At 63.4% G+C, this 114,324-nt stretch carries 92 protein-coding genes, 2 tRNA genes and 3 pseudogenes (2 of these 97 running past the window's edge); 51 read left to right on the top strand and 46 right to left on the bottom strand.

Annotated features, from left to right (window positions below; all coding sequences use genetic code 11):
• A protein-coding gene (locus ACK3BK_RS18960; protein WP_186718996.1) for an MFS transporter crosses the window boundary here: on the bottom strand, positions 1-887 show its 5' portion. Its footprint begins 298 nt before the window's first position; the window shows 887 of its 1,185 coding nt (coding positions 1-887); its start codon is at positions 885-887; its stop codon lies beyond the left edge, outside the window.
• 163 nt (positions 888-1,050) lie between these two features.
• Between ACK3BK_RS18960 and ACK3BK_RS18955 the strand changes: the two genes are divergently transcribed.
• The 4 genes from ACK3BK_RS18955 to ACK3BK_RS18940 all read left to right on the top strand — a co-directional run bounded on the left by ACK3BK_RS18955 (position 1,051) and on the right by ACK3BK_RS18940 (position 5,314).
• The gene (locus ACK3BK_RS18955; RefSeq protein WP_411383079.1) at positions 1,051-2,190 is read left to right on the top strand and encodes a TDT family transporter; all 1,140 of its coding nucleotides are present in this window, start codon (positions 1,051-1,053) and stop codon (positions 2,188-2,190) included.
• A 129-nt stretch (positions 2,191-2,319) separates the two neighbouring features.
• The gene (locus ACK3BK_RS18950; protein ID WP_186667122.1) at positions 2,320-3,051 is read left to right on the top strand and encodes a GntR family transcriptional regulator; all 732 of its coding nucleotides are present in this window, start codon (positions 2,320-2,322) and stop codon (positions 3,049-3,051) included.
• 129 nt (positions 3,052-3,180) lie between these two features.
• Positions 3,181-4,455, top strand: a complete 1,275-nt coding sequence (locus ACK3BK_RS18945; RefSeq protein ID WP_288377398.1) for an MFS transporter — start codon at positions 3,181-3,183, stop codon at positions 4,453-4,455.
• A 16-nt stretch (positions 4,456-4,471) separates the two neighbouring features.
• On the top strand, positions 4,472-5,314 hold the full coding sequence (locus tag ACK3BK_RS18940) for an amidohydrolase family protein (protein ID WP_411383078.1): 843 nt from the start codon (positions 4,472-4,474) through the stop codon (positions 5,312-5,314).
• A 143-nt stretch (positions 5,315-5,457) separates the two neighbouring features.
• Here ACK3BK_RS18940 and ACK3BK_RS18935 read toward each other — a convergent pair.
• Positions 5,458-5,982 (bottom strand): annotated as a pseudogene (locus ACK3BK_RS18935) (methyl-accepting chemotaxis protein); the annotation flags it as partial.
• Positions 5,983-6,360: 378 nt separating this feature from the next.
• Positions 6,361-7,377 (bottom strand): annotated as a pseudogene (locus ACK3BK_RS18930) (methyl-accepting chemotaxis protein); the annotation flags it as partial.
• A gap of 269 nt (positions 7,378-7,646) precedes the next feature.
• Here ACK3BK_RS18930 and ACK3BK_RS18925 point away from each other — a divergent pair.
• Positions 7,647-9,521, top strand: coding sequence for an MFS transporter (locus tag ACK3BK_RS18925; protein WP_288377394.1), 1,875 nt, complete (start codon positions 7,647-7,649; stop codon positions 9,519-9,521).
• A 15-nt stretch (positions 9,522-9,536) separates the two neighbouring features.
• Here ACK3BK_RS18925 and sugE read toward each other — a convergent pair whose 3' ends face one another.
• The 3 genes from sugE to rdgC form a co-directional block, all read right to left on the bottom strand.
• Positions 9,537-9,854 (bottom strand): quaternary ammonium compound efflux SMR transporter SugE, encoded by a 318-nt coding sequence (sugE, locus tag ACK3BK_RS18920; RefSeq protein WP_186667108.1) that lies wholly within the window; start codon positions 9,852-9,854, stop codon positions 9,537-9,539.
• Positions 9,855-10,065: 211 nt separating this feature from the next.
• Positions 10,066-11,031 (bottom strand): bile acid:sodium symporter family protein, encoded by a 966-nt coding sequence (locus ACK3BK_RS18915; protein WP_411383077.1) that lies wholly within the window; start codon positions 11,029-11,031, stop codon positions 10,066-10,068.
• Between the two features lie 120 nt (positions 11,032-11,151).
• Positions 11,152-12,072 carry a recombination-associated protein RdgC gene (gene rdgC, locus ACK3BK_RS18910; RefSeq protein ID WP_054890921.1) on the bottom strand — a complete coding sequence of 307 codons (921 nt, stop codon included), beginning with the start codon at positions 12,070-12,072 and terminating at the stop codon, positions 11,152-11,154.
• A gap of 185 nt (positions 12,073-12,257) precedes the next feature.
• On the opposite strand from rdgC, the gene ACK3BK_RS18905 reads away from it, so the two are divergent.
• Both ACK3BK_RS18905 and ACK3BK_RS18900 read left to right on the top strand, forming a co-directional pair.
• A tRNA-Val gene (locus ACK3BK_RS18905) sits at positions 12,258-12,333 on the top strand.
• A gap of 13 nt (positions 12,334-12,346) precedes the next feature.
• Positions 12,347-12,423, top strand: a tRNA-Asp gene (locus ACK3BK_RS18900).
• A 131-nt stretch (positions 12,424-12,554) separates the two neighbouring features.
• Here the strand turns inward: ACK3BK_RS18900 and ACK3BK_RS18895 are convergent.
• The gene (locus ACK3BK_RS18895; RefSeq protein ID WP_411383076.1) at positions 12,555-12,935 is read right to left on the bottom strand and encodes a hypothetical protein; all 381 of its coding nucleotides are present in this window, start codon (positions 12,933-12,935) and stop codon (positions 12,555-12,557) included.
• 257 nt (positions 12,936-13,192) lie between these two features.
• On the opposite strand from ACK3BK_RS18895, the gene ACK3BK_RS18890 reads away from it, so the two are divergent.
• The gene (locus ACK3BK_RS18890) at positions 13,193-14,899 is read left to right on the top strand and encodes an Hsp70 family protein (RefSeq protein ID WP_411383075.1); all 1,707 of its coding nucleotides are present in this window, start codon (positions 13,193-13,195) and stop codon (positions 14,897-14,899) included.
• Here the strand turns inward: ACK3BK_RS18890 and ACK3BK_RS18885 are convergent, their stop codons facing one another.
• The 4 genes from ACK3BK_RS18885 to ACK3BK_RS18870 form a co-directional block, all read right to left on the bottom strand.
• Complete coding sequence (locus ACK3BK_RS18885; RefSeq protein ID WP_411383074.1) at positions 14,900-17,578, bottom strand: DUF805 domain-containing protein; 2,679 nt, start codon at positions 17,576-17,578, stop codon at positions 14,900-14,902. It abuts the gene before it with no gap.
• Positions 17,575-18,267, bottom strand: a complete 693-nt coding sequence (locus ACK3BK_RS18880) for a DUF1266 domain-containing protein (protein WP_411383073.1) — start codon at positions 18,265-18,267, stop codon at positions 17,575-17,577. Before ACK3BK_RS18880 ends, ACK3BK_RS18885 begins: the two co-directional genes overlap by 4 nt.
• Before the next feature lie 69 nt (positions 18,268-18,336).
• Positions 18,337-19,113: a type I methionyl aminopeptidase gene (gene map, locus ACK3BK_RS18875; protein WP_411383072.1), complete on the bottom strand. Its 777-nt coding sequence runs from the start codon at positions 19,111-19,113 to the stop codon at positions 18,337-18,339.
• Complete coding sequence (locus ACK3BK_RS18870; RefSeq protein WP_054890915.1) at positions 19,110-19,313, bottom strand: ParD-like family protein; 204 nt, start codon at positions 19,311-19,313, stop codon at positions 19,110-19,112. Before ACK3BK_RS18870 ends, map begins: the two co-directional genes overlap by 4 nt.
• 337 nt (positions 19,314-19,650) lie before the next feature.
• On the opposite strand from ACK3BK_RS18870, the gene ACK3BK_RS18865 reads away from it, so the two are divergent.
• The 3 genes from ACK3BK_RS18865 to nirD all read left to right on the top strand — a co-directional run bounded on the left by ACK3BK_RS18865 (position 19,651) and on the right by nirD (position 26,915).
• The gene (locus ACK3BK_RS18865) at positions 19,651-23,679 is read left to right on the top strand and encodes a molybdopterin-dependent oxidoreductase (protein WP_411383071.1); all 4,029 of its coding nucleotides are present in this window, start codon (positions 19,651-19,653) and stop codon (positions 23,677-23,679) included.
• A gap of 321 nt (positions 23,680-24,000) precedes the next feature.
• Positions 24,001-26,553: a nitrite reductase large subunit NirB gene (gene nirB / locus ACK3BK_RS18860; protein WP_411383070.1), complete on the top strand. Its 2,553-nt coding sequence runs from the start codon at positions 24,001-24,003 to the stop codon at positions 26,551-26,553.
• Positions 26,553-26,915, top strand: coding sequence for a nitrite reductase small subunit NirD (gene nirD / locus ACK3BK_RS18855; protein ID WP_151926318.1), 363 nt, complete (start codon positions 26,553-26,555; stop codon positions 26,913-26,915). The genes nirB and nirD overlap by 1 nt, the downstream gene beginning before the upstream one ends.
• A gap of 185 nt (positions 26,916-27,100) precedes the next feature.
• Here nirD and ACK3BK_RS18850 read toward each other — a convergent pair whose 3' ends face one another.
• The 5 genes from ACK3BK_RS18850 to ACK3BK_RS18830 all read right to left on the bottom strand — a co-directional run bounded on the left by ACK3BK_RS18850 (position 27,101) and on the right by ACK3BK_RS18830 (position 34,325).
• Positions 27,101-27,475: a hypothetical protein gene (locus ACK3BK_RS18850; protein WP_411383069.1), complete on the bottom strand. Its 375-nt coding sequence runs from the start codon at positions 27,473-27,475 to the stop codon at positions 27,101-27,103.
• Positions 27,476-28,011: 536 nt separating this feature from the next.
• The gene (locus tag ACK3BK_RS18845) at positions 28,012-28,449 is read right to left on the bottom strand and encodes a hypothetical protein (protein WP_411383068.1); all 438 of its coding nucleotides are present in this window, start codon (positions 28,447-28,449) and stop codon (positions 28,012-28,014) included.
• Between the two features lie 384 nt (positions 28,450-28,833).
• The gene (locus tag ACK3BK_RS18840) at positions 28,834-29,331 is read right to left on the bottom strand and encodes an Imm42 family immunity protein (protein ID WP_411383067.1); all 498 of its coding nucleotides are present in this window, start codon (positions 29,329-29,331) and stop codon (positions 28,834-28,836) included.
• Positions 29,318-33,871, bottom strand: a complete 4,554-nt coding sequence (locus ACK3BK_RS18835) for an RHS repeat-associated core domain-containing protein (protein WP_411383066.1) — start codon at positions 33,869-33,871, stop codon at positions 29,318-29,320. Before ACK3BK_RS18835 ends, ACK3BK_RS18840 begins: the two co-directional genes overlap by 14 nt.
• Before the next feature lie 28 nt (positions 33,872-33,899).
• Positions 33,900-34,325 (bottom strand): DcrB-related protein, encoded by a 426-nt coding sequence (locus ACK3BK_RS18830; protein ID WP_186667081.1) that lies wholly within the window; start codon positions 34,323-34,325, stop codon positions 33,900-33,902.
• Positions 34,326-34,474: 149 nt separating this feature from the next.
• Here ACK3BK_RS18830 and pcaQ point away from each other — a divergent pair, with 149 nt between their 5' ends.
• From pcaQ to ACK3BK_RS18805, 5 genes are all read left to right on the top strand, one after another.
• Positions 34,475-35,407, top strand: a complete 933-nt coding sequence (pcaQ, locus tag ACK3BK_RS18825) for a pca operon transcription factor PcaQ (protein WP_186667079.1) — start codon at positions 34,475-34,477, stop codon at positions 35,405-35,407.
• 144 nt (positions 35,408-35,551) lie between these two features.
• Positions 35,552-36,295, top strand: a complete 744-nt coding sequence (locus ACK3BK_RS18820; protein ID WP_186667077.1) for an FKBP-type peptidyl-prolyl cis-trans isomerase — start codon at positions 35,552-35,554, stop codon at positions 36,293-36,295.
• A gap of 291 nt (positions 36,296-36,586) precedes the next feature.
• Positions 36,587-37,027 (top strand): YkvA family protein, encoded by a 441-nt coding sequence (locus ACK3BK_RS18815; RefSeq protein ID WP_063545813.1) that lies wholly within the window; start codon positions 36,587-36,589, stop codon positions 37,025-37,027.
• Between the two features lie 89 nt (positions 37,028-37,116).
• A complete protein-coding gene (locus ACK3BK_RS18810) occupies positions 37,117-37,476 on the top strand; it encodes a helix-turn-helix domain-containing protein (RefSeq protein WP_411383065.1) in 360 nt (119 codons plus the stop codon).
• Entirely contained in the window at positions 37,473-37,850 is a 378-nt protein-coding gene (locus ACK3BK_RS18805) for a hypothetical protein (protein WP_186667074.1), read from the top strand. The genes ACK3BK_RS18810 and ACK3BK_RS18805 overlap by 4 nt, the downstream gene beginning before the upstream one ends.
• Before the next feature lie 3 nt (positions 37,851-37,853).
• Here ACK3BK_RS18805 and ACK3BK_RS18800 read toward each other — a convergent pair whose 3' ends face one another.
• Both ACK3BK_RS18800 and ACK3BK_RS18795 read right to left on the bottom strand, forming a co-directional pair.
• Positions 37,854-39,608 (bottom strand): GGDEF domain-containing protein, encoded by a 1,755-nt coding sequence (locus ACK3BK_RS18800; protein WP_186711497.1) that lies wholly within the window; start codon positions 39,606-39,608, stop codon positions 37,854-37,856.
• A gap of 120 nt (positions 39,609-39,728) precedes the next feature.
• Positions 39,729-41,810 carry a carboxy terminal-processing peptidase gene (locus ACK3BK_RS18795; RefSeq protein WP_186667070.1) on the bottom strand — a complete coding sequence of 694 codons (2,082 nt, stop codon included), beginning with the start codon at positions 41,808-41,810 and terminating at the stop codon, positions 39,729-39,731.
• Positions 41,811-41,951: 141 nt separating this feature from the next.
• Here ACK3BK_RS18795 and ACK3BK_RS18790 point away from each other — a divergent pair, with 141 nt between their 5' ends.
• Positions 41,952-42,914 carry an NAD(P)H-quinone oxidoreductase gene (locus ACK3BK_RS18790; RefSeq protein ID WP_411383064.1) on the top strand — a complete coding sequence of 321 codons (963 nt, stop codon included), beginning with the start codon at positions 41,952-41,954 and terminating at the stop codon, positions 42,912-42,914.
• A 63-nt stretch (positions 42,915-42,977) separates the two neighbouring features.
• Here ACK3BK_RS18790 and ACK3BK_RS18785 read toward each other — a convergent pair whose 3' ends face one another.
• From ACK3BK_RS18785 to ACK3BK_RS18760, 6 genes are all read right to left on the bottom strand, one after another.
• Positions 42,978-43,631: an HAD family hydrolase gene (locus tag ACK3BK_RS18785; RefSeq protein WP_411383063.1), complete on the bottom strand. Its 654-nt coding sequence runs from the start codon at positions 43,629-43,631 to the stop codon at positions 42,978-42,980.
• A 13-nt stretch (positions 43,632-43,644) separates the two neighbouring features.
• On the bottom strand, positions 43,645-44,634 hold the full coding sequence (locus ACK3BK_RS18780; protein WP_288377372.1) for an ABC transporter ATP-binding protein: 990 nt from the start codon (positions 44,632-44,634) through the stop codon (positions 43,645-43,647).
• Positions 44,634-45,428, bottom strand: coding sequence for an ABC transporter permease (locus ACK3BK_RS18775; protein WP_054895577.1), 795 nt, complete (start codon positions 45,426-45,428; stop codon positions 44,634-44,636). Before ACK3BK_RS18775 ends, ACK3BK_RS18780 begins: the two co-directional genes overlap by 1 nt.
• Positions 45,418-46,257, bottom strand: a complete 840-nt coding sequence (locus ACK3BK_RS18770) for an ABC transporter permease (protein WP_411383062.1) — start codon at positions 46,255-46,257, stop codon at positions 45,418-45,420. The genes ACK3BK_RS18775 and ACK3BK_RS18770 overlap by 11 nt, the downstream gene beginning before the upstream one ends.
• Positions 46,254-47,060, bottom strand: coding sequence for an alkaline phosphatase family protein (locus ACK3BK_RS18765; protein WP_125931639.1), 807 nt, complete (start codon positions 47,058-47,060; stop codon positions 46,254-46,256). The genes ACK3BK_RS18770 and ACK3BK_RS18765 overlap by 4 nt, the downstream gene beginning before the upstream one ends.
• Positions 47,061-47,215: 155 nt before the next feature.
• Positions 47,216-48,280, bottom strand: a complete 1,065-nt coding sequence (locus tag ACK3BK_RS18760; protein ID WP_411383061.1) for an ABC transporter substrate-binding protein — start codon at positions 48,278-48,280, stop codon at positions 47,216-47,218.
• Positions 48,281-48,626: 346 nt separating this feature from the next.
• Here ACK3BK_RS18760 and ACK3BK_RS18755 point away from each other — a divergent pair, with 346 nt between their 5' ends.
• Positions 48,627-49,340 (top strand): UTRA domain-containing protein, encoded by a 714-nt coding sequence (locus ACK3BK_RS18755; protein WP_186667051.1) that lies wholly within the window; start codon positions 48,627-48,629, stop codon positions 49,338-49,340.
• A 35-nt stretch (positions 49,341-49,375) separates the two neighbouring features.
• Here the strand turns inward: ACK3BK_RS18755 and ACK3BK_RS18750 are convergent, their stop codons facing one another.
• The 7 genes from ACK3BK_RS18750 to minC all read right to left on the bottom strand — a co-directional run bounded on the left by ACK3BK_RS18750 (position 49,376) and on the right by minC (position 55,981).
• Entirely contained in the window at positions 49,376-51,529 is a 2,154-nt protein-coding gene (locus tag ACK3BK_RS18750; protein ID WP_186667050.1) for a mechanosensitive ion channel family protein, read from the bottom strand.
• A gap of 48 nt (positions 51,530-51,577) precedes the next feature.
• Positions 51,578-51,742 (bottom strand): hypothetical protein, encoded by a 165-nt coding sequence (locus ACK3BK_RS18745; protein ID WP_411383060.1) that lies wholly within the window; start codon positions 51,740-51,742, stop codon positions 51,578-51,580.
• A gap of 140 nt (positions 51,743-51,882) precedes the next feature.
• A complete protein-coding gene (locus ACK3BK_RS18740) occupies positions 51,883-53,172 on the bottom strand; it encodes a M18 family aminopeptidase (protein WP_054895571.1) in 1,290 nt (429 codons plus the stop codon).
• Between the two features lie 103 nt (positions 53,173-53,275).
• Positions 53,276-53,911: an RluA family pseudouridine synthase gene (locus tag ACK3BK_RS18735; RefSeq protein ID WP_186710175.1), complete on the bottom strand. Its 636-nt coding sequence runs from the start codon at positions 53,909-53,911 to the stop codon at positions 53,276-53,278.
• Between the two features lie 145 nt (positions 53,912-54,056).
• Positions 54,057-54,311, bottom strand: coding sequence for a cell division topological specificity factor MinE (minE, locus tag ACK3BK_RS18730; protein WP_003252572.1), 255 nt, complete (start codon positions 54,309-54,311; stop codon positions 54,057-54,059).
• A 3-nt stretch (positions 54,312-54,314) separates the two neighbouring features.
• A complete protein-coding gene (gene minD / locus ACK3BK_RS18725; RefSeq protein WP_054893840.1) occupies positions 54,315-55,127 on the bottom strand; it encodes a septum site-determining protein MinD in 813 nt (270 codons plus the stop codon).
• 95 nt (positions 55,128-55,222) lie between these two features.
• Positions 55,223-55,981, bottom strand: coding sequence for a septum site-determining protein MinC (gene minC, locus ACK3BK_RS18720; protein ID WP_186667044.1), 759 nt, complete (start codon positions 55,979-55,981; stop codon positions 55,223-55,225).
• A gap of 111 nt (positions 55,982-56,092) precedes the next feature.
• Here minC and ACK3BK_RS18715 point away from each other — a divergent pair, with 111 nt between their 5' ends.
• The gene (locus ACK3BK_RS18715; protein ID WP_186667042.1) at positions 56,093-57,028 is read left to right on the top strand and encodes a lipid A biosynthesis lauroyl acyltransferase; all 936 of its coding nucleotides are present in this window, start codon (positions 56,093-56,095) and stop codon (positions 57,026-57,028) included.
• An 89-nt stretch (positions 57,029-57,117) separates the two neighbouring features.
• Positions 57,118-58,272, top strand: coding sequence for a patatin-like phospholipase family protein (locus ACK3BK_RS18710; RefSeq protein ID WP_186710173.1), 1,155 nt, complete (start codon positions 57,118-57,120; stop codon positions 58,270-58,272).
• Between the two features lie 24 nt (positions 58,273-58,296).
• Here ACK3BK_RS18710 and ACK3BK_RS18705 read toward each other — a convergent pair whose 3' ends face one another.
• Positions 58,297-59,139 (bottom strand): VacJ family lipoprotein, encoded by an 843-nt coding sequence (locus tag ACK3BK_RS18705; protein WP_186667038.1) that lies wholly within the window; start codon positions 59,137-59,139, stop codon positions 58,297-58,299.
• Positions 59,105-60,403, bottom strand: coding sequence for a serine/threonine protein kinase (locus tag ACK3BK_RS18700; protein ID WP_411383059.1), 1,299 nt, complete (start codon positions 60,401-60,403; stop codon positions 59,105-59,107). The genes ACK3BK_RS18705 and ACK3BK_RS18700 overlap by 35 nt, the downstream gene beginning before the upstream one ends.
• A gap of 223 nt (positions 60,404-60,626) precedes the next feature.
• Here ACK3BK_RS18700 and ACK3BK_RS18695 point away from each other — a divergent pair, with 223 nt between their 5' ends.
• On the top strand, positions 60,627-60,989 hold the full coding sequence (locus ACK3BK_RS18695; RefSeq protein WP_186710168.1) for a hypothetical protein: 363 nt from the start codon (positions 60,627-60,629) through the stop codon (positions 60,987-60,989).
• A gap of 56 nt (positions 60,990-61,045) precedes the next feature.
• Here ACK3BK_RS18695 and ACK3BK_RS18690 read toward each other — a convergent pair whose 3' ends face one another.
• Entirely contained in the window at positions 61,046-62,602 is a 1,557-nt protein-coding gene (locus ACK3BK_RS18690) for a beta (1-6) glucans synthase (RefSeq protein WP_411383058.1), read from the bottom strand.
• A gap of 209 nt (positions 62,603-62,811) precedes the next feature.
• Here ACK3BK_RS18690 and ACK3BK_RS18685 point away from each other — a divergent pair, with 209 nt between their 5' ends.
• From ACK3BK_RS18685 to ACK3BK_RS18645, 9 genes and pseudogenes are all read left to right on the top strand, one after another.
• Entirely contained in the window at positions 62,812-63,672 is an 861-nt protein-coding gene (locus ACK3BK_RS18685) for a glycine betaine ABC transporter substrate-binding protein (RefSeq protein ID WP_186667030.1), read from the top strand.
• 361 nt (positions 63,673-64,033) lie between these two features.
• On the top strand, positions 64,034-64,345 hold the full coding sequence (locus tag ACK3BK_RS18680) for a DUF485 domain-containing protein (protein WP_186667029.1): 312 nt from the start codon (positions 64,034-64,036) through the stop codon (positions 64,343-64,345).
• Complete coding sequence (locus tag ACK3BK_RS18675) at positions 64,342-66,006, top strand: cation acetate symporter (RefSeq protein WP_054893849.1); 1,665 nt, start codon at positions 64,342-64,344, stop codon at positions 66,004-66,006. Before ACK3BK_RS18680 ends, ACK3BK_RS18675 begins: the two co-directional genes overlap by 4 nt.
• Before the next feature lie 193 nt (positions 66,007-66,199).
• Positions 66,200-66,679, top strand: coding sequence for a CS1 type fimbrial major subunit (locus tag ACK3BK_RS18670; protein WP_411383057.1), 480 nt, complete (start codon positions 66,200-66,202; stop codon positions 66,677-66,679).
• Between the two features lie 87 nt (positions 66,680-66,766).
• On the top strand, positions 66,767-69,265 hold the full coding sequence (locus tag ACK3BK_RS18665) for a TcfC E-set like domain-containing protein (RefSeq protein WP_411383056.1): 2,499 nt from the start codon (positions 66,767-66,769) through the stop codon (positions 69,263-69,265).
• 132 nt (positions 69,266-69,397) lie between these two features.
• Positions 69,398-70,129, top strand: a complete 732-nt coding sequence (locus ACK3BK_RS18660; RefSeq protein WP_186710164.1) for a molecular chaperone — start codon at positions 69,398-69,400, stop codon at positions 70,127-70,129.
• 197 nt (positions 70,130-70,326) lie between these two features.
• Complete coding sequence (locus tag ACK3BK_RS18655) at positions 70,327-71,331, top strand: hypothetical protein (RefSeq protein WP_238348361.1); 1,005 nt, start codon at positions 70,327-70,329, stop codon at positions 71,329-71,331.
• A 29-nt stretch (positions 71,332-71,360) separates the two neighbouring features.
• Positions 71,361-71,987, top strand: a complete 627-nt coding sequence (locus ACK3BK_RS18650) for a response regulator transcription factor (protein WP_186667018.1) — start codon at positions 71,361-71,363, stop codon at positions 71,985-71,987.
• Between the two features lie 9 nt (positions 71,988-71,996).
• Positions 71,997-75,101 (top strand): annotated as a pseudogene (locus ACK3BK_RS18645) (transporter substrate-binding domain-containing protein); the annotation flags it as partial.
• A 102-nt stretch (positions 75,102-75,203) separates the two neighbouring features.
• On the opposite strand, the gene ACK3BK_RS18640 reads toward ACK3BK_RS18645, so the two are convergent.
• Positions 75,204-75,356, bottom strand: coding sequence for a DUF3309 family protein (locus tag ACK3BK_RS18640; protein ID WP_065862157.1), 153 nt, complete (start codon positions 75,354-75,356; stop codon positions 75,204-75,206).
• Between the two features lie 226 nt (positions 75,357-75,582).
• Between ACK3BK_RS18640 and ACK3BK_RS18635 the strand changes: the two genes are divergently transcribed.
• Both ACK3BK_RS18635 and csrA read left to right on the top strand, forming a co-directional pair.
• Entirely contained in the window at positions 75,583-76,395 is an 813-nt protein-coding gene (locus tag ACK3BK_RS18635) for an SDR family oxidoreductase (RefSeq protein WP_186710159.1), read from the top strand.
• Positions 76,396-76,526: 131 nt separating this feature from the next.
• On the top strand, positions 76,527-76,715 hold the full coding sequence (gene csrA / locus ACK3BK_RS18630; RefSeq protein WP_186710158.1) for a carbon storage regulator CsrA: 189 nt from the start codon (positions 76,527-76,529) through the stop codon (positions 76,713-76,715).
• A 152-nt stretch (positions 76,716-76,867) separates the two neighbouring features.
• Here csrA and ACK3BK_RS18625 read toward each other — a convergent pair whose 3' ends face one another.
• The 5 genes from ACK3BK_RS18625 to mnmC all read right to left on the bottom strand — a co-directional run bounded on the left by ACK3BK_RS18625 (position 76,868) and on the right by mnmC (position 84,118).
• Complete coding sequence (locus tag ACK3BK_RS18625; protein WP_054893888.1) at positions 76,868-77,095, bottom strand: YheU family protein; 228 nt, start codon at positions 77,093-77,095, stop codon at positions 76,868-76,870.
• Between the two features lie 112 nt (positions 77,096-77,207).
• The gene (locus ACK3BK_RS18620) at positions 77,208-78,392 is read right to left on the bottom strand and encodes an osmoprotectant NAGGN system M42 family peptidase (protein ID WP_186667013.1); all 1,185 of its coding nucleotides are present in this window, start codon (positions 78,390-78,392) and stop codon (positions 77,208-77,210) included.
• Positions 78,393-78,475: 83 nt separating this feature from the next.
• Positions 78,476-80,218, bottom strand: coding sequence for an N-acetylglutaminylglutamine synthetase (gene ngg, locus ACK3BK_RS18615; protein ID WP_186711773.1), 1,743 nt, complete (start codon positions 80,216-80,218; stop codon positions 78,476-78,478).
• A 3-nt stretch (positions 80,219-80,221) separates the two neighbouring features.
• Positions 80,222-82,009 (bottom strand): N-acetylglutaminylglutamine amidotransferase, encoded by a 1,788-nt coding sequence (locus ACK3BK_RS18610; RefSeq protein WP_411383055.1) that lies wholly within the window; start codon positions 82,007-82,009, stop codon positions 80,222-80,224.
• Between the two features lie 123 nt (positions 82,010-82,132).
• Positions 82,133-84,118 (bottom strand): bifunctional tRNA (5-methylaminomethyl-2-thiouridine)(34)-methyltransferase MnmD/FAD-dependent 5-carboxymethylaminomethyl-2-thiouridine(34) oxidoreductase MnmC, encoded by a 1,986-nt coding sequence (gene mnmC / locus ACK3BK_RS18605; RefSeq protein WP_288376236.1) that lies wholly within the window; start codon positions 84,116-84,118, stop codon positions 82,133-82,135.
• A gap of 132 nt (positions 84,119-84,250) precedes the next feature.
• Here mnmC and pap point away from each other — a divergent pair, with 132 nt between their 5' ends.
• Both pap and ACK3BK_RS18595 read left to right on the top strand, forming a co-directional pair.
• Positions 84,251-85,744 (top strand): polyphosphate:AMP phosphotransferase, encoded by a 1,494-nt coding sequence (gene pap / locus ACK3BK_RS18600; protein ID WP_186666661.1) that lies wholly within the window; start codon positions 84,251-84,253, stop codon positions 85,742-85,744.
• 135 nt (positions 85,745-85,879) lie between these two features.
• Complete coding sequence (locus tag ACK3BK_RS18595) at positions 85,880-86,842, top strand: DMT family transporter (protein ID WP_411383054.1); 963 nt, start codon at positions 85,880-85,882, stop codon at positions 86,840-86,842.
• Positions 86,843-86,900: 58 nt separating this feature from the next.
• On the opposite strand, the gene ACK3BK_RS18590 is transcribed toward ACK3BK_RS18595, so the two are convergent.
• Positions 86,901-88,295, bottom strand: coding sequence for a class II fumarate hydratase (locus ACK3BK_RS18590; RefSeq protein ID WP_186666659.1), 1,395 nt, complete (start codon positions 88,293-88,295; stop codon positions 86,901-86,903).
• A gap of 157 nt (positions 88,296-88,452) precedes the next feature.
• On the opposite strand from ACK3BK_RS18590, the gene ACK3BK_RS18585 reads away from it, so the two are divergent.
• From ACK3BK_RS18585 to ACK3BK_RS18555, 7 genes are all read left to right on the top strand, one after another.
• Positions 88,453-88,977 carry a DUF2059 domain-containing protein gene (locus ACK3BK_RS18585; protein ID WP_151926280.1) on the top strand — a complete coding sequence of 175 codons (525 nt, stop codon included), beginning with the start codon at positions 88,453-88,455 and terminating at the stop codon, positions 88,975-88,977.
• A gap of 10 nt (positions 88,978-88,987) precedes the next feature.
• A complete protein-coding gene (locus ACK3BK_RS18580) occupies positions 88,988-89,284 on the top strand; it encodes a BolA family protein (protein ID WP_153772849.1) in 297 nt (98 codons plus the stop codon).
• Between the two features lie 118 nt (positions 89,285-89,402).
• The gene (locus ACK3BK_RS18575) at positions 89,403-90,335 is read left to right on the top strand and encodes a rhodanese-related sulfurtransferase (protein ID WP_186666658.1); all 933 of its coding nucleotides are present in this window, start codon (positions 89,403-89,405) and stop codon (positions 90,333-90,335) included.
• A gap of 3 nt (positions 90,336-90,338) precedes the next feature.
• Positions 90,339-90,971: a DsbA family protein gene (locus ACK3BK_RS18570; RefSeq protein ID WP_411383053.1), complete on the top strand. Its 633-nt coding sequence runs from the start codon at positions 90,339-90,341 to the stop codon at positions 90,969-90,971.
• Positions 90,964-92,796 (top strand): ABC transporter ATP-binding protein, encoded by a 1,833-nt coding sequence (locus ACK3BK_RS18565; RefSeq protein WP_411383052.1) that lies wholly within the window; start codon positions 90,964-90,966, stop codon positions 92,794-92,796. Before ACK3BK_RS18570 ends, ACK3BK_RS18565 begins: the two co-directional genes overlap by 8 nt.
• A 122-nt stretch (positions 92,797-92,918) precedes the next feature.
• Complete coding sequence (locus ACK3BK_RS18560) at positions 92,919-95,375, top strand: EAL domain-containing protein (protein WP_411383051.1); 2,457 nt, start codon at positions 92,919-92,921, stop codon at positions 95,373-95,375.
• Between the two features lie 45 nt (positions 95,376-95,420).
• Entirely contained in the window at positions 95,421-96,287 is an 867-nt protein-coding gene (locus ACK3BK_RS18555) for a TenA family transcriptional regulator (RefSeq protein ID WP_411383050.1), read from the top strand.
• A 65-nt stretch (positions 96,288-96,352) separates the two neighbouring features.
• Here the strand turns inward: ACK3BK_RS18555 and ACK3BK_RS18550 are convergent, their stop codons facing one another.
• The 4 genes from ACK3BK_RS18550 to ACK3BK_RS18535 all read right to left on the bottom strand — a co-directional run bounded on the left by ACK3BK_RS18550 (position 96,353) and on the right by ACK3BK_RS18535 (position 99,905).
• Positions 96,353-97,093 (bottom strand): YciK family oxidoreductase, encoded by a 741-nt coding sequence (locus tag ACK3BK_RS18550; protein WP_411383049.1) that lies wholly within the window; start codon positions 97,091-97,093, stop codon positions 96,353-96,355.
• Positions 97,094-97,142: 49 nt separating this feature from the next.
• Positions 97,143-97,814, bottom strand: a complete 672-nt coding sequence (mupP, locus tag ACK3BK_RS18545; protein ID WP_186711140.1) for an N-acetylmuramic acid 6-phosphate phosphatase MupP — start codon at positions 97,812-97,814, stop codon at positions 97,143-97,145.
• A 2-nt stretch (positions 97,815-97,816) separates the two neighbouring features.
• A complete protein-coding gene (gene ubiG / locus ACK3BK_RS18540) occupies positions 97,817-98,515 on the bottom strand; it encodes a bifunctional 2-polyprenyl-6-hydroxyphenol methylase/3-demethylubiquinol 3-O-methyltransferase UbiG (RefSeq protein WP_112898930.1) in 699 nt (232 codons plus the stop codon).
• A 64-nt stretch (positions 98,516-98,579) separates the two neighbouring features.
• Positions 98,580-99,905: a TRZ/ATZ family hydrolase gene (locus ACK3BK_RS18535; protein ID WP_186666648.1), complete on the bottom strand. Its 1,326-nt coding sequence runs from the start codon at positions 99,903-99,905 to the stop codon at positions 98,580-98,582.
• Positions 99,906-100,014: 109 nt separating this feature from the next.
• On the opposite strand from ACK3BK_RS18535, the gene mtnA reads away from it, so the two are divergent.
• From mtnA to rpsA, 7 genes are all read left to right on the top strand, one after another.
• Entirely contained in the window at positions 100,015-101,091 is a 1,077-nt protein-coding gene (gene mtnA, locus ACK3BK_RS18530) for an S-methyl-5-thioribose-1-phosphate isomerase (protein WP_186711138.1), read from the top strand.
• Positions 101,092-101,349: 258 nt separating this feature from the next.
• On the top strand, positions 101,350-104,112 hold the full coding sequence (gyrA, locus tag ACK3BK_RS18525) for a DNA gyrase subunit A (RefSeq protein ID WP_186711137.1): 2,763 nt from the start codon (positions 101,350-101,352) through the stop codon (positions 104,110-104,112).
• A 202-nt stretch (positions 104,113-104,314) separates the two neighbouring features.
• Complete coding sequence (gene serC / locus ACK3BK_RS18520; protein ID WP_186666643.1) at positions 104,315-105,400, top strand: 3-phosphoserine/phosphohydroxythreonine transaminase; 1,086 nt, start codon at positions 104,315-104,317, stop codon at positions 105,398-105,400.
• A complete protein-coding gene (pheA, locus tag ACK3BK_RS18515; RefSeq protein ID WP_054893877.1) occupies positions 105,400-106,494 on the top strand; it encodes a prephenate dehydratase in 1,095 nt (364 codons plus the stop codon). Before serC ends, pheA begins: the two co-directional genes overlap by 1 nt.
• Before the next feature lie 173 nt (positions 106,495-106,667).
• Positions 106,668-108,905, top strand: a complete 2,238-nt coding sequence (locus ACK3BK_RS18510; RefSeq protein WP_186719037.1) for a bifunctional prephenate dehydrogenase/3-phosphoshikimate 1-carboxyvinyltransferase — start codon at positions 106,668-106,670, stop codon at positions 108,903-108,905.
• Positions 108,902-109,588, top strand: coding sequence for a (d)CMP kinase (gene cmk, locus ACK3BK_RS18505; RefSeq protein WP_054893879.1), 687 nt, complete (start codon positions 108,902-108,904; stop codon positions 109,586-109,588). The genes ACK3BK_RS18510 and cmk overlap by 4 nt, the downstream gene beginning before the upstream one ends.
• Positions 109,589-109,712: 124 nt before the next feature.
• Positions 109,713-111,392 (top strand): 30S ribosomal protein S1, encoded by a 1,680-nt coding sequence (gene rpsA / locus ACK3BK_RS18500; RefSeq protein WP_054893880.1) that lies wholly within the window; start codon positions 109,713-109,715, stop codon positions 111,390-111,392.
• Between the two features lie 94 nt (positions 111,393-111,486).
• Here rpsA and ACK3BK_RS18495 read toward each other — a convergent pair whose 3' ends face one another.
• Complete coding sequence (locus tag ACK3BK_RS18495; protein ID WP_411383048.1) at positions 111,487-112,113, bottom strand: hypothetical protein; 627 nt, start codon at positions 112,111-112,113, stop codon at positions 111,487-111,489.
• A gap of 324 nt (positions 112,114-112,437) precedes the next feature.
• On the opposite strand from ACK3BK_RS18495, the gene ihfB reads away from it, so the two are divergent.
• From ihfB to ACK3BK_RS18480, 3 genes are all read left to right on the top strand, one after another.
• A complete protein-coding gene (gene ihfB / locus ACK3BK_RS18490) occupies positions 112,438-112,734 on the top strand; it encodes an integration host factor subunit beta (protein ID WP_063545775.1) in 297 nt (98 codons plus the stop codon).
• 19 nt (positions 112,735-112,753) lie between these two features.
• Positions 112,754-113,017, top strand: a complete 264-nt coding sequence (locus ACK3BK_RS18485; RefSeq protein ID WP_411383047.1) for a lipopolysaccharide assembly protein LapA domain-containing protein — start codon at positions 112,754-112,756, stop codon at positions 113,015-113,017.
• A 611-nt stretch (positions 113,018-113,628) separates the two neighbouring features.
• Positions 113,629-114,324 carry the 5' portion of an LPS O-antigen chain length determinant protein WzzB gene (locus ACK3BK_RS18480; protein WP_411383046.1) on the top strand. The gene runs 354 nt beyond the window's last position, so 696 of the gene's 1,050 nt are visible here — the first part of the coding sequence; the start codon lies at positions 113,629-113,631; its stop codon lies off the right edge, out of view.

The following is a 114,324-nucleotide window of genomic DNA, read 5'->3' as shown; positions in this document are numbered from 1 at the left end:
CCCACCAGCCCGGCGATGAACAGCGCCATGCCAGCCATCAACCAAGGCATCAGGTGCTGGCGGCTGATGCGTCGGCCGATCAGGTATTGCAGGGCGATCACCGTCACCGCGTTGGTCGTCACCAGCACCCCGACCAGCCGCGCCGCTTCGGCAGGGCTGGCGGTCACCACCAGGAATTGCGACAGGTAGGCCGTGAACTGGCCGAACACCACCGCGCTGAGCACCCCGCCCAGGGTGAAGCACACCAGGCGCCGGTCCCGCGCCAGCCCCATGGCGACCTGAACGAAGCCGGCACCGGGCCGTTGCGGCTCGCTGGGGCGCAGTTGGCGATCGCCCAGACGCTGGTAGACCAAGCACATGAGCAGGCCGATCAGCGCCGAGACCAGGAACGGCAGATGGCCATCGAGCTCGATCAGCGCCACTCCCAGCAACGGGCCGACGGCATAGCCGATGTTGCTGAGGGTGTACTTGATGGCGAACACCTCGGCGCGCTCCTCCACCGGCAGCAGGGCGCAGAATCCGGCCTTGCTGGCGATGTCGACCACCGCCAGGGCGAGGTTGATCAGCACCAGGCACAGGAAGAACAGCGCCACCGAGGGGCTGAACATGGCGACGGCGAACGACAGCGTGAACACCAGGGTTGCGACGATGATCACCGTATGGTTGCGCAGCGTGTCGACCAGATGACCGCCATACAGGCTCAGCAACGAGGCGACGATCAGTGCCCCGCCGATCAGCAGGCCGATATGGCTGACCGACAACTGGAAGCTGTCCGACAGATAGACGACCAGATAGGGCAGGGTGATCGCGCGCGCCAGGGTCAGCACGAAGGTGGTGAGCAGCAGCAGGCGGACAGCGGAGGGATAGCGTTTCAGTGCGGCGAGCATTGCCACGTCCTTGTTGTTGGAATTGTCGCAGGCAGCAAGCATAAGCCACCGGCTCTGGCTTGCGCTATATCTGCAAAATAGATAACAGATAGAGAAATTAACCGTTATATGGATATTCTTTGCAGGCATAAGATGATTCCACCTTACACGAGGAATCTTTGCCATGACCTGCCCACAGACTCGCGCTGCGTCCTTGCGGCCCTTCCACCAGTTGGCCCGCCCGCTGGAAGTGATCCGTCAGTTCACCCCGAACTGGTTTGCCGCGACCATGGGCACCGGTGTCCTCGCGCTGGCCTTGCGGCAGTTGCAGATACCGGCGCTGCATGGCGTGGCAGAAGGGCTCTGGTGGCTGACCATTGGCCTGTTCATCCTGTTCTGCGTGCTGTACGGCGCGCGCTGGTTGCTGTTCTTCGACGAGGCGCGGCGGATCTTCGCCCACTCCACGGTCTCGATGTTCTTCGGCACCATCCCCATGGGTCTGGCGACCATCCTCAATGGCGCGCTGGTGTTTGGCCTCGAGCGCTGGGGCGACGGCGTGCTGCCTTGGGTCGAGGCGCTCTGGTGGCTGGACGTGGCGCTGGCACTGCTGTGTGGCGTGGCAATCCCTTATCTGATGTTCACCCGCCAGGAGCACAGCATCGACCAGATGACGGCGGTGTGGTTGCTGCCGGTGGTGGCGGCCGAGGTGGCGGCGGCCAGTGGTGGCCTGCTGGCGCCGCACCTGGCGGATGTCCATGCGCAGTTCCTGGTGGTGGTGACCAGCTACGTGCTGTGGGCGGTGTCGCTGCCGGTGGCGTTCAGCATCCTGACCATCCTCATGCTGCGCATGGCGCTGCACAAGCTGCCGCCGGCCAACATGGCCGCATCCAGCTGGCTGGCGCTGGGCCCGATCGGCACCGGGGCGCTGGGCATGCTGCTGCTGGGCGGCGATGCGCCCGCAGTGTTCGCGGCCAATGGCCTGGGCAACCTGGGTGAAGTGGCACGCGGGTTGGGACTGGTGGCCGGGATGGTGTTGTGGGGCGCTGGCCTGTGGTGGCTGCTGACCGCAGTACTGATCACTCTGCGCTACATGCGCCAGGGCATGCCGTTCAACCTGGGGTGGTGGGGTTTCACCTTCCCGCTGGGGGTCTACAGCCTCGCCACCCTGAAGCTGTCGGCCTGGCTGGGTCTGGGTTTCTTCACCGTGTTCGGGCAAGTGCTGGTAGCGATGCTGGCGGTGCTCTGGCTGGTGGTGGCGAGCCGCACGCTCAAGGGCGCCTGGCGTGGCGAGCTGTTCGTCTCGCCCTGTATCGCAAATAGTTGAGTGCGTTGATCTTTTAGCGGGTGATCGTTCAAGCCGATAGGCGGAGGATTGACAGCGTTTAGGGCAGCAGGAATACTCTCGGAAAAATTCATATATATGTTTATATAACAAGACCAGAGACAGGCCTCCATGAACACATTGCCCGGTGATGCGCGTCTGCCCCGCTATCAACAACTGCGCGACCATATGGTCGCGCAGATCGCCAATAACCGCTGGCGCCCTGGTGAGGCCATTCCCACCGAAGCGGCCCTTGCCAGTGAGTTCGACATGTCGGTCGGCACCGTGCGCAAGGCCGTCGATGTGCTGGTGACCGAGGGCGTGCTGGAGCGCCAGCAAGGCCGCGGCACCTTCATTCGTCGGCCGCAGTTCCATTCCTCGCTGTTCCGCTTCTTCCGTTTCGAGTCGGCCAACGGCGAGCGTGCCGTGCCCGAGAGTCGCATCCTGTCCATCGAGCCAGTCCCGGCGCCCTCGGCGGTTGCCAGTGCCCTGGGCTTGGCGCCGGAAGCCGAAGTCATTCACATCGTGCGCCTGCGTCTACTCGGTGCCAAGCCGGTACTGGCCGAGGAAATCTGGCTGCCGCGCCAGACGTTCCAGCCACTGCTTGAGGTCGAGCTGGACCGCAAGGGCCCGCTGCTCTACCCGATCTACGAAGAGCTGTGCGGCCAGGTGGTGGCCTATGCCGAGGAGACCCTCACGGCCGAGTCGGTCGATGCCGTTCACGCGCGCCTGCTGCAGATGCCGGAGGGCAGTCCGGTGGTGGTGATCGAGCGTCTGGCCCGTGACTACGCCGGCAAACCGTTGGAATGGCGCCGTTCGCGCGGCCATGCCGAGCACTTCCGCTACCGCATCGATATTCGCTGACCGGGCGCTTCACGCCCCGTTGTGACGTCCGGCGCCGTGCCAGCACGGTGCCGTGGTTCTGCCTGCCCGGCCGGCGTGCGTCCGGCCGCTCTCTGACCTCGCACACACGACATAGAAGGATAAGAAATCATGTTCAGTTGGTACCGCGAAATCACCTCGCGCGAACGCAAGACGTTCTGGGCCTGCTTTGGTGGCTGGTCGCTCGATGCCCTTGAAGTGCAGATGTTCGGCCTGGCCATCCCGGCGCTGATCGCCGCGTTTTCCCTGACCAAGGGCGATGCTGGGCTGATCAGTGGTCTGACGCTGGTCACCTCGGCGATCGGTGGCTGGCTTGGCGGTACGTTGTCCGACCGTTACGGCCGGGTGCGCACCCTGCAGTGGATGATCCTCTGGTTCTCCTTCTTCACCTTCCTGTCGGCCTTCGTCACCGGCTTCTACCCGCTGCTGTTCGTCAAGGCCATGCAAGGCTTCGGCATTGGTGGCGAGTGGGCCGCAGGCGCGGTGCTGATGGCCGAGACCATCAACCCGAAATACCGCGGCAAGGTCATGGGTACGGTGCAGAGCGCCTGGGCCGTGGGCTGGGGCCTGGCGGTGGGGCTGTTTGCGCTGATCTATTCGCTGGTGCCGCAGGAGTTCGCCTGGCGGGTGATGTTCTTCGTCGGCCTGCTGCCGTCGCTGCTGATCATCTGGGTGCGGCGCAACGTACCCGAGCCGGACAGCTTCCAGCGCCTGCAGAAGGAAAAGGCCATTCCCGTCAGCTTCACCAAGTCCATGGCCGGCATCTTCCGTCCTGAACTGCTGCGCGTGACCCTGCTGGGCGGGCTGCTGGGTTTGGGTGCCCATGGTGGTTACCACGCGGTGATGACCTGGCTGCCGACCTTCCTCAAGACCGAGCGCAACCTCTCGGTGCTCAACTCCGGCGGCTACCTGGCGGTGATCATCTTCGCCTTCTGGTGTGGTTGCGTGGTCAGTGGCCTGCTCATCGATCGTATTGGCCGGCGCAAGAACATCCTGCTGTTCGCCCTGTGCTGCGTGCTGACGGTGCAGGCCTACGTGTTCTTCCCGCTGAGCAATACGCAGATGCTGTTCCTCGGCTTCCCGCTGGGCTTCTTCGCCGCCGGTATCCCCGCGAGTCTGGGGGCGTTCTTCAACGAACTGTACCCGGCCGACGTGCGCGGTGCCGGGGTGGGCTTCTGCTACAACTTCGGCCGGGTGCTGTCGGCCGTGTTCCCGTTCCTGGTCGGTCACATGAGCGAATCCATGTCGCTGGGGGCAGCCATCGGCATCGATGCCGGCATCGCCTACGGCGTGGCAGTGATCGCCGCACTGTGCCTGCCGGAAACCCGCGGTCGCAACCTCGAGGCCCCTGCCTCGCCGCAGGTTGCGGGTGCGGTCGCCAAGTAACCTTCAATAGTCCCGAATGAGCATCATGCCGCAAACCCCTATATCCCCATTCACCGCGATCGACAGCCACGCCCACGTGTTCAGCCGTGGGCTGAACCTGGCAGCAGAGCGCCGTTACGCACCCACCTACGATGCGCCGCTGGGCGACTACCTGGCCCAGCTGGCCGGGCACGGTTTCAGTCATGGCGTATTGGTGCAGCCGAGCTTTCTCGGCACCGACAACAGCTACCTGCTGGCGGCGTTGCAAACTGCGCCCAGGCAATTGCGTGGGGTGGTGATGCTCGATCCTGGCGTTGCGCGCGACACCCTTGAGCAGATGGCGCGCCTCGGTGTACGCGGCGTGCGCCTGAACCTGATGGGGCAGGCCTTGCCTGATCTGCGCGACGCCGGTTGGCGGTCACTGCTGGAGCTCATCGGCGATCTGGGCTGGCATGTCGAGCTGCATCGGCAGGTGGCCGATATACCGGCACTGGTGCGTGCCTTGCAGCCATATGGTGTGGATATCGTGATCGATCACTTCGGCAGGCCGGATGCACGCCTGGGGTTGGGGCAGCCGGGGTTTGCCGAGCTTCTGACCCTGGGCGGGCAGGGCAAGGTGTGGGTGAAGGTGTCGGGGATCTATCGACTGGGTGGCTCGCCCGAGCAGAACCTGGACTTCGCCCGCCAGGCACTGTGCGCCCTGGAGGCGCACTATGGCGCGGACCGGTTGATGTGGGGCAGCGACTGGCCGCATACGCAGCATGAATCGGTGATGAGCTTTACGGCGGTGGTCGAGCAGTTCGATGCACTGGGCTGCTCGGCTGCGCTGCGTCGGTCGCTGTTGGTGGACACGGCGCGGGGGCTGTTCGGGTTCGCGTAGGGGCAACTGTCTTTTTCAAAATCTAAAGGCCAGCCCAATCCTTGTAGGAGCGGGCTTGCCCGCGAACACGGGCGTAGCCCGTGCCAGGCACCGCGGTGTGCTTTTCGCGGGCAAGCCCGCTCCTACAAGAGGTTCTCGGTCTGTCAGAGGCGGAACCGGCTGATCATCTGCTGCAATTGCCCACCCAGTCGCGCCAGTTCGACGCTGGACACCGAGGTCTGCTCACTGGCCTCGGCGGTCTGTTCGGAAATATCCCTCACCGTCACCACGCTGCGGCTGATCTCCTCGGCCACAGCGCTCTGCTGCTCGGAGGCTGCCGCAATCTGCTGGTTCATCAACTGGATGCCCGATACCCGCTGAGTGATGCCCTCCAGCGCAACGCCGGCCTCACGTACCAGCGCCACGCTGCTTTCGGTCAGGCTCTGACTTTCTTCCATCAGGTCGCTGACCGAGCGCGTGCCTTGCTCCAGGCTGCTGATCGCCGATTCGATTTCTTCGGTCGAGGCCTGGGTACGCTGGGCCAGGCTGCGTACCTCGTCGGCGACCACGGCAAAACCACGGCCGGCCTCGCCAGCGCGGGCGGCCTCGATGGCGGCGTTGAGCGCCAGCAGGTTGGTCTGCTCGGCCACCGCCTTGATCACGTCCATCACCTTGCCGATACGCTGGCTTTCGTTGCGCAGGGCGTCCATCGCCTCATTGGTGGCGTCGACCTGGCTGGCCAGGCGGCCGATCTGGGTCACGGCGCGGGTGACCACACTGTCACCTTCGCGGGCTTCGAGGTCGGTGGCACTGGCAGCCACCGAGGCTTCGCCGGCATTGCGTGCCACTTCCTGCACGGTGGCGGCCATTTCCTGCATCGCGGTGGCGACCTGGTCGGTCTCCTGGCGTTGGCTGCTGGCGCCGGCGCTGGTTTGCGCGGTGATCGCCGAGAGCTCTTCGGTGGCACTGGCAATCTGCGAGATGCCATCGCGCACGCCGGCGATCAGCTGGCGTAGCTTGGTAGTCATGCCATGCAGGCTGTTCTGCAACTGGCCGAGTTCATCACGGCGACTGCTGCTGGGTTGCTCGCCCAAGTTGCCGTCGGCCACCTCCTCCAGGGCGTGCAGGACCCGTTGCAGCGGCTGGCTGATCTGCCGGGCGATCAGTATCGCCAGCAGGGCGCCGAGCAGCAGGGCGAGGGCGGTGGTGGCGAACTGCAGCGTCTTGGCGAACTGGCTGTCATTGACCACGGCCACCGCTTGGCTGTCGAGCAATTGGCCGATCAGGGTGGTGAGGGTCGCGACGTCATTGCCCATGTTGGCGCGGTAGTCCATCAGTTTGCGGGTTTCGCCGCGGAAGGCCTCGACGGCGGCGGCGTAGGCGCGCACCTGTTCGTTCAGTTGGCGGAATTCGTCGGCGAACTGGCCATTGAATGCCGCGGTCAGGGCTGGCAGGTCGTTCACCGTGGTGGCGATCTGTGCATTCATCACCTGCTCGGTGTCTGCGTTGGTGTTGCCGGTGTAGCCACGTACCTGGTAGCGCAGCAGGATCAGGTTCTCGCGAATCTGGTTGATCGCTTCGCTGCGCACGTAGCGCTGTTCGGCATCGGGCAACGCGCGGACCTGCTTGCGGATGCTGTCGATCGTGGCGAACGACTGGGTTGCAAGCGCGCCCATCTCTTTTTGCGCCGCGCGCATGGTGCGGTACGACTGCAGGCTCAGTTCCTGGTTGCGGGCGTAGGCCTGCAGGGTCTGCTCGGCCTTGTCGAGGGTCTGCAGGTTGGTCGCGTTGCGCAGGATGCCGTGGAGTTTCGTCAAACGGGCCTGGAAGGCCGCCAGTGTCTGTTGCAACGCCTTGTCTTGTGCTTCGTCGCCACTGGACATGGCGTGTTGCAGGCGCGCCTCGCGCAGATCGCCCAGGGCATCGTTGAGGGCGGAAACATCGCTGACCGCTTCGCTGCGCCGTACCAGGCTGCCCAGGGCGTCCCAGCCGATCAGCGACTGGGCCAGGGTCAGCACGAGGACCAGGCCAAAACCGAGGCCAAGTTTGTGTGCGATCTTCAGATCGCCGAACCAGGTGAACATCTGCTGCTGTACTCCTTTTCTTGTGCGTTGGAGGAGAGCCGAAGGCTGATCCTGTTACCGGATTTAGTCATCTATATGAATTATCGGCAGCCTTGCAATAATCTGAAAAGAGTTTGCAGAAAAAATAATGGCATATAGCCATTAATCGATTCGTTGTGTGTCATGTGGTTCGCAGGCCAGTTGCCAGGGATGGGCAATCCCGTGCAGATTTGTGGCTTCTCGCGATGAGCAGACCTCCAATTGACAACGCCCTCTCAGGAACAAGGACGATGAGTCATCCCTCGCAATTCACCTTGCTCGGCAAGCGGCGCTTCCTGCCGTTCTTCATCACCCAGTCGCTGGGTGCCTTCAACGACAATCTGTTCAAGCAGTCGCTAATCCTGGCGATCCTCTACAAGCTCAGCCTGGAGGGCGACCGTTCGATCTGGGTCAACCTCTGCGCGCTGCTGTTCATCCTGCCGTTCTTCCTGTTCTCGGCGCTGGCCGGGCAGTTTGGCGAGAAGTTCGCCAAGGATGCGCTGATCCGCGCGATCAAGCTGGCTGAAGTGGTGATCATGGTGATTGGCGCGGTGGGCTTTCTCAGTGATCACCTGGAATTGATGCTGCTGACATTGTTTGCCATGGGCACTCATTCGGCGCTGTTCGGGCCGGTGAAGTACTCGATCCTGCCCCAGGCCTTGCGCGAAGACGAACTGGTCGGCGGCAACGGGCTGGTGGAAATGGGCACCTTCCTGGCGATCCTGGCCGGCACCATCGGTGCCGGGGTGATGATGTCCTCGGGCAACTACGCCACGGTGGTGGCCGGAGGCATCGTCGGCACTGCGGTGCTCGGCTACCTGGCCAGCCGCTGGATCCCGCGGGCGGCGGCGGTGGCGCCGCAGATGAAGCTGGATTGGAATATCTTCAAGCAGTCCTGGGCCACCTTGCGCCTGGGCTTGGGGCAGACCCCGGCGGTGTCGCGCTCGATCGTCGGCAACTCGTGGTTCTGGTTCGTCGGGGCGATCTACCTGACGCAGATCCCGGCTTACGCCAAGGACTGGCTGCATGGCGACGAGACCGTGGTCACGCTGGTGCTGACGCTGTTCTCGGTGGGCATTGCCGTGGGGTCGCTGCTGTGCGAACGCCTGAGCGGGCGCAAGGTGGAGATCGGCCTGGTGCCGTTCGGCTCGTTCGGCCTGACCCTGTTCGGCCTGCTCTGGTGGTGGCATTCGGGTGATGTGCCAGCCGCTGCTGCGCCACACGATTGGCTGAGCCTGTTGGGCATGAGCCAGGCCTGGTGGATCATGGTCTCGATCGTCGGGCTTGGTGTGTTCGGTGGTTTCTACATCGTGCCGCTGTACGCCCTGATCCAGGCGCGTACGCCTGAAGACCAGCGCGCCCGGGTGATCGCCGCGAACAACATCCTCAATGCCCTGTTCATGGTGGTCTCGGCGATCGTCACCATCGTCCTCTTGAGCCTGGCCGACCTGAGCATCCCGCAGCTGTTCCTGGTGGTGTCGCTGCTCAACATTGCGGTCAACGCCTACATCTTCCGCATTGTTCCTGAATTCACCATGCGCTTCCTGATCTGGCTGCTCAGCCATTCGATGTACCGCGTCGAGCACCGCGACCTCGATCGTATCCCTGACGAGGGGGCGGCGCTGTTGGTGTGCAACCATGTGTCGTTCGTCGATGCGCTGCTGATCGGCGGTGCGATCCGCCGACCGATCCGTTTCGTCATGTACTACAAGATCTACAACCTGCCGGTGCTCAACTTCGTGTTCCGCACTGCCGGGGCCATCCCGATTGCCGGGCGCAGTGAGGACGAGGCGACGTACGAGCGGGCCTTTGCGCGCATTGCCGAGTACCTGCGGGCCGGTGAGGTGGTGTGCATCTTCCCGGAAGGCAAGCTGACCGCCGATGGTGAGATCGATGTGTTCAAGGGCGGGGTCAACAAAATTCTCCAGGAAACCCCGGTGCCGGTGATTCCGCTGGCTTTGCAGGGGCTGTGGGGGAGCTTCTTCAGTCGCGATCCGGCCAAGGGCTTTCTGCGCCGGTTATGGTCGCGGGTGACCCTGGTGGCCGGTGCCGCCATCCCGGTGGAGGCGGCCCAGCCTGAAGCGCTGCGCGAGAAGGTCAGTGCCCTGCGCGGCGACTTGCGTTGAGGGAAAGGGCGAAGGTCAGCTGGCGCTGACCTTCAGGCCGATCAGGCCGGCGACGATCAGCGCAACGCTGAGCAGTCGTACCAGTGCCATGGATTCGCCGAACAGGATGATCCCGGCGATTACCGTGCCGATCGCGCCGACGCCGGTCCAGATGGCGTAGGCAGTGCCCAGCGGCAATTCCTTCATGGCCAGGCCAAGCAGGCCCAGGCTCACGGCCATGGCGGCGACGGTCAGTGCGGTGGGGAGTGGGCGAGTGAAGCCATCGGTGTATTTGAGGCCGACAGCCCAGCCGACTTCGAACAGGCCGGCGAAGAACAGGATGATCCAGGACATGATGATTCTCCATCGTTGAAAGATGGGGCCGTCCCCGGATTGGTCACGCGTTGCGTCGTGAGGTCGTCCTCACAGTGCGCACTATATTGCACATCTGTAGGGTTGCAGGCAAGTGGTGGCTGTCCGGGCCTCTTCGCGGGCAAGCCCGCTCCTACACGGTATCCAGCTGTCTTGAGTGTGGGAGCGGGCTTGCCCGCGAAGAGACCCCCGCTCAGTGCCCGACTTGCGCCTGTTCCTCCCCTGCACCGCGGGGCTCTTCCATGCGCCTGAACCAGGTCGAGAGCAAGGCCCCGGAAATGTTGTGCCAGACACTGAACAGCGCGCTGGGCACCGCCGCCAGCGGTGAGAAATGCGCCGCTGCCAGGGCCGCGCCCAGGCCCGAGTTCTGCATCCCCACCTCCAGCGCCAGCGACTTGCGCTGCGCCAGGGGCAGCTTGCACAGCTTGCCGGTCAGATAGCCCAGCAGGAAGCCGAAGCTGTTGTGCAGGATCACCACCGCCATGATCAGCAGGCCGGACTCGGCGATCTTCGCCTGGCTGGCCGCGACCACCGCGCAGACGATCATCACGATGCTCACCACCGACACCAGTGGCAGCACCTGCACCGCCACCTGTACGCGCGCGCCGAGCAGCTTCTGCGCCAGCACGCCGAGCACGATCGGCAGCATCACCAACTGCAGGATCGACCAGAACATGTCCATGAACGAGACGGGCAGCCAGGCCGAGGCCAGGAACCAGATCAGCGCCGGGGTCAGCAAGGGGGCGAGCAGGGTGGTGACTGCGGCGATGGCCACAGCCAGTGCCAGGTCGCCCTTGGACAGCCAGACCATCACGTTCGAGGCCGTGCCGCTCGGGCAGCAGCCGACCAGGATCACGCCCACGGCGATTTCCGGTGGCAGGTGAAACAGTTGGCACAGCAGCCAGGCAACGCCCGGCATGATCACGAAATGCGCCACCACTCCCAGCGCCACGCGCCAGGGTTGACGGGCGAGGGCGGCGAAGTCGTCGAGCTTGAGCGTAAGCCCCATGCCGAACATCACCAGCCCCAGCAGCGGCACGATGGCCACCTTCAGGGCGATGAACCATTGCGGTTGCAGGTAGGCCAGGCAGGCGAACACCAGGACCCAGAGGGCGAAGGTGTTACCGACGAAACGGCTGAAGGCGGCGAGGGCACGCATGGGGGATTCCTTTTCTATTTATAGCTTTGTGGCATTCACTGACCTCTTCGCGGGCTTGCCCGCGAAGAGGTCGGTACTGGCGACAACACAACCACCCCAGCACCGGCCCTTCAACTTGAATCAGACCCCCTGCGGAATCTCTTCCCCACCCAGGGCCTCGAACAGCACCGGCAGGAATTCGTTGAGGGTCATCATCATCAACAGGAAGCTTGCGTCGAACTGTTGCGCGGCTTCGTCGCCACCATCCTGCTCGGCCTGCTCCTGCAGCAGTTCCTCGAATTTCAGGCGCTTGATCACCATCTTGTCGTCGAGCACGAACGACAGTTTGTCCTGCCAGGCCAGGGCCAATTGCGTGACCAGCTTGCCGGTGCTCAGGTGCAACTGGATTTCCTCGCTGGCCAGGTCCTGGCGCTTGCAGCGCACGATGCCACCGTCTTCGGCGGTGTCGCGCAGCTCGCATTCATCCAGTGGATAGAAGCCTTCGGCAGGCTGCTGCGACTTGACCCAGTCGGTCATGGTCGCGGTCGGGGCGATCTTCACGGTGGCCGGGCGCACCGGCAGCGAACCCATGACTTCACGTAGCGTGGAGAGCAGGTCTTCGGCGCGCTTGGCGCTGGCCGAGTTAACCAGGATCAGGCCCTGGCGCGGGGCGATGGCAGCGAAGATCATCGAGCGGCGGATGAAAGCACGCGGCAGGAAGGCCTGGATGATCTCGTCCTTGATCTGGTCGCGTTCCTTCTTGTAGACCTTGCGCATCTGCTCGGTCTCGATCTCTTCGACCTTCTCCTTGACCGCATCGTTGACCACGCTGCTGGGCAGGATACGTTCTTCCTTGCGTGCGGCAATCAACAGGAATTCACCGCTGACGTGCACCAGGGGAGCGTCTTCGCCCTTGCCGAACGGAGCGACGAAGCCGTAAGTGGTCAGCTCCTGGCTGGCGCAGGGGCGGGCCGGCTTGCTGGCCAGGGCGGTCTCCAGCGCTTCAGGCTCGAACGGGACATCCTGGGTCAGGCGGTAGGTCAGCAGGTTCTTGAACCACATGAGGGGGAATCTCTCCTTAATGCATAAGGCGGGCATTATTCTCCGAGCAGTGGTTGCAGGCCAACCCTGTCAGAGGGCCAGCAGTGACTTATTCATAGGTCTTTGAAAGATCAGATAAAAAATTTGAAAAAAGTGCTTGCCAGGGTACAGGGTCCTCCGTAGAATGCGCGCCACACCGAGACGAAGGGTGATTAGCTCAGCCGGGAGAGCATCTGCCTTACAAGCAGAGGGTCGGCGGTTCGATCCCGTCATCACCCACCACTCGATGTATAGCGCAGCGGTAGTTCAGTCGGTTAGAATACCGGCCTGTCACGCCGGGGGTCGCGGGTTCGAGTCCCGTCCGCTGCGCCATATTCCAGCTTCCAGGGCCCACTGAACACCCGGAAGCCACAAAGAAAGCGACCTTAGGGTCGCTTTTTTTGTTTGTGCCTCGCAAAACGCCCCGGGGGCTGTCGGTCGACAGTCCCCGGGGCGTTTCAGCTTCAGGGTTTGGCCACGTGCCAGACCTGGCCGACACCTTCGCCGGTGGTATCGCCCGGCTTCTGATCCTTGACCCAACTGTACAGCGGCTGGTCTTTGTAAGCCCACTGCTTGCTGCCGTCGTCACGGGTAATCACGCTGTAGCCATCGGCGGCCTTGGCGTAGGCGCCGGCGGCCAGCGGCGGCCAATTCTGCGCACATTGACCGTTGCACGCCGACTTGCCAGCGCTGTCCTTGGTGAAGGTGTAGAGGGTCAGGCCTTTGCTGTCGACCAGGACCTTGCCCAGGGCGCTGTCGCCGACTTTCGCGGGGGCGTCCGCCAAGGCCAGGCCAGACACGCAGGTCAGAGCCAATGAAAGAACGAGTGCGCTTTTCTTCAACATGAGAGATACCTCTGGCGGTTATCCGAATCCGTTCGGTGGGTACGATGGCTGTTATGCATCGGTCATGCAGGAACAACGACCTGTGCTCGGCTTTTATTCCCGACCTCGAAAAAAATCTTTCCGTCCCATACCGCTCCTTCGCCACTTGCGCGCATCTACGCCTTCAACTCGCTGGCCCATTGCGTCAGAATCCCCCTACACGCCGGATGCAGCCAGCAGGCCGCGCGCCGGCTCTACCTTGCAAGCAGAGACCGACCATGCAGGATGCCAGCACCTCTCCAACGCCCACGCCGTCGACCCCACTGCTGGGTATCGACCTGGGGACCACCAACAGCCTTATCGCAGTCTGGCAGGACGGCAAGGCGCAGCTGATCGCTAACGCCGTGGGCGAGGTGCTGACGCCGTCGGTGGTCAGCGTCGACGACGATGGCAGCATCCTGGTGGGCAGCGCTGCCCGCGCCCGGCTGACCACCCATCCCCATCGCACCGCTGCGGCCTTCAAGCGCTACATGGGCAGTGACAAGCGCTTCGAGCTCGGCGAGCACCGTTTCACCCCCGAAGAGCTCTCGGCCCTGGTGCTGGGCGCGTTGAAGCAGGATGCCGAAGCGTATCTGGGGTGCCAGGTCAGCGAAGCGGTGATCTCGGTGCCGGCCTATTTCAGCGACGAACAGCGCAAGCGCACGGTCTTCGCTGCGGAGCTGGCGGGGCTGAAGGTGCAGCGCCTGATCAACGAGCCGACCGCGGCCGCCATGGCCTACGGGCTGCACGAGCAGAAGTTCGAGCGCACCCTGGTGTTCGACTTGGGCGGCGGGACCTTCGACGTCACTGTGCTGGAATACGCCTTGCCGCTGATCGAAGTGCATGCTTCAACCGGTGACAACTATCTGGGGGGCGAGGATTTCACCGAGGCCTTGCTCAATGCCTGCCTGCGCGACTGGAACCTCAGTGCCGAAGCCCTGGAGCCCCAGGCGCTGTCGAGCCTGCATGATGCGATCGAGCAACTGAAACGCGAGGTGGGCGAGGGCAGCCGCACCCTGAATTGGAGCGGCGATGGCCAGGCCCGCGAATGGGTGCTCGACCAGGCCCGGTTGCAGTCGATCTGGGCGCCGTTGCTGGCACGGGTGCGGACCCCCATCGAGCAGGCCCTGCGTGATGCGCGCCTGAGCCCGCGCGAACTGGACAGCCTGGTGCTGGTCGGTGGGGCCACGCGCATGCCGCAGATCCAGCAACTGGTGGCCAAGCTGTTCGGCCGCCTGCCGTACCGCCACCTCGATCCGGACACCATCGTCGCTCTTGGCGCCGCCAGCCAGGCAGCCTGCAAGGCGCGGGATTCGGCGATCGACGAGTTGATCCTGACCGACGTCTGTCCTTACACCCTGGGGGTCGCCTCGTCCCGTGGCGAGGAAGTGTCCGGGGCCTTTACCCCGATCATCGAGCGCAACACGGTGATCCCCACCTCGCGTGTGCAGCGCTTCTACAGCAGCCATCCGGAGCAGAAAGTGGTGCGCATCGCCGTGTACCAGGGCGAGCGGCCATGGGTGCGCGACAACATTCTGGTCGACAGCTTCGAGATTCCGTTGCAGCCGACCGGCCAGGTGCAGTCGCTGGATGTGCGCTTCAGCTACGACATCAATGGCCTGCTCGAAGTGGACGTGACGTTCCTCGAAACCGGGCACAAGCACAGCCACAGCATCGACCGCAGCCCGACCGGGCTGGACAGCGACGCCCGCCAGGCCAGCCACGAGCGCCTGGCTAGATTGAAGATTCACCCGCGCGACGCCTTGCCCAACCGCACCCTGCTGGCCCGCCTGGAGCGCGCCTGGATGCAGAGCCTGGGGGATGAGCGCGACCTTATCGGCAGTTGGCTGGATGCCTTCAATGCCGTGCTCGCTGGCCAGCAGGCCAGCGAGATCAGCCGCCAGCGCCAGCAGTTGAGCCAGGCGCTGGACGAGCTGCGCTACTGATCAGGGATGATTCAGGCGCCGCAGGGCCACTTGCAGGCCCAGTTGCAACTGGTCGGGGTCGTCCGGTGAAGGGCCATAGCGGTTGGCCAGCTTGTCGCCGGGTAGCCCCACCAGAAGCAGCGGTGCGAACGGCAGCAGGCGGCTGACGGCCAGCAACCCCACCAGTGCCCAGACGCCCTGGCCCAAGTCGCGCAAGCGCCGCAGGAAGGATGTCAACAGCAGCAACACGACAAGGGTCCAGAGCATCGGGCTCTTGGTCGCGGTGGTCAGCACCGTGCCCGCCAGCAGCAGCACGATCACGTGGGCGATCAGGTCGCTGCGATTGAGACGGCTGTCCAGGCGCCAGAACGCCCAGGAGGGCACCGGCGTCTGGCTGACACGAGCCATCAGCAGACGCTCGGCGCGGGCCAGTATCGCCATGCTGGCGCAGCGCAGGCCGGTGTCCTGGTCCGGATCGTCCTTGGCTTTCTGCAGGCGCATCAAGGCGCGGGTGCCTGGCGGAAATGCGGATTTGACCAGGTGATTGAAGGCGTCGAGGATCTCGTTGAGCAGCTTGCCGTCGACCTTCTCTTCCTGCTCCACCGCTTGGCGCGGCGGGCGTTTGACCTTGCCGGCGATCAGGCCGTCGCGCAGCGGAGCGAACCAGGGGCTGTCGTTGTTCAGTGCCTCGAGGCGATCGCGCAAGCGGGCGCGCTGTTGAGCATCGAGCTCGGGGTCGTGGTACAGCACGGCGCACAGCAGCATGTAGCCCAGTGGGTGGTCGTCGAGGGTGCCAACGTCTTCTTCCAGGCATTCGAGCAGGCGGACCGCGCCGGGCAGGCGAGTGCTGCCGAACACGTAGCCCAGGGTTTGCAGGCGGCTGGCAACCAGGGCCTGCATCGGATCGCGATCGTCCATCCAGCCGAGCAGGGCATTGTGTTCGTTGAACTGAGCCTGACGGGCGATCAGCACCTTGTGCAGGGGGGCGAACGGATGGTCGCTCGGATAGGTGAGCTGGGCGGCCAGTTGCGGTGGCGCCAGGTCCAGCCAGCGTTGCGGCTGTTGCGCCGTGGCCAGCATGAACAACTGCTGGCGATGCCAGTTCCACAGCGCTTCGCCCTCGACCATCGGCGGCAGCTCGATGCCGTTCAGTGCCAGTTCTTCCATCAGCACCAGGCCGAACGGCACGGTGAACATGCGGCGCATGTCGAAATGCTCGTTCAGCTCGCCCAGCGCTCGCGGCGAATAGACCCGCATGCGCCGCAGCCACTCGCGGCAGGCCGGGTGCAGTGCGTCGGACTTGAGCGCCTCTGGCAGTTCCACAGGCCCCTCGTCACGTGCGCAGTACTCCGCCAATGCACGCGCCACCGGTGAGTGTTCGAGCCAATGCAGTTGCTGCGCAGCCTGGCGCTGGAAGCCCTCGAGGATCAAGGCATCGAGCGGGTCGTTGCCCAGGCGCTCATCGACAATGGTGCGCAGCAAGCCGGCTTCACCGCGTTGCAGGGCCCAGGCCTGCCAGTAGCGGCGGTGCAGTTCGCGATCTTCCTGATTGGGCAACAGCCAGGCGAGCAGCGGCAGTTCGTCGTCGCCGTCCAGGCGCCAGTCGATGTAGGTGGCGGCGATGCCCTCAAGGCCCAGGCGCGAGGCTTCGGACCAGCGCGCCAGTGTCTGCGGCGACTGTGCCGGGCTGCCCAAGACCTGTGCCGGATCGGCCAGGTCGGCGGGCCAGGTCTCGGGTGTGCTCTGCTGGTCGAGGGCCTGGATCAGCAGGGGCAGGCGTTGCGGCTGGTAGCGCGCGCAGAGGTCGAGCAGCCAGCGTTCGGCCTGCGGGTGGCGATGTTCGCGCCACAGCCGTAGCCAGCAGTCCAGGGCTTGCTGCTCGGCGCCCAGGGCGTCGGCCTGGCGGGCCAGCAGGAACAGCAGGTCGACATCGTCCGGCGCCTGCTGGTGCTGCAACTGCAGGCGTGCATGCAGGGTGAGGCTGCCGATGCCGACTTGGCTGAACTGTTCGGTCAGACGCTGGACCAGGTGTTCGTCGTCAGGGAACGCCACGCAGGTGTGGTACCCGGCGAACTGTGCGTACTCGAACAGCGGGCGCTCCTGATGGTAGTAGCCAAGGCTGCGGAAGTACCAAAGGGTTTCCAGTTGCGCGGCGGGCGACCAGCTGTGCATCAGGCGGGTGTCGAACGGATCGGGCTCCTCGATGCGTTGCAGGAAGGCTTCTATCTCCTGGGCATCCTCCGGCGCCAGGCGCAGCAACTGCTCGGCCCAGCCCATGCGCCGGGCCAGCAGGCGCGCGCACTGGTACGAGATCGGTCCGCAGTTGCGCAGGTTGTGCAGCAGTCGCCAGCTGAGGTCTTCCAGTTGCTCCAGGGGCAGTTCGTCGAGCTGGGCGATGTAGTCCTGCCAGGCTTGGGGTTCGTAACGGCGAGTGGAGTCTTCGAGCAGTGCATGGAACGCCTCGAAGGCTTCGCTGGTGGACGCTTCGCTCTGCCCGTCGGCTGCTTGCTGCTCGGGCGTCGCGCCGGTTTCGGCGTGTTCGCGGGCCAGACGCTGTGCTTCTTCGTAGGCGGCGCGCAGGGCCTGGAAGCCTTCGGGGTCGGTTTCCGGATGGTGCGTCGGCAGGCGGCCGCGGTAGGCCTGGCGGATGGTGTCGAGGTCCTGGGTCGGCTCGATGCCCAGGCGAATCCAGCAACTCATGACCAGCAGTCCTCTTCCAGTGATGCCGGGCGTTCCGGCTCGGGCAACGGCAGCTCCCAGGGCAGGTCGGCGAGCAGCGCGTTGGCGCCGATCCTCAGGTTCAGGGCAATGCAGCGATTCCAGTGTTCGTTGCCTTGGCGCTCCAGGTTGGCGGCAAAGGTCTCGTCGCTGCTGTCGGAGACATTCCACAGCGCCTTGCCGAACAGGTACCCGGCGATGTAGCTGTCCCAGCGGTTGTAGTAATGGCGGGCGCGCAAGGCCAGGCGATAGTGCAGGTAGAGGCTTTCGTCGCGGCTGATATGGCCCTTTTTCACCCCGGCGCGCAGCAGAAAGCTCATGCGTCCGATGTCCCAGGCGCGGGTTCCGCCCGGGCCGCAGTCGGGAAAGGTGCGTGCGGCGTAGCTGTACTTGACCCGGTCACGTGGCGTCAGGGTTGCGAGCAGCGCCTGCCACTGGCTTGGCAGGCAGCGCTGGAACTGCCAGTAGGCGTTGCTCATCTCGCTGGCGTGGCCGTTGTCGGCCATGCCGAGCACGTCGAGCAACTGGGCACGGGTGCTGATGCCCCAGCCGCTTTCCAGGTCAGTCTGGTCTTCGCCTTCGAAGTACTCGGCGGCGGTGTAGCTGGCACCGTTGAGTGCGGCCATCGGGGCGGAGAGGGCGTGCAGCCAATGCTGTGGGGATTCGTCCATGAAGAGTGTCCGGGGCGAGGGGGGTGGCGCGATTGTAGAGAGGCAACAAGGGGGCCGTCTACGCAGGCCTCAACGCCGGCCTTCTTCCGCTCGCAGCGTCAGCACTTCATAGCCCTGCTCGGTCACCGCGACCGTGTGCTCCCACTGCGCCGACAGCCCGCCATCGCGGGTGATCACCGTCCAGCCATCCTTCAGCGTGCGTGTGCCGCGGGCGCCCTGGTTGATCATCGGCTCGATGGTGAACACCATCCCCGGCTTGAGTTTCAGGCCCATGCCGCGTTGGCCATAGTGCAGCACCTGCGGCGCTTCGTGCATCTGCCGGCCGATGCCGTGGCCGCAGTACTCGCGCACCACGCTGTAGCCCGCCGCCTCGGCGAACTGCTGGATGGCGTGGCCGATATCGCCCAGGGTGGCGCCGGGGCGCACCTGTTCGATGCCTTTCCACAGCGCCTCGTAGGTGGTGTCGACCAGGCGCCGGGCCTCCTCGCTGATTGCGCCGATTTGGTACATCTTCGACGAGTCGGCAATGTAGCCGCCCTGTTCCAGGGTGATGTCGACGTTGATGATCGAGCCTTCCTGCAGCACCTCGTCAACCTTGGGCATGCCATGGCAGACGACCTGGTCCACCGAGGTGTTCAGCGAATAGGGGAAGCCGTACTGGCCCTTGCTCGCCGGGCGCGCCTTGAGCGTCTCGACGATGAAGGCTTCGGCGCGGTCGTTGATCTGCATCGTGGTCACCCCGGCACGGATGAAACCGTCGAGGTCGGCGAACACCTGTGCCAGCAACTGCCCGGCCCTGCGCATCAGTGCCAGCTGCTCCGGGTTCTTGAGTATCACCTCGCTCATTGCAGCAGCTCCTTGAGATTCGCTTGTTCCTGACGCAACAGTTGGCGCAGCAGTTCCTGGTAAGTGGCCTGGGGATGCAGTTCGGCGAGCATGCCGATGCGGATCCAGTGTTCGGCCTGGGCGTTGATCGAGCGCGACATCGCGGCGCTGGCGATGCGCAGGTCTTCGTGGAGGTCGTCGCAGATCTTGACGATGCCCATGGGGAGTCTTCCTGGTATATGAAACGTATACGGATCATATAATCGGTTGGGGCGTCGTGTCATCTTCTGGTGCGCGGGGGCATCAAGACGGGGCGGATATCGCGTCGATGTTTTCGCGGGTCTACCCGCCCTCTGGGGCTGCGCAGGCCTGTGGGCGCGGGTTTGTCCGCGACATGGCCACCGCCATCGCGCAACTGGCCCGCAAATTGCTGATTCAGCTGCATCCGGACCCCTCAACGCCGAGGGGCCCTACATCTTCACGACAAAGGCGCCGTGTTACCCGCTTGCCCTGCAGGCCGGGTAGCCGGCGCCTTTTGCGTTTTCAGGGAGACCGCCCATGAGCAGCAGCGAGGTGCGCAGCGTTTGCCCGTATTGCGGGGTCGGGTGCGGCATCGTCATGACCGTGGCCGAGGGCAAGGTCACCAAGGTCAGCGGCGACAAACAGCACCCGAGCAACTTCGGACGCCTGTGCACCAAGGGCCTCACCGCACACCTGCCACTGTCCGCTGCCGGGCGCATGGAGCACGCTTTCGTGCGCCAGCAGCGCAGCCAGCAGCCGGTGCGCACGGGCATGGACGAGGCCATTGCGCAATCGGCCGCGCGCCTGCGCGCGATCATCGACCAGCACGGGCCTGATGCCGTGGCGCTCTATGTGTCAGGGCAGATGTCGCTGGAGGCTCAGTACCTGGCCAACAAGCTGGCCAAGGGCTTTATCCGCACGCGCCATATCGAGTCCAACTCGCGGCTGTGCATGGCCAGTGCCGGCAGCGGCTACAAGCAGTCGCTGGGCGCCGATGGTCCACCGGGCAGCTACCAGGATTTTGAGCGCGCCGAGGTGTTCTTCGTCATTGGCGCCAACATGGCCGACTGTCATCCGATCCTGTTCCTGCGCCTGCTCGACCGAGTCAAGGCCGGGGCCAGGCTGATTGTCGTCGACCCGCGCCGCAGTGCCACTGCCGACAAGGCCGACCTGTTCCTGCAGGTGCGCCCGGGCAGTGATCTGGCCCTGCTCAACGGCTTGCTCTACCTGCTGCACGAGAACGGCCACACCGACAGCGATTTCATCGCCCGCCACACCGAGGGCTGGGACGACATGCCGGCCTTTCTCGCCGACTATACCCCCGAGCGGGTCGCGGCCCTGACCGGCCTTGCCGAGGCCGATATCCGCCAGGCGGCTGCCTGGATCGGCGGGGCGTCGGAGTGGATGAGCTGCTGGACCATGGGCCTCAACCAGAGCATCCATGGCACCTGGCACAGCAACGCGCTGTGCAACCTGCACCTGGCCACCGGCGCGATCTGCCGTCCTGGCAGCGGACCGTTCTCGCTGACCGGCCAGCCCAACGCCATGGGCGGCCGTGAGATGGGCTACATGGGCCCAGGCCTGCCGGGCCAGCGTTCGGCGCAGGTGGCGGGCGACCGTGCTTTTGTCGAGCAGCAGTGGGGCCTGGCGCCGGGCGCGCTGCGCAGCGAAGGCGGTGAAGGCACGGTGGCGCTGTTCGAGCAGATGAAGGCCGGGGAAGTGAAGGCCTGCTGGATCATCTGCAGCAACCCGGTGGCCAGCGTCGCCAACCGCCAGCAGGTGATCGACGGCCTGCACGAGGCGCAGTTGGTGATCGCCCAGGACGCTTTCCTCGACACCGAGACCAACCGCCATGCCGATATCCTCCTGCCTGCCGCGCTGTGGGCCGAGGGCGAGGGTGTGATGATCAACAGCGAGCGCAACCTCACCCTGATGCCGCGTGCAGTCGCAGCGCCCGGCGAAAGCCTTGAGGATTGGCGCATCATTGCCCGCATCGCTTGTGCCATGGGCTATGCCGAGGCGTTCAGCTATGCCGATGCCGAAGCGGTGTACGACGAGATCCGCCGTTTCTGGAACCCCGCCACCGGCTATGACCTGCGCGGCATCGGCTACGCCGAGCTACGCGACAAACCGCGCCAGTGGCCAAGTGCGCCCGGGCGCGCGGACGACCGCAGCCCGCTGCGCTATCTCAACGACGGCAGCAGCCAGGCGCTGCTGCACGATGCCCAGGGCGAACGCCCCGCACTGGTCTTTCCCACGCCCAGTGGCAAGGCGCGGTTCTTCGCCCGGCCCTGGCTGGCGCCGGCCGAGCTGCCGGATGCCGACTTTCCGCTGGTGCTCAACACCGGCCGCGTGCAGCACCAGTGGCACACCCTGACCAAGACCGGCAAGGTGCCGAGCCTGAACAAGCTCGAGCCCGGTCCCTTCGTCGAGATTAATCCGCAGGACGCCCGACGCCTGGGCATCGCCGACAAGGACCAGGTGGCGATTCGCTCGCGCCGCGGCCAGGCCGTGCTGCCGGCACGCATCAGCGAGCGGGTGCTGGTCGGCAACTGCTTTGCCCCTTTTCACTGGAACGACCTGTATGGCGAGCAACTGGCGATCAACGCCGTGACCTGCGACGCGGTCGATCCAACTTCCCTGCAACCGGCCTTCAAGCATTGCGCCGTGACCCTGGAGCGGGTTGCGGGCGAACGCATCGAGGCACTCGAGCTGCCCTGCGCGATCCCTACGGAGCCTGCCACCATGCCCACCGACACCCTGTCTCGCCTGCTCGGCCTGGACAGCCTGCCGGCCCCCGTCCTGGCTGACGAGGAGCGTCATTACCTTCAGGGCTTCCTGCTCGGCCTTGGGCAGGCGCGTACACCGGGTGTGCCCAGCCTGCCGCCCGGTGCGCCGCTGGCGCCCGCCAGTCGGCTGTTCGTCGATGGCTTGATCGCCGGCCTGTTCGCCCAGCCGGTGGTGGCGCCGGTCGCCATGGCCGAGGTCGCCCGGCATCGGGTGCTGTGGGCCTCGCAGACCGGCAATGGCGAGGTGCTGGCCGAGCGCTGTGCGGCCCATCTGCGCGAAGCGGGCCTGGCGGTCGAGCTGAGCTGCATGGATGCAGTCAGCCCCGGCCAATTGCGTGGCGCCGCCAGCGTGCTGCTGATCACCAGCACCTTTGGTGACGGCGATGCGCCTGACTGTGCTTCGGCGTTCTGGCAGGCGCTGCAGGGCGAGGAGGGGGCGCAGTGTGCGGCACTGCCCTTCGCCGTGCTGGCGCTGGGTGACTCCAGCTACGACCAGTTCTGCGGCTTTGGCCGCAAGCTCGACCAGCGCCTGGCTGAACTGGGCGGCCGACGTCTGCTCGATCGGGTCGATTGCGAACCGGACTTCGACCCATCGTTCGCCGCCTGGCTGCAGGCGTTGCTGCCGCTGCTCGGGCCGACGGCCGAAGCGCCCGTCATAGCCCCGCCGGCGCGGGTGTTCGGCAAGCAGCAACCCTGCCTGGCTCCCATCATCGAGAACCGTGTGCTCAATGCGCCCGGAGCGACCAAGGAGACACGCCAGGTGGTGTTCGACCTGCAAGGCACCGGGCTGGTCTACGAGGCAGGCGATGCGCTGGGTGTCTGGCCGCGCAACTGCCCGGCGCTGGTCCAGGAGCTGCTAGGCCTGATGGGGCTCGATGGCCAGACGTGCGTGCAACTGCCGGACTTGCCGACGATGCCGTTGGCCGAGGCGATGGAGCGGCATCTGGAGATCGCCCGGGTCACGTCGCAGCAGCTTGCCGCCTTCAGCCAGGCGCCGCAGGCAGGTGAACTGCGTCGGCTGCTGCTGCCCGAGCACAAGGCCGAACTCAAGGAGTGGCTGTGGGGGCGGCAGTTGGCCGATGTGCTCGCGGCATTCGCGCCGCAACTGTCACTGGAAAACTGGTTGGCCCTGCTCAAGCCGTTGCAGCCACGCATGTACTCGATCAGCTCCAGCCCCAAGGCCCATCCGCAGCAGGTGCACCTGACCGTTTCAACTGTGCGCTATGGCCAGCGCAAGGGCGTGAGTTCAAGCTTCCTCGCCGACCGCGCCGAAGCGCTGGAGGTGGCGATCTTCCCGCAGGTCGCGCGGCATTTCCGACTGCCGGACGACGATGCTACACCGCTCATCATGGTCGGCCCTGGCACGGGTATCGCGCCGTTCCGAGCCTTTCTCGAAGAGCGCGAAGCCCGCGGTGCGACCGGCGGCAACTGGCTGTTCTTCGGTGAGCAGCATGCCGCCTTTGATTTCTATTACCGCGAGCAGTTGCAGGCCTGGGAGGCCAGCGGTCATCTGCGCCTGAGCACGGCGTTCTCGCGTGACCAGGCCGAGAAGCTGTACGTGCAGCAGCGCATGCTCGAACAGGGCGCCGAACTGTGGCAGTGGCTGGAGGCAGGGGCGTACTTCTACATCTGCGGCGATGCCCAGCGCATGGCCAAGGATGTCGATGCTGCGTTGCGCCAGGTCGTGGCCGAGCACGGGCGGATGAGCGCCGAGGCGGCAGCGGCTTATGTCGAGGAATTGGGCAAGAACAAGCGTTATCGACGCGATGTGTATTGAGTGCACCGGGATGGGGAGGGGTGCACCGGCTTGAGGCGTTGCCGCGTGCGGCGCTGTCGCCGGACACGCCCGCTGCCACAGGTCGCGCAACGCTGCATACCCCGCAGGAGCGGGCTTGCAACGCGACAGTGCCAGCACTCATTCCGACCTTGGCACGCTCCCTGCTTTCAACGGTTTACAACACAGCCCCACTGATCAACGGCGATCAACAGGGGCCTCACACTGATGAGTACAGGCAAAGGCGCCTGGAGCTTCGGCTCCAGGCGCCTTTTTTTGTCTTTGCCGCGGGCATGCCCCGCACACCGTGATCGAGGATCGGCTATGAAGGCAACAGCGAACGGCGGACAACGAGAGCGACTGGTCATTGTCGGCAACGGCATGGTCGGTCATCACCTGGTCGAGCAACTGATCGAACGTGGTGCCCTGGCGCGCTTCGAGCTGCGCGTGTTCGGCGAGGAGCGCCAGCGCGCCTACGACCGTGTGCACTTGTCGGAATACTTCGCCGGCAGTAGCGCCGAGACACTAGCTATGTGCGAGCCCGACTTCTATGCCCAGCACGGCGTGCACCTGCACCTGCACGAAGCTGTGCTGGAGATCGACCGCACGCTGGGCGAGGTGGTCACCGCCCAGGGGCGCTACGGTTATGACCAACTGATCCTTGCCACCGGCTCCTACCCGTTCGTACCGCCGATCGAAGGCTCCACGGGCACGGCCTGCTTGGTCTACCGCACCCTCGACGATCTTGACGACATCCGCGCCTCGGCTGCCGGGGCCCGGCGTGGCGTGGTGGTCGGCGGTGGGCTGCTGGGCCTTGAGGCTGCCAATGCGCTCAAGTCGCTGGGGCTGGAGGCTCATGTCGTGGAGTTCGCGCCACGGCTGATGCCGGTGCAGCTCGATCATGAAGGAGGCGCGGCCTTGCGTGCGCAGATCGAAGCGCTGGGTGTCGGCGTGCATCTGTCTCGCGCCACCCAGTCGATCGACCCGGGAGAAGAGTATCGCCATCGCATGAATTTCGATGGTGGCGAGTACCTGGAAACCGACCTGATCGTGTTCTCTGCCGGTATCCGTCCGCGTGACGCCCTGGGGCGTGCCTGCGAGCTGCAGATCGCGCCGCGCGGCGGCGTGGTCATCGACGGCAACTGCCGTTCCAGCGATCCACGGATCTTTGCCATCGGCGAGTGCGCGTCGTGGAACGGTAGCGTGTTCGGCCTCGTTGCCCCGGGCTACAGCATGGCGCGCAACCTTGCTGCGCTGCTGGTCGGCGAGGCCAGTGCCGAGTTCAGCGGTGCCGACATGTCGACCAAGCTCAAGCTGCTGGGGGTCGATGTCGGCTCCATCGGCGACGCCCACGGCGCCACCCCGGGCGCCCGCAGCTACCGATACATCGACGAGGCCAACGCCAGCTACCGCCGCCTGGTGGTCGACGCCAGCGGCAAGCGGGTGATCGGCGCGGTGCTGGTCGGCGACAACAGCTACTACGACACGCTGCTGCAGTACGTGCAAAACGGCATCGCCCTGCCGCAGGATCCGGCGGCGCTGATCCTGCCGCAGAGCGGCGGCGCGCCGACGCTGGGCGCCGATGCCCTGCCCGACAGCGCGACCATCTGCTCTTGCCACAACGTCAGCAAGGGCGCGATCTGCGCGGCCATCGACAGTGGCTGCGCGGACCTGGCGGCGGTCAAGGGCTGCACCAAGGCGGCCAGCGGCTGTGGTGGCTGTGCGGCGCTGCTCAAGCAGGTGTTCGAGCACGAACTGACCGCGCGTGGCGTGACGGTCGACAAGAGCCTGTGCGAGCACTTTGCCTATACCCGTCAGGAGTTGTATGCACTGGTGCGGGTCGAGGGGATTCGAACCTTCAACGAGCTGCTCGAGCGCCACGGCAAGGGCCATGTCGGTTGCGACATCTGCAAGCCGACCGTGGGCTCGATCCTCGCCTCGTGCTGGAACCAGCCGATCATGGACCCCTCGCTGGTACCGCTGCAGGACACCAACGACACCTTCATGGCCAACATGCAGAAGAACGGCACCTACTCGGTGGTGCCGCGCATCCCGGGTGGTGAAATCACCCCCGACAAGTTGATCGTGATCGGCCAGGTGGCGAAGAAGTACGACCTCTACACCAAAATCACCGGCGGCCAGCGCATCGACCTGTTCGGCGCGCAGTTGCACGAGCTGCCGCTGATCTGGGGCGAACTGATCGAGGCGGGCTTCGAAACCGGCCATGCCTATGGCAAGTCGACCCGCACGGTGAAGTCGTGCGTGGGCAGCACCTGGTGCCGCTACGGCGTGCAGGACAGCGTTGCCATGGCCCTGCGTATCGAAGACCGCTACAAGGGCCTGCGCTCGCCGCACAAGCTCAAGTTCGCGGTGTCCGGCTGCACCCGTGAATGCGCCGAGGCGCAGAGCAAGGATATCGGCGTGATCGCCACCGACAAGGGGTGGAACCTGTACGTTTGTGGCAACGGTGGCATGCGCCCGCGCCATGCCGAACTGTTCGCCACCGATCTGGACGACGACACCCTGATCCGCCTGATCGACCGCGTGCTGATGTTCTACATCCGCACCGCCGACAAACTGCAGCGCACCTCGGTGTGGCGCGAAGGCCTGGACGGCGGGCTGGACTATCTCAAGGCGGTGATTCTCGACGATAGCCTGGGCCTTGCCGACGAGCTGGAAGCGCAGATGCAGCATGTGGTCGACCGCTACGAATGCGAATGGGCCAACGCCTTGAAAGACCCGGAGAAGCTCAAGCGCTTCCGCACCTTCGTCAACGATCAGCGGCCTGACCCGGATGTGCATTTCGTGCGTGAGCGCGAACAGCGTCGACCGGCTACGCCGCTGGAGTTGATCCCTACTGTCGAGGAGCTCGTTTGATGAACCTGTCTAATGCTGTCGTTGCGCCACAGGATATCTGGCAGTCGGTGTGCCGGGTCGATGATCTGATTGCGGACTCGGGGGTGGTGGTCTGGCTCGACGGCGAGCAGGTCGCGCTGTTCTACCTGCCCGGGCAGGAGCAGACACTGTATGCCGTGGACAACCGCGACCCACGTTCAGGGGCCAATGTTATCGGGCGGGGGTTGATCGGCAGCCTGCAAGGCGAACTGGTGGTGGCGGCGCCGTTGTACAAGCAGCATTTCAGCTTGCGTGATGGGCGTTGCCTGGAGGATGCGGGGCAGCGGTTGCGGGTGTGGCCGGTGCGGATGGAAGGGGGGCAGGTCGAGATTCGCTGTTTCTAGCAGGTATGGCTCCTGCCCGGCCTGTGCAGTACCTGTGGGAGCGGGCTTGCCCGCGAACACCGGCGAAGCCGGTGCCATCTACCGCGGTGTTTGCTTCGCGGGTAAACCCGCTCCCACAGGTACTGCGCAGACCTCGGGTCTGGCACGTTTGCAGGTCTTCGGATAAAGGTGGCTCAACGGCTTGTTCACAATGGATATTCATCCACATCCGAGGCATCGACAAAGTCCTCCAGAACCAGACTGTTTTTGCTGAGAAAGACCTTCAGTTCAGCTATTGATTCAAGTGCTCTGAATGAGCCAACTCGATCGTACGAGGGGTCTAGCGCCTGCTCTATATCTTCGGCGTTGAACGTGTTCAGCCGAGCTTTGAAGCGCGCCTCTTCAATGCGGCATTGGTGGGCATAAGGGGAATGTCCGATCATTGAGTAGGGTTTGGTCCTCAGCGGATACGCAGGGATTAGATGGTCCTGCAGGGATAACTCTATCCAGGTTCTGGATTGTGGTGTGTCCGACTTGATCTCGGAAACTAAAGTCCGCCCCTGAAGAAGTGTTTTAATCATTTCTGTGTGTCTATTTTGAAATCAAAGTTCTCGAAGATTATTTTTACAGTGGCGTCCTCGAATACCAATTCGTGCCGAAGCTTGCTGGTGTTGTCCATTATTGTCATTTCGTCAGTTATGAGGTCGCCGTGAGTGGATTGGTTGGCAGGCCATTCTGTGGGTCTTTTTTCGACGGAGTAACTTGAGACTTTTGTATAGGTAAGCGTCAGGGTGTCTCCGTAAGCTCCGTTTAGGATTATTTGAGCGGTGTTGGCGTAGCATTCGTCGATGTCATGCTCTTCGAATCTAATGCTTTTTAGCCGGGCGTCATGTAAGCATCGGGAGTCGGAGGGATTGTAGTGCCAAGCACTGCTCATAAAGTTGTAAATATTCTCTGGGAGTAAATGCTTTACGCTCTCGACATAAGCTGGGTATTCGCTGCTGTCTAGAGTGTATCCGTCGTGGTTTTCGGTGAGTTTGATTATTTTCATGGCGGTCGTATACAGGGAAAGGATTCGGTTTTTCAGCGCCGCGGAAATGGTTTTATGTATGGGGGTTTATCCAAGAGAGCATTGATAGCTGCCTGCGATGATCTCTACATAGCTGTCGTACCCTGCGACTATGTAGTGCTTCAATGAAAGAAAATTGGCGGGGTCATACAGTGGTTTTTTTTCTGCCAACAGCGCTGAATCGACTACCTCATAGAATTTTGGGTCAGGATGAAGCCCGGTCTCTCGCCAGGTTTCTATTTCATCGCCTTGGTTGCCCAGAATTTCGTAGCTTTGATACTCGCGCTCGAAAAAATTGAGTGTGATACAGCGCATCTCAGCGACACGCTCAAAAACAAGTGTCGCCACGGCGTAGGTGTTATTTTCGATGTGTTCGATTCGCTGAGCTTCAACCTGAATCAATGCGGCACCAGTCTCGTCGTACTTTGCGTTGAGCTGTGTGGTGTTGATGACAAAATTAATTTTTTGAGGGGCGAGCTTTATCATCGATCACACCAAAAAAATCGAAGGGGTTCAATGGCGCGAGGGGCACTCGCAGGAGCGTTGGTTTTAACGAGTGTCCTGAATCATAAGTCCTGCCACCTCACTCTTAGCGAATTGATATTGATGGTGAGTGTTCGCCTAAGTGATCCGGACATGATGTCGCATGAGATCTCGTCCTCGTTAATCGAAAGGCAATGCAGCCCGCTGGCGTAATTGAACGCCAGAAGCCTATCGTCAAGATACAGCGATGTCGAAACAGTACCGTCCAGTGAGTAGACCAACTCCAGCCGGAGGGGCTCTGCGGTGAGCTTGCAGCTCCATTGTGCATACTCTGGATCGAAATCTGCGACGAGCCCGAGCACCTCAAACAATGTGGTTTCGAAAGAATTAATCATGGTTTTTGGGCGGACTGAAAAAATTTATCACATCGTTCAGTGTGTTTTTTACGTATCCAGGAGGTAGGAAAATTTCTTGCACCACGTCATCGTCATGCGCTTTCCAAATGACCCGGTCCATTGTCTCAAGCATGAGCAGAATCACGACATCGCCATCAAGGCAGGGCGTCAGGTTCAGCGACAAGAACAGTGCACCAATTTTGCTAGAATCAATCCAGTTTTGAGAGTGTTCGTACCCTTGCTCGATCTGGGAAAGGACGGCCGATTTGTCCAGGTTTTTCAGGGAGTCAGCGTAATCGAGATCATAATTATCGAATTTGACACTGATCATGTTCAAGAAGGTATCGATCTGCGTGATCTCTTCGTTTGCACCAATGAGATGATTGTCTAAAGATAGGTTCACAGCCATCCAACCCGACTTGAAGTTTGGCGCGCAAGTCGAGCAACAGACTGAAAATAACTCTTTTTTCCCAGCGCTATAGTAGGTCACAGTTGCTTCCTCGGTTTTTCTTTCTATTAGCCATGTCTTTGAATCTTCGTTTGATCCAGTCAGGAACTTTCAGTCCCCTCGATGAATTTTCGCGCCCGTTCCAATGCACTTCGCCGTTTGCGCCTTGATAGCGATAGAATTCTCCATTCTTGTTCTGGCCAAACCAGGAGTCTGCCCTATCAGGAACGGCACGTTTGTAAACCTCTGCAGCATCATCGGGCAAGAGTGTTGTGGTATTACCGCCCCCTCGGAAGTTAGGTGATTTAGGGTCGTGATGCCCTGGGTCGACCAGTTTGGGTTTGGGGCCGTGATACTGAGCATCTGCCTTGTAATCGGCCTCCAGTCCAAATGGATCGATCCAACGAAGTGGGTTGGGCGCGTATCTATAAAGGTTGGGCCCTGCACTGATACTCAGTGGATCCTGCTGCGTAAACCGCCCCACCTCCGGATCATAGAACCTGAACGTGTTGTAGTGCAGCCCCGTCTCCCGGTCCAGGTACTGTCCCTGGAACCTCAGGTTCTGCTGACGGTTCTGCCCGGCATGGTGCCATTCTTCCCGACACTTGCCCCAGGTCTCGAACTCACCTTGCCACACGGTCACGCCGTTTTCATCGGTGAGCTGCTCGGGCAACCCGGCGAGGTTGGTGTGGAAGTAGTGCAGCTGTTCGGCGCCGGGTGCGCCGTCGAGGCGGGCGAGGGGTTCGTAGCTGTCGCTGTCGGCGTAGACGTACAGGCTGGGTTTGTCGTCCTGGATGTCCTGCAACAGGCGCAGACCCTGCCAGAGGAAAAGGGTCTGGCTGAAAGGGGTAGGGTGATCGTTACGGTACAGGCGCTTGGCGATCCGGCGCCCCAGCGGGTCGTAGTCGAATTCCACCCGCTCGAGCACCGGCCCTCGCTGCTGGTGCACGCGCACCAGACGATGCTCGGCGTCGTATTCGAAGCGCTGGATCAGGTGCGCGCCAGTGCGTTTTTCGCTGAGGCGGGCGAAGCGGTCGTAGCGGTAGCGCTTGTCCTGGTAGACCTTTAGGCGGTTGTGCCGTACGTAGCCCTTGATCGGGTAGCCGTCGAGCAGGTTGCCTGCCTTGTCGTAGCCGTAGTGCTCGACCTGTTGGCCATTGCGATGGGGCAGTGTGCGGCTGGCGCCATGGATGCGTTCGGTGGGGCCATAGTCGTAGCGAACCTGGCCGCGCTGGACGTTGCCGCTGGCGTCGGTGCCGAACAGGCGGCCGATGATCTGTGTGTGCGTGGGCGTTTCGCCGTCGCGGGTTCGCTGACACTGGATGAAATCCTCGCCGACCAGGTTGTCGCTGTCGTCATAACGATACTGTTTGCTCAGCAAGGCCAGGCTGCCGAGGCCTGCGTCCTGTATATGCAGGGCTTTTTCCAGCAGGCGCCCGGTGCTGTCGTAGCGGGTCCGGGTCTGGATCCGGCCTTGTGTGCGCAGGACTTCAGCATGCAGCTCGTCGCGCTCGAAATCGCAGATCACCCGGCCATCGAGGTTGAGCTGATGCAGGTGGCCACTGCCGTAGTAGAGGTGATTGAGGCGTCGGCCATCAGGCAGGGTCAGGGTCTGCAGGTTGCCCAGTTCGTCATGTTCGTAGGCAAGCCGGCCCGCTTCCCCGGTTTCGCTCAGCAGTTGCCCGAGGGCGTCATGGCTGAAAGCAAGCCGTTTTGGCTCGCCCAGCAGGTTGGTGAAGGTGATCGCCAGCAGGTTGTCGGCGAGGTCATATTCGTAGTCGGTGACGCCGTCGTCGGTGCGCTTGCGCAACAGGCGCCCGGCGGCGTCGTATTCGAAATATTGCGACTGTATCGAAGCCTCGGGCTCCGGCGGGCTGCCGGGGAAGGTCGGCTCGGCGTCGCGGGCCGGGTGCAGCCTCGCCTCGATGACATTGCCCGCTGCATCGTAGCGATAGCTGTGACCGCCGCCATCGAGGTTGTGCTGGGCGGCCAGGCGGTCCAGGGCATCCCAGTTGAAGGCGTAGTGCTCGCCGTTTTCATTTTCCAGGCGTTGCAGGCGGTCGTGCGCATCCCAGGCGAAGCGAAGGGTGAGCCCCATGGCGTCGGTGCGTTGGCTGAGGCGCCCACGCTCGTCGTAGTGCCATTGGGTGAGCTGCTGGCCGGGGTCGATGTGCTGGGTCAACTGCCCCGACAGGTTTACCTGGTAGCGGTCGACGCGCCCGTCGGCGCGGGTGCTTTCCAGCAGGTGGCCACGGGCGTCGAAACGATAGCGGGTGCGGTTGTTGCGGCCGTTGAAGACTTCGCTCAGGTGACCGCGCTCGTCGTAGCGCCAGAGGGTGGTACGGTTGGAGCAGTCGCTGTAGCGAATCAGTTGCCCTCGGGCGTTCCATTCCAGCTGAAGGGTCTTGCCCTGAGCATCGATGACCTGTTCCACCCGGCCTTGTCGATCGTGACGGTAGCGCGTGGTGCGCCCCAGCGGGTCGGTGGTACTGATCAGGTTGCCGCGGGTGTCGTAGGTGTTGCGATAGGTATGGCCGGCGCCATCGCTGATGTGGGTGGGCAGCGCCCAGTGCTCGGTGTAGGTGGTGCGCTCGCAACGCCCCAGCGGGTCGTGGCTTTCGATCAGGCGCCCGAGCGCATCGTAGTGGTATCGCCACTCGGCGCCTTGCGGGTCGATGCTGGCCAGCAACTGGCCCTGGACGATCTCTTCCTGCCAGCGCTGGCCCAGTGGATCTACATACACCAATACCTCGTGCAACGGGCCCCACTCGAAATGTTCCTTGCGACCTAGGCTGTCGGTGACCTCGGTATGACCCTGCCCCAGGTCGTAGTGGAAAAGGTAGTCCTCGCCGTCTTCGCTCCAGTGACGGATCACCCGCCACTCATGGTCTGGCTGCGGCTCGAGCAGCGGCGGCAGGTGCGGTGTCGGGCGGGGGACGGCGGCGAAACGTTGCCACTGGTAATGGAAGGTCGCACCGCTGGCCAGGGTGTGGCTGGCCATCAGCCCTTCAGGGGTATAGCTGAAGCGTCGCAGCAGCTGGCCGCCCGGCTCGTGTACTTCGCTCAGTTGACCGGCAGGGGTGTAAGCGTAGGTGGCGAGGGTTTCACGGCGCTCGACCACAAAGTCGTTGCCCTCGCGCAGGAACAGGCGCTGCACCTGGCCGACGCGGCGAGGGTGCATGCTGTCGTAGAGCAGTTCGACCACCGTGCGGCCAAAGGTGTCGACCAGGTACTGCAGGCGGCCGTCGTTGTCGTAGAGCAGGTCAAGGCGGTTGAGGTTGCGATCCCCCAGTTGCACCAGGCGTGAACGACTCGGGTCGTGCGGGTCGGTGCGCAGCACCTGGTACTGGCCGGTGTAGATGTCCTCGACCACGGTGATGCCAGCGTCCTGGTGGAAGAACGCCAGGCCGTCGAGGCTGCTGACCAGCGCGCTGCCTGGCTGCAGGCGTCCCAGTTCGATACGCGTGCCTTCCTCGTCGACATAGACCCACAGCTCGCCCCCTTCAGGATGGGGGACACGCTCGATGCGAACTTCATAAGGCAGGCTCCAGCCCAGGCCGAACACGCCATCGCCGCGCGTGTCGTTGCTGTCGTAGCGCCGGGCCCATTCGATCGGCAGCAGGCCGGGGAGGGCGAAATCCAGGTCGTCAGGGCCGTCGAGCAGCTTGGCACCGCTGGAAACGATCACCGGATGGCCCTTGCACTTGGGAATCATCGACTTTGGCTTGGGTGCCTTGCCTGGGCGTGAGCGGGCCTTGCCACCCCGGCGCGAGAGGAGCATGCCGGCGACGATGCCGATGATCTTGGCCAGCGCGCTCTTGCCATCGCGGATGTCGCGCACGGTCAGCGTGCCGCCGCCGATGCGCACATTGGGCGAGAAGGTCATGCCCACAGGGCCGTCGCAAGTAGTCTTGTCGCCCACCCGCACGGCGGGTTGGCCATTGATGAACACCTTGTCCGAACCCTGGGCGAGGAAGTTCTTGGCCGGGTGCTTGCTGCAGGTGACGGTATCCTCGCCCCGCTCCTGGGTGCCGGGATCGGCTGGTGTGGTGATTGGCGGGTTGAAGATGCTGGCGATGTCTTGGGCCATGCCGATGATCGGGAGCATCATCGAGGCGCCGACCATGGCGTAGGCACCGACGTTTTCCAGGATGGAGGGGGGCTCGGGGTTGTCGGGCGAGGCCTCGACGCCCAGGCTGATGCCGGCAGCACGGGCAGCGGGCATGCCATTGATATGGACGTTGGCGGAGCCGGTCAGGATGGCGCCATAGGGCTCGGGCGGGAACAGCGAGTTGCCGACCCAGTCACTGAAGTCGGAAATGTGTTCGCCGATGCTCTTGTCGCCGCCGCCGGGCAGCGAACTGGCCGCGCCTACCAGCAGGCCGGCGGCCACCGGCACCAGTGCAGCCGCCGCACCGCCGGTGCCGATGGTGGCGGCGACGGCGGCGCCCAAGGCCGCACCCACTGCGGCGGTGGCGGCCGCATAGACCACCGCCTCGGTCAGCGCGCTGGTGAGCTCGGCCATCAACGGTGGGTGCAGTATCAGGTCGTCCTTGCGGGCGGCGTGGAGGTCCTGCGCCATGAATCCGGGCTTCCTAGCTGGAGGGGTGTCAGCGTGTCTGCAGGCTCGCCTTGATGGCTTGCCAGTGCATGAGGTCGTTTTCCGTCAGCGGTGTCTCCTTGCTATAGCTCAGCACCATAAGACGTTGTGCCTGCACATGGGGATAGGCCAGTTGACGCTGGTGCGAGCGAATTTCGCCACGCTGGAACTGCAGGCCGACTTCCAGGCCCTGGATGGCTTGCGCCATGCCGCAGGTCGTGGCTTGAGGCTCGGTGATGTGTGCATCGAGGCGACTGCGCAGTTGTTCGAGCTGCTGGCGGTAGACGGTATCGAAGGAGTGGTCTGCGGGGAGCGGGCTGCGGGCGATCACCAAGGTGGTGCCGCGCTCCGGGAACGTCAGCATGTTCATGCTGCTGTCCTGCGGCAGCTCTGCGCCCAGGTCTAGTGATAGGTCCTGGGTTTGGTAGAGCGACATCGGTTGGCTCCTTGCCGGGGAAAGCTGCACCCTACAAATCCAGGGGCTTGAGGGCAAGCTGCGCATTGTCAGAATGGGATCGAGTCGTTGTAGGAAAGGATATTCATAGACGACTTGCAGCCCTCCTGCACACCGTTACACTGCCGTGCATGAACCTCGATACCCGCATCAAGTACCGCCATCTGCTGTGCTTTCTGGAGATCGCCCGTCAGGGCAGTCTGGCCAGGGCGGCCGATGTCCTGGCGATCAGCCAGCCGGCCATTTCCAAGACGCTCAAGGAACTTGAGGACTTGCTCGAGACGCGTCTGTTCGAGCGCACCCGCCAGGGCGTCGAGCTGACCTCGGCGGGCACCCGCTTCATGCGCTACGCCGGGCCCAGCGTGCAGGCCCTGCGCGAAGGTGTCAGCACGGTGCGCGGTGAGGCCCGGGCGCCGTCGCAGGTGCGCATAGGTGTGCTGTCGACGGTCGAGGGGTTGCTGATGCCGGAGGTGCTGTGTCGCCTGCATCAGCGTCATGAGGCGTTGGTGATCAGCGTGGTCACCGGGATCAGTGCGCAGTTGCTGGGGCAACTGCGCCTAGGCGAACTGGAACTGGTGGTCGGGCGGATGACCGACAGCCCGCAGATCCAGGGCCTGTCGTTCGAGCACCTGTACAGTGAGTCCATGAGCCTGGTGGTGCGTCCTGGCCATCCGTTACTCGCGCGCCAACCCCTGGATCGGGCACGGGTCGGCGATTACGCACTGGTGCTGCCGCCAGCAGGTACCACCATTCGCCTGCACGCCGACAGCCTGTTCGTGCAGTGCGGTATCCAGATGCCGGGGCAACGCCTGGAAACCCTGTCTCTGGCCTTGAGCCGGCGCTACCTGCTGGGCAGCGATGCGGTGTGGGTGGCACCGCGTGACGCCGTGCTGATCGACCTGCAGCGTGGTGAGCTGGTCGAGCTCGATCTGGGTGTGCGCGAACCGGGAGGCTCGGTGGGTATCTGCCGCAACGCGGCCCTGCCGCAGGGGCTGGCAGCCCAATGGGTGTGCGAGGTATTGCGGGAAGTGGCGGGCGAATACCGGGCCGGCAGCTACCCTTGATTTTCACCGTGGGATGAACATCCCTTCATACAGGAACTTCCTGGCACAAACCCGCTCCTATGCCGGTAGCCATTGGTCATGGCCGCCTGATAAGCTCGCGGCTTTACCCTGATTGCCCTCATGGCGCATGAACAAGGAAATAGCATGAAACAGCATCGTTTGGCGGCTGCGGTTGCCCTGGTAGGCCTGGTCCTGGCTGGCTGCGACGCTCAGACCAGCAGCGTCGAGCTGAAGACCCCAGCACAGAAGGCCTCCTACGGTATCGGCCTGAACATGGGCAAGAGCCTGGCGCAGGAAGGCATGGATGACCTGGACTCCAAAGCGGTGGCCCTGGGTATCGAGGATGCAGTCGGCAAGAAAGAAGCCCGTCTGAAGGACGAAGAACTGGTAGAAGCCTTCACCGCGCTGCAGAAACGCGCCGAGGAGCGCCTGGCCAAGGCCAGCGAGGAAGCGGCCGCCAAGGGCAAGAAGTTCCTTGAGGACAACGCCAAGAAGCCGGGCGTGGTCACCACCGCCTCGGGTCTGCAGTACGAAGTCGTGAAGAAGGCCGATGGCCCGCAGCCCAAGCCGACCGATGTGGTTACCGTCCACTACGAAGGCAAGCTGATCGATGGCAAGGTCTTCGACAGCTCGATCGAGCGTGGCAGCCCGATCGACCTGCCGGTCAGCGGCGTGATCCCAGGTTGGGTCGAAGGCCTGCAACTGATGCACGTCGGCGAGAAGTACAAGCTGTACATCCCGGCCGAGCTGGCCTACGGCGCCCAGAGCCCGAGCCCGCTGATCCCGGCGAACTCGGTACTGGTGTTCGACCTCGAGCTGCTGGCCATCAAGGACCCGAGCAAGCTGGACGCCGAACCTGCCGAGCCTGCCGAAGCGCCGGCCAAGTAATCTGGCAACTGCCGCACCTGACGCCCCGTTTCGACGGGGCGTTTTCATTTTGGTCGCACGCTTGACGCGAACGCTGCAGGTGTCTCACTGTCTGAGCATGAGGCACCTTGACGCGTAGCCAACCATACGTCTGACGCAAATCGTTTGCCTTTCTGAAACGGTTGTGTAAAAAACGCCCGATCTGAGCGAGACCCTTGCTCCGTGGGCGCCTAGCGCCCTAAAACGCTGCCCTGTTCACAAGGTTATCCACAATAAATGTGGATAACCTTCCTGGCTGATGCTGGAGACACCATGAGCGCACCCTGGAATTTTGCCCGTTTTCTGCCGCTGGCCGAGCGCCTGCTCAGCCGTGGCCGCCTGCCTGCGTTGCTGTTCGCCGTGGCCCGCAAGGGCCCCAAGCTGGGCCAGTTGCGTGACGACCTGCGCCTTATGCAAGGCCTGTGTCTGGCCTGGTGGCGTGGCGAGTACCGTGCCGTCAGTCCCAAGGCCTTGGTGACCATCGTCGCTGGCCTGCTGTATTTCGTCAGCCCCCTGGATGCCATTCCGGACTGGATCGTCGGTGTCGGTTTTCTCGATGACATCGCCGTGTTGGGGTGGGTGCTGAAGACCGTCGGCGACGAGCTGGCGCGCTTCAAGGCCTGGCGCGACAGCCAATCACCCGAGCGCCTGCGTGTGGTCGAGCGGCTGCCGGACAGCCCGGAAGCGTTACGCCTGGAACGTCCTCACCCTTGATTTTGGCCTGATCTGCACAGACTCCCGCACTTGGTCATATAATTGGCATAAGCATTATGCCGACGGATTACATGCAGTAAGGGGGTTGTATGGGTATTCAGGTCATCAGTCGGGACGGTCAGCCCGAGTATGCGGTTGTTCCCTGGGCCCAGTACCAGGCACTGCTAGCCGCAGCGGGGCAGGCGCCAGTCAATGCCGACGAACCTCAGGCTGCGGCCAGTGAGGGTCGCGGCGAAGTCGCGAAGCAAAGCACCAGCTTGCCTGCCTTGGGTGAGCTGGCGCAGTTGCGTCAGGCCAAGGGCCTGGCCCCCGAGCAGTTGGCCCGCAGCGTTGGCATCAGCCCGTCGTACCTGGCCATGATCGAGTCGGGCGAACGTGTGCCCGATGCGGCGATCCAGCGCAGCCTGGCATGGCACCTGGGGATCGCCGGCTGGAGCGAGCCATCATGAGTCAGGTCAGGATCAGTCGTCAGCAATGGCAACGCCTGCTGGACGAGCTTGACCTGGCCCGCCGTCAACGCCACCTGCTCACCTACAGGGCGCTGCTCGAGCGCCTGGAGTTGCCCACCCCCGCCATGCAGACCCTGACCGCCGCCCTGGAATACCTGGCGATGATCGATGCGCGTGCCGAGCAGCCGCTGCGCAGCTCGCTGGTGATCAGCCAGGGGGCCAGCCGCCTGCCACGTACCGGCTTCTTCGAATGTGTCGAGCGCCTGGGGCGGTTTTCAGGGCCCGTCGATGGTATGGAGGCGGCTTCGTGGCATGCCTCCGAAGTGGTGCGGGTGTTCGAGTTCGCTTACCCCGAAGAAGTGACGGCAGGGTAGGGGCTACGACACCCCGGTATCGATCAGGCTCAGACTGGGCCCGGCGGTATCCTTGGCCTGGCGCTTTGCCTGCGAAGCAAGATCGGCCAACTGCGCCGCATCCAGGCTGGCGCAGCACTCCGGCCGCAGCAAAACCACGCCGATCGACAGCGACAGCAAGGGGAAGGTCTCCCGCTGCCCTTGGCGGTTGTGGGCGATGAAGCAACCGGCCTCCAGGTGCTCGCTGCGGTAGAAGCGTCGACATTCGCGTAGAAAATTGTCGATCAACGTGTGCAGACGCTCGCGCCAATCGGCCGATCCCAACACCAGCATGAAATCATCACCGCCGATATGCCCGACGAAGTCGCGGCGCGGATCGACGCTGTCGTTCAGGCATTGGGCCAGGCACAGCAACACCTCGTCGCCACGGGCATAGCCATAGATATCGTTGAAGGGCTTGAAGCTGTCGATGTCGACGTAGCACACCGCCGCTGCACGCTGCTGCTCCAGCAGGCGGGTCAGGCACTGGCGGATCGGCACGTTGCCTGGCAGCAGGGTCAGTGGATTGGCGTAGCGGGCCTGCTGGATCTTCTGCTCGGTGATCAACTTGAGCACGTCGATCACGCGCCCCAGCCCCAGGTAGCGGCCACCATGGGTGATGATGAAATCTTCCTCGATGCGCTGCCGTGCGCGGCTGGTGAGCAGGCGGCTGACCTGCTGCAGCGACTGGCTGCGCTCGACCACGAGAAAGTCCTCGTTCATCAGCCGGCTGATCGGCTTGCGGGCGAACAGGTCGGTGCCGAATGGCTTGAGCAGCGCGTCGGACAACGAATGCCGATGGACGATACCGCAAGCCTGGCCCTGGGCGTCGAGCACGGCCAGGGAATTGAGATTGGCCTGGCGGCGGAAGGCCTCCAGCACCTGCTGGGTTGGCGTATCCAGCGCAACCGCAGGCTGCTCGATCAGCAGTGCGGCGAGGTCGCCGCCTTCCTCGCTGATCACCAGCGCGCAGCCTTGCGCAGGCGGCAGCAGATTCAGGCCGTCGCGTGGGGGAAACTCTTGCGGGCGACCGAGCAGGTAGCCTTGCAACAGGTCGACGCCCATATCGGCCAGTACCGTCAGCTCCTCACCCAGTTCGATGCCCTCGGCAATCACCTGGGCCTTGGAGGCGCGGGCGATCTGCAGGATGGAGCCGACGAATTCGCGCTTGAGCGGGTCCTGATGGATGCTATCGATGAAGTGACGGTCGATCTTCACGTAGTCCGGACGCAGCTCCGACCACAGGCGCAAGCTCGAGTAACCTGCCCCCAGGTCGTCCAGCGCAATGGAAAACCCCATGTCCCGGTAGTGGTGCAGGGCGTTGGACAGCAACTGGAAGTCGTCGGTGGGGGTTTGTTCGGTCAACTCGATCACCACACGGCTGGGTTGCAGACCAACCTGCTCGAGCATCTTCAGGGTACGCCCGGAAGGGTAGTGGGGTTCCAGCAGCGACTCGGGCGAGACATTGAGGAACAGCTTGCCTTCGAGCCCCAGCTCGCTGAAGCGCCGGCATGCGTTCTCCCGGCACAGCACTTCAAGCTCGCTCAGGCGCCCTGCCTGGCGGGCGATGGCGAACAGGTTCAGGGGCGAGTGCAGAGGGCTGTTGGACGGCCCACGGCTGAGCGCCTCATAGCCGAGGATGCGCCGCTCGGAAAGGCAGATGATCGGTTGGAACAGGCTGTGAATGCTGCGTTGAGCCAGGATGGCGCTCAAGGCACTGAGCTGTTCGGTGACGGTCATGGACTGTTTCCTGAAAATGAAAAGGCCGGACGTTTTGGCGTCCGGCCCTTCTATTTCACGACAGTGCGATGACTGTTTGATGACAGGTCACATTAATCTGCCATCATCTGATCGAGTCGCTTATTTCTTCGCCACCTGCGAGCTCAGGCGCAGGTAGTCGAGCAGGATACGACCGGTTTCGGCCAGGTAGGCATCATCTTCTGGCTTGGCGTCGTCCTTCTCCTCGGGCAGGGCGTCTTCGTCGACCTTCTTCAGTTCCTTGAGCGGCTCTTCGCCCTTGGCTTTGCGTCGGGTGTTCTCCAGCGCCAGTTGCTTGGCCTCGATCTCGTCGTGACGGGTGCGACGGTCTTGCTCGTTGAGGCTGACGGTCTTCTCGTTCATCAGTTTCTGCGTCAGCGCCAGGCGGTCGCGGATGTAGGTGAACTCGGCGTCCTTGACGCTGCGCGCCTCATGTTGCGCCTTGAGCTGGGCCAGGAATGGCTTGAACGGATCAGCTGCCGGTTTGACCACCGGGCGGATGGTGTCCCAGGGCATGGCTTCGGGCAGGGCGCTTTCGCCGATTTCCTTGGTGTCGATGATCGACGGGTAGTCGATGTCCGGCAGTACGCCCTGGTGCTGGGTGCTCTGGCCGGAAACACGGTAGAACTTGGCCAGGGTGAGCTTCAGCTCGCCATGGTTCAGTGGCTGGATGGTCTGCACGGTGCCTTTGCCGAAGGTCTGGCCGCCGATGATCAGTGCGCGATGGTAGTCCTGCATGGCGCCGGCGAAGATCTCCGAGGCCGAGGCCGAGAGGCGGTTGACCAGCAGTGCCAGTGGGCCCTTGTAGAAGGCGCCTGGGTTCTCGTCCTCGAGTACGTCGACGCGGCCGTCGCTGTTGCGCACCAATACCGTCGGGCCTTTCTCGATGAACAGGCTGGTCAGTTCGGTGGCTTCCTGGAGCGAGCCGCCGCCGTTGTTGCGCAGGTCGATGACCACGCCGTCGACTTTTTCCTTCTGCAGTTCGGTGAGCAGTTTCTTCACGTCGCGCGTGGTGCTCTTGTAGTCCGGATCGCCAGCGCGGTAGGCCTTGAAGTCGAGGTAGAAGGCCGGGATCTCGATGATGCCGAGCTTGTAGTCACGACCGTCCTGCTTGAGCTTGAGCACCGACTTCTTCGCCGCCTGCTCCTCGAGCTTGACCGCCTCGCGGGTGATCGAAACGATCTTGGTGGTCTGGTCGTTCGGCGCATTGCTCGCCGGGATGATCTCCAGGCGTACCACCGAGCCTTTGGGGCCACGGATCAGCTTGACCACTTCGTCCAGGCGCCAGCCGACCACGTCGACCATTTCCTTGTTGCCCTGGGCGACACCGATGATCTTGTCGGCAGGGGCGACCTGCTTGGTCTTGGCGGCAGGGCCGGCCGGTACCAGGCGTACGATCTTGACCTGGTCGTTATCGCTCTGCAGCACCGCGCCGATGCCTTCGAGCGACAGGCTCATGTTGATGTCGAAGTTTTCGGCGTTGTCTGGCGACAGGTAGTTGGTGTGCGGATCGTAGGACTGGGCGAAGGTGTTGATGTAGGCCTGGAAGATGTCTTCGGCACGGGTCTGGTCCAGGCGCGCCAGTTGATTCTTGTAGCGCTTGGTGAGAGTTTCCTGGATCTGCTTGGGATCCTTGCCGGCCAGCTTCTGGCGCAGCACTTCGTCCTTGACGCGCTTGCGCCACAGGTCGTCGAGCTCGGCCTCGTTCTTCAGCCACGGAGCGTCCTTGCGGTCGACCAGCAGGTCTTCCTTGACGGTGAAGTCGATCTTGTCGACACCCTTGTTCAGTTCGGCCAGGGCGAAGTCCAGACGCGATTTAACACGGTCCAGGTAGCGCTTGTAGATCGTGAAGCCGGGATCGAGGTTGCCGCTCTTGAGGAAGTCGTCGAACTGCGTCTTCCACTTGTCGAATTCGGCGATGTCACTGGCCATGAAATAGCTGCGCGACGGGTCGAGCAGCTTGATGTAGCTGTCATAGATGATGACCGAGCGGGCATCGTCAAGCGGCGGCTTGCTGTAGTGATGGCGCTTGAGCAGCTCCACCACGTTGAGGCTGGCGACGATCTCGTCGCGGTCCGGCTGCAGGCTGTCCCATTTGTTGGCGGCGGCCGCATTGCCACCGAGCGTGAGGCTGCCGAGGCCGACCATGAGGGCGAGGGCGGTGCTGGGAAGGAAATGCTTCATGCTGATTCGACGTGGGGGCAATTGATCACGCATAGTAGGCCGTCTTTTCCGTACGCCGGTTCCATGAAACCGGCTGAATACTGCAAAAAACCCGGGACATGGTGATCCCGGGCTCAGTCATGACTCAACTATGGAGGCACTGTGAAGGCATTGCAAGGCGTTGACGGACATGTAGCCTGGGTCGAAGCCGAACGTCCGGTGTGCGACGCGGGGCAGGTACGCATTCGAGTGGCTGCGGCCGGGTTGAACCGCGCCGACCTGTTGCAGATGAAGGGTTTGTACCCGCCGCCACCCGGCGCCAGCCCTTATATGGGGCTGGAGTGCGCCGGGGTGATCGAGGAGGTGGGTGCGGGGGCAGATTGGCGTGTGGGCGATCGGGTCTGCGCGCTGTTGGCCAGTGGTGCCATGGCCGAGGAAGTGGTTGTGGATGCCCGCCATGTGCTGCCGGTGCCCGAGGGCCTGAGCCTGCACGAGGCAGCCGCGCTGCCCGAGGTGTACGCCACGGCCTGGCTGAATATCTTCCAGCTCGGGGCGGCCAAGGCGGGTGAGAAGGTGCTGGTGCACGCCGGTGCCAGTGGTGTGGGCTCTGCGGCCATCCAGTTGGGCAAGGCGTTTGGTTGCCCGGTATGGGTCAGCGTCGGTTCCCAGGAGCGCCTGGACTACTGCAAGGCACTGGGTGCCGCAGGAGGTGTGGTGCGTAACGAGAACCTCGACGCGCTCAAGGGGTTCGGGCCGTTCGATGTGATCCTCGACCCGGTAGGCGCGAGCTATGGCCCGCTCAACCTGGACCTGCTGGCCCGCGACGGCCGCTGGGTGATCATCGGCCTGATGAGCGGGCGCAAGTTCGAAATGGACCTGGCGCTGGTGCTGGGCAAACGCCTGGAGATCACCGGTTCCACCCTGCGCAACCGTGACGATGGCTTCAAGGCCGAGTTGCTGCGCGACCTGCAGCAGCAGGTGTGGCCGCTGTTCGCCGAAGGGCGGTTGTCGCCACAGTTGGTCGATACCTATCCGGTCGAGTTCGCCCAGGCGGCGTATGCCGAGCTTGAGAGCAACCAGGTGTCCGGCAAGCTGGTGATGGTGATCGACGCTGGCTTGACCTAAGCGGCCCCGGCCTCTTCGCGGGCAAGTCGGGGCGCGAAGAGGCCGGCACAGCGGCGATGGAACTCAGGACCAGCTCAATACAGGCCAGCCATTGGTCTGGGCATGTTCACGCAGCACCGGATCCGGATTCACGGCAAACGGATGGTCCACTTTCAATAACAGCGGCAGATCGTTCCGTGAGTCGGAATAGAAGCTCGCGCCTTCGAGGTTTTCCTGCTCCTGGTCCAGCCACTCCAGCAAGCGGGTGATCTTGCCCTCGCGGTAGGTCAGCACGCCGTGGGTCTTGCCGGTGTACACGCCGTTGATCGCCTCCAGCTCGATGGCCAGGTACTCGTCGACCCCCAGGCGTGCAGCGATCGGCCCGACAAGGTGCGTGCCGGAGGCGGAAATGATCAGGATACGGTCGCCCTTCTTGCGGTGTTCGGCGATGCATCGGCAGGCATCGCCATAGATGATCGGCTCGATCACATCCTCCACCCAGGGCTCGACCAGGTGTTCGACTTCCTCCAGCGTGCGCCCGGCGATGGGCTCCAGGCTGAAGGCCATGTAGTCCTCCATCTGCAGGTGGCCCTTGCCGTATGCATCCATCAGTTCCTGGTCGCGACGCAGGAATTCCTTGCCGTCCACCCAGCCCAGCCGGGCCATCTGTTCGCTCCACAGCGACGCGCAGTCACCGTGGATCAGGGTTTCGTCCAGATCGAAAATCGCCAGTGCCATTGCTTGAATCTCCTTAAGCCACTTCCCGTAGCGCGGTGGGATCGATCGACAGCGACACCCGCTGTCCGTCGGCGTACAGATCGGCAGACGAGCGATTGAGCACATCCACCACCACCTCCACGCCGCGCGCCTCGACCCGGTAGCGGATCACGTTGCCGAGCAGGCTGTGACTGCGGATCTGGCCGTCCAGTTCACCGTCCAGGCCCAGGCTGATGGACTCGGGACGGATCGCCAGGCGTGCGCTGACCGGGCGCTGCAGCAGGCGGCTGGCGCTGTCGGCGTCGAGCAGGTTGTAGTTGCCGATGAAACCGGCGGCGAACAGGTCGACAGGTGCGGTGTAGAGGGTTTCGGCGTCGCCGCTCTGGACGATGCGCCCCTGGTTCATCAGGACGATGCGGTCCGACATGGTCAGCGCCTCTTCCTGGTCGTGGGTGACGAAGATGGTGGTCAGCCCCAGCTCGCGCTGGATCGCGCGGATCTGCTCGCGCAGGTGTTTGCGGATACGCGCATCCAGCGCCGACAGCGGCTCGTCGAGCAGCAGCAGGCGCGGGCGGGTGACCAGCGAACGGGCCAGCGCCACGCGTTGGCACTGTCCGCCCGACAACTGGTGCGGGTAGCGTCCGGCAAAACTGCCCAGCTCCACCAACTCCAGGGCCTCGCGCACACGCGCCTGGCTCTCCTCGGCCTTGACCTTCTGCATGCGCAGGCCAAAGGCGACGTTCTGTTCAACGGTCATGTTGGGGAACAGCGCATAGCTCTGGAACACCATGCCGATCCCGCGCTTCTGCGGGCTGAGCGGCACGATGTCCTGGCCGTCGAGCAGGATGTGGCCACTGTCTACGGGGGTCAGCCCAGCGATGCAGCGCAGCAGGGTGGACTTGCCGCACCCCGAGGGGCCGAGCAGGGTGACGAACTCGCCGCGTTCGATGTTGCAATCGATGTTTTCGAAGACCGGGCTGCCGGCGTAGCTCTTTTGCAGTTTCTGGACACTGACGAAGCTCATCAGGATTTATCCTTGTTCAGGCGGTTGGCGACCCAGGTCAGTACCAGCACGAAGGCGAAATAAGAGATCACCAGCGCGCTGTTGAAGTGGCCGCTGCTGTTGCGCATGTTGTTCAGGTAGACCTGCAGGGTTTCGTAACGGGTGCCGACCAGCAGGTTGGCGAACACGAATTCGCCGAACAGGAAGGAAAACGACAGCAGCAACGCCACCATCAGGCCCTTGCGCAGATTGGGCAGCACCACCAGAAGGGCGGCTTGCCAGGTGCTGGCGCCGAGTAGTTGCGCGGCGTCCATCAGGTCGCGCAGGTTGATCGCCTGCAGGTTGTTGGTGATCGCCCGGTACATGAAGGGCAGGGCGATGGTGAAATAGCAGCCGATCAGGATCCACGGCGTCCCGACCATGGCCATCGGCCCGCTGCCGTACAACTGCAGCAGCCCCACCGAAGACACCACCGGCGGCACCGCGAAGGGCAGCAGGATGAGGATGTTCATCAGCGCGTCGAGCTTGGGGAAGTGGTAATGCACCACGAACAGCAGCGGCAGGATCAGCACCACCGACAGTACCAACGCTCCCACGCAGACGATCAGCGACTGGCCGAAGGCGGCGAGAAATCGCGGCTCGCTCCACAGTTGCACGTACCACTTGAGGGTCAGGCCGCTGGGCAGCAGGCTCGCCGACCAACTGGTAGCCAATGAGTAGAGCAGGGTGCCGGCCAGGGGTAACAGCAGGATCAGGAACAGCAGGTACACCACGGCGCGGTGGTACCAGCCGCCCTTGTGTGATTCAGCGCGCATGGTAGCTCCTTTTCAGCAGCCATTGATGGACCACCGTCACCAGGGTCATCAGCCCCACCAGCACCATGGCCAGCGCGCTGCCCAGGTTCGGGTCGAGGGTGATGTCGCCGGCCACCAGGGCGGCGATACGGATTGGCAGCACGTTGAAGTTGCCGGTGGTCAGGGCATAGACGGTGGCGTAGGCGCCCAGGGCGTTGGCCAGCAGGATGACGAAGGTGCCCAGCAGTGCCGGGGTCAGCACCGGCAGGCCGATGTGCCGCCAGAACTGCCAGTGGCTGGCACCGAGCAGCGCGGCGGATTCGCGCCAGTCTTCGCGCACGGCGTCGAAAGCCGGGTAGAGCAGCAGCACGCCCAGCGGAATCTGGAAGTAGGTGTAGACGATGATCAGGCCAGTCTTGGAGTAGATACTGAAGTCGCCGAGCAGGCCGATCTCCTTGAGCGCCAGGGTGAGCGCGCCGTTGAAGCCCAGCAGGATGATGAAGGCGAAGGCCAGGGGCACGCCGGCGAAGTTGCTGGTCATGTTGGCGAAGGCGCTGACGAAGTCGCGCAGGCGCGAATCGACCTGGCGCAGCGAATAGGCGCCGAGGGTGGCGATGACGATGCCGAACAGGCTCGACCAGAAGCTGATCTCGAGGCTGCGTTCGATGGCCTGCAGGTAGAACTTCGAGGCGAAGATCTTGCTGAAGTTGTCCAGGCCCCAGCCACTTTCGTTTTGCAGGCTGGCGATGGCGACCCAGGCCAGCGGGGCGATCTGGAAGATGATGAAGAAAATGGCGAAGGGCAGCAGGCAGAGCAGGGCCAGGTGACGGCCGCGGTGGCTGGAATTCACTTGAGCAACTCCCGGCAGACCGGTTTGTCGTGGGCCGCGCCGAGCAGTTCGCAGATCGTGCCGCACAGCTCGGTCTGCAGGGGCTTGGCGGCGGGGTCGAGGCTGAAGGCGTCGCCGAAGACGAACAGCGGCACCTCGCGTTCCTCGGCCAGCAGGCCATTGTGCGAGCGGTCGTTGTTCATGCCGTGGTCGGCGGTGACCAGTACCTGGTAGCCCTCTTCGAGCCACAGTGGCAGGTAGTCGGCCAGCAGGATGTCGGCGCTGCGTGCGGCGTTGCGGTACTGGCTGCTGTCCAGGCCGTGGCGGTGGCCGGCATCGTCGATGTTCATCGGGTGCACCAGCAGGAAGTTCGGTGCATGACGGCGGCGCAGGTACTCGGCGTCGGCCAGCAGGTGCGAATCGGGGTAGTGATCGGCGTAGTAGAACAGCCCGTGCTGGATAGGCAGCTTGGGCGCGTGGGTATGGCGGTCGCGGATCGGATCGAAGGGCGAGCGGTTGTACAGTTCGCTCATCCAGTGGTAGGCCGCAGCTGCAGTGCCCAGCCCGGCTTCGCGGGCGTAGTGGAAGACGCTGCGCTGGTTGGACAGGCGATTGACGTTGTTGTGCACGATACCGCTGTCGATCGGCGCGACGCCGGTGAGAATGCACTCGTACAGCGGGCGTGACAGTGACGGCAGTTCGCATTCCACGCGGTACAGCGCGGCGCGGTCGGCCTCGACGTAGGCGTGCAGGTGGCCCATGGCGTGGTGTGCGACCTGGTGGTTGAGTCCGTCGAGCAGGACCAGGATGACGTTGTGTTGCATGTTGGCTCCGCAGAGGAATAGGTCGGTACCGCGTCGTCCTTTTCGCGGGTAAACCCGCTCCCACAGGTATCGCGCAGGCCTGGAAGCTTGTGCTGCACCTGTGGGAGCGGGTTTACCCGTGAAAGGGCCGTGTCAGGCGCTGGAAAACCCCGCCGTCACTCCATCTCGATGATCACCTGCTCCTGCCACTTCTGCGGCAGGGCCTTGGAGGTCTTCTCCCAGGCGTCGGCGTTCTTGATCGGCTGGGCGGCCTGGTACTGCTCGTTGGGCAGCAGCTTGGCCTGCACATCGGCTGGCAGCTTCAGGTGCTCGGCGCGGATCGGGCGGGCGTGGCCGATGGCCAGGTTGGTCTGGCCGGCGTCGCTGAAGATGTATTCGCGGGCAAGCTTGGCGGCGTTCGGGTGCTTGGCGTATTTGTTGATGATGGTGGTGTAGCCGGAAATCACCGAGCCATCGGACGGGATCAGCACTTCGAAGCGCTTCGGATCGATCTGCTCGCGGTAGCTCAGGCCGTTGAAGTCCCAGACCACGCCGACTTCCACTTCACCTTTCTCGAGGGTCTGGATGGTCGGGTTGGCCAGCGACAGGCGCTTCTGCTGGGCCAGCTTGGTGAACAGTTGCAGGCCCGGCTCGATATTGCTTTCGTCGCCCTTGTAGGCGATGGCGGCGGCCAGTACACCGTTGGCAGCCTGGGCTGCGGTGCCGACGTCACCAATGGCGACCTTGTACTTGCCCTTTTCCAGGTCATGCCAGGTTTTCGGGCGTTCGTCTTCCTTGACCAGGTCCTTGTTGATGATGAAGGCGATGGTGCCGGTATAGGCCAGCGCCCAGTGACCGTCCTTGTCCTTGGCCCAATCCGGCACTTGGTCCCAGGTGCTCGGCTTGTAGGGCTGGGTCACGCCCTTGTTCACGGCGATCGGGCCGAAGGCGGCGCCGACGTCACCGATGTCGGCACTGGCGTTGTCTTTTTCAGCGTCGAACTTGGCGATTTCCTGGGCCGAGCTCATGTCGGTGTCGCTGTGCTTGAGGCCGTACTTCTTGGCCAGGTCATCCCAGGTGCCTTTCCAGTTGGCCCAGGCATCCGGCATGCCCACGCTGTTGACCGTGCCCTCCTTGCGGGCGGCGTCTTCCAGGGCCTTGAGGTCGGTATCGGCGGCCATGGCCGTGGTGCACAGGGCGATGGCCGAGCCCAGCAGTGACGCCATGAAGAACTTTTTCATCCGAAGCTCCTTTGGTGGGTGCCTTGCAATCGTTGTTATGAACGCTGTTGTGAATGCTGTGGTGCAGACCTTGCCGAGAACCTTTGGTCTAGGTCAGCAAACCTTGAGCCAAGGTAGGCCTGTTGCATGACAGTTTGATGTAGGACAGGCCCGTCAGCGGGGAGGCTTGGGCCCTGAAAGCAAAGCGTAGACTAGAACCCGGCCCTTTATTCACGCGCCTTGGCCCGATTCTGGCAATCGTGGTGCAAGGGCTTTGTCACAGGATCTTCATCAGCCGTGCCTAGGCTTGCTCTATTCTCCAGTTGCCCTGTTATGGGGCTGGACTAGTCCAGATAGGTAACCTTTGATGCAATCGACCCCACCGCGGGCGGTAACAGCCATCTGCCATGCGCTGCAGGAACAGATCGAACATGGCCTGCTGGCGCCGGGCGGCAAGCTGCCGGCCGAGCGCAAGCTGAGCGAGGTATTCGACACTACCCGGATCACCTTGCGTGAGGCGCTGGTGCAGCTCGAGGCCCAGGGCCTGATCTACCGCGAAGAGCGCCGCGGCTGGTTCGTCGCCCCCGAACGCCTGACCTACGACCTGATCGAGCGCAGCCACTTCCATGCGATGGTGCGCGACCAGGGGCGGGTTCCGAGCACCGAGCTGCTCTCGGCGCGCTTGCTGCCGGCTTCCGCAGCGATCTGTGCGCGCCTGCGGCTGCCGGCGTTGTCGAGTGTGGTACAGATCTGCCGTTTGCGGCGCATCGATGGGCGCGGTGTGTTGTATGCCGAGCACTACCTCAACCCACGCTATTTCCCGGGGATCCTGGCGCTGGACCTGGCACAGTCGCTGACCGAGATCTATGCCCGCGAATATGGCATCCGCTACGGGCAGGTGTGCTTCGAGATCCTGCCGACTGCGTTGCCGGTGGCGGCGGCCATGGCGCTTAGGGTGTCGGCGGGGAGCCCGGGGTTGCACATTACCCGGGTCAACAGTGACCAGCATGGGCACCTGATCGACTGCGACCTGGAGTATTGGCGGCACGATGCGATTCGTATCCAGGCGCAGGCGGGGTAAGGGGCGCTTTTTGCGGGCTTGCCTGCGAAAGGGCCCTAATTGGCGGAGCCAGACTCAGCCATCGCCCCACCCCCTGCCGTCACCACCTGCACCGACAACCGTGGCGTAGCCAGGTCCAGCCCGGCTTCGTCGAGCTGGCGTTTCAATGCCAGGTTGAAGGCCCGCGACACCTCCCACTGCTTGATCGGCGCGGTCTTGAAGCGTGCGCGCAGGATCGCCGAGCCCGACTCGAAACTCTCGACTCCCTGCAGTTCCAGCGGCGACCAGATGTTGCGGCGCATCAGCGGATCATTGCGCAGCTTCTGTCCCACCTCGCGAATCAGGCTGATCGCCTTGTCGATGCTCATGCTGTGCGGGATGGCGACTCGGAAGATCGCATAGCCGAATTCACGCGAGTAGTTCTTGATGCTCTTGATCTCGCTGAACGGGATGGTGTGGACGATGCCGTCGATGTCGCGCAGGCGCACGGTGCGAATGGTCAGGCCCTCGACCGTGCCCAGGTGGCCGCCGACGTCGACATAGTCGTCGATGGCAAGGCTATCCTCGATGATGATGAACAAGCCGGTGATCAGATCGGCCACCAGCGATTGCGCACCGAAGCCGATAGCCAGGCCGATGACACCGGCACCGGCCAGCAGCGGTGTGACGTTCATGCCCATGTTGGCCAGGGCGACGATCACCGCGATGATGAAAATCGCCACGAACAGTACGTTGCGGATCAGCGGCATCATGGTCTGCGCGCGGGCGTTGGCCAGGCCTCGGCGCGAACGCACCAGTGCGTGGTGCACGGCGGTGTCGGCCAGGATCCACACCAGCCAGGCGGCGATCAGGGTGCCTGCCAGGCCCAGCAGGCGCACGCTGACATCATGGCCGTCGCCCTCGGCAAAACCGATCATCGAAAGCCCCCACACGCGCAGGCCCAGTTCGATGAACAGCAACCAGATGCCTAGGTGCACCAGGGCGTAGCCAAAGTTCTTCAGGCGTTCGGTATACACCGCCTGACGTTTGTTGGCGCGCCGAGGTTTGGCGGCGTGGCGGCGCACCAGGCCGTTGAGCACCATGCACACCACCACCAGCACGGTGCACATCAGTGACTGACGCAGGGCGGTGCTGGTGTCGCCGGCAGAGACGAAGGTGGCGAACAGCGAGATCGCCACCAGGATCAAGGCCGGGACGAACCAGAAACTGCCAAGCAGCTCGATGGTGTCGCTGAGTGTGCGCCGGGTCAGGCGCCGCGACAGGGGCTGATTGCGGATCAGGTGCGCAATCGGCCGCCTGAAACGCAGGATGAACAGGCCGGTGCACAGGGCCGCCAGCACGTTGGTCACGGTCGCTATCGCATGGGCCAGGTGTGTGCCCAGTGCAGTGGTCAGGCGTGGATCGCTCATCGCTTCACCGAAGGCGGCGAAGCTGCCGATCAGCCATAACGGACGAAACGCCTGGTGCCGCAGGATATGCAGGGCACGGTGGCGATGTGGGCCGTCGAGCAGAGAGAAGGCAATCACGCAGATCGCCGAAAAGCAGGTGCCGACCACCAGCGCATAGGCCAGGACCATGGCCAGGGATTTGCCCAGCGACGGTGGCAGGGCGAAGCTCAGGTACACGGTGAATACCAGCGCCACCAGCCAGGGCCCGAGCTTGCGCAGGGCGAATCGCACCAGATCCCAGGTCCGTGGGTGTTGGGGCAGTTCCTCGGTCAGCCCGAAGCGGATCCGTACCCGATGGCCGATCCAGTTGAAGGCGTAGGCCAACAGGCTCCACACGGCAATGACCGCAGCGAAGCCGAACAGGATCGCTGGCCACTGGTGCACGGGCACGACCAATGCTGCCAGTTCGGTCTGGGCTTGGTCGATTTCCTGCGACCAGCGCACGAAGGGGCTGGCATCGCCGCTGAACTGCTTTTCCAGGTCGTGCATGGCGTTGCCGATCAGCCCCAGTACGCCCTGTTCCACCGTGGGTTGCGACTGTTTGCTGGCATCGCGCAGTTTCTTCAGGTCGGCCAGCAACTTGGCCCGTTGCTGGTCGTTTTCCAGGCTCTTGATCACCTCGTCCAGTGACTTGTCCAGCGGCTCGGTGGCCTGGGGTTGGGCAGGCGCGCTGCTACCCAGCAAGCCGGGCAGGCCAGCGGCTTGCACCGGAGCGATGAACAGGAAGAGCAGCAGGGTCAGGCAACGGAGAAAGGCGGGCACCGGAAAATCTACCTCAGGTCGATCGATTGCCGGAGTGTAGAGGATTTCTCAGACGAGTTTCTCAAGGATCTTCCAGCACATGATGCCAAAGATGCCGAGGGTGCCGATCCACATCATCAGTACGCCGACATTGCGCTCGCGCAGGCTGAAGCCGATGGTCAGCAGCATCAGGAAAAGGAACACCGGCACGAACAGGGAGAGGAAGGGTGACATGAACAGAATCCTTCTGTTGTCAGGGGCATGCTTGAAGCATAGCGCGTTGAGGGGCGGAGAATTCGCGGGTAAGCCCGCTCCTGCAGGAACGGTGATGCACCTGTGGGAGCGGGTTTACCCGCGAAAAGGCCTATCTGATATCAGGGCAGTTCGCGGCTGCGATAGAACGCCGTCAGCACCTTCACCAGGTGCGCCAGGTCCTGGCTGCCGCACAGCTCGCGGATCGAGTGCATGGCGAAGGTCGGCAGGCCGATGTCGACGGTACGCACGCCCAGGTGGCTGGCGGTGATCGGACCGATGGTCGAACCACAACCCATGTCGCTACGCACCACGAAGCTCTGTACAGGTACTTCTTCGGCCATGCACAGGTGGCGGAAATAGCCGGCGGTTTCGCTGTTGGTGGCGTAGCGCTGGTTGTTGTTGACCTTGATTACCGGGCCGGAGTTGAGCTTGGGCCCATGATTGCCGTCATGCTTGTCGGCGTAGTTGGGGTGCACGCCGTGGGCGTTGTCGGCCGACACCAGCAACGAGCGCTGGATGGTGCGCACGTATTCGTCGCCATCGGGCAGCAGGCGTTGCAGGGTCTGCTCGAGCATCGGGCCGTCGGCGCCACAGGCCGAGCAGGAGCCGACCTCTTCGTGATCGGTGCATACCAGCACGCAGGTTTCGTCGCTCTCGGCGGCCAGTAGCGCCTGCAGCCCGGCATAGCACGACAGCAGGTTGTCCAGGCGCGCGCCTGCGATGAAGTCGCCATGCAGGCCGATGACCGCAGCGCTCTGGGTGTCGTAGAAACTCAGCTCATAGTCCAGCACCACGTCGGCGATCAGGCCGTGCTCGCGGGCCAGTTGTTCGGTGAGCAGGGCGCGGAAGTCGACACGCTCATCGCCGGCGACCTGGGCCAGGATGGGCGGCAGCTCGTTCTGCGGGTTGATCGGCCAGCCCTCGTTGGCGGTACGGTTGAGGTGGATGGCCAGGTTGGGAATGATGGCGATCGGCAGCTTGAAGTCGACCAGTTGGCTCTCGACCTTGCCATCGCGGCGGAAGGTGACGCGGCCAGCCAGCGACAGGTCGCGGTCGAACCAGGGGGCGAGCAGGGCACCGCCATAGACTTCGACGCCCAGTTGCAGGAAGCCCTGGCGCTGCAGTTCGGGCTGCGGCTTGACCCGCAGGCACGGGCTGTCGGTGTGCGCGCCGACCATGCGGATTCCGCCGATCAGGGGCGAATGCTTGCCCAGGCGAATAGCGATGATCGAAGAGTCGTTACGGGTGACGTAGTAGCGCCCGCCAGGCACGGTGGCCCAGCTGTCACGCTCGTCCAGACGCTGGTAACCGGCGGCTTCGAGGCGCTTGGCCAGGCTGGCGGTGGCGTGGAAGGGCGTCGGGGAGGCCTTGAGGAAATCGATCAGGCCGGTATTCAGTGCTTCGCGCATAGCTCACTCCAGACAGCAGTGGCGCGAGTTTAGCGTAAATGGTCCGGGATTTGTGCGGGCCTCTTCGCGGGCAAGCCCGCTCCTACGGGCGCCACGCGATCCCTTAGAATGGCGCCGGACACTCGAACTTCAAGCGCTCCCCGGAAACCGGATGAGTAAAGCTCAGCATCGAGGCATGCAGGCACAGCCGCTCATGGGCCGCCAGTGCCTCGGGGTTGGCATACAGGCGGTCGCCCAGCAGCGGGTGCCCGATCGACAGCATGTGCACGCGCAACTGGTGCGAACGGCCGGTGATGGGCGTCAGCTCCACCCGGCAATGGTCGCCGCAGCGCTCCAGTACGCGCCAGAAGGTCAGGGCATGCTTGCCCTGCTCATGGTCGACCACATGGCGTGGCTTGGTGGGCGGATCGTAGCGCAGCGGCAGGTCGATGCTGCCACTGTCGAGCGTCGGCTGGCCCCAGCACAGTGCGGTATAGGCTTTCTCCGTCTCGCGGTCGTGGAACTGGCGCGACAGCTCGCGGTGACTGTCGGCATCGCGGGCCAGGAGAATGATCCCGGAGGTTTCCCAGTCCAGGCGATGGACGATCAGCGCGTCGGGATAGCCGTTTTCCTGCAGGCGGGTGATCAGGCAGTCCTTGTTGTCCTCGGCACGGCCCGGCACCGACAGCAGCAGGGTCGGCTTGTTGATCACCAGGATGGCGGCGTCTTCGAAGAGGATCTGGATGTTCGACAGCGGCATGTTCAGCGGTTCTCTGTAAAGCACTGTGGGAGCGGGCTTGCCCGCGAAGAAGCCCGGTAAAAGTGCCAGGGTGATGGCGCCTGTACCGGGCTTTTCGCGGGCAAGCCCGCTCCCACAGGGGATCGCGGTGTGGCAGGGGATCCTGTCAGCGATCCGGCAAGGTGATGTTCAGTTCCAGAATCGAGCAGCTGCCCTGGTTTTCCAGCTCGATATGCACGTCATCGTTGCCGATATTCACATACTTGCGGATCACTTCGAGCAGTTCTTTCTGCAGCGCCGGCAGGTAGTCCGGTTCGCTGCGCTGGCCGCGCTCATGCGCCACGATGATCTGTAGACGCTCTTTCGCTACCGACGCACTGGTCTGTTTCTGTCTGCCACGAAAGAAGTCAAAAAGGTTCATGGTTTATTTGCCTCCAAACAGGCGCGCGAAGAATCCTTGCTTCGGCACTTCGATGAAGCGCAGAGGCTTCTCTTTACCCAGCAGGCGGTCGACGGTATCGCTGTAGGCCTGGCCGGCGTCGCTCTGGTCGTCGAGGATGACCGGGATACCCTGGTTGGATGCCTTGAGGACCGCTTGCGACTCGGGAATGACGCCCTTGAGCTTGATCGCGAGGATCTCTTCGACGTCGGCGATGCTGAGCATTTCGCCCTTTTCCACGCGCTCGGGGTGGTAGCGGGTGATCAGCAGGTGTTCCTTGATCGGCTCTTCGCCGTTTTCGGAGCGGCGCGACTTGCTCGACAGAATGCCCAGCATGCGGTCGGAGTCACGAACCGAGGAGACTTCCGGGTTGGTCACGACGATGGCTTCGTCGGCGAAGTACATCGCCAGGTGCGCGCCTTTCTCGATACCGGCCGGGGAGTCGCAGATGACGTAGTCGAACTGCTCCTTGAGCTCCATCAGGACCTTTTCGACGCCTTCCTGGGTCAGGGCGTCCTTGTCGCGGGTCTGGCTGGCGGCCAGCACGAACAGGTTCTCAAGGCGCTTGTCCTTGATCAGGGCCTGCTGCAGGTTGGCTTCGCCGTTGACCACGTTGACGAAGTCGTACACCACGCGGCGTTCGCAGCCCATGATCAGGTCGAGGTTACGCAGGCCGACGTCGAAGTCGACGATCACAGTCTTGTGCCCGCGCAATGCGAGGCCGGTACCGATGGCGGCGCTGGTGGTGGTCTTGCCCACACCCCCCTTGCCGGAAGTAACCACGAGAATCTTGGCCAAGGTGTTTCACCCCTAAATAAACGGGACCCGAAGTCCCAGCAAATGCAAAAAAGGCAACGGTGGAAAAGTTGCTCTTAAAATGGCGGCAGTATCCGTTAAAGACGGGTGATGTTCAACACGTCGCCGACCAGGCTCACCTGCACGCCCGAACCCCACAGCGGGTCGCGGCGCAGGTCTTCGCAGACCTTGTACTGACCGGCGATGGAGACCATCTCGGCAGTCATCTGCTGACAGAAGATCCTGGCCCGGGTGTTGCCCTTGATACCGGCCAGTGCGCGGCCACGCATGGCGCCGTACACATGGATATTGCCATCGGCGAGAAGTTCCGCACCCGGGCTCACCGAGGCGGTCACCACCAGATCGCCGCCCTGAGCATAGATCTGCTGGCCGCCACGTACAGGACTGGTGATGATGCGGGTCGGGCGAACCTCGGGTTCGGCGGCCACAGCGGGTGCCGGAGCGGGCTCGACTTTCTTCACTTCCGGCTCAGGTTCCAGCGGGCGTTCGCGGGCGCCGGAGGGCGGCAGGACCGGCAGGTCGATGGCGATCGCTGCGGCGATGTCCTCGATCCGGCTGGCGCGGATCGCCAGGGTGCGCAGGCCATGGTGACGGCAGATGCGCATCAGCCCTGGCAGGTCGATGGCGCCTTCGTCGGGCGGCAGCTTGTCCAGGGCCAGCACCAGCGGTGTGTTGCTGAAGAAATTGGGGGCCTGCGCCACTTTCGCCGCCAGTTGGCGGTCGAGGGCTTCGAGGTCGTTGCGCGCCAGCTCCAGCACAGTGATGGCGAGCATGCTGCCCTTGAGCTGGAACACGGTGGCGGAGTCGGGTGTCTGGTTGAGGCTCATGGTCTGCATAGACGACTTGTTGCGAAAAAAGTGCCCTGACTTATAACGATAAGACCGATTGGCCGCAACCTGCGGCCAAAGGTTGTAGAATGCCAGGCCTTTGTCTTACCGGAAGCTTCAATGGATCGTCCGCGTTTTCGTCCCTACTTCCTCCATCCGCGTTTCTGGGGCCTGTGGCTCGGCCTGGGCCTGCTGTGGCTGGTCGTGCAGTTGCCTTACCGAGCCTTGCTGCGGCTCGGCAGCGCCCTGGGCGCCGTGATGTATCGCCTGGCCGGCGAGCGTCGGCGTATTGCCGCGCGCAATCTGGAGCTGTGTTTCCCGGCACTGTCCGGCGACGAACGGCAGCGCCTGCTGAAGGAAAACTTCGCCTCCACCGGCATCGCCTTCTTTGAAATGGCCATGAGCTGGTGGTGGCCCAAAGCCAGGCTTGCCCGCCTGGCGCACATCGAAGGTCTGGAGCACCTGCAGGCAGCCCAGCGTGACGGCCAGGGCGCCATCCTCATGGCGGTGCATTTCACCACGCTGGAGATCGGCGCGGCCCTGCTTGGGCAGGAGCACACCATCGATGGCATGTACCGCGAGCACGGCAACCCGGTGTTCGACTTCATCCAGCGGCGCGGTCGCGAGCGGCACAATCTCGACTCCCTGGCGGTGGAACGCGAGGACGTGCGAGGCATGCTCAAGCTGCTGCGCGGCGGGCGGGCGATCTGGTACGCCCCGGACCAGGACTACGGCACCAAGCAGAGCCTGTTCGTGCCGCTGTTCGGCATTCCCGCCGCGACGGTGACTGCGACCACCAAGTTCGCCCGGCTGGGCAAGGCGAGGGTGATTCCGTTCACTCAGAAACGCCTGGAAGATGGCAGCGGCTATCGTCTGGTGGTGCATGCGCCACTCGAGGACTTCCCGGGGGAGAGCGAGGAGGCCGACTGTCTGCGCATTAACCAGTGGGTCGAGAGTGTGCTGCGCGAGTGCCCCGAGCAGTACCTGTGGGCGCACCGGCGCTTCAAGTCTCGGCCCGAAGGGGCGCCGCGGCTGTACGACAAGAAGAAGCGCTGATCCGGGGTAATGGCTGCAGGCCCTTTCGCGCCCCGACTTGCCCGCGAAGGGGCCGATCCTGACAAAACCGACAAACCAGGAAGGAACCGATGGCCCCACCCCCGACCACTGGCCTGATCCTCTCCGGCGGCGGCGCCCGCGCTGCCTACCAGGTCGGCGTGCTCGCCGGCATCGCCGAGCTGCTGCCAGCTGGCGCGCCCAACCCCTTCCCGGTCATCGTCGGCACCTCCGCCGGGGCCATCAACGCCGTGACCCTGGCCAGCGGTGCCACCCGCTTTGGCGATTCGGTGCAGCGCCTGACCCGCTTCTGGCAGAACTTTCGCAGCCACCTTGTGCTGCGCAGCGACTGGCCCGGGGTTGTGCGTCAGGCCAGCCGTTTCGTCAGCCATAGCCTGCTGGGTCTAGGTCGGCAGATGCCGGTGGCGCTGCTCGACAGCAGCCCGTTGCGAGCGCTGCTCAAGGCGCATCTGGACCTGGACGGCATCCACCATGCCCTGGCCAGCGAGCAACTGCGCGCGGTGGCCGTAACCGCCTTTGGCTACGAGTCCGGCCAGGCGGTGACCTTCTATCAAGGCGGCGAAGCGATCGAGCCCTGGCTGCGGCACCGGCGTATCGGTGTGCCCACCGCGCTGAGCGTCGAGCACCTGCTGGCCAGCTCGGCCATCCCGTTGCTGTTCGCCCCGGTGCGCCTGGGTGACGAGTACTTCGGTGACGGCGCGGTGCGTCAGTCTGCGCCGATCAGCCCGGCGTTGCACCTGGGTGCCAGCCGCGTACTTGTGGTGGGGGTCAGCGGTAACCCGCAGCGCCCCGCGCCGCCGATGCACAGTGCGCGGGTGTTCAGCGGGCAGCAGCCGAGCCTGGCGCAGATCGGTGGGCACATGCTCAACAGTACCTTCATCGACAGCCTCGAGGACGATATCGAGTTGTTGCAGCGCCTGAATCACCTGAGCCACCTGATGCCTGCACATCTGGACGCCCGCCGTCTGGGCCTGGCGCCGATCGAAGTCCTGGTGGTGGCGCCCAGCCAGCCGCTGGACGAGATCGCGGCACGTCATCGGCGCGAGTTGCCAGCGGCGTTGCGCCTGTTCCTGCGCGGGCCCGGAGCGACCAGGACCAGCGGGGCCGGTGTACTCAGCTACCTGTTGTTCGAGGCGAGCTACTGCAGTGAGCTGATCGAACTGGGGCGCAGCGATGCCCTGGCCAAGCGCCGGGAATTGCAGCAGTTTCTAGGGCTGGTGGGCTGAGGCCGCAGGGCGGCCCCGCCGCACTCACTCTGAAATCTGCAACTTGCGCGCCTGGGTATAGACGTAGCGCACCTTCTCGTACTCGAACGGCGAGTTGGTCTGGCCATAGCGGAAATTGGTGGTGTAGCGCCGGTCGATCGCGCGCAGCAGGAAGATTTCCGGGTGGTCGGTACTGACCTCGGCGACGTTGAGGAAATTCGCCTCGCGCTCGCCCACGTAGTCCACAACCAGGCCCGTGGTGTCGCGCAGGTTCGAGGGTCCGAGGATCGGCAGCATGATGTACGGGCCTTCCGGAACGCCATAGAAGCCCAGGGTCTGGCCGAAATCCTCGCTCTGGCGTGGCAGCCCCATCTTGGTCGCCGGATCCCACAACCCACCCACGCCGATGAGGGTGTTGAACATCAGGCGCGCAGTGATCTCCGCCGAGCGTTTGACCTTGAGCTGCAACACACTGTTGAACAGGTTGGGCACATCCCCCAGGTTGTTGAAGAAGTTGCTCACCCCGGTGCGCACGAAGTGCGGGGTGATGTAGCGGTAGCCATCGACCGCCGGCAGGAACACCCATTGGTCGAAGCGATAGTTGAAGTGGTAGATGCGCCGGTTCATCGATTCCAGCGGGTCGTAGACGTTCAACGCGGCCAGCGTGGAGCGTTCGAACTCGCGCTGGTCGAGGCCTGGGTTGAATTTCAGCTCGCGCAGCGGGTCGAGGAAACCGTCCGACTCCACGCTCGGCGTGTCGACCACATCGGCTTCGATCACGCTGGTACGCGGTGCGGTTTCTGCTGCCAGGGCACTGGTGCTGACGAGCAGGGCGAGGGCAAGTACGAGTCTGTCAGCCACGGAAGAACTCCAGCATGGCGTCGGCATTGACGCGGTAGTTGAGGTTGCCGCAATGGCCGCCGTGTGGATAAAGGGTCAGCCGGTCGCCAAACACCTTGCGCAGGAAACCGATGTCGCCGGGGCCGAGGATCACGTCGTCGGCGTTGTGCATCACGGCGATCTTCGGGCTGTCGCGCAGGTAGTCGGCCAAGGCGTACAGGCTGACCTGGTCGATCAGTTGCAGCAGGCTGTTGCCATCGGTGCGCGCACGCCACATGGGGATCACCTGCTCGGTCAGGTAGCAGTCGAAGTCGCATTGCAGGGCACGTTTGAAGAACGGTGTGAGGCTGCTGCCTTCGGTGATCGGGAACTTCGGCGGGATGATCAGGCCGCGGCGGTTGATCAGGTCGGAGGTGAAGGCGATGTCGGCTGCCGAGAAGCGGAACGAGGTGCCGATCAGCATGGCCATCTGTTCGTTGGACAGGTGCTGGCGTGATTTCTGGAAGTCGTAGAGCAGGGCGTCATTGAGGTCGATGTAGCCCTTGTCCTGGAAGTAGCGAGTGAGTTTTTCCAGCATCAGTTCGTAGAACGTGGTGCTGCGGTCGATGCCCTTGACCTGGGTCTGCACCAGTTTGTCGAGGTTGTTGATCGAGGTGTACAGGTTCACCGGCGGGTTGAGCAGCAGCACGCGCTTGAAGTTGAAGCTGCGCCGGGTTTCGTCCAGGTGGCTGACGAACGCGGCATCCAGGGCGCCGAGGCTGTAGCCGGTGAGGTAGAACTCGCTGACCGGCAGGCGCGGGTGCTGGGCGCGTACGGCTTGCATGACCCGATACAGGTCTTCGGCATCCTCGCGGCTTACGCCCGGTGTGGCGAAGCGTGAGGCGGCGCTCATGAAGTCCCAGCTGGTGGGAGAAGACAGCTGCACCACGTGGTAGCCCGCCTGGTAGAACAGTTTTTTCAGGTATTCGGCGATGGTACTGCTGTAGGGCGCGCCGGTGCCTGCGATGATGAACACCAGGGGCGCTTCTTGGTCCTGGCGTGCCAGGCGGTAGCGGAGTTTTTTCACCGGCCAGAAGTTGTCCGGCAGGGTGAATTCGCGCTCCGGGCGCAGGTTCAGGCTGTAGTCGGACTGGTTGATATCGTCGTCGCTGGGCAGCGTCGGGCGCTGGTCGGGCGGCGTAGTGGCAATGGTCGCCTCGAACGGATTGGTCAAGGGATAGCCGTAGGTGGCGGGGTCTATGTCCCGCGCGGAAGCGGCCGCAGCCAGAAACAGGCCGCACAGCAGGCCGACGAGGCGCAACGGTCGAAGCATGGAGAGTCCCCCGGGAGAACGGCAAGGCAATGTGGAGCTAGGACCATCGCGCCCAAGGCAAAGTTGCCTTGTGCGCTGTCCTTTATTGTTGCGGATGTTGCCGCGAAGTTGGCCGCTGCGGCAATGACCGCTTTCTCGACATTAGCCGAACCGAGCCATTTTGCCTTGCGCGGCAAGCCTGGGGGATTATCCTGAGCGCCGGTTACATTTTCTGGAGCTGTACATGATTCGTTCGTGGCCTGTCGTTGCCTTGCTGCTGTTTTTGCCGTTGTGGCTGGCGGCCAGTTATGGCGTGCGTTTCGGCCTGATGGAAGACGGGCAGTGGGTAGGCCTGTGCGCGGTGCCTGGCGAGCACTGGCAGTGCCAGGCGCGGTCGCTGCTGGGGTTGTGGATTCACTTCCAGGTGATCGGCTGGGTGGCGTTGGGGCTGGCCTTGCTGTGCCAGGTGCTGCCGGGACGGCTTGGTTGGTGGGGGGCGGTGCTGGCGCTGGTGGCCGGGGTGCCTGCGCTGGTGTTGTACACGGCCAGTCTGGCGGTGTTTGCGGTGGTTCTGGCGGGGTTGAGGTTGGTCAGGGTTTCCAGCTAGCAGGTTTTTGCGGGTGTTCTTTTCGCAGGCAAGCCCGCGGAAAGAACACCGCCGTCTCAAGCCCTGCGCAAACTGCGCCAAAGGGCAGCGACCATCAGCACACTGACCGCCAACCAGGCCCAGGCCTGATGGTTGTGCAGCCCTTCCTGATACAACTGCGGCGCAATCCCCGCGCCGATGATGAACGCCAGCAGCGCCACCTCGGCCCTGCGCGCCGCAACCGGCCGCAGCAGGTACACCAGGGCCGGCAGCAGCAGCGCTGCACTGGGGAAGCTGCGATAGCGCGGGTCGAAGACCATTGCCAGCATGCTCACCGCCGCTGCGAACCCCGCTGCCAGCAGCCACCAGCCTGCGCGAGCCTCGAGCCAGACGAACAACCGCTCGCGCCAGCCTTCGCGTCGGGCCAGGGCCAGCGCGGCATGGGCCAGTACCAGCAGGTTCAGGCCTGCCAGCCCTGCCGCCCACAGCCACTCGGCGGCAAAGCGTGCATTGGTGCGCATCAGCTCGCCCCACAGCCCCAGGCTGCCCGCGCCGACTGCCGCCAGCAGCGGCAGCAGCAATGCCGCACGGGCATGCGCCGGGCGCCCGGCCAGCCCCAGGGTCGCCAACACCAGCAAGGTGCTGACCAGCCACCACTGTGGCCACAGTGGCAGGTTGCTGACGGGCCCTTCGAGCACGCCTTTGTCCTGTCGATCAGCGTCGTACAGCCCCCAGTAACCGCCCACGGCGCCTTCGCTGGCGCGTTTCCAGGGCTGGTCGAACGCTTCGATCAGGTTGTAGCGCCAGCCGTTGGCCTCGGCCATCGCGACGAAGCCACGAATGAAGCGCGCCTCGTTGACCCGGCTTGGTTCTGCGGTCTCGCGTTGCCGGCCTTCGCTGGGCCAGCCGGTCTCGCCGATCATGACGTCCTTGGGCGCAAAGCGATTGCCGAACACCTGGCGCACCTCGGCGACATGCGCGAGGGCGTCCTCGATCCCGCGTGGATCGTCCTCCCAGTAGGGCAGCAGGTGGATGGTCAGGAAGTCCACCGCCGGCGCCACTTCCGGGTGCTGGAGCCAGAAGTCCCAGACATCGGCGTAAGTGACCGGGACCGTCACCTGGCGTTTCACCCGGGTGATCAGTTCGGCCAGGCGTTGGCCTGTGACTTCCTTGCGCAGCAGCGCTTCGTTGCCGACGATCACTGCGCTGACCACGTCCGGGTTGGCGTTGGCCGCCTCGATCAGCAGCGCGACCTCCTTGTCGGTATCCACCGGGTTGGCGTTGACCCAGGCACCGAGCATCACCTTCAGGCCGTGCTTGCGCGCCAGCGCCGGAATCGCCTCCAGCCCGGTCATCGAATAGGTGCGGATGCACTGGAAACGCTCGGCCAGCAATGCCAGGTCGGCGTCCATGCGCGCAGGGCGCAGGCGAAACGGCTGGTCGAAGGGTGATTGGTCCTTGTCGAAGGGGGTGTAGGAAGCGCACTGCAACTTGTGCGTCGGGCTGGCCGCATCGGGCAGGCGCACCGGCTTGCCCAGTCCATACCAGAGTGCACCGAGACCGAGCACGGCGAACAGGCAGGTGATCAGGTAGAGGAGGGTGGTGCGGGGCGTGCTTGGCATCGAGCGGTCCATCGTCTGGCGCGGGTCATCGGTTCAGAGTCGCTGATAGTAGCCCGGCGCCAACAGTTTGGCATGCAAGGATCGCGCAGAACCCTGCGCGTGGATGACGCTAATGGCCAAGTGCTGTCGCTTATCGTTGGGTAAAGGTCGCTGACGGAGCAGGTCGCACTGTGTTGCAGGTTGATGATGCAATCTCCAAGACCTGACGAGGGGATGCTTTGATGGCGACTACTACAAGAATGCGACGTTTCCTGGGCGTGACTGGCGCCCTGGTCTTGACCATGGGTGCTGCACAGGCCATGGCCAAGGAAGTAAGCATCGGTTACGTGGACGGTTGGGCCGATAGTGTCGCGACCACCAACGTGGCTGCCGAAGTGATCAAGCAGAAACTTGGCTACGACGTGAAGCTGCAGGCGGTGGCCACCGGTATCATGTGGCAGGGGGTGGCGACCGGCAAGCTCGACGCCATGCTCTCGGCCTGGCTGCCGGTGACCCACGGCGAGTACTGGAGCAAGAACAAGGATAACGTGGTCGACTTCGGCCCGAACTTCAAGGATGCCAAGATCGGCCTGATCGTGCCTGAGTACGTCAAGGCCAACAGCATTGCCGATCTCAAGACCGATAGCAGCTTCAAGCAGAAGATCGTGGGTATCGACGCAGGCTCCGGGGTGATGCTCAAGACCGAGCAGGCGATCAAGGACTATGACCTCACCGGCTACAAGCTGACGGCAAGTTCAGGCGCAGCGATGACGGCGGAACTTGGCCGCTCCTATGCCAAGCAGCAGTCGATCGCGGTGACCGGCTGGGTGCCGCACTGGATGTTCGCCAAATGGAAGCTCAAGTTCCTCGAAGATCCGAAAGGCGTCTATGGCGCGGCGGAAACCGTCAACAGTATTGGCAGCAAGGAGTTGGCGAGCAAGGCGCCGGAAGTGGCCGAGTTCCTCAAGAAGTTCCAGTGGCAGTCCAAGGACGAGATTGGCGAGGTGATGCTGGCCATTCAGGAGGGCGCCAAGCCTGAAGCGGCGGCCAAGGACTGGGTGGCCAAGCATCCGGAGCGGGTCAAGGAGTGGACGGGTAAATAACCGATAGGGTCTTTATGAAAAGCCTTGAGACGAAGGTCAGGCAAGGCGAAAACAGCCGAGGAACGGTCGGAGTCGCGCTCGACTTTACGGGTTGTAAATGAGCATTCCGACCGGGCTGGCGCACCAGGCTGTTTTCAACGCAGCATCACCGAGTATCAAGGTTTTTCATACAGAGCCTAGGGCCAGTGGGTACTTTTCGCGGGTAAACCCGCTCCCACAAAGTGCGCATTGGCCCTGACTTTGTTACCCAAACGGTAAAAGACTGTTGCATCTAAGACTAAGGTCGTCTGGTTGGCGTCCACCGGCAGCATAAAGTTAAGGCGGGTTCTCCCCTTACTGTGTTGCTGCTAGGACAAAAACAATGAACGACAGCATCTACCGATCGATACAAGAAAGTCCGCGCTTCAAGGAGCTGGTCACCAAACGTGAACGTTTCGCCTGGCTCCTTTCGGCGATCATGCTCGGCCTCTACTGCGGCTTCATCCTGCTCATCGCCTATGGCCCGCAGATTCTCGGCGCCAAGCTCAGCCCCGGCTCGTCCATCACCTGGGGCATTCCCCTGGGGGTAGGCCTGATCCTCTCGGCCTTCGTCCTCACCGCCATCTACGTGCGTCGTGCCAACGGTGAATTCGATGAGCTGAACAAGGCGATCCTGAAGGAGGCGCAGCAATGATTCGTCACGCCAAAACCCTGGCCGTACTGGCCTGCGGTGCCTTTGCACCCGCCGTGTGGGCTGCCGATGCAATCAGCGGCGCGGTGCAGAAACAGCCGTTGAACATGTCGGCGATCATCATGTTCCTGGCCTTTGTCTGCTTCACCCTGGGGATCACCTACTGGGCCTCCAAGCGCAACAAGTCGGCGTCGGATTACTACGCGGCGGGCGGGCGCATCACCGGTTTCCAGAACGGCCTGGCAATTGCCGGTGACTACATGTCGGCGGCCTCTTTCCTGGGGATTTCCGCCCTGGTGTTCACCTCCGGCTACGATGGCCTGATCTACTCGATCGGTTTCCTTGTCGGCTGGCCGATCATCCTGTTCCTGATCGCCGAGCGCCTGCGCAACCTGGGCAAGTACACCTTCGCCGACGTCGCCTCCTATCGCCTCGGTCAGAAAGAGATCCGCACCCTGTCGGCCTCGGGCTCGCTGGTGGTGGTGGCCTTCTACCTGATCGCGCAGATGGTCGGTGCCGGCAAGTTGATCGAGCTGCTGTTCGGCCTGGACTATCACGTCGCGGTGATCCTGGTCGGCATCCTGATGTGCCTGTACGTGCTGTTCGGTGGCATGCTGGCCACGACCTGGGTGCAGATCATCAAGGCCGTGCTGCTGCTCTCCGGTGCCAGCTTCATGGCGCTGATGGTGATGAAGCACGTGGGCTTCGACTTCAACACCCTGTTCTCCGAGGCCATCAAGGTACATGCCAAGGGCGAAGCGATCATGAGCCCGGGCGGCCTGGTCAAGGACCCGATCTCGGCCTTCTCGCTGGGCCTGGCGCTGATGTTCGGCACCGCGGGCCTGCCGCACATCCTGATGCGCTTCTTCACCGTCAGCGACGCCAAGGAAGCGCGCAAGAGCGTGCTGTATGCCACCGGTTTCATCGGTTACTTCTACATCCTGACCTTCATCATCGGCTTCGGCGCCATCCTGCTGGTCAGCACCAACCCCGACTTCAAGGACGCCGCTGGCGCCCTGCTGGGCGGTAACAACATGGCGGCGGTGCACCTGGCCGATGCCGTGGGTGGCAGTATCTTCCTCGGCTTCATCTCGGCGGTGGCCTTCGCCACCATCCTCGCCGTGGTGGCCGGCCTCACCCTGGCAGGCGCTTCGGCGGTTTCCCACGACCTGTACGCCAGCGTCTGGCGCAAGGGCAAGGCCAACGACAAGGACGAGATCCGCGTGTCGAAGATCACCACCGTCGCCCTGGGCGTCCTGGCGATCGGCCTGGGTATCTTGTTCGAGAAGCAGAACATCGCCTTCATGGTTGGCCTGGCCTTCTCCATCGCCGCAAGCTGCAACTTCCCGGTACTGCTGCTCTCGATGTACTGGAAGAAGCTGACCACCCGCGGCGCCATGATCGGCGGCTGGATGGGCCTGATCAGCGCGGTTGGCCTGATGATCCTCGGCCCGACCATCTGGGTGCAGATCCTCGGTCACGAAAAAGCCATCTATCCGTACGAGTACCCGGCGCTGTTCTCCATGATCATCGCCTTCGCGGGTATCTGGTTCTTCTCGGTCACCGACAAGTCCAAGGCTGCCGATGACGAACGTGCACTGTTCTACCCGCAGTTCGTTCGCTCGCAGACCGGCCTGGGTGCCAGTGGTGCGGTTTCCCACTGATCGTTGATGCCGAGTACGACGCCCCGCCTGCCGGGGCGTCGTCGTTTCTGGCTGATGGCATTTTCCTATCCCTGGGAAATTTCCCAAGCTCGCTGGGAAGGGTCTGAGTTAATGCGTCGATTACTCCGCGAATAATGGGCCAGGTGACGCAGTCAAGCGTTATTCCGCCTCATTACTTCAAGGAGATTTCCTCATGAAACGTCTGTTCATGACCCTGCCCCTCGCGCTGTTCACCGCCGCATCGGCATATGCCGTCGACCCTATCGAAAAGCAGGTCCAGGTCACCGCGCAGGTGCCTACCGATGCCTTCTTCGTCGAGCCGGTGGGCGGCAACTGGATGAACGACCCGCAGGAACTGGCCTGGAACTCGTTCCGCAGCGAACTGCAGCCGATCCGCAAGCAGTTGCAGGTCAAGAGCACCGTCGGGCCGATCACCGCCTACCTGGTGTCGCCGGCGACGGTCAGCGACGGGGTGAACAGCATCGGCCTGGATGTGTCGGTGGCCGGCACCACGCTCAGCACCACCTCCACCGAAGTCATCAGCGCGGCCCAGGCGGCGCCGGGTGCGGTGGTCGGTTTCGAGATCGCGGCTCAAGCCGCGCCAGCCGGCGGCTATGTGCCCGGCAGCTACCAGGGGCTGGTGAGCATGATGTTCGAAACCGCCATCCCCTGATTCGCCCACTCCCTGCTTCCCATTGCCCGTTGCCGCCTCTGTCTGCTGCTTGTCAGGGCCGGGCGGGCATTGTCTGCCATGATGCCTATGTCAATCTTTCAGCCTATCCCTGTCGCGCTCCGCCATTGCCTGCTCGTGGGCGCCTGCATCGCCTTGATGCCCCGGGTCGGCCTTGCTGCCACTGCGACCCTGGGGCGGGTCGAGGGTTTGCCCCGCGAGTTCGAGGGGCATTTCTTCGATGTGCCGCTGGCGGTGCGGGTGGACCTGGACGGCCGCTACCTGGGTGACGCCCTGGTGGTACTGGGGCGTGACGAGCAGGTGCAACTGCTCGAGTTCACCGAGACCGACGAGAGCCGCGAGCCCGAAAGCCTGCGCCAGCGCTGGCAAGAGCGTCTGGCACGACCGCGACCGCTGGGCGATTGTCTGCAGGATTGTCCCGACGGGCTTCAGGCCGTGCACTACAGCCTGGTCAACTCGCAGTTGTCTTTGCTCACCCTGCAGGCCGAAAGCGCCGGGCAGGCACCTCGCTTTCATCGACCGCCAGAGCAGGGAAGCACAGGCCTGCTGCTGCGCAATCAGCTCAATCTGGTCGGTGATGGACGCGGCGGCACGGGGCGCTTTGCATTACAAGGCCAGGGCAGCATCGGCCACTGGACCGCCCTGGCCGACGGACAACTCGACCGTGGCAGCGAGGCCGACGCCTCGACCCGCTATCACGTCGAGCAGCTATATGCCGAACGCCTGGTCGAAGATCACTTCTACCGGCTCGGCTACTTCACCCCGAGCGCCCAGGGCCTGACGCGCCAGCCAAGGCTGAACGGGGCCAGCGCCGACACCACGCTGGGGGTGATGTTCGGCAGCAGCGATGGGTTGACCCTGGACACCGGCATGCCCAGCGCCACCCCGATCTACGTCACCCCTGACCGGCCGGCGATCGTCGAGATCTACCGCAACGGTGTGCTGATCAACAGCCAGCCTGTGCAGCCTGGCTTGCAGACCCTGGACACTCGTGTGCTGCCCGGTGGCATCTACGAGGTCGAGGTGCGTCTGGTCGAGGATGGCCAGGTCACCTCGCGCGACCAGGCATTCATCTACAAACCCAGCAACTGGAGCAGCCGCGGCGGACGTTGGCGCTACAACGTCTACCTGGGACGACAGAGCAGCGTGCTGAGCAACTGGTCACGCGAGCATGACGACAGCCTCAGTGGCGGCGTCCTGGCCAACTACCTCTTGCATCCACGCGCAGTGGTGGGGGTTTCCGTGCAGCAGATCGATGAGCAGCAGCAGTTCGGCACCTCGCTGGACTGGGATGTGCACGAGCGCTTCAAGCTGTATGGCAACCTCTATCAGGCCCGGGGCTATGGCAACGGCTACGACCTGCAGGCCGTCGGCAACTTCGAGCGCACCTCCCTGGTGGCCAGCCACAGCCGCTCCTGGCTCGCCCCCGAGACGACCACCCAGCGCCCTCATGCGGCGCAGTCGACCCGGCAGACCTCGGTGTCGCTGAGCCAGCGCCTGGACCCGCGCCACACTGCCAATCTGCGGCTGTCGCACAGCCGCGGAGGCAGCGAGGGCGTGGGCTTGGACCTGGGGTGGTCGTACTACGGGCGGCTGTTCGGCTCCGATGCCAACTGGCGGCTGTCGGTGTTCGACCGTCCCGGTACGCTGGCCACCGGCGAGTCACGCAGCCGCGGGGTCAACCTGGCCTTGAGCATGAGCCTGGGAGGCGGCAAGGGGCGGCGTTTGTCGGCGACCGTCGGCACCCGCACGTCTCGCGACGGCGGGCGCGACGTCAACACCTCGCTGGCCTACCAGCAAGACCTCGAGCTCGGGCCGCTGCGCAGTGTCGGTGCAACGATGAGTGCCGACCGCTATGGCGTGGGGCTCGGCGGCGATACCCAGTTCGAAAGTGAGGTGATGCATGGCGATGCCTACGTGCAGCAATCCTCCTACAACGGCGAGTTCAGTGGTGGGGTGAACCTGGAGAGCCTGCTCGCGCTTGGGGGCGGCAAAGTCGCCCTGAGCGGCCAGTACCTGCCGCATCAGGCGGGCCTGATCGTCGACGTCGACAGTGACTTGCCCGACCTGAAACTGCACGCCGACGACCCCAATGGCACCACGTCACTCCTGCGCCCCGGGCGTAACGTGATACCGGTCGCGGCCTACAAGCCTGGCAGCGTGCAGTTCGATTTCGACGGTGTCGACGCGACGGCGGCGCTGATCCAGCCCGCCAGCCTGGATTACCACCTCAACCGAGGGGGTATCGCTTATCGCCAGTTGCGGGTGATGCGCACGGTCATGGTGCTGGGGCGGTTGTTCGACGACAAGGGCCAGCCTCTGCGTGGCGCGCAGGTGATCAATGACGCCAGCCGCAGTGTCACCGAAGTCGATGGTTTCTTCGCTGTGGAAATGAGCGAGTCGACACCGACCCTCGAAGTGCGTCTCAAGGGGGCCGCGGTCTGTCTGCTGGCGCTGGACACCTCGCGGCTGGTACGTGAAGGCGACGTATTGCTGGCTGGCGACCAGCAGTGCCGGCGTGGCGAGCTGGCAGGCGAGAGCAGGGCGGGCATGGATACAGGCAGTTGAAGGGAAGAGCAGTTTTTCCTGCTTTTTGTAGGAGGTTTCTCATCACGTTTTGGGAAGTGTCGTTCGCATCGCTGCATGGCCACGTGATCGACGCCCCCCTAATATCCTATTGAATATATGGAGATTTATCGCATGGGTATCCGTAGCCTGATGGCCCTGCTGCTGGCGCTGCCGCTGTCACTTCACGCGGCCCCCGAACTGAATATCGGTGGCCTCTACGACTACCTCGAAGGTGATCGCAGCACCCTGCTGAAACGGGTGCGCAATGGTGGCGATACCACCGCCTTCGTCAAGATCAGCGTTGTGGAGCTGGTGTACGACGCCGACGGTCAAGCCCGTGAAGTCGCGACCGATGGATTGGCGCTCGAGCAGCGAGGGCTGGTGGTCAGCCCCGCGCGGCTGATCGTGCCGGCTGGTGGAATGCAGGCTGTGCGCCTGCTCTATCGCGGCCCGCGAGACCAGGAGCGCTATTACCGCCTGCGCTTTTTACCGGTGCTGCCTGAGCGCGGCGATGACTTTGCCGTCGATGAACAACAGGCGCGCAGCTACCGTGAGCACTTGCAGGCCGGGGTCAACCTGCTGGCCGGTTACGGCTCGCTGCTGTTCGTACGTCCGCAGCAGCCACGCTTCGATACCCGGATCCGCCGCCAGGGTGGTCAACTGGAGGTGACCAACGCCGGCAACGCCAGTGTGGTCCTGGATCGTTTCCGTCAATGCCACGCGTCGGCGCAGACCTGTGACGCGGCCACCAAGCATCACTTGTTGCCGGGGCGTAGCCGACAATTCAATGGCCATGTGGAAAAGGAACATCGCTTCGACCTGCATGAAGGGGCCGAACGCCGCGATGTCGTGGTGGAAGGATGAGCCGCCTTGCAGGACGCGGTCGCCTTGCGCATGTCGGTGGCACCTGGCTATGGCTCATGCTGCTCGTCGCACCGGTGGTCCCTGCCCTGGAGGTGACCTTGACTGCAAAATACCAGGGCGGTGGGTCGGGACGGTTCGAGAATACTACGCCGCCTGGAGGGCTCTGCCAGAGCTGGGGTTCGACTTGCCGTAACCAGATGACCGTCACCCTGCCTATCACCTATACCAAGACCACGATCCGGACAGCTTCGGATGTGCGCGATACCTTTTTCGTCAAGGTTCCTGCTCGACGGGAAATCGAGGTGCGCTCGGACGACGGGCTCGAATCCCGGCGCATGGTGTTCGAATGGACCGCGCTCAGCCAGCGCGTGCTCGGCGCGAATCTCAATCGACATACGCTTTATCAGGCCACGCCGGAGGGCGGCTGCAGCAGTATCGGCAGCGTATCGCAGTTCCGTCCGGCCCTCGTCTCCTACCTCTGGCGCATCGGCGATCCGATCTCGCCGGGTGCCTGCACTGCAGATGGTGGTTACGCTGCTGCGGGCTTCAGCCAGAACCTCGACGTACAGGAAACCAGCGTCGCCTTCCAACTCGACCTGCCACCGCCTTACCGCCTGCGTTCTGGCACCTATCGAGGCTCCACCACCTACCGCATCGGCCCGGGCATGGACTTCGACTTCGGAAATGGGGTGTCGGCGCTCAGCGGCGATACCCTGACCGTCAATTTCGAACTGGATGTGCAGCATGCCTTCGTGTTCGAGTTTCCCCCAGGCTCCGACCGTGCCGTGCTCGAGCCCCGGGGCGGCTGGCAGGCATGGCTGGGCGGTGGTCGGGTTCCACAGCGGCTTTATCGCGACCTGCCTTTTCGGGTGTGGTCGACCGGCCCGTTCAAGGTCTACAAGCTGTGCCAGTACGACAGTGGTACGCAGTGCGCGATCCGAGATGCCGCCAGCCATCAGGCCGACCTGGGAGTGGCACTCAGCCTGCCTGGCGGGATCCAGCATGGGGGCGGCGCGGTGCAGCGACTGCCGCTACCCACGGGGCGCGCCATGGCAGTGCAGTTCGAATCGGTACAGCCGGTGGCGAACCGCCCCGGGCAGTTGCACTTCGCCATCGAATCCGATCAGGTACGCGGCATGCTGGCCAATGCCGGAAGCACCTACACTGGCCTGGTTACCGTCGTTTTCGATGCCGAGTTGTAGTCCATGGACATGACGAGCGAGGAACGAGCATGAGCAGGGTACTGGTGGTCGACGACCACCCTTTCATCCGCTCGACCGTGTGCATGCTGTTGCGCCAGGAACGGCTGGAGGTCGTCGGGCAGGCGGACAATGGTATCGATGCACTGCGGTTGATGCGTCAGGAACCGGTGGACCTGGTGATCCTGGACATCACCATGCCGGGCCTGGATGGCCTGGAGGTGATCGCCCGGATGCGCAGCCTGGAGCACCCGGCCAAGTCGCTGATCCTCACCTCGCAACTGGCCGAGGCCTATTCGCTGCGTTGCATGCAGGCCGGCGCTGCGGGCTACGTGTCCAAGACCGATGATCTTGGCGAACTGAACAAGGCGGTGCGCGCGGTGCTTTCCGGTTACACCTACTTTCCGCAGGTGACGCTCAGCTCGGTGCACCGGCAGGATCTCAAGGCCAGCGAGGCACAGTGCATCGCCAGCCTCACCGACCGTGAACTGATGGTTCTGCAGCAGTTGGCCAGGGGCTTGAGCAACAAGGCAATTGGCGATGCGATGTTGCTGAGCAACAAGACCATCAGCACCTACAAGAGCCGTCTGCTGGAAAAGCTGCGGGTCCGTTCGCTCATCGATCTCGCGGATTTCGCCCGCCGCAACCTGCTGATCTAGAGCTGTCCAGTGCTCGGGCGAGCCCTGTCGCTGGCGCTGCTGTTGTGCCTGATCGCCCCGCCGGTGGCGGCTGCCACCCAGTTGCATTCGTGGGTTGTCCTAGAGGGGCCGACCATCGAGCCGACGCAAGACGCCCTGCGCTGGTTGTGGGAGCGAGGTCGGTTGCGCCTGGGTATCGTCGAACGACACGATCCCCCTTTCGACCTGCTGGGCACTGGCCAGACCTATGAGGGTATCACTGCCGACTACGCCAGCCTGGTGGCGGCGCGTTTGCGCCTGCCGGTCGAGGTGCAGGTGTTTGCCTCGCAGGATGAAGCCTTTGCAGCGTTGCGTGATGCACGCGTCGACCTGGTCGGCTCGGTGACTGCACGCCAGGCCCAGGATGCGGGGCTGCGCTTGTCGCACCCCTATGCCGAGGATCGGCCCATGCTGATGGCGGCTCGGCCGACCAGCGTACCTGGTCCAGGGCATGAGCCCGGTATGCGCCTGGCCATGGTTGAAGGTTATCGCCCACTGGAGCAGGTTCTGGCGGTCTACCCGCTGGCGCAGGTCCAGTGGCATGCCTCGCCGTTCAGTGCCATGGCCGCGCTGGTACTGGGCCAGGCCGATGTGTACATCGGGGATGGCCTCAAAGGGCGCTACCTGCTGGGGCGCAGTCAGCTGTTCGGGGTCGAGGCGGTCGGTCACGCAGACCTGGATTCACAGGCGATCGGTTTTGCCATGCTCGACTCGACCGGACCGCTGGCGGCCCTGGTCGATGACGCCCTCGCCAGCCTTGGCGAGCCCCAGCATGAGCAGATCCGCCGACGCTGGAGCCCTTTGGTAATGGCGGCCTACGATCCTGCGGCCTTGCAGTTGAGCACTTCCGAGCAGCGCTGGATCGCTGACAATCCTGTGGTCAAGGTGGTGCTGGACGAACAGTTGCTACCCCTGAGCTATCGCGATGCCAAGATGGGGCTGCAGGGGCTTAGCCTGGACATCCTGCAATGGGTCAGCCAGCGCACCGGGTTGCGTTTCGAGGTGCAGGGCACAGGCACTATCGAGCAGATGATCGAGTGGGTACGTCAAGGGCGTGCGCAAGTGATTGCCGGTTTGGCCTACAGCCCGCAACGGGCCCGCGAGCTGAGTTTCAGTCGGGCTTACCTGAGTGCGTCAAGGGTGCTGGTGACACGTGAAGACGCCCCCGGCCCCGCGAGCCTGGCCGGGCTGGAGGGGCACCGACTTGGCGTGATCCTGGGCAGTGCCGTGCCGGACCTCCTGGCCCAGCGCTACCCGCGTATCCGCTTGCAAGCCTATGACGGGGCGCTGGAGGCCCTGCACGCGGTCGCCCGCGGCCAGGTGAGCGCGGCGGTGCTGACCTACGACGATGCGCGGCCGATGATCGCTCGATGGTACCCGGGGCGGGTGAAGATCGCGGCCAGCGTATCCTTGCCACCGGCTCACTTTGCGTTGGCCACGGCGCGCGGCGAGCAGGAGTTGCAGAGCATCCTGAACAAGGCTCTGCTCAGCCTCTCCCCACAGGAAACCGATGCCCTGGTGCGCCGCTGGCGCAACCCGCTGATCGTGGGGGACGGGGTCTGGTCACGCTATCGTGGCAAGATCCTGGGAGGCTTCGCGGCGGCCTTGGGCCTGCTGTTGCTGGCGCTGGTATGGATCCGTTACCTGCGCCGTCTGCAGCGAGAGGCGGCACGGGCGCGCCGCGAGGCTGAGGCGGCGAACCAGGCCAAGACGGATTTTCTCACCACCATGAGCCATGAAATCCGCACCCCGCTGCACGCCGTGCTGGGCATGCTTGAACTGGCCCAGCGCAAGGCGGGCCAAGGTGTCCTCGACCGCATGGCCATCGAGGTGGCCACCGATGCCGCACGCGGCCTGCTTGAGCTGGTCGGTGACATTCTCGATGTCAGCCGGATCGAAGCCGGACGTTTGCAACTGGCGCCGCAGCGGGTCGTGCTGGGTGAGCAGGTGGCCAGCGTGGTTCAGTTGTTCGAAGAGCAGGCGCGGGCCAAGGGGCTGGTGTTGGAGCTGGACATGCGCGGTGCACAGGCGTGCGAGGTCATGCTCGACCCTCTGCGCTTCAAGCAGATCCTCGCCAACGTCCTGAGCAATGCGATCAAGTTCACTGGGGAGGGCCATGTCCGGGTTGATTTGCAGGCGCGTGCGCAGGGGGCCAGGCTCACGGTCGAGCTGGTCGTGGAGGATACCGGGATCGGCATTGCCGCCGATGAATTGGCAGTTCTTGGCCAGCTCTTTCGCCAGGCCAGCAACCAGCGGCAATCGCCACGGCAGAGCGCCGGGCTGGGTTTGGCCATCAGTCGCAGCCTGTGCCAGATGATGGGGGGGCACCTGAGGCTGGACAGTGTGCTGGGGCAGGGAACACGCGTGTGCATCCACCTTGAGTTGCCCTTGCTGACCGCGCAGGAAGCTCGTGAGGGGCCGACCGTGCCCACAGCCATGGCGCACTTCGCCAGATTGCGGGTGCTGGTGGTCGATGACTATCCGGCCAACCGTCTGCTGCTGGCGCAGCAGCTCGATTACCTTGGCCATCAGGCCCGCGTCGCCGAAGATGGCACGCAGGCCTTGCGCTTGTGGCTCAAGGAGCATTTCGATGTGGTGATCAGCGATTGCAGCATGCCACGCCTCGGTGGGCAGGCGCTGGCGCGGGCAATCCGCGAACATGAGCGGCGCAGCGAGCGTCCGCGCTGCCGGGTCATCGGGCTCACGGCCAGCGCCCTGGCCGATGAGCGAAACCGTTGCCGGGCGGCGGGCATGGACGCTTGCCTGTTCAAACCGCTGGGGCTGCAAGACCTGGAGCGGGTGCTGACGGCCTGTCGTCCACCCTCGCGAGCGACCGCATGCGGGCAACCGATCCTGGACATGGCCCATTTGACGCGTCTGGTGGGCAAGGACCAGGCTGCGCTCAATGCCTTGCTGGCCGATTTGCGCAGCAGCAATCGCAGCGACCTCGAGCGTCTGCAGGCGTTCAGGCACCAGCCGCAGGCGCTTGCGCAACTGGCCCACCGGGTCAAGGGCGCTGCGCGCATCGTGCGCGCCCGCACCTTGGTGACGTTGTGCGAACGCCTCGAACGGACCTGCGCCGAGCCGTCCCCTGCACCGGTGAAATTGGGCGCAGATGTGCGCGCCTTGCGCACAGCGATGCAGCAACTGGATCGCCAGCTCGAGCGCCACGCCGCCGCTGGCGGCATGGCGGTGGCGTCATATCATCCCGAGCAACAACAGCACCAGCAGCACCACCAGTACAGCGCCGACGATGCCGGACGGGCCATAGCCCCAACTGCGCGAATGGGGGAAGACCGGTAAGCCACCGATCAGCAGCAGGATCAGAATGATGATGAGGATCGTGGTCATGGGCGAAGTCCTTGCGTGATTGAGGGGCAAGGGCCTGGAACTGCTGGCCTCTTGTAGATTCGGACTGGTGCCGCTTGGGAAAGATTCCATTGGTGTGCGGCTTCTTCGCAGGATCGATACTGACCAATGGGTCATGCCCATCCATTCACTATCCTGATGGACCCTGCCTGGCTGGCCGACGTTGATTAGACTCGGTTGCAATTCAGTCGGCACAAGGCCCGTCACCATGCAAAACCGCATCATGATCACAGGCGCAGGTTCCGGCCTGGGACGCGAGATCGCCCTGCGCTGGGCTCGAGAGGGTTGGCGCCTGGCGCTGGCCGATGTCAGCGATGCAGGCCTGCGCGAAACCCTGGAGCTGGTACGTACCGCAGGCGGCAGTGGTTTCGTGCAGCGTTGCGACGTGCGTGACTACAGCCAGCTCACCGCCCTGGCCCAAGCCTGCGAGGAGCAATTCGGCGGCATCGATGTGATCGTCAATAACGCAGGCGTCGCCTCGGGCGGGTTTTTCGCCGAGCTGTCGCTCGAGGATTGGGACTGGCAGATCGCAGTCAACCTGATGGGCGTGGTCAAGGGCTGCAAGGCGTTTCTGCCACTGCTCGAGCGCAGCAAGGGGCGCATCATCAACATCGCCTCGATGGCGGCGTTGATGCAAGGGCCGGGGATGAGCAACTACAACGTCGCCAAGGCCGGAGTGCTGGCGCTGTCGGAAAGCCTGCTGGTGGAGTTGCGCCAGCTAGAGGTGGGGGTGCATGTGGTGTGCCCGTCGTTCTTCCAGACCAATCTGCTCGACTCCTTCCGCGGGCCGAATCCTGCGATGAAGGCGCAGGTCGGCAAGCTGCTGGAGGGCTCTCCGATCACCGCTGCCGACATCGCCGACTACATCCATGCCCAGGTCGATGCCGGTGAGTTCCTGATCCTGCCGCACGAGGCCGGGCGCGACGCCTGGCGCCTGAAGTGCGAAGCCCCGCAGGTGTTGTATGACGAAATGGCCGCCATGGCGGTGAAGATGCGAGCCAAGGCGCGCTCGGGTCACTAGGTTTTTGTGGTGTCGGTCTGTAGGCGTTTTTACCTTGCTAGGTAGGTCCGGTCTTTTTCATGGGTGAATGATTGAATAGGCCGGAACCCCAGCGCAGGCTCGGGTTTTCCCTCGATCTGGAGGATCGGAGCATGCTGGTAATCGGACGCGAAATCGGCGAGGTCATCACCATCGGCGAGAACATCCGCATCAAGGTGATGGCCGTAGAAGGCGGGGTAGTGCGCTTCGGGATCAGTGCACCGCGTGAGGTGGTGGTGCACCGCTCGGAGATTCACAAGCGTATCAAGGAGCAGGAGCTGGAGCGCAGCACTTCGGCTTAGGGGCTGTCTGAAATGTGTCTGCGCGAAGGCCAGACAAGGCGAAACGGGGGGAGGAACGCCCGGGGTCGCGCACGACTGTACTGGAGTACATGAGCGTTCCGAGCCCCGTTTCAACGCAGTATGGGCGAGTGCAGATACATTTCAGGCAGACCCTAGTCCAGAAGCTCCCGTGGCACATCATGCTTGGCCAGTAACTGGCACTGCTGGCTTTCCAGATCGAAGAGAATGAACGCCTGGCCCTTGGCCAAGGCCTGGCGCACGCGCAGCACGCGGGTTTCCAGTGGGGTGTCGTCGCCGTTGTCGGTGCCGTCGCGGGTGACGAAGTCTTCGATCAGGCGGGTGAGGGTGTCGGCTTCGAGTTGGTCGTAGGGGATCAGCATGATGGCTATCGGGTTGGGCAGGTTGGGCTGCATGCTACTTGAAAGTGGGGCAGGGACGTTAATTGCCGGCGACGTCTGGGCGGGGTCACCCGCGTAGACGCCGCCGCCAGGTTCAGCTCTTGTTGCCCACCAGGCTATCCACCGCTGGCACCCGGGTATCGCTCTCCATTTGCGCATCATGCTCCAGTTGATGACTGAAGCGCTCCAGAGAAGTATTGGCCGGTTGCGAGTCGCTGGCGAACACGGGCGGGCTGAGCAGGTACGCCGACAACAGGCGACTCAGTGCAGCCAGGCTGTCGATGTGGGTGCGCTCGTAACCGTGAGTGGCGTCGCAACCGAACGCCACCAGCGCAGTGCGGATATCGTGCCCGGCCGTGACCGCCGAGTGGGCGTCGCTGAAGTAGTAGCGGAACAGGTCGCGGCGTACCGGCAACTCCTGGTCGCTCGCGAGCTTGAGCAGATGGCGGGACAGGTGGTAGTCGTACGGCCCTGAAGAGTCCTGCATCGCCACGCTTACCGCATGCTCGCTGGACGCCTGCCCCGGCGCCACCGGGGCGATGTCGATGCCGACGAACTCGCTGACATCCCAAGGCAGCGCGCCTGCGGCCCCGGACCCGGTTTCCTCGGTGATGGTGAACAGCGGATGGCAGTCGATCAGCGGTTGGCGGCCACTTTCCACCACAGCCTTGAGGGCTGCGAGCAATGCCGCCACGCCGGCTTTGTCGTCCAGGTGACGGGCGCTGATATGGCCGCTGTCGGTGAATTCCGGTAGCGGGTCGAAGGCGACGAAGTCACCGATGCCGATGCCCAGCGCCTCGCAATCGGCGCGGGTAGCGCAGTAAGCGTCCAGGCGCACCTCAACGTGTTCCCAACTGATCGGCATCTGGTCGATGGCGGTGTTGAAAGCGTGCCCGCTGGCCATCAACGGCAGCACGCTGCCGCGAAACACGCCGGTGTCGGTGAACACGCTGACCCGGCTGCCTTCGGCGAAGCGGCTGGACCAGTGCCCCACCGCCGACAGGGCCAGGCGGCCGTTGTCCTGCAACTGCCGCACGCTGGCGCCGATGGTGTCCAGGTGTGCCGAGACGGCGCGATCGGGCGAACTCTGACGGCCCTTGAGCGTGGCGCGGATGGTGCCACGGCGGGTCAGCTCGAAGGGGATGCCCAGTTCGTCCAGGCGCTCGGCTACGTAGCGCACGATGGTATCGGTGAAGCCGGTTGGACTGGGGATGGCAAGCATCTCCAGGAGGACGCGCTTGAGGTAGTCCAGGTCGGGTTCGGGGAGTCGTTCGGACATGGGTACTCCTTGGGGTCTTTGCTGGCTTTTTCGCGGGCAAGCCCATTCCACAAGGGCTTGCCCGCGAAAAGGCCAGCAGCGATTCAGGCCAGGGCCTGGCTATGCGGGAACAGCAGATCCACGAACCGCTCCGCAGTCGGCTGCGGTTCATGGTTGGCCAGCCCGGCCCGTTCGTTGGCTTCGATGATCACGTAGTCTGGCTGCTGCGCATCGCGCACCATCAGGTCCAGGCCCACCACCGGAATCTCCAGCGCCCGCGCAGCCCTCACCGCCGCATCGGCGAGCACCGGGTGCAACTGTTCGGTGACATCTTCCAGGGTGCCGCCCGTGTGCAGGTTTGCCGTGCGCCGCACCGCCAGGCGCTGGCCTGCGGGCAATACGTCTTCAAAGCCCAGCCCGCAGGCGCGCAGGGTGCGCTCGGTTTCCTCATCCATCGGGATGCGGCTTTCACCCCCGGTTGCGGCCTGGCGACGGCGGCTCTGGGCCTCGATCAGTGCCTTTATGGTGTGCTTGCCGTCGCCGATCACCTCGGCCGGATGGCGAATGGCGGCGGCCACCACCTCGAAGCCGATCACCAGGATGCGCAGGTCGAAACCGGCGTGGAAGCTCTCGAGCAGCACGCGGCTGTCGAAACGCCGGGCGTGCTCCACAGCCTGGCTGATCTCGTCGTATTCGGTGAGGTTGACCGCGACACCCTGGCCCTGCTCGCCATCCACCGGCTTGACCACCACGGCGCCATGCTCTTCGAGAAAGGCCAGGTTGTCGTCGGCGTTGCCCGCCAACTGCTGGGCAGGCACTTGCAGCCCGGCATCGTGCAGCACCTTGCGGGTCAGGCGCTTGTCCTGGCACAGGGTCATGGTCACGGCGCTGGTCAAGTCACTCAGTGATTCGCGACAGCGAATCCTGCGCCCGCCCAGGCTCAGGGTGAACAGCCCGGCGCTGGCGTCGTCCACCTGGACTTCGATACCACGGCGCAGGGCTTCGTTGACGATGATCCGCGCGTAGGGATTGAGCCCGGCTTCAGGGCCAGGGCCGAGGAACAGTTCCTGGTTGATGCCATTCCTGCGCTTGACGGCGAAGGTGGGCAGGTTGCGAAAGCCCAGCTTCTGGTAAAGCCGCTTGGCCTGGCGGTTGTCGTGCATCACCGACAGGTCGAGGTAAGCCAGGCCGCGGCTCATGAAGTGCTCCACCAGATGGCGCACCAGCACTTCGCCGACACCCGGACGGCTGCACTGCGGGGAGACGGCCAGGCACCACAGGCTGCTGCCGTGCTCGGGGTCGTCGAAAGCCTTGCTGTGGTTCAGCCCCATGACGCTGCCGATCACGGCGCCGGTGTCTTCGTCCTCGGCCATCCAGTACACCGGGCCGCCCAGATGGCGCGGGGTGAGCAGCTCGGGATTGACCGGCATCATGCCGCGCGCCTGGTACAGCGTGTTGATTGCTTGCCAGTCGCCTTCGGCCTGCGCGCGGCGGATGCGAAAGCCCCGGAACACGCGCTGCGCCGGGCGGTAGTCGGTGAACCACAGGCGCAGGGTGTCGGAGGGGTCGAGGAACAGCTGTTGCGGCGCCTGGGCCAGCAACTGCTGGGGGGCCGCCACGTACAGGGCGATGTCACGTTCGCCGGGCTGTTCGTCGAGCATGGCCTCGGCAAGTTGTGCAGGGTCAGGGTAGGTGTGGCCGATCAGCAACCGCCCCCAGCCGCAGTGCACCGCACGCGGTTGGTCGTGCGGGTCGCTGCCGTCGCCCGCCAGGCGGGCCTGCAGGCGTTCGTAGGAGGGCGCCTGGCCGCGCAGCAGGCGCTGGCCATAGGCACTATGGGCTTTCATCGGTCAGATTCCTTGTTCGCTGAGCCACAGGTTCAGGGCCGCCAATTGCCACAGCTTGGAGCCGCGCAGCGGGGTCAGTTGGCCATGCGGGTTGCTCAGCAGGCGGTCGAGCATCGCCGGGTTGAACAGGCCGCGGTCCTGGCTCGGGTCGGTCAGCAGTTCGCGTACCCAGCCAAGGGTCGCGCCCTCCAGGTGCTTGAGGCCGGGTACGGGGAAGTAGCCCTTCTTGCGGTCGATGACTTCATGGGGAATGACCCGTCGCGCCGCCTGCTTGAGCACCTGCTTGCCACCGTCGGGCAGCTTGAAGCGCGCCGGGATACGTGCAGAAAGTTCGACCAGGCGATAGTCGAGGAACGGCGTACGTGCCTCCAGCCCCCAGGCCATGGTCATGTTGTCGACACGCTTGACCGGGTCGTCGACCAGCATCACCGTGCTGTCCAGGCGCAGGGCCTTGTCCACCGCATGGGTTGCACCGGGGCGGGCGAAGTGCTCGCGGACGAAATCGCCAGCGGCATCGTTGTCCAGCAACCAGGGGGCCTGCACGGTGTCGCGGTATTCGTCGTGGCTACGGTCGAAGAACGCCTTGCGATAGGCGCCGAAGGCATCCTCGGCGCCATCGACCTGCGGATACCAGTGGTAACCGGCGAACAATTCGTCGGCGCCCTGGCCGCTCTGCACGCCCTTGCAGTGCTTGGCGACTTCACGCGAGAGCAGATAGAAGGCGATGCAGTCGTGGCTGACCATCGGCTCGCTCATGGCGCGGAAGGCGGCCGGCAATTGCTCGATGATCTCGTGTTCGGCGATGCGCAGCTGGTGGTGGCGGGTGCCGTAGTGCTTGGCGATCAGGTCCGAGTACTGGAACTCGTCGCCACGTTCGCCGCCGGCATCCTCGAAACCGATGGAGAAAGTCGACAGGTCGTCCACACCGACCTCGCGCAGCAGGCCGACCAGCAGACTGGAGTCGACACCGCCTGACAGCAGCACGCCGACATCCACAGCCGCGCGCTGGCGGATCGCCACGGCATCGCGGGTGGCATCGAGCACGCGGGTGGTCCAGCCTTCGAGATCGAGGTCCTGCTCGTCCGGGTGCGGGCCGTAATGCAGCTGCCACCAGGTCTGGCGCTCGACTTCACCGTGGCGGTCGATGCGCATCCAGGTGCCGGGCTCGAGCTTCTGCACGTTGGCCAGTATCGTGCGCGGGGCGGGCACCACGGCGTGGAAGTTGAGGTAGTGGTTGAGCGCCACCGGATCGATCATCGGGTCGATGTCGCCGCCCTTGAGCAGCGCCGGCAGGGTCGAGGCGAAGCGCAGGCGCTCGCCGTTGCGCGACAGGTACAGCGGCTTGACGCCGAGGCGGTCGCGGGCCAGGAACAGGCGCTGGTTGTCGCGTTCCCAGATGGCCAGGGCAAACATGCCGTTGAGCTTGGGCAGCAGCGCGGCGCCCCAGGCGTGGTAGCCCTTGAGCAGCACTTCGGTGTCGCCGTCGGACCAGAACCTGTAACCCAGGTCCTGCAGTTCCTGGCGCAGCTCCGGGAAGTTGTAGATGGCGCCGTTGAAGGCCAGGGACAGGCCGAGGGTGTTATCGACCATCGGCTGCGCCGAGCCGTCGGACAGGTCCATGATCTTCAGGCGCCGATGGCCGAGGGCGATCGGCCCCTGGCTATGGAAGCCCCAGGCATCAGGGCCGCGTGGCGCCAGATGGTGGGTGATGCGCTCCACCGCGGCGAGATCCGCCGGGCGGGGGGCTTGGTCGATGGGGGTGAAACGCAACTCTCCTGCTAATCCGCACATAAGTCCTTACCGGTTTTGCCGTTGGGGAAAGAGTGCCCCCACATGGGGCACCTTAAGGAACTGACCCGGGGGATTTGCGGGAGTTTTAGATCAATCTGTTATATGGGACGGGTGGGTGCCGTTTCATTTGCCGCGAATCAGCTTGCGCAGCGTGAACCGGTTTGGATGACAGGCCTCGGCCACAGCCCGAGGCACCGGCAGTGGTTCGCCACTGGCCCAGGCAGCGATCAGCTCGCCGCTCAGAGGCGCAGTGATCAGGCCGCGTGAGCCATGGCCGCTGTTGACGTACAGGCCTTCCAGCCAGGGGCAGTCGATGGCCGGGACCTGTCGGGCATCCTTGGCCAGCATTGAATAGGTCGTGCTGAACGCAGCAGGGTCGGCCAGCGGCCCGACGATCGGCAGGTAATCCGGGCTGGTGCAACGGAACGCTGCACGCCCCTGCAGTTGCGCCGGATCCAGTGCGCTCGTATCGAGGCGCTGCGCCAGGTCGGCAGAAATCGCCTCCAGCAGGCCAAGATTGCTTGCGTGCTCGCCGGCAGTGGGGGCGAGGTCGAGGCTATGGAAGTCGAAACTGGCGCCGAGGGTATGCTCGCCGTCGCGCGCCGGTGCGACGTAGCCGTCGGCGCAGACCACGGTGCCCAGCGCCTGGCTGCGCTCGGTCAGTGGCAGGCGGGTGATCTGTCCGCGGATACGCTTGAGCGGCAGCTCGGCGCATGCCTCGAAGTTGCATATCTCAGCGGCGCCGGCCAGTACCACCAGCGGCGCACTGGCCAGTAATTGTTCGCCGTCCCAGGCCTGCCACAGACCGTCGATGCGGCGCAGTTCGATCACCTGGTGATGGTTGAGCAGGCGAATGCGTGGGTGTTGCAGTTGCGCGTGGCACAGTGCGGGCGGGTGTACCCAGCCACCCTCGGGGTAGAACAGCCCACCGCTGGCCAGGGCGACCCCGGCGACCGCTTCGGCCTGCTCGCGATCCAGGCACTGCAGCAGGCTGCTGTCAAAGGCGCTGGCCAGCTTGGCCTGGCGCTCGGCTTCCTTGGTGTCGAAGGCCAGTTGCAGCACGCCGCAGTCGTCCCAGTCACGGCCACGCTGCAGGCGTTCTAGCCAACGGCGGGTGTAGCCGAACCCGGCGAGAATCATCTGCGACAAGGCAGTGCCATGCGCCGAGAGCTTGAGGTACAGCACGCCCTGGGGGTTGCCGGAAGCCTCTCGGGCCGGGGCGTCGTGGCGCTCCAGCACCTCGACCTGCCAACCGCGTGCGGCCAGGCTGGCGGCGCTGGCGCAACCGGCCAGCCCGGCGCCGATGACCAGTGCGCGACGGGGGCCGTTCACGGGGGCGGGGCGTGCATACCAGGGGGTGGGTTGCGGCGGTGTCGGCAGGTCTTCAGGCCAGCCGACGAATTCTCCCCCCATCACTTCCCACTTCTTGCCCAGCCCCGGCACTTTCTTGATCGCAAAACCGGCGGCCGCCAGGCCACGGCGTACCCAGCCGGTGGTGGTAAAGGTCCCCAGCGTGGTGCCGGGGCGTGACAGCCGCGCCAGTTGCGCGAACAGTTCCGGCGTCCACATGTCCGGGTTCTTCGCCGGAGCGAAACCGTCCAGAAACCAGGCGTCGATGGGCGCGTCGAGCTGAGGCAACTGTTCCAGCACGTCACCGACCAGCAGGGTGAGGGTGATCCGGCCCTGTTCGAAGCTGAATTGCTGGAAGCCCGGGTGCACTGCCACGTACTGCGCCAGCAAGGGTTCGCTGTAGGGCGCAAGCTCCGGCCACAGCGCTGCAGCGCGTGCCAGGTCGGCGCGGCTCAGCGGGTACTTCTCGACACTGACGAAGTGCAGCCGCGCCTCGGGGTGGGCTTTTTCTGCGAACAGTTGCCAGGCACAGAAGAAGTTCATGCCGGTACCAAAACCGGTCTCGCCGATCACCAGGCAGGCGTGTGGCGCAAGCTCGGCGAAGCGCCGGGCCAGGTGGTTGCGTTCGAGGAAGACGTATACCGTTTCGTGCACGCCCTCGTTCTTCGAGAAGTAGACGTCGTCGTATTGCCGCGAGTGAGGGCGGCCCTGGTCGTCCCAGTCGATCTGGGCGTGCTGGGGGAGTGGGGTATCAGGCATGGTCTGTTCGGCTGGCAGTGAGGCGGAGATTTTATGCCATCTGCGTCGCCGACGCTGTATCCGCCGTGGTGAAGAGGGCGCAAGACTGGCGTGCAATCCGCTACTCTTGCTTATCCATCGAAGGAGTGAGTCATGTTCGAATCTGCGGAGATCGGTCACAGCATCGACAAGGATACCTACGAGGCCGAGGTGCCGGCCCTGCGCGAGGCGTTGCTGGAGGCCCAGTTCGAGCTCAAGCAGCAGGCGCGCTTTCCGGTCATCGTGCTGATCAACGGCATTGAGGGCGCCGGCAAGGGCGAGACGGTGAAGCTGCTCAACGAGTGGATGGACCCGCGGATGATCGAAGTGCTGACCTTCGACCAGCAGACCGATGAGGAGCTGGCTCGTCCGCCGGCGTGGCGCTACTGGCGCGCCCTGCCGCCCAAGGGGCGCATGGGCGTGTTCTTCGGTAATTGGTACAGCCAGATGATTCAGGGGCGGGTGCATGGCCGCTTCAAGGATGCGGTGCTGGACCAGGCCATTACTGGCGCCGAGCGCCTTGAGCAGATGCTTTGTGACGAAGGCGCGCTGATCATCAAGTTCTGGTTCCATCTCTCCAAGAAGCAGATGAAGACCCGGCTTAAGGCCCTGCGCGACGACCCGTTGCACAGCTGGCGGATCAGCCCGCTGGACTGGCAGCAGTCGCAGACCTACGACCGCTTCGTGCGCTTTGGCGAGCGGGTGCTGCGCCGCACCAGCCGCGACTACGCGCCTTGGCATGTGATCGAAGGTGTCGATCCGTACTACCGGGCGCTGGCGGTGGGGCGCATTCTGCTTGAAAGTCTGCAGTCGGCGCTGGCCAACGCGCCGAAGGGCAAGCACCAGGGCAATGTCGCGCCATTTGGGCGCAGTATCGATCAATTGAGCCTGCTCGGTGCCCTGGATCTCACCCAGCGCCTCGACAAGCACGACTACCAGAAGCAGCTGGTCGCCGAGCAGGCGCGCCTGGCCGGGCTGCTGCGGCACAAGCGCATGCGTGAGCATGCCCTCATCGCGGTGTTCGAAGGCAACGATGCTGCGGGCAAGGGCGGGGCGATTCGCCGCGTGGCTGCTGCGCTGGACCCGCGTCAGTACCGTATCGTACCGATCGCCGCACCCACCGAGGAGGAGCGCGCCCAGCCTTATTTGTGGCGCTTTTGGCGACATGTGCCGGCGCGCGGCAAGTTCACCATCTTCGACCGCTCCTGGTATGGCAGGGTACTGGTCGAGCGGGTCGAAGGGTTCTGCACCCCGGCCGACTGGATGCGCGCCTATGGCGAGATCAATGATTTCGAGGAGCAGTTGAGCAACGCGGGCATCGTGGTCGTGAAGTTCTGGCTGGCAATCGACCAAGAGACACAGTTGCAGCGTTTCGAGGAACGCGAAGAGATCCCGTTCAAGCGCTACAAGATTACCGAGGAAGACTGGCGCAACCGCGACAAGTGGGATGTATACGCCGAGGCTGTGGGCGACATGGTCGATCGTACCAGCACCGAGATAGCCCCCTGGACACTGGTGGAGGCCAACGACAAGCGCTGGGCGCGGGTCAAGGTGCTGCGCACCATCAACGATGCACTGGAGGCGGCGTTCGCCAAGCACAAGAAGTAACGCCCCTCACGCCGCGGGGCAGCCATGCCCCGCAGGAATGACCCGATGAATTCTTTTCCCGCCACTTTCTGCCAGCCCCACCTTTGCAGCCCTTAGACTTCAGTCACCCCACTCAGGGCATTGATCGAGGACGCTATGCACATTTCTTCCGGACGCTGGGTCCATGGGCTGTTCCTGGCACTGCTGACCGCGCTGTTGTGGGGCATTCTGCCGATCAAGCTCAAGCAGGTACTGCAGGTGATGGACCCGATCACGGTCACCTGGTATCGGCTGCTGGTCTCCGGCGGCCTGTTGTTCGCCTGGCTGGCCGCGAACCGGCGCCTGCCGCCGTTCCAGCGCCTGGGGCGCAAGGGCTTTGGCCTGGTAGCGGTGGCCGTGTGTGGGCTGATGGGCAATTATGTGCTGTACCTGGTCGGTCTCAAACTGCTCAGCCCGGGCACCGCGCAACTGGTGGTGCAACTGGGGCCGGTGCTGTTGCTGGTGGCCAGTGTGTTCGTGTTCAAGGAGCGTTTCAGCTTGGGCCAGGGTATCGGGTTGCTGGTGCTGCTGGCCGGTTTCGGGCTGTTCTTCAACCAGCGCCTGGACGAACTGCTGACATCACTTGGGGCCTACACCACCGGTGTACTGACGATCATCCTGGCCACCAGCATCTGGGTGTTCTATGCCCTGAGCCAGAAGCAACTGCTGTCGGTCTGGCACTCGCAGCAGGTGATGATGGTGATCTACCTGTGCTGTGCGGCGCTGCTGACGCCCTGGGTGCATCCGCTGGAGGCGCTGCAACTGACGGCTGTACAAGGCTGGTTGCTGCTGGCGTGCTGCCTGAACACCCTGGTCGCCTATGGCGCATTTGCCGAGGCCTTGGCGCATTGGGAAGCATCGCGGGTGAGTGCGACCTTGGCACTGACGCCACTGGTCACCTTTGTTGCGGTGGCACTGTCGGCCTGGGTGTGGCCTGAGTACGTGCATGCCGAACAGATCAATGCGCTGGGCTATGCCGGGGCGGTGACGGTGGTGGCAGGGTCGGCACTGGTGGCGCTGGGGCCTTCGCTGATGGCGGGGTGGCGGGCGCGGCGGGCCAGGGTGGCAGAGGTTCGCTGATAATCGGCGGTGGCCTCTTCGCGGGCAAGCCCGCGAAGAGGCCCCTATCGGCTCAGGATCAGCCCTTGGCCCCCGGTGCCAGCATGTTTTCCGGGCGCACCCACTGATCGAACTGCTCGTTGGTCAGGTACTTGAGCTCCAGCGCTGCCTCGCGCAGGGTCTTGCCCTCGCTGTAGGCCTTCTTGGCGATTTCCGCCGCCTTGTCGTAGCCGATGTGCGGGTTCAGCGCCGTCACCAGCATCAGCCCGCGCTCCAGGTGGGCGGCCATCTGCTCGGCGTCCGGCTCGATGCCGGCCACGCAGTGCTCCTGGAAGTTGCGACAGCCATCGGCCAGCAGTTCGATCGACTGCAGCAGGTTGTGGATGATCACCGGCTTGAACACGTTCAACTGCAAGTGCCCCTGGCTGGCCGCGAAGCCGATCGCCGCATCGTTGCCCAGTACCTGGCAGGCCAGCATCGACAGGGCTTCGCATTGAGTAGGGTTGACCTTGCCCGGCATGATCGAGCTGCCTGGCTCGTTGGCCGGCAGGCGCACTTCGGCAAGCCCTGCACGCGGGCCGGAACCCAGCAGACGCAGGTCGTTGGCGATCTTCATCAGAGCCACGGCCAGGGTCTTGAGCGCGCCCGCCAGGCTGGTCAGCGGCTCATGGCCGGCGAGGGCGGCGAATTTGTTCGGTGCGGTGACGAACGGCAGGCCGGACAGCGCTGCCAGCTCCGCGGCGATGGCTTCGGCAAAACCGTGCGGGGCGTTGAGGCCGGTGCCCACGGCAGTGCCGCCCTGGGCCAGCTCGCAGACTGCCGGAAGGGTGGCGCGGATTGCCCGCTGGGCGTAGTCGAGCTGTGCAACGAAGGCCGAGACTTCCTGGCCGAAGGTGATGGGCGTGGCGTCCATCATGTGCGTGCGGCCAGTCTTGACCAGGTTCGAGTGGCGCGCCGACAGTTCTGCCAGGCCCGACGAGAGCTCGGCGATGGCCGGCAGCAACTTGCCATGCACGGCCTGGGCGGCGGCGATGCTCATGGCCGTGGGGAAGCAGTCGTTGGAGCTCTGCGAGCGGTTGACGTGATCGTTCGGGTGTACAGGCAGTTTGCCGCCACGGCCCTTGCCGGCCAGTTCGTTGGCGCGCCCGGCGATCACCTCGTTGACGTTCATGTTGCTCTGGGTGCCGCTGCCGGTCTGCCAGACCACCAGCGGGAACTGATCGTCGTGTTTGCCGTCGAGCACTTCGTCGGCGGCCTGTTCGATCAGTCGGGCAATGTCGGCTGGCAGGTCGCCGTTGCGGTCGTTGACCCGCGCCGCAGCTTTCTTGACCAGCGCCAGGGCGTGCAGGACAGCCAGGGGCATGCGCTCCTTGCCGATGGCGAAGTTGATCAGCGAACGCTGGGTCTGTGCGCCCCAGTAAGCGTCCTCTGGAACTTCGACCGGGCCCAGGCTGTCTGTCTCGATACGGCTCATGCTGCGCTCACTCCTTTGTTCAGTCAGAAATCGCAGTTTAGGCCCTGATCCACCCGGGCGGTCAATCGCTCGTCTTGTCACTTGAGCACAGTGCCCTCTGCGGCGCAGAATGCTCTACTCTGAGGTATCCGCCTCACCCTCTCATGAAGGAATTGCAATGACCCGCCTCCGTGTCCTTTTTGCCGCTGTCGCCCTGGCCTGTGCCAGCGGCCAGGTCCTCGCTGCCACCCCGAGCCACAACGCCGCCGCCGAGAAATTCCTGACCCTGGCCAATGCCGACAAGCTGGGCACCCCGGTGTACATGCAGGTCCAGCAGATGTTCGCCCAGCGCTTCGAGCAGACCAAGGCCCCGGCCGCGAAGAAATCCGTGCTCGACAGCTATCAGGCCAAGGCCAACGCGGCCCTGGACAATGCCATCGGCTGGAAGAAGCTCAAGCCGCAGATGGTCAACCTGTACACCGCGACCTTCACCGAGCAGGAGCTCAACGATCTGGTCAAGTTCTACGAGTCGCCGCTGGGCAAGAAAGTCCTGCGCGAAATGCCCAAGGTCACCCAGCAGTCGGCCCAGCTGACCCAGCAGAGCCTGGAGCCTGCAGTGCCGGTGGTGAACAAGCTGCTGGACGACATGACCAAAGAGCTGGACCCGAACGCTGGCAAGGCCGCGGCCCCGGCGAAGAAGTGAGCCTGAATCGATGAGCATGCAGCAACGCATCGAGCAGCAACTGGCACCGCTTGGCGATCAGCACCTGCAGGTGCTGAACGAAAGCCACATGCACAGTCGCGGGCAGGAGACGCATTACAAGGCGGTGCTGGTCAGCGAGCAGTTCGCCGGCCTGAACAGCGTCAAGCGTCACCAGAAGGTCTACGCCACCATGGGCGAGCTGATGGGCGAGATTCACGCCCTGGCCATTCATACCTACACGCCTGAAGAATGGGCGCAGGTAGGGGCGGCGCCTGCTTCGCCGGTGTGTGCCGGCGGCGGGCACTGAAACCTTTCCGTCGTTCTGGTAGAATCCGCGTCATCCGGGGGCCGCTTTTGCGGCCCCCTCGCTTTTCGTCAAACCCGGTCCGCCCCTTACGAGGGCAACCACCAGGAGATTCTGTTTCATGTCCCAACCGATCGTCGTGGCGGCGCTCTACAAGTTCGTCACCCTCGAAGACTACCTCGACCTGCGCGAGCCATTGCTCAAGACCCTGCTGGAAAACGACGTCAAAGGCACGTTGCTGCTGGCCCTCGAGGGCATCAACGGCACGGTCTCCGGTACCCGCGAAGGTATCGACGGCCTGCTGGCCTGGCTGCGCAACGATCCGCGCCTGGCGGATGTCGACCATAAAGAATCGTACTGCGACGAGCAGCCGTTCTACCGCACCAAGGTCAAGCTCAAGAAAGAGATCGTCACCCTCGGTGTGCCGGGCGTCGATCCCAACAAGCAGGTCGGCACCTACGTCGAGCCCAAGGACTGGAACGCGCTGATCAGCGACCCCGAAGTGCTGCTGATCGACACCCGCAATGACTATGAAGTGGCGATCGGCACCTTCAAGGGCGCCATCGATCCGAAGACCGAGACCTTCCGCGAGTTCCCCGACTACATCAAGGCCAACTTCGACCCGAGCAAGCACAAGAAGGTCGCGATGTTCTGCACCGGCGGCATTCGCTGTGAAAAAGCGTCCAGCTACATGCTCGGTGAAGGCTTCGAGGAGGTCTATCATCTTAAGGGCGGGGTCCTGAAATACTTCGAGGAAGTGGCTCAGGAAGAAAGCCTCTGGGACGGCGACTGCTTCGTCTTCGACAACCGGGTCACCGTGCGTCACGACCTGTCCGAGGGCGATTACGACCAGTGCCATGCCTGCCGCCATCCGATCAACGCGGATGACCGTGCGTCCGAGCACTATTCGCCCGGGGTGAGCTGCCCGCACTGCTGGGACACTCTTAGCGAAAAGACCCGGCGCAGCGCCATCGACCGGCAGAAGCAGATCGAGCTGGCCAAGGCGCGCAACTTGCCGCACCCGATCGGTTACAACTACAAAGCCGAGGCCTGATGCATGACTGCACGCCTGCTCTATGTGATGGACCCGATGTGTTCCTGGTGCTGGGGCTTCGCTCCCGTGGCCGAGGCGTTGATCGCCCAGGCACGGGAAGCCGGTGTGCAGACGCGCCTGGTGTTGGGTGGCCTGCGCAGTGGCAGCAGCGCGCTGGATGCCTCGACGCGCAAGTACATCCTCGAGCATTGGCAGGCGGTCGCCGAAGCCACTGGTCAGACGTTTCGCTTCGAAGGCGCCATGCCTGACGGCTTCGTCTATGACACCGAGCCGGCCTGCCGCGCCTTGGTCACGGCGCGTGAACTCGATGCCGAGCGCGGTTGGGCGCTGCTCAAGCTGATCCAGGGCTCGTTCTACGAGCAGGGCCTGGATGTCACCCGTGCCCCGCAGTTGGTGGACCTGGCCGAGCAGGCAGGCTTCGACCGCGAGCGGTTTTCTGCGACGTTCGCAAGCGTCGAGACCCGCACGACCACGACAGCCGACTTTGCCTGGGTTCAGGACCTGGGTATCGCCGGCTTCCCGACCCTGCTGGCTGAGCGCAATGGTCAACTGGCCTTGCTGACCAACGGCTATCAGTCGCTCGATCGCCTGCAGCCGTTGCTGGGCCGCTGGCTGCAGCAGGCCGCCTGTGCTTGATCTGCCAGGGTCTAGCGACCCTGTGCCGGGGAAGCCCCCCGTTGCGCACGATCGTCTGAGCTGGGCGGAAATCCGCCGCCTGGCCCTGCACCACAAGAAGGCCTTGTGGACCGCCAACCTGGTTGCCGTGCTCGCTGCCCTCTGCAGCGTGCCGATTCCCTTGCTGCTGCCCTTGCTGGTCGATGAAGTGCTGCTGGGTCATGGCGATGCCGCCTTGAAATGGATGAATCAGTTCCTGCCGACCGATTGGCAGGTGGCGGCCGGTTACATCGGCTTGATGCTGGTTGCGACCCTCAGCCTGCGCCTGGCCTCGCTGGCCTTCGGCGTGATCCAGGCCCGGCAGTTCGCCGGATTGGCCAAGGATATCGTGTACCGCCTGCGAATCCGCCTGATCGAGCGGCTCAAGCGGATCTCGCTCAAGGAGTATGAAAGCCTGGGTAGTGGCACGGTGACTACGCATCTGGTCACCGACCTGGATACCCTGGACAAGTTCGTCGGCGAAACCCTCAGCCGCTTCCTGGTGGCCATGCTGACGCTTACCGGCACTGCGGCGATCCTGATCTGGATGCACTGGAAGCTGGCGCTGCTGATCCTGCTGTTCAACCCGCTGGTGATCTATTTCACCGTGCAGCTGGGCAAGCGGGTCAAGCACCTGAAGAAGCTCGAGAACGACAGCACCGGGCGTTTCACCCAGGCGCTGAGCGAAACCCTCGACGCCATCCAGGAAATCCGCGCCGGTAACCGCCAGGGCTATTTTCTCGGGCGCCTGGGAGTACGTGCCCGGGAAGTGCGCGACTATGCAGTGGCCTCGCAGTGGAAGAGCGACGCCAGTGGTCGGGCCAGCGGCCTGCTGTTCCAGTTCGGCATCGACATTTTCCGTGCCGCGGCGATGCTCACCGTGCTGTTCTCCGACCTGTCGATCGGGCAGATGCTGGCCGTGTTCAGCTACCTGTGGTTCATGATCGGCCCGGTGGAGCAATTGCTCAACCTGCAGTACGCCTACTACGCGGCCGGTGGTGCGCTGAGTCGGCTCAACGAATTGCTGTCGCGAGAGGACGAGCCGCAGTATCCGGCCGCCTGTGATCCGTTCGCTGGGCACGCGACGGTGGGTATCGAGGTGCGCGACCTGCGCTTCGCCTACGCCGATGAGCCGGTGCTCGATCACCTGGACCTGTCCATCGCGCCGGGCGAGAAGGTGGCCATTGTCGGTGCCAGCGGCGGTGGCAAGAGCACGCTGGTACAGCTGCTGCTGGGGTTGTACAGCGCCCAGGCCGGAACCATCCGTTTTGGCGGTGCGAGCCTCCAGGAGATCGGGCTGGAGACCCTGCGTGAGCATGTCGCGGTGGTGCTGCAGCATCCCTCGTTGTTCAACGACAGTGTGCGCGCCAACCTGACCATGGGCCGCGAGTGCAGTGACGACGCCTGCTGGCAGGCGCTGCGCATTGCCCAGCTCGATGCCACCATCGCCGCGCTGCCTCAGGGGCTGGACAGTGTGGTCGGGCGTTCGGGGGTGCGGCTGTCCGGCGGTCAGCGTCAACGTTTGGCGATTGCCCGCATGGTCCTGGCCGAGCCGAAGGTGGTGATCCTCGACGAGGCCACCTCGGCCCTCGATGCGGCCACCGAATACAACCTGCACCAGGCCTTGGCGCGTTTCCTCAGTGGCCGTACCACCTTGATCATTGCCCATCGCCTATCGGCGGTGAAACAGGCCGATCGGGTGCTGGTGTTCGACGGTGGGCATGTGGCCGAAGACGGCGGCCACCAGCAGTTGATCGCCGAAGGCGGCTTGTACGCCAAGCTGTACGGGCATCTGCAGCAGTCCTGATCGCGCGGCGCGCCAACAGGCGCACTGGCTGCGACAAAAAGCTCCGCGCAATTATGGCAAATGGCCTACGCTGTGCTTGTCTGGGTCGATTCGTGCCATATCCGCTCTGAGACAGGGACTACATGAAGGGAAATCGGACTCTCGAAGCGCCAAGGTTGCTGGGAATCATCTGGCCCTTCGTCGCAGTGGTGGTTTTCCAGGTGCTGCTGGGCAGCCTCAGTCTTTATTCGCTTTCGGCCATGCGTGCGTACGTGGCCGGCGAAAGCCTGTGGTCCAAGGCACAGAAAGACGCCATCTATTACCTCAATCTGTATGCCGAAAGCCAGGACGAACGCATCTTCCAGCGCTATCGCCAGGCCATTGCCATACCCCAGGGCGACCGTGAGCTACGGGTGGCCCTCGACCAGCCTGTGCCGGACCTTGAGGCCGCACGGCGCGGGATCCTGCAGGGCGGTAACCATCCGGACGACGTCAATCGGATCATCTGGTTCTACCGCAACTTCCGTCAGATCAGTTACATGCAGAATGCCATCGGCTACTGGAACACGGGTGACGAATACCTGCGGCAACTGGATGTCCTGGCGCAGCAGATGCGTGAGGCCTTCGTCCGGGGGCTGGCCAGTGAGCGTGAGGTGGCGGACTGGAAAGCGCGTATCGTCTCGATCAACGAGGGCGTGACGCCGGCCGCCAAGGCATTCAGCGATGCCTTGGGCGAAGGCTCGCGGGTGCTGCTGCGGGTGTTGATGGTCACCAACCTGCTCACGGCGTTGATTCTCATCGCCCTGGCCTGGCGCCGTTCTGCAAGGTTGCTGTCCCAGCGCCAGGCGTTTGCCAGCGCTTTGCAGGTAGAGCGTGAGCGGGCACAGACCACCCTGGAGTCGATCGGCGATGCGGTGATCACCACCGATGTCGAGGGGTGCATCGTCTACATGAACCCTGCCGCGGAGCAGTTGACCCACTGGCAGGCTTCCCAGGCCCATGGCTTGCCGCTGGCGGCGCTGTTCAGCCTGCTCGATGAAAATGCCGAGCGGGACAGCCTGACTCTGGTCGAGCAGGTGCTCAGCGGCAGCCTCAAGGGCGGGGCCGAGCATGCCCGGCTGATCCAGCGCCTGGATGGCAGTACGGTGTCGGTCAACCTGGTGGGGTCGCCCATCCACACCGACGGTCAGATCAGCGGCATCGTCCTCGCCCTGCATGACATGACCCAGGAGCGGCAGTACATCGCCAACCTGTCATGGCAGGCGACCCACGATGCCCTGACGGGCCTTGCCAACCGCCGTGAGTTCGAGTATCGCCTCGAGCAGGCGCTCAACACCTTGGCCCGTCAGTCGGGACGCCACTCCCTGATGTTCCTGGACCTCGACCAGTTCAAGCTGGTCAACGATACCTGCGGGCATGCCGCGGGCGATGAGTTGCTGCGCCATATCTGCGCTGTGCTGCAGGCAGGCCTGCGTGAAGGTGACACCCTGGCCCGGCTGGGCGGTGACGAATTCGGCGTATTGCTGGAAAACTGTCCGCCCGACCAGGCTGAGCGGATTGCCGAGCACTTGCGCCAGACCGTGCAGAGCCTGCATTTCGTCTGGAAGGGACGGCCCTTCGTCACCACCGTGAGTATTGGCCTGGTACACATTGCCCATTCGCCCGGCACGCTTGAGACCTCGCTGCGCGCTGCCGACATGGCCTGCTACATGGCCAAGGAGAAGGGGCGCAACCGTGTGCAGGTCTACCATGCCGACGACAGCGAGTTGTCGATGCGCTTTGGCGAGATGGCCTGGATCCAGCGCCTGCACGTTGCGCTCGAGGAAAACCGCTTCTGCCTGTATGCCCAGGAAATCGCCCCCCTCAAACCAGACATGGGCGCCGGACACCTCGAGATTCTCCTGCGCCTGCATGACGAGAGCGGTCGGACCATCCTGCCGGACAGTTTCATCCCAGCCGCCGAGCGCTATGGCCTGATGACCGCGCTCGATCGCTGGGTGGTGCGCAATGTGTTCCTGGTGATTCGCCAGGCGCTGGACGAAGGTCGCAGCCGACCGTTGGCGATGTGCGCGATCAATCTGTCGGGTACGAGTATTGGCGATGACAAGTTCCTGGAATACCTGCAGAGGTTGTTTGCCGAGTTCCAGATCCCCCCGCACATGATTTGTTTCGAAATAACCGAGACCAGCGCAATCGCCAATTTGGGAAGTGCCATTCGCTTCATCAACGAATTGAAAGGTTTGGGCTGCAAGTTCTCCCTCGACGATTTCTGCGCCGGGATGTCGTCATTCGCCTATTTGAAGCATTTACCAGTAGACTTTCTGAAGATCGACGGAAGTTTCGTCAAGGATATGCTCGACGATCCCATTAACAGGGCTATGGTGGAGGTGATCAACCATATTGGCCATGTCATGGGTAAGCGCACCATCGCCGAGTTTGTCGAAACACCGTTGATCGAGCAGGCGCTGCAGGAGATCGGCGTAGATTTCGCCCAGGGTTATCTGATCGAGCGGCCGCAGGTGTTCACCTGTGACAGCCTCCAGCGACAACGGATTGCAGTAAGGCCCTTGTTGCACCGGGCGCCAGGGTCCTTCCGCTGACAGTAGTAGTCGTCCGGAAAATCACAAGGAATCAAGGAGCTGACAGTGATTGACGCATTCGTTCGGATCGGTCCATTGATGGACCCCAAGAGCTACCCCGACTGGGCGCAGAAAATGATCTCGGATTGTGCCGAGAGCAAGCGAAGGGTGGTGGAGCATGAGATCTACCAGCGCTTGAGCGACGGCAAACTGAGCAAGAAGACCATCCGTCAGTACTTGGTCGGTGGTTGGCCGGTGGTCGAACAGTTTTCGTTGTACATGGCCCAAAACCTCACCAAGACCCGCTACGGCCGCAGCCAGGGCGAGGATATGGCGCGGCGCTGGTTGATACGCAATATCCGCGTTGAGCTCAACCATGCCGACCATTGGGTCAAATGGTGCAAGGCGCACGACATTAGCTTGAAGGACTTGCAGGCCCAGGATGTCCCCCCTGAGCTGAACGGCTTGAACGATTGGTGCTGGCGTGTCTGTGCGACCGAGTCGCTGGCCATTGCGATGGCCGCGACCAACTACGCGATCGAAGGGGCGACGGGCGAGTGGTCGGCAAAGGTCTATCCCGAGACGGACTATGCGCGGTCTTTCATCCAGCAGGGTGACAAGGAATCCAAGGCGGCCATGAGGTGGCTGGACCTGCACGCCGAGTACGACGATTCGCACCCGTGGGAGGCGCTGGAGATCATTTGCACGCTGGTGGGCGAGAGCCCTTCCGAGGAATTGCAGGCGCAACTGCGCAAGGCCATCTGCAAGAGCTACGACTGCATGTACCTGTTCCTGGAGCGTTGCCTGAGATCCGAGAGTGAGCATGAGCAGCCTGTGCTCAAGCCGGTGGAGCAGGTGGAACTGAACAAGCCTGTAAAGCAGCGTGAGCAGCCTGTGAAAAAACGGGCTAATGCTCGTGCGCTAGCGGGATAAGATGGAGTCGTAGCGGGTAAAGGACACTTCCAGGCTGTTCAGCGCTGCGAAGTGTCCCTGTGATTTTACTGCGCGTTGAACGCCTGTCCATTCACGCCGCTGCTGTCCGGGCCCATCAGGTACAGGTACACCGGCATGATGTCTTCGGGCAGCGGATTGTCCTGCGGGTTCTCGCTGGGATAGGCCAGCGCCCGCATCGCCGTGCGCGTGGCGCCCGGGTTGATGCTGTTGGCACGCACCGGCGCCACGCCTTCCAGCTCGTCGGCCAGGGTCTGCATCAGGCCTTCGGTGGCGAATTTCGACACGCCATAGGCGCCCCAGTAGGCCCGGCCCTTGCGCCCGACGCTCGACGAGGTGAACACCACCGAGGCGTCCTCGGACAACTTCAGCAGCGGCAGCAGTGTGCTGGTCAGCATGAATGTCGCGTTGACGTTGATGTGCATCACGCGCATGAAGTTGTCGCCCGACAACTGCTCCAGCGGCGTACGTGGGCCGATGATCGACGCGTTGTTGAGCAGGCCGTCGAGGCGCCCGAACTGCTCTTCGATCATCACCGCCAGTTCGTCGTACTGATGGGGCAGGGCGGTTTCCAGGTTGAACGGAATCACCACCGGTTGTGGGTGGCCGGCAGCTTCGATCTGGTCGTAGACCTCGTTGAGGTTGGCCTCGGTCTTGCCCAGCAGCAGCACGGTGGCCCCCAGTGCTGCGTAAGCCTTGGCGGCAGCCGCGCCGATGCCGCGCCCGGCGCCGGTGACAAGAATGACCCGACCCTTGAGCAGGTCGGGGCGGGCGGTGTAGTCGAACATTGAAATTTCCCTGTTTTTTATCCCTGTGTGTGCCGCCAGCTCTTACAACTCAGCAGCCGCACAACGCACTGTCGATCACTTTGCGCAGGTCCAGCGGGTGGTCCACCACCACGTCGGCACCCCAGTTGTTGGGATTGTCCTCTGGATGAATATAACCGTAGCGCACGGCGGCGGTGCGGGTGCCGGCATCGCGACCGGATTCGATGTCACGCAGATCGTCGCCGACGAACAGTACGCTGGCCGGATCCAGGTCAAGCGTCTTGCAGGCGAGGATCAGCGGCTCGGGGTCGGGTTTGCTGTTCTTCACGTGATCGGGGCAGATCAGCAGCGCCGAACGCTCGGCCAGGCCAAGCTGCTGCATGATCGGCTCGGCGAAGCGCACCGGCTTGTTGGTGACCACACCCCACAGCAGGTTGCCTTTCTCGATGTCGTCCAGCAGTTCGGCCATGCCCTCGAACAGCTTGCTGTGGACCGCGCAATCGCGTTGGTAACGTTCGAGAAATTCCAGGCGCAGGGCCTCGAAGCCTTCGGCGTCCGGGTCCATGGCGAAAGTGGCGGCGACCATCGCCCGCGCGCCGCCCGAGATCACGCCGCGGATCAACTGGTCGTCCACGGCCGGCAGGCCGCGCTCGGCGAGCATGGCCTGGCAGATGGCGATGAAGTCCGGCGCGGTGTCCAGCAGGGTGCCGTCCATGTCGAAGAGTACTGCTCGCAGGCGCATGCTCATTCCTCGCGCAGGGTCTGGATCATGTAGTTGACATCGACGTCGCTGGCCAGCTTGTAGTGCTTGGTCAGCGGGTTGTAGGTGAGGCCGATGATGTCCTTAACTTCGAGGCCGGCCACACGGCTCCAGGCGCCGAGCTCGGAGGGCCGGATGAATTTCTTGAAGTCGTGGGTGCCGCGCGGCAGCATCTTGAGGATGTACTCGGCGCCGATGATCGCCAGCAGATAGGCCTTGGGGTTGCGGTTGATGGTGGAGAAGAACACCTGGCCGCCGGGCTTGACCAGGCGATGGCAGGCGCGGATCACCGAGGAAGGATCGGGCACGTGTTCGAGCATTTCCAGGCAGGTGACCACGTCGAACTGGCCAGGCAGCTCTTCTGCCAGCGCTTCGGCGGTGATCTGCCGGTACTCGACCTCGACTCCCGACTCCAGTTGGTGCAGGCGCGCCACAGCCAGTGGCGCCTCGCCCATGTCGATGCCGGTCACGGTAGCACCGCGCTGGGCCATCGCCTCGCTGAGGATGCCGCCGCCGCAGCCGACGTCCAGCACCTTCTTGCCGGCGAGGCTGGCGCGCTCGTCTATCCAGTTGACCCGCAGCGGGTTGATCTCGTGCAGGGGCTTGAACTCGCTCTCGCGATCCCACCAGCGGTGGGCCAAGGCCTCGAACTTGGCGATTTCGGCGCGGTCGACGTTGCTCATTGAACAGATCCTCTGAAAACTTCGATAAAAGGTGTCTCAAGCGGCAGCCGCAGCTGCCGGCCGGTCATTCTTTGCCAGCGCGAATGCGCGCTCCCCAGGTGCGGGCGGTGTCGATCAGCGCGGCTTCGTCCATTTGGGTCAGGCGCCCGTCGTCGAGCAGGTGGTGGCCCGCGACCCAGACGTGGCGCACGCAGTCGCGGCCGGTGGCGTAGATCAGTTGCGAAACCGGGTCATGCACCGGTTGCTGGGCCAGGCCCGAGAGGTCGAAGGCGGTGATGTCCGCAGCCTTGCCCGCCTCCAGCGAGCCAATGCTGGCCTCCAGCCCCAGGGCGCGGGCGCCGTTGAGCGTGGCCATGCGCAGGGCGCGGTGGGCGTCCAGGGCCGTGGCCGAACCTGCGACGGCCTTGGCCAGCAATGCGGCGGTCCGGGTTTCGCCAAGCAGGTCGAGGTCGTTGTTGCTGGCGGCGCCATCGGTGCCTACGGCGACGTTGACCCCGGCCTGCCACAGGCGTTCGACCGGGCAGAAGCCGCTGGCCAGCTTGAGGTTGGACTCCGGGCAGTGCACCACGCTGGTGTTGCTTTCTACCAGCAGGGCCAGGTCGTCGTCGCTGATCTGGGTCATGTGGACCGCCTGCAGGCGCGGGCCCAGCAGGCCGAGGCGTGCCAGGCGCGCCAGCGGGCGTTCGCCGTGCTCGGCCACCGCCCGCTCGACCTCTGCGGCGGTTTCGTGGATGTGCATGTGCAGCGGCGCGTCGAGCTGGTCGGCGATGACCCGGATCTTCTCCAGGTTCTGGTCATTGACCGTATACGGCGCATGGGGCCCGAGGGCGACGCTGATGCGCGGGTGATGGCGCAGGTCGCCGAACAGCTCGATGGCCAGGTGCAGGGCCTCGTCGGGGCTGCGCGCACCGGGGATGGGGAAGTCCAGCAACGGCACGGCCACCTGGGCGCGGATGCCGCTGCGGTGCACGCGGTCACAGGCCTCGCGGGGGAAAAAGTACATGTCGGCGAAGCAGGTGATGCCGCCCTTGAGCTGCTCGGCGATCGCCAGGTCGGTGCCGTCGCGCACGAAGGCTTCGTCGACCCAGCGCCCTTCGGCCGGCCAGATGTGCTCCTGCAGCCAGGTCATCAGCGGCAGGTCGTCGGCCAGGCCGCGGAACAGGGTCATGGCGGCGTGCCCGTGGGCGTTGACCAGCCCTGGGGTGAGCACGCAGTCGGGCAGCTCGCGCACCTCCAGTGCCTGCGGCGCCCGCTCGCGGGGGCCGATCCAGGCAATCAGCCCGTCCCGGATGCCCAGGGCATGCCCTTCGAGCACTACGCCGGCCGGCTCCACGGGCACCAGCCAGCGGGGTGCGAGCAGCAGGTCGAGCGGCGAAGAGACTGAAGGCATAGGCAGGCTACCGGGTTCCGTTAAATGGAACGCGCAGTATACCCGAGCGCCTGCGCCCGAGGCTCGCTATAATCGTCCGCTTTTGATCAGTGAATTGCGGGGAGAGGCGATGCGCGAGCGACTTTTGGCGGCGGAGAAGGTGACCAGCATCCAGTGGCGTGATGGTACCCTGCATCTGCTCGACCAGCGTCTGCTGCCGACCCGCGAGCACTGGCTGGCCTGCGCCGATGTGGCCTCCGTGGTTCAGGCGATCCGCGGCATGGCGGTGCGCGGTGCGGCAGCCATCGGCATCAGTGCTGCCTATGGGCTGGTGCTTGCGTTGCGTCAACGCCTGGCCGAGGACGATGACTGGGAGCAGGCGCTGGAAGAGGACTTCCTCGAGCTGGCCGAGGCGCGCCCGACAGCTGCCAACCTGTTCTGGGCGCTCAATCGCATGCGCGAGCGCCTGCAGCGGCTGCGCCCCGACGAGGATGTGCTCGCAGTCATGGAAGCCGAAGCCGTGGCGATCCACGACAGCGATCGCGAAGCCAACCTGACCATGGCGCAAAACGGTATCGAGCAGATCCGTCGCCACCAGGGCAGCGAGCAGACCTTGCTGACCTACGGCAATGCTGGTGCCTTGGCCAGCGGTGGTTTCGGGACGGCGTTGGGGGTGATCCATGCCGCTTATCTGGAAGGGATGGTCGAGCGCATCTATGCCGCCGAAACCCGTCCCTGGTTGCACGGATCGCGCCTGACGGCCTGGGAGCTGTCCCATGAGGGGATACCAGTCACGCTGTGTGCGGACTCGGCGCTGGCGCACCTGATGAAGACCAAAGGCATCACCTGGGTTGTGGTCGGTGCCGACTGCATCGCGGCCAATGGTGACGTGGCGAGCAAGATCGGCACATACCAGTTGGCAGTCTCGGCCATGCACCATGGCGTACGTTTCATGGTGGTGGCATCGAGCACCAGCATTGACCTCAACCTCGCCAGCGGTGATGACATCCCTCTTGAAGAACGTGAGGCGGACGAGCTGCTGGAAGTGGCTGGGAAGCGAGTCGGTGCAGATGTCGAGGTGTTCAATACCGTTTTCGATGTGACTCCTGCGGATCTGATCGACGTGATCGTGACCGAGAAGGGTATTGTCGAGCGACCGGATGCCGCCAAAATCGCCCAGTTGATGTGCCGCAAGCGCTTGCATTGAGTGTTTTCGCGGGGGCGATGGCGGTCTGGACTTTCCGCTTCAGCGGCATCCTGCCCTATCTCCCACCCGCCAACCCTTTGTGATACCATCCGACAGTTTCCAAGGCCGCTCTTTTCCGCGGTCTTCATTGCGCAGATCCTGGGCACAACTCATTGATTTGTCGTATGTCGTCGCACTGTCGAACGCTGCGGCGACGAGCTTCGTTCGTCCACCGATGGATATGGCGAAGTTTCACCAGAAAAAGGAATCAGGCTTCTCATGGGCGAACTGGCCAAAGAAATCCTCCCGGTCAATATCGAAGACGAACTGAGACAGTCCTACCTCGACTACGCGATGAGCGTGATTGTCGGGCGAGCGCTGCCCGATGCGCGTGACGGCTTGAAGCCCGTGCATCGCCGCGTCCTGTACGCGATGAGCGAACTGGGCAACGACTGGAACAAGCCGTACAAGAAGTCCGCCCGTGTGGTCGGTGACGTCATCGGTAAATACCACCCGCACGGCGACACTGCCGTGTACGACACCATCGTGCGCATGGCGCAGCCGTTCTCGCTGCGCTACCTGCTGGTCGACGGTCAGGGCAACTTCGGTTCGGTGGACGGCGACAACGCTGCGGCCATGCGATACACCGAAGTGCGCATGACCAAGCTGGCTCACGAGCTGCTGGCCGACCTGCACAAGGAAACGGTCGACTGGGTGCCCAACTACGACGGCACCGAGCAGATCCCGGCGGTCATGCCGACCAGGATCCCCAACCTGCTGGTCAACGGTTCCAGCGGCATCGCCGTGGGCATGGCCACCAACATCCCGCCGCACAACCTGGGCGAAGTCATCGATGGTTGCCTGGCGCTGATCGACAACCCCGAGGTCACCGTCGATGAGCTGATGCAGTTCATCCCTGGCCCGGACTTCCCGACCGCCGGCATCATCAACGGCCGCCAGGGCATCATCGAGGCCTATCGCACCGGCCGCGGCCGCATCTATATGCGCGCCCGCTCCGAGGTCGAGGACATCGACAAGGTGGGTGGTCGTCAGCAGATCGTCGTGACCGAGCTGCCGTATCAGCTGAACAAGGCGCGTCTGATCGAGAAGATCGCCGAGCTGGTCAAAGAGAAGAAGATCGAAGGCATCACCGAGCTGCGTGACGAGTCCGACAAGGACGGCATGCGCATCGTCATCGAGCTGCGTCGCGGCGAGGTGCCTGAAGTGGTGCTCAACAACCTCTATCAGCAGACCCAGCTGCAGAGTGTGTTCGGCATCAACGTTGTCGCTTTGATCGACGGTCGTCCGCGGTTGCTGAACCTGAAAGACCTGCTCGAGGCCTTCGTTCGTCACCGTCGCGAAGTGGTCACCCGTCGCACCGTGTTCGAGCTGCGCAAGGCGCGTGAGCGTGGGCACATTCTTGAAGGCCAGGCTGTTGCTCTGTCCAACATCGATCCGGTCATTGCCCTGATCAAGGCCTCGCCAACGCCGTCGGAAGCCAAGGAAGCCCTGGTCGGTACGCCGTGGGAGTCCAGTGCAGTGCAGGTCATGGTCGAGCGCGCTGGCGCCGACTCGTGCCGTCCGGAAGACCTGCCGGAGCAGTATGGCCTGCGTGATGGCAAGTACTGGCTGTCGCCTGAACAGGCCCAGGCCATCCTCGACCTGCGTCTGCACCGCCTGACCGGCCTGGAGCATGAGAAGCTGCTGGCCGAGTACCAGGAGATCCTCGAGCAGATCGGCGAGCTGATCCGCATCCTCAACAGTGCCCAGCGCCTGATGGAAGTGATCCGCGAAGAGCTTGAAGCGATTCGCGCCGAGTACGGCGATGCCCGTCGTACCCAGATCCTCGATGCCCGTCACGACCTCAACTACGGCGACATGATCCCGGAAGAAGAGCGTGTGGTGACCATTTCCCATGGTGGTTATGCCAAGACTCAGCCATTGTCCGCTTACCAGGCCCAGCGCCGCGGCGGCAAGGGCAAGTCGGCGACCGGCGTGAAGGATGAGGACTACATCGAGCACCTGCTGGTTGCCAACAGCCACGCCACGCTGCTGCTGTTCTCCAGCAAAGGCAAGGTTTACTGGCTAAAGACCTACGACATCCCTGAGGCCTCCCGCGCCGCGCGTGGTCGCCCGATGGTCAACCTGCTGCCGCTGGAAGACGGCGAGCGCATCACTGCGATGCTGCAGATCGACCTCGAGGCCCTGCAGCAGAGCGCCGACCTCGACGAAGAAATCGACGAGGTGGAAGACGCGGTGCTCGAGGGTGAGGTGATCGAGCCGGAAGAAGTCGACGAAGAAGACGGCGACACTCCAGAGCTGGTTGCAGAGCCAACCGGTGCCTACATCTTCATGGCTACCGCTTCCGGTACCGTCAAGAAGACCCCGTTGGTGCAGTTCGCGCGTCCGCGCTCCAATGGCCTGATCGCGGTCAAGCTGAAGGAAGGTGACACCTTGATCGCCGCAGCCATCACCGATGGCGCGAAGGAAGTCATGATGTTCTCCAGCGCTGGCAAGGTGATTCGCTTCGCCGAGAGCGTGGTTCGCGAGATGGGCCGTACCGCGCGCGGTGTGCGTGGCATGAAGCTGGGCAAGGGGCAGGAAGTGATTTCCATGCTGATCCCCGAGTCGGGCGCGCAGATCCTCACCGCTTCCGAGCGTGGCTTCGGCAAGCGCACCCCGCTGTCCAAGTTCCCGCGTCGTGGTCGTGGCGGGCAGGGTGTGATTGCCATGGGCACAAAAGGGCGCAACGGCTTGCTTATCGGTGCCATCCAGGTTCAGGAAGGCGAGGAGATCATGCTGATTTCCGACCAGGGTACGCTGGTGCGTACACGGGTCGGTGAGGTCTCCAGCCTGAGCCGTAACACCCAGGGCGTTACGCTGATCAAGCTGGCCAGCGACGAGACGCTGGTAGGCCTGGAGCGTATCCAGGAGCCGTCCGAGGACGAGCTCGACGATATCGTCGAGACGGACGAGGAGGGCGTCGAAGCTGATGCGCCAGATGACGAAGCTGCAGGCGCCGAAGAGGCTCCGCAGGAATAAGCAAGCGTAAACCCGAGCGGGGCGACCAAGGTCGCCCCGTTTGACTGATTAGCGACGGCAACGTCTGGTTTCTGTGGGAGCGGGCTTGCCCGCGAAGCAGGCGGTGCGATGTATGGCACCGGCTTCGCCGGTGTTCGCGGCTCCCACAGGATTACCGCTGAACCAGCTGGTTAGATTTTGTTCTATTAGAGCGAGAGTGGATGTGAGCAAACGAGCCTTTAACTTCTGCGCAGGCCCTGCCGCGCTTCCCGACGCTGTCCTGCAGCGTGCCCAGGCCGAAATGCTGGACTGGCGCGGCAAGGGCTTGTCAGTGATGGAGATGAGCCACCGCAGCGATGACTACGTGGCGATCGCCGAAAAGGCCGAGCAAGACCTGCGTGACCTGCTGAGCATTCCCTCGAACTACAAGGTGCTGTTCCTGCAGGGTGGTGCCAGCCAGCAGTTCGCCGAGATCCCGCTGAACCTGCTGCCCGAAGGCGCCACGGCCGACTACATCGAGACCGGCATCTGGTCGAAGAAGGCTATCGAGGAAGGGCGCCGTTTCGGCAATATCAACGTCGCTGCCAGCGCCAAGCCTTACGATTACCTGGCCATTCCTGGCCAGAACGAGTGGAAGCTGACCCCAGGGGCTGCATACGTTCACTACGCCTCCAACGAAACCATCGGCGGCCTGCAGTTCGACTGGGTGCCTGAAACCGGTGATGTTCCGCTGGTGGTCGACATGTCGTCCGACATCCTCTCGCGCCCGATCGACGTGTCGCAGTACGGCCTGATCTACGCCGGTGCGCAAAAGAACATCGGCCCGAGCGGCCTGGTGGTGGTCATTGTGCGCGAAGACCTGCTCGGTCGCGCGCGCAGCACCTGCCCGACCATGCTCGACTACAAGATCTCGGCCGATAATGGTTCGATGTACAACACCCCGGCCACCTACTCCTGGTATCTGTCGGGCCTGGTGTTCGAGTGGCTCAAGGAGCAGGGCGGCGTCGAGGCCATGGAGCAGCGCAACCGTGCGAAGAAAGACCGTCTGTACGGTTTCATCGACGCCAGCGAGTTCTACACCAACCCGATCAGCCACAATGCCCGCTCTTGGATGAACGTGCCGTTCCGCCTCGCCGACGAGCGCCTGGACAAGGCATTCCTCGCCGGTGCCGACGCCCGCGGCCTGCTCAATCTCAAGGGCCATCGTTCGGTCGGTGGCATGCGTGCCTCGATCTACAACGCGCTGGGGCTGGATGCGGTGGAAGCTCTGGTGGCCTACATGGCCGAATTCGAGAAGGAGCACGGCTGATGTCCGAACAGGAACTCAAGGCCCTGCGCGTTCGCATTGACAGCCTCGACGAGAAAATCCTCGAGCTGATCAGCGATCGCGCTCGCTGCGCCGAAGAAGTGGCGCGGGTCAAGACCGCGTCGCTCGCCGAAGGCGAAAAGCCGGTGTTCTACCGCCCCGAGCGTGAGGCCGCGGTGCTCAAGCGCGTCATGGAGCGCAACAAGGGGCCCTTGGGTAACGAAGAGATGGCGCGTCTGTTCCGCGAAATCATGTCGTCGTGCCTGGCCCTGGAAGAGCCGTTGAAGATTGCCTACCTCGGCCCCGAGGGCACCTTCACCCAGGCTGCGGCCATGAAGCATTTCGGTCATGCGGTGATCAGTCGTCCGATGGCGGCCATCGATGAAGTGTTCCGCGAAGTGGCGGCAGGCGCTGTCAACTTCGGCGTGGTGCCGGTGGAAAACTCCACCGAAGGCGCGGTGAGTCACACGCTCGACAGCTTCCTCGAGCACGACATGGTGATCTGTGGCGAGGTCGAGCTGCGTATCCACCACCACCTGCTGGTGGGCGAGAACACCAAGACCGACAGCATCACCCGTATTTACTCGCACGCCCAGTCGCTGGCCCAGTGCCGCAAGTGGCTGGACGCGCACTACCCGAACGTCGAGCGCGTGGCGGTCTCGAGCAATGCCGAGGCGGCCAAGCGGGTCAAGGGCGAGTGGAATTCGGCGGCGATCGCCGGTGACATGGCAGCCAATCTGTATGGTTTGACCCGTCTGGCCGAGAAGATCGAAGACCGTCCGGACAACTCCACGCGGTTCCTGATGATCGGTAACCAGGAAGTGCCGCCGACCGGCGACGACAAGACCTCGATCATCGTTTCGATGAGCAACAAGCCAGGCGCGCTGCATGAGCTGCTGGTGCCATTCCACGATAACGGCATCGACCTGACCCGCATCGAGACCCGCCCGTCGCGCAGCGGCAAGTGGACCTACGTGTTCTTCATCGACTTCGTCGGCCACCACCGCGATCCGCTGATCAAGGCGGTGCTGGAGAAGATCAGCCAGGAGGCCGTGGCGTTGAAGGTGCTGGGGTCTTATCCGAAGGCGGTGCTCTGAACTTATTATTGCCCGTGAGTGGGAGCGCTTTGCGCTCCATCGCGGGACCAGCCCGCTCCCACAGGTTTCATGCTGCCCGTGAGAGTGGCGTCGGACCTATAGTTCGGGTTCGTCCTGCCCATCTGTAGGCTGTAATTTGGCACATGTTGCTGTTCTGAACAGGGTTCGCACTCGTGGTTAATGCTGTAAACAAACCCGCACCGCTCATCAATCGCCTGGTCGTCGTCGGCCTGGGTCTGATCGGTGGTTCCTTCGCCAAAGGCCTGCGTGAAAGCGGGCTGTGCCGTGAAGTGGTCGGTGTCGACCTGGATGCCCAGTCGCGCAAGCAGGCTGTCGCTCTTGGTGTGGTCGATCGCTGCGAAGAGGATCTGGCCGTTGCCTGTGTCGGTGCTGACGTGATCCAGCTGGCGGTGCCGATCCTGGCCATGGAAAAGGTTCTGGCTCGCCTGGCGTCGCTCGACCTGGGGGCTGCGGTGATCACCGATGTCGGCAGTGCCAAGGGCAATGTGGTGCGTGCCGCGCGGGCCGTATTCGGCGAGCGTCTGGCGCGTTTCGTGCCCGGCCATCCGATCGCAGGGTCCGAGCAGAGCGGTGTGGAGGCGTCCAATGCTGCACTGTTCCGTCGTCACAAAGTGATCCTCACGCCGCTCGCCGAAACCGACCCGGCAGCCCTGGCCCTGGTCGATCGCCTGTGGCGCGCGCTGGAGGCCGACGTCGAGCACATGCCGGTCGAGCGTCATGACGAAGTCCTGGCGGCCACCAGCCACCTTCCGCACCTGCTGGCGTTCGGCCTGGTGGATTCGCTGGCCAAACGCAATGAAAACCTCGACATCTTCCGGTACGCTGCGGGAGGGTTCCGCGATTTCACGAGAATCGCCGGCAGCGACCCGATCATGTGGCATGACATCTTCCTCGCCAACCGCGACGCTGTCCTGCGCACGCTGGATACATTTCGCAGCGATCTCGACGCCTTGCGCGACGCGGTCGATGCAGGGGACGGGCACCAGTTGCTGGGTGTATTCACCCGCGCTCGAGTCGCCCGCGAGCATTTCAGTAAAATCCTGGCCCGCCGGGCCTATGTGGACGCTATGAACGCCAACGACCTGATCTTCCTGGCCCAACCTGGTGGCCGCGTGTCCGGACGGATTCGCGTACCGGGCGACAAATCGATTTCCCACCGCTCGATCATGCTCGGCTCGCTGGCCGAGGGCACCACTGAAGTCGAAGGCTTCCTCGAGGGCGAAGATGCCCTGGCGACCTTGCAAGCCTTCCGCGACATGGGTGTGGTCATCGAGGGGCCGCACCACGGCCGCGTCACCATCCATGGTGTCGGCCTGCACGGCCTGAAGCCGCCACCTGGCCCGATCTACCTGGGTAACTCCGGGACCTCGATGCGCCTGCTGTCGGGCCTGCTGGCCGCACAGCCGTTCGATGTGACCATGACCGGTGACGCTTCGCTGTCCAAGCGCCCGATGAACCGCGTGGCCAATCCGTTGCGCGAAATGGGAGCCGTGGTCGAGACCGGCCCTGAGGGGCGTCCTCCGCTGACCATTCGCGGTGGCCAGAAGCTCAAGGCGCTGAACTACACCCTGCCGATGGCCAGTGCCCAGGTTAAGTCCTGCCTGCTGCTGGCCGGCCTGTACGCCGAAGGCACTACCACCGTCACCGAGCCGGCGCCGACCCGCGATCACACCGAGCGCATGCTGCGTGGCTTCGGTTACAGCGTGCAGAGCAATGGCCCTGTCGCTTCGCTGCAGTCCGGCGGCAAGCTGACCGCTACTCGGATCGAAGTGCCGGCCGATATCTCGTCCTCGGCCTTCTTCCTGGTCGCAGCGTCCATCGCCGAAGGTTCGGAGCTGGTGCTGGAGCACGTCGGCATCAACCCGACCCGCACCGGCGTGATCGACATCCTGCGTCTGATGGGCGGCGACATCACCCTGGAGAACCAGCGTGAAGTCGGCGGCGAGCCTGTTGCCGACCTGCGCGTGCGTGGGGCGAAGCTCAAGGGTATCGAGATTCCGGAAGACCTGGTGCCGCTGGCCATCGACGAATTCCCGGTGCTGTTCGTCGCGGCCGCCTGCGCCGAGGGGCGTACCGTGCTGCGTGGTGCCGAGGAGTTGCGGGTCAAGGAGTCTGACCGTATCCAGGTCATGGCCGATGGCCTGATCGCCCTGGGCGTCAAGTGTGAGCCGACCCCGGACGGCATCATCATCGATGGCGGCCAGATCGGCGGCGGTGAGGTCCATGGTCACGGTGATCACCGTATCTCCATGGCGTTCAGCATTGCCTCGCTGCGTGCCAGTGCGCCGATCCGCATTCACGACTGCGCCAACGTCGCCACCTCCTTCCCCAACTTCCTGGCGCTTTGCGCCGAAGTCGGCATTCGCGTGGCGCAAGAGGGCAAGTCGTGAATTCGCAGGCGCCGGTCATCACCATCGACGGGCCAAGCGGCTCGGGCAAGGGCACGGTAGCTGGCCTGCTGGCACGCGAGCTTGGCTGGCGGCTGCTGGATTCCGGAGCGCTGTATCGCCTGCTGGCGTTCAACGCCTCGAACCATGGTGTCGACCTGACCAACGAAGAGTTGCTCAAGGCGCTTGCCGCTCATCTGGACGTGCAGTTCATCGCTGCCGAGCCGGGCAAGCTGCAGCAGATCATTCTCGAGGGCGAGGATGTCAGCAATGTCATCCGTACCGAAACGGTAGGGGCGGGCGCCTCGATGGTCGCTTCTCTGCCAGCGGTGCGCGAGGCACTGCTGCAGCGTCAGCGTGCCTTCCGTGAGGCGCCGGGGCTGATCGCCGACGGTCGCGACATGGGGACCGTGGTGTTTCCCGATGCGCCACTGAAGGTGTTTCTCACCGCCAGTGCCGAGGAACGCGCCCGCCGCCGTTACCTGCAGTTGAAGGGCAAAGGCGAAGATGTTAGTCTGTCGAGTCTGCTAGATGAGATTCGTGCGCGCGATGAGCGCGACACCCAGCGCGCAGTGGCCCCGCTCAAGCCGGCGGCCGATGCAATCCAGCTGGACTCTACCGAGTTGTCCATCGAGCAGGTGCTGCAACGGATCAGAAGCGAGCTCGCATTGCGCGATCTGCTCTGATCGCCAGGAAAGCAGGCAGGGGCACCAGTCAACGTCCTGCCCGCTTTCCTTTACTTAAACGAAACCCACATTGTCTGGAATGTGGCGATGGGTGTTTGTCTCGCCCGAATTTACAGGAATTAAAATGAGCGAAAGCTTTGCAGAACTCTTTGAAGAAAGCCTGAAAACCCTCAATCTTCAGCCGGGCGCAATCATCACCGGTATCGTTGTCGACATCGACGGCGACTGGGTTACCGTTCACGCTGGTCTGAAGTCCGAGGGCGTCATCCCGCTCGAGCAGTTCTACAACGAAGCTGGCGAGCTGACCATCAAGGTCGGTGACGAAGTTCACGTTGCGCTGGACGCGGTCGAAGACGGCTTTGGCGAAACCAAGCTGTCCCGTGAAAAAGCCAAGCGCGCCGAGTGCTGGATTGTTCTGGAAGCTGCTTTCGCTGCCGAAGAAGTGGTCAAGGGCGTTATCAACGGTAAGGTTAAGGGCGGCTTCACTGTCGACGTTAACGGCATCCGTGCGTTCCTGCCGGGCTCCCTGGTTGATGTCCGCCCAGTGCGCGACACCACCCACCTGGAAGGCAAAGAGCTGGAATTCAAGGTCATCAAGCTGGACCAGAAGCGCAACAACGTTGTCGTTTCCCGTCGCAGCGTGCTGGAAGCCGAGAACAGCGCCGAGCGCGAAGCCCTGCTGGAAACCCTGCAGGAAGGCCAACAGGTCAAAGGTATCGTCAAGAACCTCACCGACTACGGCGCCTTCGTGGACCTGGGCGGCATCGACGGCCTGCTGCACATCACCGACATGGCCTGGAAGCGCATCAAGCACCCGTCGGAAATCGTCAACGTTGGTGACGAAGTCGACGTTCGCGTTCTGAAGTTCGACCGTGAGCGCAACCGCGTTTCGCTGGGTCTGAAGCAGATGGGCGAAGATCCGTGGGTTGCTATCACTTCCCGCTACCCAGAAGGTACTCGTGTTACCGCTCGCGTCACCAACCTGACCGACTACGGCTGCTTCGCCGAGCTGGAAGAGGGTGTCGAAGGCCTGGTGCACGTTTCCGAAATGGACTGGACCAACAAGAACATCCACCCGTCGAAAGTCGTTCAGGTTGGCGACGAAGTGGAAGTCATGGTTCTGGACATCGACGAAGAGCGTCGTCGTATCTCCCTGGGTATCAAGCAGTGCAAATCCAACCCATGGGAAGACTTCTCCGGCCAGTTCAACAAGGGTGACAAGATCACCGGTACCATCAAGTCGATCACCGACTTCGGTATCTTCATCGGCCTGGACGGTGGCATCGACGGTCTGGTTCACCTGTCCGACATCTCCTGGAACGAAACCGGCGAAGAAGCCGTACGTCGTTTCAAGAAGGGCGACGAGCTGGAAACCGTCATCCTGTCGGTTGACCCAGAGCGCGAGCGCATCTCCCTGGGCATCAAGCAGCTGGAAGACGATCCGTTCTCCAACTTCGTTGCTGTCAACGACAAGGGTGCAATCGTCAAGGGTATCGTGAAGGAAGTTGACGCCAAGGGCGCCATCGTCACTCTGGCCGACGACATCGAAGCTACTCTGAAAGCTTCCGAAATCAGCCGTGACCGCGTTGAAGACGCGCGTAACGTCCTGAAGGAAGGCGAAGAGATCGAAGCCAAGATCATCAGCGTTGACCGCAAGTCCCGCGTCATCAGCCTGTCCATCAAGTCGAAGGACGATGCTGAAGAGCGCGAAGCTATCCAGAGCCTGAAAAACACCGCTCCGGAAGCTGCTGCCGACACCACCATGGCTGCGCTGCTGCGCGAAGCAATGGCCAAGCAGAACTGAGTTCTGTTTGATCGGTAAAAAAGGGCGACCCTCGGGTCGCCCTTTTTTTGGCTGTGTGTCAGGGATTGATGGTGCGGGTGTTGTGAAGCTCGTGTTAGTTGTTAGGGGGCGTGCGGCTGGGAGTGTCACCTGTAGTGCTTACCCCCATCCCCTCGGTGTCGTCGGCAGAAAGAGTGAATATCACGGCATAGCGACTGAGATCGCTTTCGTTTCGCTGAAAGCGGACGGCGACCTGTTTGCCTTCCCATGTGATGGTCTTTATCTCATAGGTTGCGCCTGAGCTCAGTTGAATCCGGCGACTCAGGCTTGAGCCTGGCTGTCCGAGGGTGTCGGTTAGAAAGTCATCGACCAATGCCAGGCTGCTGGCTCTTCCTGTCAACATCAACTGGCTGATTTTGCCATCCTTTGTGCTCGCAAAGAGTTGGTACCCCGAGCTGATAGGGATATAGGGCAGCCCGTGAACTTCGTACCGGTCAGGCTCCGAGGTGTTGATGCGGCAGGGTGTGTCTTGGCGAGCGGCGCTCTCGGGGCATTCTGGAACCTGGGCCTTGAAGTTGCCATGCAAAGGAACACCCAGAAACTCGGATGGCTCCTTTTCCCAGATTTGGTGTTGTCGAGCGCCTTGAGCGAACGCCACCGGTGTGGTAATGAGGGTCGCCAGGGTGAGTGAAAGAGAGAGAGTCCGCATAAACAATCCTTGTGTGTACTGCTTGAAGAGCAAGTAGATAACCACTTTGCAATCAGTTTTGAGGACGAATCAAAATGGGATGCGTCTGATTTTTTATCAGACAAATCTTACGAGGCTTAGGTTCGCTTACGGGGAAAATTTCAATAATCCGCCGAGCGGCTTCTCCGCTTTGCGGCCTGCCGCAGCGCTGGTGATCGGCCTGGGTCGGTGGTGTGGGGCATTGCTATTCGCCTTATTCCTTAACAATCCAATCTTGAATTTTTTTATTAAGTCAAGAACCGCCCTGTTCAAATCCCTCTGGGCGTGCTACAAACTCCTTAAGCAATGATCTAGCTGCTTGATAACGAAGGGAAAAACATGACGAAGTCGGAGCTGATCGAACGTATTGTCACCCATCAGGGGCTGCTCTCGTCCAAGGACGTGGAGTTGGCTATCAAGACCATGCTTGAGCAGATGTCGCAATGTTTGGCCACGGGAGATCGTATCGAGATCCGTGGATTTGGCAGTTTTTCCCTGCACTACCGTGCGCCGCGCGTTGGCCGCAATCCCAAGACGGGCCAGTCGGTGGAGCTAGAAGGCAAGTTTGTGCCGCATTTCAAGCCGGGCAAGGAGCTGCGAGATCGGGTCAATGAAGACGAACGCGAACATCCTTGAGTGATGAAGGAGCAATCTGATGCGTAATCTCAAGCGTGCGCTGGCAGTATTATTCGTCCTGATATTGGCAGCAGCAGTGCTGTTTTTTGTGCTGGAGAACCAGCAGGCTGTTTCGCTGATGCTCTTCGGTTGGTCGGCCCCGGCTTTGCCGGTGGCAGTGCCAGTGATGGCTGCTCTCGTGGTCGGCCTGGCTATTGGCCCCTTGCTGGGGGCTTATGGCGTTCAGCGCAGTAAGCGCAAGATCCGTGCATCGGCACGTCAGGCTGTGCCGGCTAGTAATTAGAGAAAGAACCTGCACGGTTTTAGGAATATGCGTCTTTACACGCAACCACTCAAATAGATATTAGGTATCCAATCAGTGGGCTGCGCAAGTGGGCAGGAATATACACTTCCCCAATATTTCCCTTCATGGCGGTGGGCGTAAGGGGCTCCTGTCACGAAGTGCATCTTGACTCGGCACCGGTCGCTCGTCGACTGGGGCGGAGCAGGGTGTCGATGCCCATTTCGGCGCCTGCTTTGGCCCAAGATTCAAAACTTGGGATGTTGAGGCGCTGGCTGCTCCGTACAAGCACTTTGTTTACGCCCCTGGCATGCGCTCCCTGCTGAACGCAGGCTTTCGTGGGCCGTTTCTCTGCCGTATGCCTTCGGTAAAACTATTACTCTTGATGCTGGAGCGGGCCTATCGGCTGGCTGGCAATCGGGCGGAAATCACTCAGTTGGTGTGGGTCTGGGGAACTTCTATCCTCAAAGTCTCTCTACTTCCGAATAATGCTACATGATAAAGCTGGCACGCGTGTTGATATTGCCGCTACGCTTGGCTTGAAGGGGGCGTTAAGGTTTGACGGTCATCCCCTGTGTTGAAGTGATTAGACGGACCCAAGGAAAAAAGACTAAATGCGCAATGAACGCGAGCGCCTGAGTGGTGATGATGAGATTGATTTGCTTGAGCTTGTGCAGGGGGTCTGGCGGCAGAAATTCTGGGTGGTGATAGTCGCGGCATCGGTGATTGGCCTGGCCTTGATTTATTTAGTGCTCGCTTCGCCGGTCTATGAGGCAAAGCTCTACATTCGGCCTCCAGCACAGAATGATGTGGCGCAGCTCAATTTTGGTCGTGGTGAGGGTACGGGGCTCCAGCCGCTTAGCGCCAAAGACGTCTATAGCGTTTACCTGAGAGCGCTGCAGTCTGAAGCGGTGCGTGAAAAGTTCTTCCGTGGGGCCTTTCTTTCAACGCTGAGCGAAGAGGATAGGAAGGGCTCGCGTGATGCGCTGTTTGCCCGATTCAATAGCATGCTGACGGTGGCCCAGGCGGCCCGGGACATGCCTGATCGCTTTGTTATCACTGCGGACGTCGAAGATCCGCAACTCGCTGCCAACTGGGTGTCCAGCTATGCCGAAATGGCTGCGGACCGAGCGAAAGATGAGCTGCTTGGCGGTACCCGTAGCGACATTTCAATCATGGCGGATAACCTGGAGCAGCAGATACAGGCTTCGCGAGCCAGCGCGTTCAATCAGCGTACAGATCAGATCGCCAAGCTCAATGAGGCGTTGCGAGTGGCAAAGTCCATCGGTCTGGAGAAACCGCCGATCATT

The sequence above is a fragment of the Pseudomonas sp. L7 genome, from assembly GCF_046605565.1.
GTDB lineage: Bacteria > Pseudomonadota > Gammaproteobacteria > Pseudomonadales > Pseudomonadaceae > Aquipseudomonas > Aquipseudomonas wayambapalatensis.
The sequence above is the reverse complement of the archived record's forward strand: the minus strand, read 5'-3'. Positions and strand labels throughout refer to the sequence as shown.

What these genes read in the sequence shown, in the direction of transcription:
- ACK3BK_RS18685 (WP_186667030.1), top strand. Translation starts at nt 62,812, where the DNA reads ATGGCGACTACTACAAGAATGCGACGTTTCCTGGGCGTGACTGGCGCC.
- ACK3BK_RS18785 (WP_411383063.1), bottom strand. Translation starts at nt 43,631, where the DNA reads ATGGCACTGGCGATTTTCGATCTGGACGAAACCCTGATCCACGGTGAC.
- ACK3BK_RS18775 (WP_054895577.1), bottom strand. Translation starts at nt 45,428, where the DNA reads ATGCGCGCTGAATCACACAAGGGCGGCTGGTACCACCGCGCCGTGGTG.
- ACK3BK_RS18955 (WP_411383079.1), top strand. Translation starts at nt 1,051, where the DNA reads ATGACCTGCCCACAGACTCGCGCTGCGTCCTTGCGGCCCTTCCACCAG.
- ACK3BK_RS18850 (WP_411383069.1), bottom strand. Translation starts at nt 27,475, where the DNA reads ATGATTAAAACACTTCTTCAGGGGCGGACTTTAGTTTCCGAGATCAAG.
- ACK3BK_RS18535 (WP_186666648.1), bottom strand. Translation starts at nt 99,905, where the DNA reads ATGCCTTCAGTCTCTTCGCCGCTCGACCTGCTGCTCGCACCCCGCTGG.
- ACK3BK_RS18575 (WP_186666658.1), top strand. Translation starts at nt 89,403, where the DNA reads ATGTCCCAACCGATCGTCGTGGCGGCGCTCTACAAGTTCGTCACCCTC.
- ACK3BK_RS18700 (WP_411383059.1), bottom strand. Translation starts at nt 60,403, where the DNA reads ATGCTTCGACCGTTGCGCCTCGTCGGCCTGCTGTGCGGCCTGTTTCTG.
- ACK3BK_RS18945 (WP_288377398.1), top strand. Translation starts at nt 3,181, where the DNA reads ATGTTCAGTTGGTACCGCGAAATCACCTCGCGCGAACGCAAGACGTTC.
- ACK3BK_RS18895 (WP_411383076.1), bottom strand. Translation starts at nt 12,935, where the DNA reads ATGTTGAAGAAAAGCGCACTCGTTCTTTCATTGGCTCTGACCTGCGTG.
- ACK3BK_RS18735 (WP_186710175.1), bottom strand. Translation starts at nt 53,911, where the DNA reads ATGCCGCTGTCGAACATCCAGATCCTCTTCGAAGACGCCGCCATCCTG.
- ACK3BK_RS18810 (WP_411383065.1), top strand. Translation starts at nt 37,117, where the DNA reads ATGGGTATTCAGGTCATCAGTCGGGACGGTCAGCCCGAGTATGCGGTT.
- sugE (WP_186667108.1), bottom strand. Translation starts at nt 9,854, where the DNA reads ATGTCCTGGATCATCCTGTTCTTCGCCGGCCTGTTCGAAGTCGGCTGG.
- csrA (WP_186710158.1), top strand. Translation starts at nt 76,527, where the DNA reads ATGCTGGTAATCGGACGCGAAATCGGCGAGGTCATCACCATCGGCGAG.
- ACK3BK_RS18485 (WP_411383047.1), top strand. Translation starts at nt 112,754, where the DNA reads ATGCGTAATCTCAAGCGTGCGCTGGCAGTATTATTCGTCCTGATATTG.
- ACK3BK_RS18885 (WP_411383074.1), bottom strand. Translation starts at nt 17,578, where the DNA reads ATGAGTTGCTGGATTCGCCTGGGCATCGAGCCGACCCAGGACCTCGAC.
- ACK3BK_RS18550 (WP_411383049.1), bottom strand. Translation starts at nt 97,093, where the DNA reads ATGTTCGACTACACCGCCCGCCCCGACCTGCTCAAGGGTCGGGTCATT.
- ACK3BK_RS18590 (WP_186666659.1), bottom strand. Translation starts at nt 88,295, where the DNA reads ATGAGCCGTATCGAGACAGACAGCCTGGGCCCGGTCGAAGTTCCAGAG.
- ACK3BK_RS18560 (WP_411383051.1), top strand. Translation starts at nt 92,919, where the DNA reads ATGAAGGGAAATCGGACTCTCGAAGCGCCAAGGTTGCTGGGAATCATC.
- minC (WP_186667044.1), bottom strand. Translation starts at nt 55,981, where the DNA reads ATGCAGACCATGAGCCTCAACCAGACACCCGACTCCGCCACCGTGTTC.
- ACK3BK_RS18595 (WP_411383054.1), top strand. Translation starts at nt 85,880, where the DNA reads ATGCACATTTCTTCCGGACGCTGGGTCCATGGGCTGTTCCTGGCACTG.
- mupP (WP_186711140.1), bottom strand. Translation starts at nt 97,814, where the DNA reads ATGCGCCTGCGAGCAGTACTCTTCGACATGGACGGCACCCTGCTGGAC.
- ACK3BK_RS18915 (WP_411383077.1), bottom strand. Translation starts at nt 11,031, where the DNA reads ATGCGTGCCCTCGCCGCCTTCAGCCGTTTCGTCGGTAACACCTTCGCC.
- ACK3BK_RS18835 (WP_411383066.1), bottom strand. Translation starts at nt 33,871, where the DNA reads ATGGCGCAGGACCTCCACGCCGCCCGCAAGGACGACCTGATACTGCAC.
- ACK3BK_RS18870 (WP_054890915.1), bottom strand. Translation starts at nt 19,313, where the DNA reads ATGGGCATCGTCAAGATCTGCGACGACCTCCACGAAGACCTGCGCATC.
- ACK3BK_RS18940 (WP_411383078.1), top strand. Translation starts at nt 4,472, where the DNA reads ATGAGCATCATGCCGCAAACCCCTATATCCCCATTCACCGCGATCGAC.
- ACK3BK_RS18675 (WP_054893849.1), top strand. Translation starts at nt 64,342, where the DNA reads ATGATTCGTCACGCCAAAACCCTGGCCGTACTGGCCTGCGGTGCCTTT.
- ACK3BK_RS18815 (WP_063545813.1), top strand. Translation starts at nt 36,587, where the DNA reads ATGAGCGCACCCTGGAATTTTGCCCGTTTTCTGCCGCTGGCCGAGCGC.
- map (WP_411383072.1), bottom strand. Translation starts at nt 19,113, where the DNA reads ATGAGCGAGGTGATACTCAAGAACCCGGAGCAGCTGGCACTGATGCGC.
- ACK3BK_RS18865 (WP_411383071.1), top strand. Translation starts at nt 19,651, where the DNA reads ATGAGCAGCAGCGAGGTGCGCAGCGTTTGCCCGTATTGCGGGGTCGGG.
- rdgC (WP_054890921.1), bottom strand. Translation starts at nt 12,072, where the DNA reads ATGTGGTTCAAGAACCTGCTGACCTACCGCCTGACCCAGGATGTCCCG.
- gyrA (WP_186711137.1), top strand. Translation starts at nt 101,350, where the DNA reads ATGGGCGAACTGGCCAAAGAAATCCTCCCGGTCAATATCGAAGACGAA.
- ACK3BK_RS18820 (WP_186667077.1), top strand. Translation starts at nt 35,552, where the DNA reads ATGAAACAGCATCGTTTGGCGGCTGCGGTTGCCCTGGTAGGCCTGGTC.
- ACK3BK_RS18755 (WP_186667051.1), top strand. Translation starts at nt 48,627, where the DNA reads ATGCAATCGACCCCACCGCGGGCGGTAACAGCCATCTGCCATGCGCTG.
- ACK3BK_RS18740 (WP_054895571.1), bottom strand. Translation starts at nt 53,172, where the DNA reads ATGCGCGAAGCACTGAATACCGGCCTGATCGATTTCCTCAAGGCCTCC.
- ACK3BK_RS18660 (WP_186710164.1), top strand. Translation starts at nt 69,398, where the DNA reads ATGGGTATCCGTAGCCTGATGGCCCTGCTGCTGGCGCTGCCGCTGTCA.
- ACK3BK_RS18635 (WP_186710159.1), top strand. Translation starts at nt 75,583, where the DNA reads ATGCAAAACCGCATCATGATCACAGGCGCAGGTTCCGGCCTGGGACGC.
- ACK3BK_RS18705 (WP_186667038.1), bottom strand. Translation starts at nt 59,139, where the DNA reads ATGCCGACGCCATGCTGGAGTTCTTCCGTGGCTGACAGACTCGTACTT.
- ACK3BK_RS18715 (WP_186667042.1), top strand. Translation starts at nt 56,093, where the DNA reads ATGGATCGTCCGCGTTTTCGTCCCTACTTCCTCCATCCGCGTTTCTGG.
- minE (WP_003252572.1), bottom strand. Translation starts at nt 54,311, where the DNA reads ATGAACCTTTTTGACTTCTTTCGTGGCAGACAGAAACAGACCAGTGCG.
- ACK3BK_RS18800 (WP_186711497.1), bottom strand. Translation starts at nt 39,608, where the DNA reads ATGACCGTCACCGAACAGCTCAGTGCCTTGAGCGCCATCCTGGCTCAA.
- ACK3BK_RS18665 (WP_411383056.1), top strand. Translation starts at nt 66,767, where the DNA reads ATGTCAATCTTTCAGCCTATCCCTGTCGCGCTCCGCCATTGCCTGCTC.
- pap (WP_186666661.1), top strand. Translation starts at nt 84,251, where the DNA reads ATGTTCGAATCTGCGGAGATCGGTCACAGCATCGACAAGGATACCTAC.
- ACK3BK_RS18655 (WP_238348361.1), top strand. Translation starts at nt 70,327, where the DNA reads ATGACCGTCACCCTGCCTATCACCTATACCAAGACCACGATCCGGACA.
- nirD (WP_151926318.1), top strand. Translation starts at nt 26,553, where the DNA reads ATGAACCTGTCTAATGCTGTCGTTGCGCCACAGGATATCTGGCAGTCG.
- pheA (WP_054893877.1), top strand. Translation starts at nt 105,400, where the DNA reads ATGTCCGAACAGGAACTCAAGGCCCTGCGCGTTCGCATTGACAGCCTC.
- ACK3BK_RS18585 (WP_151926280.1), top strand. Translation starts at nt 88,453, where the DNA reads ATGACCCGCCTCCGTGTCCTTTTTGCCGCTGTCGCCCTGGCCTGTGCC.
- ACK3BK_RS18745 (WP_411383060.1), bottom strand. Translation starts at nt 51,742, where the DNA reads ATGTCACCCTTCCTCTCCCTGTTCGTGCCGGTGTTCCTTTTCCTGATG.
- ACK3BK_RS18805 (WP_186667074.1), top strand. Translation starts at nt 37,473, where the DNA reads ATGAGTCAGGTCAGGATCAGTCGTCAGCAATGGCAACGCCTGCTGGAC.
- ubiG (WP_112898930.1), bottom strand. Translation starts at nt 98,515, where the DNA reads ATGAGCAACGTCGACCGCGCCGAAATCGCCAAGTTCGAGGCCTTGGCC.
- ACK3BK_RS18670 (WP_411383057.1), top strand. Translation starts at nt 66,200, where the DNA reads ATGAAACGTCTGTTCATGACCCTGCCCCTCGCGCTGTTCACCGCCGCA.
- mtnA (WP_186711138.1), top strand. Translation starts at nt 100,015, where the DNA reads ATGCGCGAGCGACTTTTGGCGGCGGAGAAGGTGACCAGCATCCAGTGG.
- ACK3BK_RS18890 (WP_411383075.1), top strand. Translation starts at nt 13,193, where the DNA reads ATGCAGGATGCCAGCACCTCTCCAACGCCCACGCCGTCGACCCCACTG.
- ACK3BK_RS18610 (WP_411383055.1), bottom strand. Translation starts at nt 82,009, where the DNA reads ATGTGCGGATTAGCAGGAGAGTTGCGTTTCACCCCCATCGACCAAGCC.
- ACK3BK_RS18680 (WP_186667029.1), top strand. Translation starts at nt 64,034, where the DNA reads ATGAACGACAGCATCTACCGATCGATACAAGAAAGTCCGCGCTTCAAG.
- ACK3BK_RS18845 (WP_411383068.1), bottom strand. Translation starts at nt 28,449, where the DNA reads ATGATAAAGCTCGCCCCTCAAAAAATTAATTTTGTCATCAACACCACA.
- ACK3BK_RS18625 (WP_054893888.1), bottom strand. Translation starts at nt 77,095, where the DNA reads ATGCTGATCCCCTACGACCAACTCGAAGCCGACACCCTCACCCGCCTG.
- ACK3BK_RS18830 (WP_186667081.1), bottom strand. Translation starts at nt 34,325, where the DNA reads ATGTCGCTCTACCAAACCCAGGACCTATCACTAGACCTGGGCGCAGAG.
- ACK3BK_RS18650 (WP_186667018.1), top strand. Translation starts at nt 71,361, where the DNA reads ATGAGCAGGGTACTGGTGGTCGACGACCACCCTTTCATCCGCTCGACC.
- ACK3BK_RS18925 (WP_288377394.1), top strand. Translation starts at nt 7,647, where the DNA reads ATGAGTCATCCCTCGCAATTCACCTTGCTCGGCAAGCGGCGCTTCCTG.
- ACK3BK_RS18880 (WP_411383073.1), bottom strand. Translation starts at nt 18,267, where the DNA reads ATGGACGAATCCCCACAGCATTGGCTGCACGCCCTCTCCGCCCCGATG.
- ngg (WP_186711773.1), bottom strand. Translation starts at nt 80,218, where the DNA reads ATGAAAGCCCATAGTGCCTATGGCCAGCGCCTGCTGCGCGGCCAGGCG.
- ACK3BK_RS18570 (WP_411383053.1), top strand. Translation starts at nt 90,339, where the DNA reads ATGACTGCACGCCTGCTCTATGTGATGGACCCGATGTGTTCCTGGTGC.
- ACK3BK_RS18780 (WP_288377372.1), bottom strand. Translation starts at nt 44,634, where the DNA reads ATGAGCTTCGTCAGTGTCCAGAAACTGCAAAAGAGCTACGCCGGCAGC.
- ACK3BK_RS18640 (WP_065862157.1), bottom strand. Translation starts at nt 75,356, where the DNA reads ATGACCACGATCCTCATCATCATTCTGATCCTGCTGCTGATCGGTGGC.
- mnmC (WP_288376236.1), bottom strand. Translation starts at nt 84,118, where the DNA reads ATGCCTGATACCCCACTCCCCCAGCACGCCCAGATCGACTGGGACGAC.
- rpsA (WP_054893880.1), top strand. Translation starts at nt 109,713, where the DNA reads ATGAGCGAAAGCTTTGCAGAACTCTTTGAAGAAAGCCTGAAAACCCTC.
- ACK3BK_RS18620 (WP_186667013.1), bottom strand. Translation starts at nt 78,392, where the DNA reads ATGTCCGAACGACTCCCCGAACCCGACCTGGACTACCTCAAGCGCGTC.
- ACK3BK_RS18760 (WP_411383061.1), bottom strand. Translation starts at nt 48,280, where the DNA reads ATGAAAAAGTTCTTCATGGCGTCACTGCTGGGCTCGGCCATCGCCCTG.
- ACK3BK_RS18580 (WP_153772849.1), top strand. Translation starts at nt 88,988, where the DNA reads ATGAGCATGCAGCAACGCATCGAGCAGCAACTGGCACCGCTTGGCGAT.
- ACK3BK_RS18765 (WP_125931639.1), bottom strand. Translation starts at nt 47,060, where the DNA reads ATGCAACACAACGTCATCCTGGTCCTGCTCGACGGACTCAACCACCAG.
- pcaQ (WP_186667079.1), top strand. Translation starts at nt 34,475, where the DNA reads ATGAACCTCGATACCCGCATCAAGTACCGCCATCTGCTGTGCTTTCTG.
- ACK3BK_RS18710 (WP_186710173.1), top strand. Translation starts at nt 57,118, where the DNA reads ATGGCCCCACCCCCGACCACTGGCCTGATCCTCTCCGGCGGCGGCGCC.
- ihfB (WP_063545775.1), top strand. Translation starts at nt 112,438, where the DNA reads ATGACGAAGTCGGAGCTGATCGAACGTATTGTCACCCATCAGGGGCTG.
- ACK3BK_RS18695 (WP_186710168.1), top strand. Translation starts at nt 60,627, where the DNA reads ATGATTCGTTCGTGGCCTGTCGTTGCCTTGCTGCTGTTTTTGCCGTTG.
- ACK3BK_RS18795 (WP_186667070.1), bottom strand. Translation starts at nt 41,810, where the DNA reads ATGAAGCATTTCCTTCCCAGCACCGCCCTCGCCCTCATGGTCGGCCTC.
- ACK3BK_RS18690 (WP_411383058.1), bottom strand. Translation starts at nt 62,602, where the DNA reads ATGGACCGCTCGATGCCAAGCACGCCCCGCACCACCCTCCTCTACCTG.
- nirB (WP_411383070.1), top strand. Translation starts at nt 24,001, where the DNA reads ATGAAGGCAACAGCGAACGGCGGACAACGAGAGCGACTGGTCATTGTC.
- ACK3BK_RS18950 (WP_186667122.1), top strand. Translation starts at nt 2,320, where the DNA reads ATGAACACATTGCCCGGTGATGCGCGTCTGCCCCGCTATCAACAACTG.